We start from the raw sequence: 92012 nt of genomic DNA on the forward strand, positions 1-92012 counted from the left end.
GGCTTGAGTGATCGCGTGTCGCTCAGGCTGCAAGACTATCGCGATGTACCAGAAAAATTTGATCATATTGTTTCGATCGAAATGTTCGAGGCTGTCGGATTGTTGCATTGGCCAAGCTACTTTCAGATGCTTGCCCGTTGTCTCAAACCAGGCGGTCGCATCGTTGTCCAAACCATTGACATGACTGAAGATAAGTTCGATTCATATCGCAGGGGTACGGATTTTATTCAGCAATACATATTTCCCGGCGGCATGTTACCGAGCCCCTCGCGCTTCAGAAAAGAATGCGAAGCCGCCGGACTGCGGGCGCTGGAGGTTCTTTCTTTTGGTCAGGACTACGCGGAGACGCTCAAGCGCTGGGCACAACGCTTTGAAGCTTCATTGTCTCAAATTCGCGAACTTGGTTATGACGATGCATTCATCCGCATTTGGAAAATGTATCTTGCTTATTGTGAAGTTGGTTTCCGACAAACCCGAACGGATGTCAAACAATGGACACTATGCGCAAACTCTTGATGGTGCTCTTGCTTGCCTTGGGACTGACCAGTCTTCAGGCGGCTCCAGTTTTTACACAGTTGTTACCGGGTGCTCAGCAAGTCGGTCAAGGTGTTTTTAAACGCTTTGGATGGTCGATCTACGAGGCTCGACTCTACGCATCAGGCGGACGCTTTGACGCTTCAAAGCCTTATGCCTTGTCACTGACGTATGAGCGAACGATTGCCGGCGATCGTTTGGTACAAGCTTCGCTTGACGAGATGCGTAAGCTTGGTGCGCCCGTTGATGAGCGCCCTGAGTGGGCGGCTGCTTTATCTCAAGTTCTGCCGAGTGTTTCCAAAGGTGTCACGCTCACGGGCGTCTATCGCCCCGGAGAGGGCGCTGTTTTTTATGAGCAAGACAAAGAAACAGGACGCATCGATGACGCGCTTGCCCGTATGTTTTTTGCCATTTGGCTCGATCCTCGCACGAGCGAGCCGAGCCTGCGACAGTCACTGCTTGGAATGAACCAGTGAACGTCCCGAGCCTCGTTGCTTATGCAGCGCTAGGTTTGCCTCTGGCGATGGCAATGCTGCCCATTTATATGATTTCGCCTAAATTTTATGGTGATGGACTTGGGATAGATTTGGCTGCTTTGGGGGCGGTTTTATTTTTGACACGAATTTTTGATACCGTCCAAGATCCTTTTTTAGGACGAGTCGTTGACGCCTTTCAGCGCAAACGCCACGGCTGGCTATCGCTCATGCTTGTCTCCGGTGTCATCCTTGCCCTGGGTTTTGTATTGTTGTTCACGCCACCAGAGTGGTCCAAATCGGGGTTGTTGGTATGGCTGACTCTGAGTTTGTTACTGGTCTATTTTGCTCATAGCTTATTGAATATTTGTTATTTAACCTGGGGAGCCAGACTGAGTGATGACGTGGGGCAGCGTTCACGTGTGACAGCTTGGCGAGAGGCATTTGGTTTGATTGGGGTCGTGCTGGCCTCGGTTCTGCCTACTTTTTGGGTCGCGGACTGGGGGCCCAGGCAAGGCTATCAACTTTTTGCATGGGTGTTCGTAGGCGTTTTGTTTCTGGGTTTGGTGACGACTCTGCGTTGGGCGCCCAAACCCCAGATTTCAGTCGCCGGAACCCTCCAAGGTTGGCGCATGGCCCTCAAGCCATGGGCTGTCCAACGTGTGATGTGGTTTTATTTGTTCAATGCTATTTCTGTCGCAATTCCCGCTACGCTCGTACTCTTTTTTATTGACGACGTTGTTCGTGCACCTCAACAAGCGGGAATGTTTCTTGGCATATATTTTTTAGCAGGGATGTTGACCCTACCCGTTTGGGTCGCTTTGTCGGATCGAATTGGCAAGGCGCGTACCTGGACTCTGGGCAGTATTTTGGCCGCGCTATCCCTGCTTGGTTCTGGTTGGATCCAGGGTGGAGATGTGTTTGCCTACAGTGTGATTTGTTTGCTTGCAGGTACTGCTCTTGGCGCGGATGTTGCTCTGCCGCCCGCCATGCTCGCCGACGCGATTCCGGAAGAAAACCGTAAAAGCACGGGTTTGTATTTTGGGATATGGGTCTTGATCAGTAAGTTTGCCCTGGCATTGGCCGCAGGTTTGGCACTTCCGAGCCTCAAAATATTTGGCTACACACCGGGTGATTTTCAGACAACAGGTGCGTTGACTGCCCTGTATGTGTTTTTACCAATCGTTTTCAAGGGCATCGCCATCCTGGTGCTGCTCCCACTGATAAGTGGAAGTTCGACATTGCGGGCATTACCCCGCGGGGAGTCTCACACATGAAATTCAAAGCACTGATAGCCTCTGCAACAGCTGCATTGATGACGGCTTGCGGCAGCGTGGATGTCGATCAATACGCCAAAGAAACCCCGAAACTTGAACTGTCCAGTTTTTTCACTGGAACGATTGATGCCTGGGGAATTTTTCAAAAACGCAACGGCGAAGTTGCGCGTCGTTTTCACGTCGAGATCTTGACCAATTGGACCAGTCCTTCAGAAGGCACCCTCGATGAGCGTTTCACCTACGCCGATGGCGAGAAGCAGCGGCGTGTCTGGACACTCAAGCGTCAAGCAGACGGGACTTGGCAGGGAACGGCAGATGATGTCGTCGGGGTCGCGACTGGACGTGTCTCTGGCAATGCACTCCATTGGACGTATGTCCTTCGATTGCCTGTTGATGGCAAAGAGTATCTGGTTAATTTTGATGACTGGATGTGGCAGATGGACGAGAGCTCAATGATGAATCGTTCAACCATGTCTAAATTCGGCATCGATTTAGGCGAAGTCACATTGTTTTTCCGCAAACGCATGCCTGGCAGTCCTTCATGATCGGTCCGTTGAATCCACCCGTGACGAACTGGCATGGTAAGCGCGTTTGGTTGATTGGTGCTTCAAGCGGTATCGGTGCAGCTTTGGCTCAAACGCTTCTTGAAGCGGGTGCATGGGTGACTGTGTCAGCGCGGCGCCAAGAGACCTTGCAACATGTTGCTCAGCCGTATGCCCATGCACATGTCGTCGCTTTTGATGCCGCGGATCTTAATGCCTGGCCTGAGGCGTTTGAGCGCACCTTGGCTGCGATGGGGCATGTCGATCTGGTTGTGTTTGGCGCGGCTCGATATGATCCCACGCATAGTTGGGAGTTGAATCTGGATCAGGTGCAAAAAAGTTTTGATTTGAATGTCGTCGCTATTTACAAAGGTGTTTCCCTATTGGTTCCGTATTTTCTCAAACGAGGCGAGGGTGGTCTCGCGGTGATTGCCAGTATTTCAGCCTACACCGGACTGCCTAAAGCTGTGATTTACGGGGCGACTAAAGCGGCCTTGAACAATATGGCGCAAACTCTGTATTTTGAACTTGAACCAAAAGGACTGTCGGTATATTTGATCAACCCTGGGTTTGTCGAAACACCGATGACGGCTGTGAACGACTTTGCAATGCCTGGATTGATGAAACCTTTTGATGCCGCCAAAGCAATCGTGGCGGGTTTTGAGCGCGGTGATTTCGAGGTTCGCTTTCCCCGCGGGTTTGCTGGCTCTTTGCGTTGGATTAGTTTTTTGGCGGATCGATTCCGTTTTCCGCTGTTACATAAAATCACTAAGCTCTAAGGGAGATGATCTTGCACGCTCGCTTCATTGAAATTGCGCAATGGTTTGAGTCCCTGACTACCGATTCCCTGGCAAGTGTGTCTGACATTTATGCTGCAGATGCAGTATTTATTGATCCTTTTAACAATCTTAGCGGCCTTCAAGCCGTCCGTGCTGTTTACCAGCACATGTTTGACACCTTGGTGCATCCTCGCTTTGTCGTCACAAATATTGTGTCCGATGAGCGGCAGGGTTTTATGAATTGGGATTTCCTGTTTGAGTGCAGAAATCAAGCCCAAAAAATTTCAGGTTGCACGCAATTTGAATTAAACGAACAGGGGCGGATTGTTTTGCATCGTGATTATTGGGATGCCGCTCAACAAGTCTATGAAAAGATTCCATTGCTTGGTGCGATCTTGAGAGCCCTGAGACGCAAGCTTTCGCTGCCTTTGCAAAATAAGTAATCCCCGTTCGACTCAAAAAAAAAGCCCCCGAAGGGGCTATAAAGCCGTTTGAGCGCAGCAGTCTCAGACGGCGGGGAACTTTTTAATTAACGTGCGGCATCTCCACGCAGTGTGGGGTAGCGCACGTGATCAACCAACTCCTGGATATCTTTGCGAGGCTGTGGTGTCAGCAAGCTCACAATGATGATCAGCGCAAAACCTATTGGCACGCCAAATACGCCTGCGGAGATTGGCGAGATACCATACCAGAGCTCGACGGGTGAGGTCACACCAAACACTCCACGCAGCCAGGGCTGAGTCATCACCATGTAGTAGAAGGTGATACCCAGACCGCCGATCATGCCAGCGACTGCACCGTACTTGTTTGCGCGCTTCCAGAAGATCCCCAGCGTCAGGGCAGGGAAGAACGCCGCCGCGGCAAAGGAGAACGCAGCAGAAACCAGGAACAAGATGTCAGCCGGTTTTTGTGCGGCCACATAAGCTGCGGCAAGAGCAACGATCAGCAACAAGATTTTCGAAATCAACACGCGACGGGCAGTCGGCGCATTGGGGTTGATCATCTTGAAGTAGAGGTCGTGTGACAAAGCGTTGGCGATTGTCAGCAACAAGCCGTCAGCGGTTGAAAGCGCCGCAGCCAAGCCGCCCGCTGCCACCATGCCCGAGATCACATAAGGCAAACCACCGATCTCTGGCGTGGCCAACACGACGATGTCGCCACCAATACGCATTTCGCCAAGTTGCAGAATGCCATCTTTGTTCACGTCGACAACAGACAACAAGGAGGGGTCAACAGTTGCCCATTGCGCGATCCATCCCGGTAGTTTGTCGAACGGCGTACCCACCAGGACATGGAAGACTTCATATTTCACCAGCACGGCTAATGCGGGGGCCGTGAAGTAAAGCAAGAAGATAAAGAACAAGGACCATGTCACCGACTCGCGGGCCTGTTTGACCGAAGGCGTGGTGTAGTAGCGCATCAGGATGTGAGGAAGCGCAGCCGTACCGACCATCAAGCAGAAAATCAACGCAAGGAAGTTACGACGGGAGGTGTCGTAGGCGACCTTTTGTGCATCGGTTCCGTTCGGATCCCCCGCAAACTGCTGTGCGTGACGAGGCATACCGGCCAGTGGCACCGCCCGAGCGTTGTTTGCATTACGCTCTTGCGTCCACAGTTTTTGCGCTGCGGCTTCGGTCGTGGGGACTGCCGCCAGAGCCTTTTGAGCCGCTTCGAGTTCTGCCTTTGGAGCATTGGATGCTTTCAGGTCAGCAACGCGCTTCTCGGCAGCTGCTTTGTCCGCAGCCATCGCAGCAGGGATGTCTTTGAGCTTCGCAGCGGCTTCTTCTGCACGCTTTTTATAGATCGCAATGACCTCAAGCTCTTTGGGATCCTTGAGTAACTCGGCTTCTTTGGCGGTCACTTTTTCAAGCTGATAACCGTAGATCGCCTGTGGAATCGGCACACCCGTTTGCTTAACAGAAAGCCAAACCACGGGAATCATGTAGGCAATGATCAGGATGATGTACTGAGCCACTTGAGTCCAAGTCACAGCACGCATACCACCGAGGAAAGAACACACCAAAATGCCGCCGAGACCTAAAAAGATACCGATCTCAAAAGGCACACCCGACAGACGTGTCGTGATCAGTCCCACACCGTAAATCTGTGCCACCACATACGTGAATGAGCAAAGAATTGCGGCGATGATCCCGAGCAGACGCGGCAAATTACCGTCATAACGCTCACCCAGAAAGTCTGGAATAGTGAATTGACCAAATTTGCGCAGATAAGGTGCGAGGAACAGTGCCACCAGGCAGTAGCCACCCGTCCAGCCCATGATGAAGGCCAAACCGCTGTAGCCTGTCAGGTACAAAGTACCTGCCATACCGATAAAGGAAGCGGCTGACATCCAGTCCGCACCCGTTGCCATACCGTTATACAAAGCAGGCACTCGTCTTCCTGCAACGTAATACTCGGCTGCATCGTTTGTACGGCTCATAATGCCGATGCCGGCATAGAGTGCAACTGTCGCTGCCAGGAAGATGTAACCAATCCAGGCTCGGGTCAGACCCATTTGCTCGGCGATTGCCAGGGCAATCACGAAAGCGACAAAACCACCGGTGTACCAAGTGTAGACTTTGTTAAGAGACTTTTTGAATTGTGCGTTCGTGGTGTTTGAGGCGAACATTCCGCCTTCGTCGGGAGTCATTCCGGCCATGTTATTCCTCCTCCTCTTCGTTGACGCCGCATTCTTCGTCAAGCTTGTTCATGTACGAGGCATAAAACCAGATGATCAGGCAATACACCACCAGAGAGCCTTGTGCCCCCATCCAAAAACTAAAGGGCCATCCAAAAAAGGTGAAGTCGAGCTCTCGGGCAAAGTAGCTCACTACAAAAGTGACAAAAAACCAGATCAGCAACAGTATTGAAGTGATGCGTAGGTTTTTTTGCCAGTACACCCGATGTTTTTCGGTCAGTTGCACGGTTAAGTCTCCTCATCGTTATAAAACAAACTGCAAATAAAACTGCTTAAACATTCAGTCCTGTCTCGCGCTCGAGTTGACGCGCGAACTTCGGTTCAAAACTTTTCAGGTGCTGAATAATTTTTGTCGCTTCATCGGGCTTTTGGCGTTCCATATGGACGCGCGCAAGCTGATACCAAGCATAGGGACTCATGGGCTGCAGCTTGGTGTTGCGCTCGAGCGCATCGACTGCCTCATCTAGTCTGCCTTGTTGTATCAAGGTCAGTCCGAGTCCGTACCAAGCTTGATCCAGATTCGAGTTAAGTTCGAGGGCGCGTCTGAAAGAACGTTCAGCCTCTACCGGGCGCTCGAGCTCCTGCTGAAGAAAACCCAGATTGAACCAGGCGTATACGGGCGCATCGGGCTTTCGGACCAGTCGTTCATAGTCGGAAATCGCTCCGTTTTTATCGCCCAGCTCAGCCTTTAAGTGCGCCAGGCTACCAAGCGCGTAGCTGTCATCGGGATATTCTTTGAGCATGTCCTCAAACATGCCGACTGCCCGTGCACGTTGACCAAAGACAATCAAGGTCACCGCACACCATTTGAATTTTTGCCAGTTCAGGTCCAGTTTCATTTACAGCCCACCATTCCAACTGAAACACAGTGTTCGATTTTTGCGACCGTTACCGCAAAGTAGAGCGCTGACACTAAACAAAAAGCAACAAAGGCATGATGGCGTGTCGCGATTTGTTTTGGGGAGATTAATGCCGCTAGGGAAAGCCAGGGTTTGTTGACGACTTGGAAAAGTTGATAAAACAAATTCGTGTCACGTTTAGCACCAGCGATCAGGAATAAGAGTCCCTGGCCAAGAAGCGCGAGTATTCCGATGTAAAGCAACAACTGGAAAATATTTAGAAAAAGCAGCAACCTGTGTCTCCCAACTTTATTTTCGCCAACCAGCGAATTTATAGTCGCGTTTTAATGCACGCACTGTAAGGCGGATTTCTGACAGCTTTCTGACAAATATGCATGGATCGTCGTATCTGTTGCGGATCGATCAAAATCGGCCATTTCACCAACTAAAACAGAGGGTTAACCCGCTCTGATCTAATCTCTGAGTGTGCGCTGCAGCATGGCGTGAAAATGTAATTCGATGCGTGCACCGGTTGCATCGGGTATCGTTTGCCGAAGGTGTGTATCAGTCACCACGACTTTGGCGTGATGTCGCTGTGCAATTTCACGAACGATTGCCAGACCGAGACCGCTTCCATCTACACCAGAGCCCAGAACGCGATAAAACCTGTCAAAAACGCGTTCGCGCTCCTCAGGTGCAATGCCAGGGCCAGAGTCTTCGACAGCGAGAACAACCCGGCCTGACTCTTGGTGCAGGCTGACGGTGATATGACCTGGACCGGGCGTGTAGCGAATGGCGTTATCGATCAAGTTGTTGAGCGCCTCACCGAGCAAAAGACTCTGACCTTGAATGTAAATCGGCTGATCGGTTCCCTCGAAACCGAGATCGATCCCTTTGTTCAGCGCGACATGAACCCATTTTTGAAGATGTTCTTTTGCGAGGTGGGTTAAATCCATTGGCGGCATTTCCATCGTGTTTGGATTTTCCGCATTTGCCATGAGTAAAAGTTGATTGACTAATCGGGTTGCCCGAGTTGTCCCGGCAATGATTTGCTCCAGGCTTGCTTGCGTATTGGAGGCAGGTTCACTTCGCATCGCCAGCTCTGCTTGTGTTCGCAATCCCGCCAGAGGTGTTTTGAGCTGGTGCGCAGCATCCGCGACAAATCGTCTTTGGGCAAGCAGTGTCGCCTCAAGGCGACTGAGGAGGTCGTTCATCGCGGTAATCAAGGGGCCAATCTCAGAGGGCGCCAACCGCTCATCAATAGGAGACAGGTCGTCCGGGCGGCGGGCCCTTAGCCTGCGCTGGAGCGCGTTGATCGGTGCGACACCGCGCGACAATCCAAACCATACAAGCACCACGGCAATCGGCAATACGATAAATTGAGGGATGATCACGCCCTTGATGATGTCGTTGGCCAACTGGGTGCGTCGATCCACAGACTCGGCCGCAACCAGAAGGACAGGGCCGGAGCCGCGCGCGCTCAAATCCATCCAGGTGTAGGCGATACGGATTTCAAAGTCTCGCAGTGTGTGGTTTTCATAGTATGTTGTATTCGGCAGGTCAGCAGGCGTTCTCTCGGGCGTGGGGAGCTCTCCGTCACCACCGAGAAGATCGCCATTTGGGCCGATCGCTTTCCAAAACACGCCATCATTTTCTCTGATTCGCAACGCCAAGCGTGCGGGTGCCGACATTCGCAATGACACCACATCTTCATTGACTTCTACTTGCTGCCCCAAGACCTGCAAGGCGTTAGCCAGACCGAGGTCGTATGGGACATTGGCTAAGTTTTGGGCGACGACATAAGTGATCGCAATGCTCATTGGCCAAAGCAAGAAGAGCGGCGCAAGCATCCAGTCCAGAATCTCACCCAGAAGGGATCGACGGGAGGACTCTGCGCTTGGCGCGCTTTCTCCCGCTTGAATCACAGCCAGTGCCTCGCGGTTGATTAAACCGCTCATGTGGTGCTCGAGTCACGCTCTAAGCAATAACCTAGTCCTCGGACTGTCGCGATTTTGACACCGCTCGGTTCCAGTTTTTTGCGCAGACGGTGAACATAGACTTCGATCGCGTTCGAGCTGACCTCTTCACCCCATTCGCACAGATGGTCGACGATTTGAGTTTTGCTAACCATCCGACCGCTGCGAGTCAATAAAATTTCTAACAGACTGACCTCGCGCGCAGACAGCTCGAGAGGATGTTGATCCACAAGCGCCACACGACCGGTCTGATCAAACTCCAGACGGCCATGACGCAATATTGTCGAGCCACCGCCAACGCCTCTGCGGGTCAGTGCCCTGACCCGAGCTTCAAGTTCGGAAAGAGAGAAGGGTTTGGCCATGTAATCGTCCGCGCCGAGGTCTAGTCCTTTGACACGCTGCTCGACGCTGTCCGCGGCCGTCAGAATCAGCACAGGCAAGTGCGAGTTTTTGCTGCGCAGGTTACTCAAGACCTCCAGACCAGACATGCGCGGCAACCCCAGATCCAGTATCAACAGATCAAACTCTTGCGAACGTAGAGCCGAGTCGGCCGCGAGTCCGTCGCTCACGGCATCGACCGCATAGCCGTTTAAACGTAGTGAACGAGTGAGGCCATCGGCCAGAATGCTGTCATCTTCGGCGATCAGGATACGCATGGATATTTATCGAGAGCTTTGCAGAACGTGGATACAAAGGAGTGAATGCATGAAGTCTGTGTAAGGAGAATTCCAATCCATTCTTGCACAGCCCTTGATTCCTGCCTATGCTCCAGACTTGAAACCCGTATAAACCCTAATTAGAGGGAAAAATAAAAAGGTTTCACATGAAGATATTGTCATACTGTTTATTTGTACAGTATAATTGAGTGTAATAATTTCTCATTTAGGATTTCTCACTTAGTGCTAGGTATCGAGTTTCAAATACTGAGAGCCAAATACTAAGTCTCGAAATACTGCGTCTAGAAATTAGCCCCCATTCAACTCAAGGAACTTCCATGGATGACAAAACCCTCAAGGCCGGCTCTTCTGAAAAAGGCAAGGCTCTGGCTGCCGCGCTCTCCCAGATCGAGAAGCAATTCGGCAAGGGCTCGATCATGCGATATGGCGACAATGAGGTCGAACACGACATTCAGGTTGTCTCTACGGGCTCGTTAGGGTTGGATATTGCCTTGGGCGTAGGTGGTTTGCCACGCGGCCGCGTAGTTGAAATCTATGGTCCAGAGTCATCCGGCAAGACGACATTGACGCTACAAGTGATCGCTGAAATGCAAAAAGTCGGCGGCACCTGCGCTTTTATCGACGCCGAACATGCGCTGGATGTGCAATATGCCTCCAAACTTGGCGTCAATCTGACGGATTTGTTGATTTCACAGCCTGATACCGGTGAGCAGGCCCTCGAAATTACGGATGCTCTGGTGCGTTCAGGCTCCGTCGACTTGATTGTGATCGACTCGGTTGCGGCACTTGTCCCTAAGGCTGAAATTGAAGGCGAGATGGGGGATTCCTTACCCGGCCTCCAGGCTCGACTGATGAGCCAGGCACTTCGTAAGCTCACCGCCAGTATCAAGCGAACGAATTGCATGGTGATCTTTATTAACCAGATCCGCATGAAAATTGGCGTCATGTTCGGTAATCCCGAGACAACGACAGGTGGTAATGCCCTTAAGTTTTACTCATCCGTTCGTTTGGATATTCGACGTATTGGTGCCATTAAAAAAGGTGACGAGGTAGTCGGCAACGAAACGCGCGTGAAAGTCGTTAAAAATAAAATCGCACCGCCATTCAAGCAGGCTGAGTTTGACATTATGTATGGTGCAGGTATCTCCCGTGAAGGTGAGATTCTGGATCTGGGTGTGACGGCGGGCATTGTTGACAAGGCCGGAGCCTGGTTTAGCTATAACGGCGAGCGTATTGGTCAAGGTCGTGACAACGTCCGCGATTATTTGCGCGAACATCCAGCGATGGCGATCGAAATCGAAAATCGGGTACGTGAGCAATTAGGTGTTGTCCCACGTGTCGGTGGAGCCTCTGCTACAAGCGCATCTTCCGCAAGTGCCTCGGCTGCGGGTGCTACTGTGTCAGCGTCATCCTCTAAAAGCGGATCGTCCAAGGCAAGCAAGCTTGTCGCATCCGAACCAAGTCTTGATGACGACCTTTAACCACAAAATAGTTCAATCGTAAGTAGAGCTTCCGTGCCCAACGATGCACAAGACGATGAGTTTGAAGTAGGTCCCAAGCCTGCAGCACCACGGCCTGGTCTTTCGCTTAAGGCCAGAGCCGTGGGTTTGCTGTCCCGTCGAGAGCACAGTCGTGCGGAGCTTGAGCGCAAGCTCGCACCGCATGCAGAAAGCGCTGAGGCATTAGCAAAGGTCTTGGATGAGCTCGCTCAGGCGGGCTGGCAGTCTGATGTACGGTTTGTTCAGGGCTGGGTGCATCGTAAAGCGCCTGCTCACGGGCTCGCCCGAATCTCTCAGGATCTTCGGCTTCAAGGGGTTGGTTCTGAAGAGATCGCCAAGGTGCAAGCTGAGCTAAAAAACTCTGAGTTCGAGAGGGCAAAAGCAGTCTGGAGTAAAAAATTTTCCCAGCGAGAGACTCCTTTGAGCACCTCAGAGTACGCCAAACAAGGCAGGTTCCTCGCATCTCGTGGTTTTTCAATGGACATCATCCATCGAGTTTTAAAAGGGACCAGTGATCACGAGAGCTAGGTCATAACGCCTGTGCTGAGCTATACTTTTGGTCTCTGTTGCAATGTGTCATTTGACCATTTACCCCGTATGCCGCTTCCAGCGCCTGTCTGTCCTCGCAAACCGATGCACAATCGTTCGATTCAGGTTCACTCCTTCGAGCGTGAAGACGGCCTCTGGGATATCGAGGCTGAGCTGATCGACAACAAATCCTACTCATATACCAAGCGTAACGGAACGGTTCAGCCCGCAGGTCAGCCTTTTCATCACATGCATTTGAGGATCACGATCGATACCTCTTTTGAGATCAAAGAGGCGATAGCGTTGTATGATGCTTCGCCTTTTGGTGTTTCTTGCACTGCGATTTCTGATGCATACCAGGATCTGGTTGGCATGAATTTGTTGAAGAGTTTTCGCCAGCAGATCAAGGAGCGTTTTGGCCGAACAGCCGGATGTACGCACATGACTGAGCTTGCCACGGTGTTGCCGACTGCAGCCGTGCAGAGCATGGCAGGTCGAAAACGCGCAGAGGCTGAGTCGGCAGGTCGCCGTCCTTTTCAGATGGGTGGATGTTACGCCTGGCGACCTGATGGCGAAGTCACAAAAGAACATTATCCGCAGTGGTACGTAGATTCAAACGCAGCACCCCCGGTCCCTGGTACTTAGTACTCCAGGCAATCGTTTTTTTAGTTTTTTTGGACGGACAGGATTCCCATGAAAATCCATGAGTATCAAGGCAAAGAATTGCTTCGAAAGTTTGGCGTAGTCGTACCGAAAGGCTTTCCCGCGTTTACCGTGGATGAGGCCGTCGAGGCAGCTAAAAAACTCGGTGGCCCGGTTTGGGTTGTCAAGGCACAGATTCATGCAGGCGGTCGCGGTAAAGGCGGCGGTGTGAAGCTGGCTCGTTCGATCGACGAGGTGCGTAAACTTTCATCTGAGATCCTTGGCATGCAGCTGATCACGCATCAGACTGGTCCCGAGGGTCAAAAAGTGCGTCGACTATTGGTCGAAGAGGGCGCCGACATCAAAAAAGAATACTACGTCGGTATCGTGACTGATCGCGGCACACAGCGCGTGTGTGTTATGGCCTCGAGCGAAGGTGGCATGGATGTCGAAGAAGTTGCAGAAAAACATCCTGAGAAAATCCTCAAGGTTTTTGTGGATCCTGGCAAAGGTTTAACTGATGAGCAGGCTGCCGGTCTCGCACGTGGCATCGGTGTGCCCGAGGCGTCCGTGCAAAAAGCGTGCGCCGAATTCCAAAAGCTCTACAAAGCTTACTGGGACACGGATGCCTCTCTGGCTGAAATCAATCCTTTGATTTTGACCGGTTCAGGCGACATCATTGCTCTGGACGCCAAGTTCAACTTCGATCCCAATGCAATGTTCCGTCATCCTGAAATCGTGGCTTATCGCGATCTGGATGAAGAGGATCCAGCCGAGATCGAAGCCAGCAAGCACGAGCTTGCCTACATCCAGCTCGATGGCAACATCGGGTGTCTGGTGAACGGTGCAGGTCTTGCGATGGCTACAATGGACACGATCAAGCTGTTTGGCGGCGAGCCCGCGAACTTCCTGGATGTGGGTGGTAGCGCCACAGCCGAGCGTGTGACCGAAGCGTTCAAGATCATGCTTGCGAACAAGGGCACCAAAGCCATTCTGGTGAATATTTTTGGCGGCATTATGCGTTGTGACGTGATTGCCCAGGGCATCATCACTGCGTGTAAAGCAGTCAACCTTAATGTGCCACTCGTGGTCCGCATGAAGGGTACCAACGAAGAGTTGGGCAAGAAAATGTTGGCCGAATCTGGCCTGCCCATCATCAGCGCTGACACGATGGCCGATGCGGCCACCCGAGTTGTCGCAGCAGCCAAATAATTCTGCCAGGGATTCTGATATGTCGATTCTTATCAACAAAGATACAAAAGTCATTACACAGGGTATTACCGGTAAAACCGGTCAGTTCCATACCCGGACCTCACGTGCCTATGCCAACGGTCAGGCAGCATTTGTTGCAGGCGTCCATCCCAAAAAGGCGGGTGAAGATTTCGAAGGCATTCCAATTTTTGCATCAGTCAAAGATGCAAAGGCTGAAACAGGCGCGAACGTTTCCGTGATCTATGTACCGCCCGCAGGCGCGGCTGCAGCGATTTGGGAAGGCATCGAGGCAGAATTGGACCTTGTGATTTGTATCACCGAGGGTATTCCCGTTCGCGATATGCTCGAAATCAAGGACCGCATGGCAAAGATGAACAGCAAAACTTTGCTGCTTGGACCTAATTGCCCTGGCCTGATTACGCCAGATGAAATCAAAATTGGCATCATGCCGGGTCATATTCATCGCAAAGGTCGTATCGGTATTGTGAGCCGTTCAGGCACGTTGACATACGAAGCCGTTGCGCAAGTGACTGAGCTTGGCCTCGGACAATCAAGCGCAGTGGGTATCGGTGGCGATCCAATCAACGGGATGAAGCACATCGATGTGCTCAAAATGTTTAATGAAGATCCAGACACTGATGCAGTGATTATGATCGGTGAAATCGGAGGCCCTGACGAGGTTAATGCGGCTCTCTGGGCAAAAGAGAACATGAAAAAGCCGATGGTTGGCTTTATCGCTGGTGTGACTGCACCTGCAGGCAAGCGCATGGGACATGCGGGTGCGCTGATTTCGGGCGGCGCAGATACTGCTGACGCAAAACTTGAAATTATGGAAGCTTGCGGTATTCGCACAACTAAAAACCCCTCCGAAATGGGTAAGTTGCTTAAATCAGTGCTCTAAGCTTCATGACTTGATTGTCAATTGCTAGATCTTAAGGCGCCGGCTTGTCTCTGACGTGCCGGCGTTTTTTTTCGGAAAAGATTTATTCCAGATCAAGTTCAATGAGCTGTGTGGGTGAAGAAATTCTTCTCCCGTGTTCAAATCAGGGCTTGATGGAAGCTCTTAATCAGTTTCTGCATTTAATAGAGATAGGACACAAGATGGAAAACAAGAAGCCGAAACGTAGCTTGACGATATTGCAATGGCTCTCATTGCTCGGTGTGATTGGAATCGTCTTGACGATTGCTTTGAATTATCTGCGCTGAGGCAAACCGAGTGACCGCCAGAAGATTAGTGATCGCGACCCGCGCCAGCCGACTGGCGCTTTGGCAAGCAGAGCATGTCCAGGCACGCCTGCTGGCGTTATATCCGGATGCCCAGGTTGAGCTGCTCAAACTCAGTACCCGTGGCGATGAAATACTTGACCGAAGCTTATCTAAAGTAGGTGGAAAAGGTCTGTTTATCAAGGAGCTCGAGTATGCCTTGCTGGATGGTCGAGCCGATTTGGCCGTTCATTCGCTCAAGGATGTACCTGTCGATATGGAGGCGCCTTTTGAGCTCTCGACGGTGCTGGCACGTGCGGATTGCCGGGATGCGTTTGTATCAAATGATTTCTCAAGTTTGTCAGACTTGCCATCCGGTGCGGTTATCGGGACATCCAGTTTGCGTCGCGAGGCTCAACTGAAATCGCGGTTTCCACATCTGCAGATACAACCCTTGAGAGGCAATCTTGATACGCGCTTGGGCAAACTCGATAGCGGACAATATGCGGCGATCATCCTGGCTGCGGCAGGATTGGAGAGGCTCGGTCTGGCAAGTCGTATTCGCGCAAGGATGACTACTGAAGATTCGCTGCCAGCCGCAGGTCAGGGGGCTCTAGGAATCGAGATTTTGCAGACACGCTCTGATTTGCGAGAACTTCTCGCGCCTCTCTCCTGTCCCGAGACAACGGTTTGTACTTTAGCCGAGCGAGCGGTATCGCGTGCCTTAGGGGGGTCATGTCAGGTGCCCCTCGCGGCCTACGCAAAGCTTGAAGGCACTCAGCTCAACGTCCATGCTTTAGTGGCAACCCCCGATGGAAAGACGATCTATCGTGCTGCGCTCAAAGGACCTGCCGCAGAAGCCGAGCAGATCGGTCTTCAGATTGCGCAGGATTTGATGGGACAGGGTGCGAGTCAAATTCTTGCCAGCCTTTCTGATAAAAGCTGACGCTCGATGAGCAAGCCGTCACCAATCGCGATGTTGACGCGTCCGGAGGGGCGTAACACCAATGTGCGGCATGCACTTGAGCGTCGCGGTTGGCGGGTAGAGGAGTGTCCTGCGCTTGATATTCGCGAGGCTGTCGTGGTGACAGAGGTTCCCCGCCCAGAGTCATTCGATCTGATTGTATTTGTGAGTCGCGCCGCCGTCGCGGGCTATCGACGCCAGCTTGGTGTGGATCACTCGTTCATTTGGCCTTCAGAGACTCAGGCGGCCTGCATGGGGCCCGTGACTGCGGCAGCTATACGCAGGGAATTCGGCGCGTCAGTATCCGTTTTGCATCCGGAGCCTGATCACGCGCAGGACTCAGAAGCTCTATGGCCTGTACTGATGAGTTTGGATCAACCCATCCAAAACGTGTTGATTGTGCGCGGTCAAGATGGACGGGAGTGGCTCAGCCAACGACTCAGAGAGAAGGGCTTGAATGTGACATTGCATCAGGCCTATCAAAGGTCTGCTGCGCAATGGCCACAGGAGTTGCGTGGGCGACTGTTGTTGCTTGAGCAACATGGGATCTCACCGACTTGGCTCTTTACCAGTCCTCATGGTGTCGAGGCCATTTTCAATAATATACAAGCGCTTGGGCTCAAGGATTGGTTTGCCGGAAGTCGCTTTGTGCTGACCCACGAGCGGCTCAAGCCTCTTCTGGCGAAGTTGCTCGATCGGCCCCCGGAGAACTTGAGTATCTTTATGGCCAGTCCCGAAGACGAAGTCATTTTGGCAGCCTTTGAGCAGGTATTTCCCATCCAAAGCTGATGCCCCAGAGCGCTAAATCTGCGGCTACAATTGGCAAATGACTGAAACCCATACACCTAGCCATCCTCCTTCCAGTGCTGCTTTACTGAAGGGTAAAAAGCGCTCAAGCGGTCCCTCATGGCCGATCTTGCTTGCGATCATGTTTTTCTTGGTCGCACTGGTCGCTGCAGGCATCGCGTGGTTTCAACAAAAACGTTTTGACAGCATCGGCCGCGAGGTCGCCACTCAGGTTCAGGCGCTCACGACGCAAGTCGGTGAGGCACGGCGCGATACTGCACAAGCGCTCGGTCTTGCCCAATCTCATTCCAGTCGCATTGCACAGCTCGAACAGGCTCAGCTTGAGGCTAAAAATCAATATGCCGCGCTTGAACAGCTTTGGAATGGTGCCAACAAGGGCATGGAAGATGCCATGCTGGCCAATGATATTGATCGGTTGCTCACAACGGCTAACCAACAATTGCGTTTGGCTGGTAATGTCAATAACGCGATTGTGACCCTCGAGGCTGCCCAGTCATTATTGATTCGAGCTGACCGAGCACGCTTTTCAGCTCTCCAGAAAGCGATCAACCTCGACCTCGAGCGCTTGCGGACGGTTCCACTGGTGGATGTTCCTCAGCTCTCGGGCCGGCTGGATTCCCTGAGCGTATTGGTTTCTCGCGCGCCTTTGTTGTTGCCTGATGCTGCCTCACCACGATTAGTGGATACACAGTCTTCATCGGGCCTGAAACCTTCGGGCGCGAATGGTGTGAAGGACTCTGCCGCCATCGCGCCGGCAACAAACGCCTCCTGGTGGGAAGTCGCGCTTGATCGAGCGCTTGCCTGGTCAAAGACTGTCGCGACAGTCATTACCCGAGAGTTTGCCGAAGTTGTGAGCATCCAGCGTGTCAGTGACTCGAATGCGCTCCTGATGTCACCGGAACAGGGTGCGCTGTTGCGTGCAAACCTGCGTACACGCGTGTTGACTGCGCAAATGGCGCTCTTGATGCATCAGGCTCCTGTCTGGAAGGCTGAACTTGCCCAGATTGAACAAAGCCTGGCTTCGCGATACGACCCCAAATCAGCGGATACGCTTGCAGCCATCCGGTTAACCAAAGAATTGGCAGCGCTTCAGATTGCCGTACCCCTTCCAGATATCAATGACAGTTTCGCTGCGCTAGAGTCTGTGAGAACCTCCGAGCCCACACCGATAGGCGGACAGTGATCATGCGGACTTGGCTATGGACACTCGTTTTACTGACTGCAGCGGTTGTCCTTGCGGTTGTCCTCAGAGAGAATAGCGGTCATGTCCTGATTTTGGTGAATGATTGGCGCTTGCAAGTGTCACTTGCGTTCGCTGTGGTGTCTTTGCTGGGTTTGTTTATTTGCATGCATTGGGCGTTGCGTTTTTCTTCGTGGTTAACGGGAATTCCAACGCGCGTACGCGGCTGGAACAGCCGTCGTCGGGTCAAGCGCGACCAAGAGCTTTTAGAGCAGGGATGGACCGAGTTGCTAGAGGGGCGTTACTCCCACGCAGAAAAAGATCTCACCAAGCTTTTTGACCGGAGCAAGGACTCCAGTCGACAAGTGCTCGCTGCACTTTCAGCTGCAAGAGCTGCTCATGCCTTGGGCGAGTTTGACCGACGCAATCACCTCATCCATCTTGCCAAAGAAAAATCCTCAGACGATAGTGCTTTGAAAGAAGCGATCGCCACTGCAGCGGCAGATTTATATTTGGATCAAGGTTTGGCTCAACAAGCTCTTGATGAGCTCTTGCCTTTACAAGAGAGCGGCGCAAGACATATCCACACACTGAGATTATTGCTCAGAGCCTATCGTCAGTTAAATCGTCATGAGCAGGTCTTTGGCCTTGCCCGCACGCTGAATCGTCGAGGTGCGTTGCACGATACAGAGGCGCGTCAGATTATTGAAATCGCTGCGGCTGCGTATTTACGAGAAACAACGCATACGGGAGGATGGCAATCTTTCTGGAAAGGTTTAAAGACCGAAGAGCGTACCTTGACCGATGTGGCGTTGGCTGGCGCGGCTGCATTCGAAGCAAATGGACTGCTTGATGAGGCTTCGCGTGCGCTTGAGCAAGCGATTCCGCCCGCGTTTGATCCTCGTTTACTGGCCGCTTATTCTCGCGCAGAGCCCTCCCAAGTAAAACGCCGTCTGGAAAAAGCCGAGGCATGGGTACAGTCCCGACCCCACGACGCTGAGTTGTTGGCTTCGGTGGGGAATCTTTGCCTGATCGGTCAGATTTGGGGACAGGCTGAAAATTATTTGTCGCGAAGCTTGGCCAAGCGCGCGGACGCTCGTGTGCACGTCCTACTGGGCAGTCTGTACGACAAGCTTAACCGTCCTCAGGATGCTGCGGCTCAATGGCGAATGGCTACCGCGGTAGGGGCCGCATTGCCTGTTCTCGCAGCGGATTCTCTCTTGCCGGTGGCCGATACCGAGGCCGACCCAGGCGTGCTGCACGCAGAAGGTCTTTCTTACCTCTCGGACACTGGATTCCCTGCCAACTGGGATCAGGATACAGGAGGACCGATCTCTGGTGATAGAGCGGGGACGATGGCCCAGGACATTCATCGTACTGTTTCAACTGTTTCGGATGTCAATGATCCGACCGGCAGAAACTTCGAGGAGTATTTTGATAGCGCTCCTGTGGTCGGGCTTGGCGAACCTGCACCAGTCACAACTCTACCGCCATTACCAGTTAAAAAAGTATAAATTCTAATAATCACTTTTTCAGGGTCTTAATCAAATGTCTGATTTTGTATTCGAACCGCAGGCAACCGTTGGTTTGCCAATTGTTGGCAGCAATAAGCTTTTTCCAGTACGACGCGTGTACTGCGTGGGACGTAACTATGCGGAGCACGCCAAGGAGATGGGCTTTACGGGCCGCGAAGACCCTTTCTTTTTTTGTAAACCCGCCGATGCCTTGATTCCGATTCCAGCTGGTCAGGCTGGAAAAATGCCTTATCCAGTCAAGACTTCAAATCTGCATTATGAGATGGAACTGGTGGTGGCACTTGACCGAGGTGGTCGAGACATCCCGGTTGAAAAGGCCAACGACTGTATTTTCGGTTACGCACTTGGGCTTGACATGACGCGTCGTGACTTGCAAGGTGAGGCTAAAAAGCAAGGTCGTCCATGGGAAGTCGGTAAAGGTTTTGATCAGTCCGGTCCGATTGGCCCCATTCATCCCAAGTCTGCAACTGGAATTTTGGCCCAAGGCAATATTTCATTGCATGTGAATGGTCAGCAAAAGCAGACCAGCGATTTATCCCAAATGATCTGGAATATCCCCGAGAGCATTTCGTATCTCTCAGGGTTGTTTGAGCTCAAAGCGGGCGATCTGATTTTCACCGGCACCCCTGAGGGCGTTGGGGCCGTGGTCAAGGGTGACAAATTGGTGGGTCAGATTGCAGGCTTGGGTGAATTTGAGGTTCACATCGTTTAAGCCCGTTGATGATCTTCTTAGGGCTTTAGACCAATTTCAGCGACATAGGCCGGGGCGGGATGCAGAGTATTGCGCCCGCCTGCCTTCAGTAACTGACTGGGCACGTCATGACCGATCAGGCCGGGGAGCATCGCTGATACCTTCAACAGCCGCTCCAGATCGATGTTGGTGTCAAAGCCTTCCAGTTCTAGCATATGTACCATGTCTTCCGTGCAGGCGTTACCACTTGCGCCCGGTGCATAGGGGCATCCTCCGATTCCACCCAAAGAAGCATCAAAGCGATCGATCCCCGCACTAATCGCGGCAAGTGCGTTCGCCTGAGCCATTGATCGCGTGTTGTGAAAGTGCAGGGTAAATACCATTTCCGGAAAGAGTGCTTTGGCGCGCGCAGATAGTGATCGAACCTGAGAGGGGTAAGCCATACCGGTTGTATCGCAAAGCGTCGCACGGGTGACGCCAAGGTTTGCGAAACGTTCAATCCAGCGCAGGACTTCGTCTTCGCTCACATCGCCTTCCATCGGACAGCCAAAGCTTGTCGAGAGCGAGATATTGATTGCGACCGAGCTCCCCGAGATCGCCGAGACGACTTGCTCCAGTTGAGCAAATGATTGCTCACGCGTCATACGTAAGTTTGAGCGATTGTGTGTTTCGCTCATGGACATCACCAGGTTGGCTTCATCGATGCCACAGGAGAGCGCACGCTCCGCGCCACGAACGTTTGGTACCAGAACGGTGTACTCGACGCCGGGCTGGCGGGTGATCTCGTGCATCACGCGTTCTGCGTCCCGAAGAGCTGGAATGGCTTTCGGTGAAGTGAACGAGGTGACTTCGATTTTGGCAAAGCCGCAGAGGCTCAGCGCGTCAATCACGCGGACTTTGTCTTCAGTCTCAATAAACTGTGACTCGTTTTGAAAACCATCGCGAGTCGCGACTTCCTGCATATAAATTCTTGGGCGTGTGTTTGGCATGGTTGTATGTCGCTAAAAGAGTGTTTAGGCGGGCTTAAATGATGCCGCGCTCTTTCCATTGAGCCTGTTGTGCTGCATCGATCCCTAGACCAGTCAAGACCTCCGCAGTGTGCTGACCGAGCTCGGGAGCCGGACGTGTAATCTGTCCAGGGGTTTGACTCAATTTTGGCACAATCCCGGGGACTTGTACGGTCGAGCCATCAGGCAAGGTCGCATCAAGAATCATGTCGCGAGCTTGATAATGAGGATCGTGGGCGATATCGGCCGCATCGTAGCTTTTGCCTGCGGGAACACCTGCTTGATTCATTTTCTCAAGTACGTCATCCAGACTGTGTTGTTCGGTATAAGCCGATATCGCGGCGTCGATCATCTCGGCGTTGGCGGCTCGTCCAACGTTATTGGCCAGATTCGGATCGGAGGCAAGATCTGTTCGTCCGATGGCCTCCATTAGGCGTTTGTAAATACTGTCGCCATTGCCAGCGATCAGGGCGTAGCGTCCATCTTTACACAGGTAAGCATTCGTGGGAACAATCCCTGGCATGCTTGCGCCAGACGGCTGTCGAATCACGCCAAATTTTGAATACTCAGGCAACAGACTTTCCATCATGTTGAAAACAGATTCATACAGGGCGACATCGACTTCCTGACCCACGCCACCTTGTTGCTCGCGATGACGCAGTGCCATCATGACGCCAATCACCCCATGCAGACCTGAAAGCGTGTCACCAATTGATACGCCCACGCGCACGGGGGGACGACCGGGCTCTCCGCTCAGATATCGCAGGCCACCCATCGCCTCGCCAATGACGCCAAAACCCGGCCTGTCACGATAAGGTCCGGATTGTCCATAACCTGACACACGCAACATAATCAGTTTAGGATTAATCGCATGCAAGTCCTTGAATCCGAGTCCCCACTTTTCCATTGCGCCCGGACGGAAGTTTTCAATCAGGATGTCAGCGTCTGCAGCAAGCTTGCGGATCACTTCTTGGCCCTCGGGTTGACGCAAGTCAAGCGTCACCGAGCGTTTGTTACGCGCATGCGCCGCCCACCAGACGGACGTGCCCTCATGAAGCAAACGCCAGGTTCGCAGAGGATCGCCAGTTTTAGGAGGCTCGATTTTAATGACATCGGCTCCAAATTCAGCCAGGATTTTGGAGGCAAAGGGGCCGGCAATCAGTTGGCCCAGTTCGATGACCCGCAGGCCGCTTAAGGGGAGTGACATGATGAGGTTTTAAAAATAAAAAATGTCGTCAGGATATTCTGGTCAGGGTGCAAGCCAGGGCTGCTGCTTCTTGTGTTGATCTTCAAAGGCCCGAATCTGATCGCTGTAACCAAGGGTGAGTGCAATTTCATCGACTCCTTTTATCAGGCACTCTTGCCAGAAGGCATCAATTTCAAACTGAAGTACTTCTTTGAAATGTGTACTGGATATTTGCCGATTTTTCAGGTCGATCGCGATATGAAGATCCGCGGAACTGTCGAGTTTTTGCGCATGAGTTTGAGAAGAATGTAAAAGTCCATGACGTAAAGACTGAAGCGTATCGGCAGGTAATACGATAGGCAACACACCATTTTTTAGACAATTATTGTAAAAAATATCGCCAAAACTGGGTGCCAGGATGGCTTGTATGCCAAAGTCAACCATCGCATACACCGCAGCCTCGCGCGAGGATCCGCAGCCAAAATTTTCATCACACACCAAAATGCTCGCGTGCTCAAAAACGGGTTGATTCAGAATGAAGTCTCGTCGAGGCTGATGCGCGTTGTCAAAGCGCAAGTCGTAAAAAAGGTAATCGGCATATTCACCCCGTTTCTTTTTGAGAAAGCGCGCGGGAATAATTTGATCTGTATCGATATTACGGCCCTCAAGCGGGATGGCAATGCCGTTGAGTTCAAGCAATGGTTTCATGAGGATATCCTTGAGAGCATTGGACGCACATCAGTCAGATGTCCGGTGATGGCGGCAGCCGCGACCATGGCAGGGCTCATGAGATGTGTTTTGACATTTGGACCTTGACGACCGACAAAGTTTCTATTCGATGTCGAAGCAATCCGCTCGCCTGCTGGTGCGGTGTCACCATTGACGCCCACGCACATTGAACAGCCAGGTTCTCTCCACTCAAGTCCTGCTTGTTTGAATATTTTGTCCAGTCCTTCTTGTTCCGCTGCGCGTTTGACCTCCATCGATCCCGCGACAACGATTCCAGGAACCTGCGCGCGCGCGCCTTTGAGCACTTGAGCGGCGCTGCGCAAGTCTGCAAGTCTTGCGTTTGTGCATGATCCGATAAAGATCCTGTCGATTTTGATCGTGCTCAGTGGGGTACCTGGTGTGAGTGCCATATAGTCCAGTGCGTCTATCATTGACTGACGCATCGCAGGATTTTTTGCTTTTTCTGGATCGGGCACAAAAGATGTGATGGGAAGGGCTGCTTCCGGACTCGTCCCCCATGTCACCATTGGACTCAGGGATCCAAGGTCAACTTCGATCTCTCTGTCCCAGGTGCAAGCCGGATCAGATTGCAGCGCACGCCATTGCGCAAGCGCCTGATCCCATTCGTGCTGCTTTGGAGCGAAAGGGCGTCCGTGCAGATATTCAAATACCAGATCATCAGGAGCCATGAGACCAAAACGCGCGCCAGCCTCAATAGACATGTTGCACATTGTTAGACGATCTTCAAGCGTTAGGGTGCTCAGGCCGGGACCCGCATATTCAATAGCATGCCCAGTTGCGCCGGAGGATCCAATCTGGGCGATGATCGCCAGGATAATGTCTTTACCTGTCACACCTGCTTGAGGGGCGCCTGTCAGCCATACCCGTAAGCCTAGTGGCTTGGTTTGCCAGAGAGACTGGGTCGCCAGCACATGCGTGCTCTCGGACTGCCCAATGCCAAAGGCCAGCGCGCCGAATGCGCCATGCGTGGAGGTATGGCTATCGCTGCAGGTCAGCGTCGCGCCCGGGAGCGTGATGCCTTGTTCAGGCCCCATCACATGAACAATGCCCTGCCGGGCATCGTGGATGGGAAAATAGTTGGCACCACTCCATTGCATGTTGCTTTCGAAACGCGTGATCATTTCCGTGATTTCAGGCGTGGAGGCATCTTGAGGGTCGCGACTGATTGTTGGAACGTAGTGGTCTGCCACACCGAAAATTTGATGTGGATGACGCACGGTCAACCCTCGATCTTTTAGAGCGCTGAAAGCGTGAAATGATCCCTCGTGGATCATGTGCCGGTCTATGTAAATCAAAGAAGGACCGGATTCACGTTCCACAATTAAATGTTTACGCCAAATTTTCTCAAATAAAGAGAGTGGTGAACCTGCTGGTGAGACCATGTCAGAAATCCTGGGCATTCATGTAAATCGTTGTTGGGTCGTCAAGCTTTTTCATGGCCGGTAGGCGATACCGCTGTGATATTTTTGTCCGTGCGAGATGGCACTGGATCGATGTGAGTCAAAAGATTCAATACACGATGACGCTGCATCACGGCTTGACGGGCGGCTAAACCAATGTCGTGACCGGCCTCTACAGAAATATATGCATCGACTTCGATGTGGGCATCCACCAGAATCATATCCCCCATTTTCCGAGTCCGAACATCATGCACGCCGAGGACGCCCGGAGTTTGTAGAAGCGTGGCTGAAATGGCCGAGACCTCTTGCTCGTCTGCAGAGCGATCCATTAAATCGTGGAAGGCCGTTGAGCCGAAACTCCACCCCATTTTTCCAACCATCAGGGCGACAATGAGCGCTGCGATCGGATCGAGCAGGGGATACCCCGCAAGGTTGCCGATAATACCGACCGCGACCACCAACGAGGATGCTGCATCCGAGCGTGCGTGCCATGCATTGGCCACCAGCATGCTGGATTTCACTTGCTTGGCGATTTTGAGCATGTAACGGAACAAAAGCTCTTTCGATATCAGTGCTAAACCTACAAGCCAGAGTGCGGCACCATGCACAGTCGGAATATCTTCAGGATGGTTGAGTTTTTCAAACGCGGCCCACAGCATTCCAACGGCCACCATGATTAACAGAACACCAATCACCATTGACGCTGCAGTTTCGAAGCGTTGATGCCCGTAAGGATGATCTTGATCGGCGTCTTTTTTGCTGTGATGGCTGGCGAATAGAACGACAAAGTCACTCACAAGGTCTGAGAGCGAGTGGATGCCGTCCGCAATCAGCGCTTGCGACTTCGCGAAGATACCTACTACGATTTGAGCCGAGGAAAGGGCAATGTTTACAAATACACTGACCCAGGTGCTTCGTTTGGCCGCTGCAGCCCGTTCTTCAACGGTAAACGCGGTGTCCTCACTGTCATCGTGGAGGTCGGATGGGTTCATGTCGTGGTCTCAATGTGTCTGTTTGGGTGAACGCGTGCATTAAAAACGTTGCGCACTAAAAGGTGCGAGCGAAATTTCAGGGGTTGCATGGGTTGCCAGTTGTGCGACTAATCGACCTGTCCGGGCGGAGCTCACGAGTCCAATGTGACCATGTCCGTAGGCATGAATGATGTCTGCGCAACCAGAGGCCAGTCCAATGCATGGCAGACCGTCAGGTGTGCTGGGGCGACGACCCATCCAGATCGTGACGCGCGCATCGTCCAGATTGGTTGGTAGTTTTGGATAGAGTGCGGCGAGGTGTTTGCGCAAAATCTCCGCACGTCGCCAATCGGGAACGTCATCGGTCTCGGCGATCTCGACCTGACCCGCGACTCGCAGTCCTTGCTCCATACTGGTGACAATCACTTTTCGGTCCGCAAACATGGTGGGCGTCCTGGGACCGGCTTCGGGTGACTGGATCACGGCATGGTAGCCACGCTCGGACTCAAGCGGGACACGGTCGCCGGCAAGACGCGCCAGTTCTTTGGAGCGTATGCCGCCCGCGATGACAGACTTGTCACAAGTGACTTCACCCACGTCGGTGAGAACACTTTTGAGCTGACCGCGCTCGATCCGGAATCCAGTCGCACGGGCTCGGATGAACTGCGCGCCCCGCGAGAGAGCATGCTCGATGAGCCCGGCTGTATAAGCCCCTGGGTTGCGACAGCTGCCCGTTTCCGGAACTAACACGCCAAAGGTATAGCGTCGGTCAAGATCAGGCTCAAGCGCAGCGAGTGCAGAGGCATCAAGTTCTTGCCATTCAATGCCTTCCTTTTTACGGATTTTCCAGGCTTTCTCATCCTGTTTAAAGTGATCCTTAGATAGATAGGCGTGTAGTAGACCCGTCCGGACAATCAGATGGCCTAGGCCTGCTTGGTTGGCCATTTCTTGATGCAAACCCGGAGCTCCGGCTAATAGACTGCGCAAGGCAACAGCGGTACGTTCGATTTTTGTGTAGTTGGAGGCCGCACTCAAATACCGCGTCAGCCAGGGAAGTGCGCGAGGGAAATACTTCCATCGGATCGCGAGTGGTCCAAGCGGATCTGCCAGCCATTTGGGGACACTTTTCCATGCACCGGGCGTGGCAGGAGGCAGGACAGAATGAGAAGACAGCCAACCTGCATTGCCAAAGCTTGCGGCTTGCTGATCACCGGGACGCTCTGGCTCAATCAGCGTGACCCGCAGACCGGCATTGAGGCATTGATAAGCGCTCGCCGCCCCGATAATGCCAGCACCGATGATGACAACGTGGTCTTTGCGATTCATGGTGAACTTTGAATAAAGATTGAAGTAAATAGCGCAAAGTTATTTGTGTTTTAAAGAGAAAACATCGTAGCATCAAGGGCTGTTCGCGTCAGTGCGCACTCCGGTATGATCTGATTTTCTATTTTCGCCCCGAGCTTTGTCTTTGAGGGCTTTTGTGGGCACCAGCCCGGGATCTGATAATCATGAAAGCTGTTTTTATTGATGCAAGTGCCACTCTGGGTGATGTAGCTGAACGTTTGCACCAAGCCGACGACATCCCACTGCTCGTGAACCGCCAGGTGGATATCACTCCTGAGCAAATTCCCGCAGTGATGGGGGATGCCGAGATCTTGATCGTCGACCACACTGCCGTCCCCACCGCGATCGCCAAGCAGTGCAAGGGTCTCAAGCATGTCGTATTCCTGGGTACTGGTGCCAGGTCCTATATGAATCCGGAGGAACTGGCTGAAATAGGCATTGAAGTGCACATTATCAAAGGTTACGGCGATACAGCGGTAGCCGAATGCGCGTTTGCGCTGATGTGGGCCAGCGCCAAGGGCTTTGCCCGCATGGACCGTGAAATGCGCGCGGGTAACTGGTTGCGTACTGAGGCGGTTCAGCTCACAGGTAAAACGCTAGGATTGATAGGCTTTGGCGGAATTGCAGCCGAAATGGCACGATTGGCGCTGGGCGCCGGCATGAAGGTGCTTGCTTGGAATCGAACACCCAAGACCTGCCCTGGTGTCTCTTTCGTGTCGCTTGAAGAGTTGCTGGCGCAGAGTCAGGTGATTTCCTTGCATTTGTTGCTCAATGACGAGACGAGAGGATTCATCTCCCGCGCGCGTATTGCTCAAATGAAAGATGGTGTGATTTTGGTCAATACAGCCCGTGGTGCCGTCATCGACGAACAAGCCATGATCGATGCCTTAAGTTCGGGCAAGATTGCGCATGCCGGGCTCGATGTGTTTGAAATCGAGCCCTTGCCAAAGGACCATCCCTTCACCAAGATTGAAAATGTCACACTTTCAGCGCATTCTGCCTTTAGAACGCCCGAGGCGAGTGACAACTTGATCGAAGCATCTTTAAACCACTGTCGCCGAATTTCGGGGCAGGGCACACAGCGTTAAGGAGATCTTTATGCGCCAGGTACTCAAAAAAGTCACTCTCGCACTGGTAGCTTCTGCGGCCTGTTCGGTTGCGATCGCACAGGCTGATAAATGGCCTTCGCGTTCAATTACGATCGTCGGAGGATTTCCCAATGGTTCTGGCGTGGATATTTACGCGCGCAAAATTGGTGAGGCTCTGACTGCCGCCTGGAATGTTCCGGTCGTCGTGGATGCGAAAACAGGTGCGGGTGGGAATATCGCGTCGGATATGGTGGCACGCGCCCAGCCTGATGGTTATACGTATTTGTTTGGCACAGCAGGTACGCATGCCATCAACCCTGCGTTGTACAAGAAACTCAGTTTTGACGTTGAAAATGACTTTACCCGGATTGCCATTTTGGGCGATGTGCCGAATGTCCTGTTGATTAATCCAAAAAAGCATCCTGACATCAAAACATGTGCTGATTTGCTCAAACTGATGCGAGATAAACCCGGCACTTTGAATTACGGCTCCACGGGCAACGGCGCTTCAACGCATTTGGCTGGCGCGCAGTTTGCCAGTGCAGCTAAAGTTGATATGGTCCATGTGCCTTACCGTGGACAAGGTCCCGCCATGACGGCTTTACTGGGTGGGGATGTGGATATGTTTTTTAATCAAAGCGCGCCTGCCATCGCCTCAGTCAAGGGAGGGCGGACAATCGCTTTGGCGGTCACGAGCCCAACCAGGCTCAGCGCCTTGCCAGATGTGCCGACAGTTGCCGAGGCATGTAATTTGCCAGGTTTTGTGAGCACAACATGGTATGGTTTGTTCGGTCCGGCCAAGTTGCCAGCAGATATTTCGGCAAAGATGAGTGCTGAAATTGTAAAAATCGTCTCGACGCCTGAGTTTAAAGCATGGTTGACAGACACCCAGGGCATCACGCCTGCCGCTGATCCAAGTCCGGCTGCTTTTGCCCGTATCCACAAAGAAGATCTCAAGAAATGGGCGGAAATCGTGAAAATTTCAGGCGCGCAGGTCGACTGAGTTTGTGAGTATTTGGCATCGACGGGCGAGGTAAAAGTGCTTTAGAATCCGACGATGCTTTCATCTCACACCGTTTTCTTAAAATTGTGGCTCCTCAGACGTATTTTCCTAGTCTTTGGAGCCATTTCTGTTTCCGGCTGCATGGTGGGACCTGACTTTCAGGCTCCTGAGACTAAACTGCAAGCCCAGTTCAGTGATCCCCAAAAGACTGAATTCACGGAACCGATTCCGACCTCTCTGGAAGGGGCGCCCAACCCTGTGCGATGGTGGGCAGGATTTAATGATCCAACTTTGACAGATTTGCTGGCTCGCGCCGCGAGAGACAACTTGTCCCTTCAGCGTGCGGCCATACGGATTTATCAGGCGCGTTCCCAGCTCGGCGTAGCAGATGCCAGCCTGTTACCAACCGTGGGACTGAGTGGCGGCGCTGCGCGTAGCGATCAGCCCAATGCCTTGACGCAGTTTCTCAATATTTCCTCTGTTTCCACTACGCAAAATTTAGTCGTTCAGGCGAATTGGGAAATTGATTTTTGGGGTAAATATCGTCGCGGCATTGAAAGTACAGCTTCCTCACTGTTTTCGACCACCGCGGCCTACTATGCCGCGGACGTTTCGCTCGCCGCGGATGTGGCAAATACCTACATCACGATTCGCAATTACCAGTCTCTGATCCGCGTGGCGCGCGCCAACCTTGCCTTGCAGGCAGAAAGTTTGCGTATCGCCTCATCCCGGTTTAAAAATGGTGCGACTTCCTTACTGGATCTCAGTCAGGCCGAGTCGCAGTACGAGCAGACTAAATCTGAGATTCCGACTTTGATTTCAGCGCTGAAAAATGCTGAATATGCCATGAGTATTTTGCTTGGCGAGACTCCGGATTTTTATGAAAAAACCTATGGCAAAACAACGGGTACTTTGCAGCCTCCCAAGTCGTTGCAAGTCGGGATCCCGAAGGATCTGTTGCGTCGTCGTCCGGATGTGTTGCAAGCCGAGTACGCAGCGGCCGCCCAGTCCGCATTGATTGGGGTCAATACCGCAGCGTTATACCCAAGCTTCTCGTTGAGCGGATATTTCGGTTTCCAAAATGTCTCGGTGAATAACGTCAGTCAATCCAGCTTATTCTCCTGGGACAACCGGACGGCTTCGATTGGAGGGAGCTTTATGTTCCCGCTTTTTTATCGCGGCGCCATCATTGACCAGATCCGCGTACAGGATGCGGTGTTCCAAAGTAGCGTATTAGCTTATCAAAATCAGGTTTTACAAGCTCAAAAAGAAGTTGAACAAGCACTCACTGCGATTTCTACGACACGTAGTTCGACTGAAGACCTTAAAAAATCGGTCGCCGCAGCGCAGCGCGCCGCCACGCTGGCCTTGGACCGTTACAAAGCGGGACAAAATGACTACAACACTGTGATCGTGGCCCAGCAGCAACTTTTGCAAGTGCAAAACAGTTTGGTCCAGACACAAACAAACAATCTTCTTGGCTACGTTGCCGCTTTCAAGGCGCTTGGAGGAGGCTGGTCAGGTGAGTTCGCTGTGCCTGCCTTGCCCCCCGCCATGGTCAAGCAGATGCAGGAGAGAACAAATTGGGGCGATGCCTTGGCGAATCCTGCCGAGCCACGCCTAGTGAAGTCTAGTGAGACGATTCAATGAGCACGATGATAAACAACCATATTTCGAGAAGACTGCTTGGCGTGGGGGCGGCGTTATTGTCTGTTTTCTTCTTAACAGCCTGCGACAAAAAGGCGCCTTCAAAAGTCAGTCCACCTCCTGCAGTCACCGTTGCGAAGCCCGTTTCTCAGGATGTACGAAGTTTTGAGATTTTTGATGGCAACGTTGCGGCCTATTTGTCCGTCGATCTCGAGGCACGTGTTCCCGGCTTTCTGACCAAAATTGCTTTTGATGACGGCGCATATGTCAAAAAAGATCAATTGCTTTTCGTCATTGAACAAGATCAATATGCGCAGCAGGTGAACCTCACGCGTGCGGTATTCGAAGAAGCGAAAATCGAAATCACACGTCAAAAAGCGCTTTTGAAAGACAACGCCACGTCGCAAGCTGCTGTCGACAAGGCGATGTCGCAGTACCTCCAGGCCGAAGCCAACCTCAAGCTGGCCGAAATCAATTTCGGCTATACCGAAGTTCGCGCGCCTTTTGATGGGTTGATGGGCCGACATTTGATCGATGTTGGCAACTACTTGGGTTCGAGTCCGCAAGGTGTCAAGCTTGCAACGATTCAAAAAATTGATCCGATCTATGTCTATTTTTCTATCAACGAACGCGATTTGTTGAAATATCAAAAACGTTTTGTCAATGAGAACGAGCGTAAGTCGCAAGTCAACAAACTCCCTGTGCATGTTCAGCTTCAGGGGGAAGAGGGCTTTCCGCACACGGGGACTCTGGACTTTGCCGCTAACCTGTTGAGCACCAGCACGGGTTCTCTTCAGCTGCGTGCAGAACTCCCCAATAACAAGTTCAATCTATTGCCAGGTCTGTATGCCAAAGTCCGGGTCGAATACGGTGAGCCCAGACTGGCGGTCCTGATTCCCAATAGCAGTGTGTTGACGGATCAACAGGGTGATTATGTTTTTGTCGTTGACGACACGCAAAAGGCTTCGCGTCGCAATATCAAGCGTGGTCAAAAGTTTGGACCGCTCGTCGAGGTCACGAGTGGTCTTAGTGCTGCCGATACGGTGATCATCAACGGTTTTATCAACGTCAGGGATGGTCTGGTTGTGAAACCCGAGCTCTCGAGCGTTGCACCCTTGCCTGCACGTTAAATCAGCCAGGCAACAGGATCATCCATGCTTTCTAAATTTTTCATCGAACGTCCGGTTCTTGGCAATGTGATCGCATTGATCACAATGTTGATTGGAGCTGTCTCCATTCTCGGTTTGCCGATTGCCCAATACCCGCCCATGACGCCGCCAACGGTGCAGGTCACGACCATGTGGCCTGGTGCGAGCGCCAGTCTGGTTCAGCAGTTGGTTGCCAGTAACATCGAGAATCAGGTCAACGGTGTAGAGAATATGCTCTACATGCAGTCGGATTCCACAAACGACGGCCGCTACACCTTGACAGTGACCTTCGAGGTGGGAACGGACCCAAACATGGCGCAGGTCACGGTTCAGAACCGGGTGGCGATCGCATTGGCCTCATTGCCTCAGGCCGTGCAAAAGCAAGGTGTGACCACCAAAGTTCAGTCGACATCCATTTTGCAGTTCGTGACGCTGACCTCCAGTAACCCTGAGCATGATGCCCTGTTTCTGAGTAACTTTGCCAACTTGCAATTGCAAAACCGGCTGGCACGGATACCAGGTGTCGCGGCCGCGAACGTATTTGGTGTGGGCAATTACAGTATGCGGATCTGGTTGGATCCAGCACAGCTCAAAATGCGTAATTTGACACCCACTGATGTCGCGACAGCCATTAGTCGTCAGAACGTCATGTTGGCTGCGGGGCAGGTTGGAGCGCCACCTGTTCCAATGGGGCAGGATTTTCAGCTGACGTTGAATGTCACGAGTGCGCTTGAAACGCCTGAGCAGTTCGAGCAAATTTTGCTTAAAACAAATGATCAAGGCGAGTTGACCCGTCTCAAGGACGTTGCACGTGTGGAGATGGGTAGCCAGAACTACAGCCAGTTTTTTCGTCTAGGGGATAAACCGGCTGGTGGTATCGCGATCTACCAGCTGCCTGCAGCCAACGCGATTGATGTCGCCAAGGCGGTCAGAGCCGAGATGGACAAGATCTCCAAGACTTTCCCCAAAGAAATCAAATGGGAAATTCCTTTTGACACCACGATGTTCGTGACGGCTTCCATCACCGAGGTCTATCACACGCTATTCGAAGCAGGCATTTTGGTGCTGTTGGTCATTATGTTGTTTTTGCAGGATTGGCGCGCGACGCTGGTGCCCGCAACGACTGTGCCCGTCACGATTATTGGTGCATTCGCTTGTATGGCGGCGATGGGCTTTTCGATCAATTTATTAACGCTGTTCGCGATCGTCTTGTGTATTGGTATTGTGGTGGACGATGCGATTGTGGTAGTGGAGGGGGTCGCCAAGAAAGTCGAGCTTGGTCAGACTCCCCGCCAAGGTGCCATCAGTGCGATGAATGAACTTCTTGGTCCGATCATCGGTATTACGTTGGTGCTCATGGCTGTATTTTTACCCGCCTCCTTCATTGCGGGAATTACAGGCCAGATGTATCGGCAGTTTGCGCTTGTGATTGCCGCCACTGCGTTGATCAGCGGTATTAACGCCGTGACGCTTAAACCCACGCAAGCCGCCCAGTTCATCACGCCTAAATTGCCTGGCGCGAAAAAGAATTGGTTTTTCGTCAAATTCGATCAGGTTTTTGAAAGGATCTCTGACTGGTACGCCAATCTGATGCACCATCTGATGGACAACAGAAAGATCACGTCCCTGGTGGGAATTGTGTTGATTATTGGCGCGATTATCGGATTGATCCGTTTGCCGACAGGTTTCATACCGAACGAAGATCAGGGGTATCTCGTGGTTTCTGTTCAGTTACCCGATGCTGCGTCACTCACCCGTACACAGGCGGGGATGGCTAAAGTTGTCACCGCGATTGAAAAAGTCCCGGGTGTACAGCAAGTTGTGTCGATTGGTGGTGTCAATGCGCTCAGCAACAACAGCTCCCAATCCAACACCGGTGTGATGTATGTCATTTTGAAACCCTGGGAGGCGCGTGGCAAGGTCAAGGGTGAGGATCTCAAGTCGATCTATGCCGGAATGAGCGAAGCTATAAAATCCATCCAGGAGGTCAGTGCAAACGTATTACTGCCTCCCGCGATTCCCGGGCTGGGTTTGTCGGGTGGTTTTCAAATGCAGTTGCAACTGATAGATGGCAGCAACGATTTTAAAAAGCTAGAACAAATTACCGAGGAATTCCTTCAGCAGGCGCGCGCTCGGCCAGAAATCATGGCGATTTTTACGCCGTTCAGAAATAACGTCCCACAGCTCAAATTGACGTTTAATCCCTCCAGGGCTGAAACGCTAGGCGTGTCACTCGGTGATGCCTATGATGTTCTGCAGTCTTCGATTGGTTCAACCTACGTCAACCAGTTCTTCAAATACGGTCAGACTTATCAGGTTTTCCTTCAGGCTGATGGCAAAAGTCGAGTGAGCCCCGATCAGATTAATCGCCTCTATGTGAAAAACAAGTCGGGCAACATGGTGCCGCTGGGATCATTTATTGAGATCACGGAAACGACCGGTCCTGCGATTGCTTCGCAATACAATATTTATCCAACTGCCGCCATACTCGGTGCCGCAGCCGACGGTTATAGCTCAGGTCAGGTCATCACCGCGCTTGAGGAGTTGGCACGGACAACGTTACCCGAGTCGGCAAGCTTTGAGTGGACAGCGATGTCCTATCAGGAGAAGTTGGTTGGAAATACGGTTGTATTAGTTTTTGCGCTCTCTATCTTGCTGGTCTACTTAGTCCTTGCGGCACAGTATGAGTCTTGGTCAGCTCCGATTTCGGTGATTCTGGCTGTTCCTCTTGCGCTTGTCGGCACGGTCATCGCATTATCTGCGACAGGACTTGCCAACAATATTTATGTTCAGATCGGTTTGGTTCTAATGATTGCGCTCGCCTCCAAAAATGCAATTTTGATTGTCGAAGTCGCACTCGAAGAGCGCAAAAAGGGTTTATCTCCAGTCGAAGCTGCTCTGAAGGCCTCTCATGAGCGGTTCCGACCGATTGTGATGACATCGATCGCGTTTATCTTGGGGGTCGTCCCGTTGCTGACGGCCTCAGGCGCGGGTGCTGCCGCCCGGGTCTCGATTGGCATCACAGTATTCAGCGGGATGATTGCCTCTACGTGTTTGGCGGTCGCGCTGGTGCCTGTGTTTTATGTCGAGATTCAGACCTGGGTAGAAAAGCGTCAGGCCAAGCACGAAGCTAAAGCTGCCGCGCGTTTGGCGGCGCATGAGCGAGCGATGGCTGACAAGAACACGTCGCAGTCATGAGCTTTTCGCCCACGCTCTGCGATTAAACTCTCTTTTTAAATTGATCGAGATCATCTAAATGGCACGCATTTCCTACGCAGACTTGAACAACCCCGAAGCCAAACCATTGGTGGAGCGCATTACCGCTGAACGCGGCAGTGTCTTGCATCTTTATCAAATGCTCTTGCACAGTCCACCAGTGGCGAGCGGCTGGTTAAATTACCTGACCGCGATTCGTCAACAAAGCTCCTTGCCAGGTGCTTTACGAGAGCTGGTCATTATGCGGATTGCGATTGTGAATGGTGCCCCTTACGAGGCAGAACAACACGCGCCGATCGCCTTGCGTGAAGGCGTGACCCAAGCTCAATTAGATGATTTGGCTGATTGGAAGCAGTCCAAGCAATTCGATCCGACACAACGTGCTGTCCTGGCGTATGCCGATGCCATGACTAAAGAAATTCACGTTTCTGCCGAGGTCTTTGCCGGCGTCAAAGCCTTGCTCAGTGAGCGACTCATTGTGGAGTTGACGGCAACGATCGGCGCCTACAACATGGTTTCGCGTTTCCTCGAGGCCTTACAAATCCACTCGCACGACGCTCGATAAAAGTAACGTCGCGCGGGCGCTCCTTTTTAGGTTTTGATCAAGATGTGTACAGTGGGTAGCCACCAGGCTCGGCATCCAGAAGTCTGAGCATGGCGTGCCATTCCAGTTCACCATAAGGGCGACGTACACCTGGCTGATATAGGTGTGCGGACTTTTCCAGAATTTCCTTTGGTGGAATGCAGAGTGCGGCGCCTGCTGCCATCGCATCGACTTGCGCACGACAAGACATTTCGAGCTGATACATCAAATTAAAGGCCTGAGGGACTGAAGCACCACTGGTCAATAATCCGTGATTTCGTAAGATCATCGCATTGTGTTGACCCAGATCCCTGACCAGACTTTCGCGTTCAGCCAGATCAATTGCCGGACCATTAAAGTCGTGATAACCAATATGGTTGTTAAAGCGGCTGGCCGTCTGAGTCATAGGCAGTAGACCGCAGTCCATTGAGGAAACCGCCATGCCTGCGCGCGTGTGAGTATGAATCACGCAGCTGATGTCTGGGCGAGCGGTGTGGATGCAACCATGGATGACATAGCCGCTTTTGTTGATGCCGTAATCGGTGTCAGGCTTGCGAACAATTTCGCCCTCGACGGTGATGCGAACAAGACTGGAAGCTGTGATTTCTTTGTAGAGCAAGCCATACAAATTGATCAGCAAATCCTCGGTGCCCGGGATGCGAGCTGTGATGTGGTTGTAAATCATATCGGTCATCCCGTACTTGTCCATCAAGCGATAGCAAGCCGCTAATGTGACGCGTGTTTCCCATTCTTCGGGACTGACTTTGCCTTTCAGGGATTCGAAATTCGTTGAAAATTTACCGCTCATGATGATCTCCTGGGTTTTTATTGGAATGTTCTTAGCCGGGCTGCGCGACAATGATATCGGCGGCATCCAGCGGTTGTTTATTGAAAAATAACTCAATGTTACGAAACATATGTCCGACGATATGCGGAACGTTGTCATAGACACCACCGGCAGAATGCGGAGTGGCCACGACTTGATCCATATGGAGTAATGGATGGTCGGCGCGTGGTGGCTCACCCTCAAAGGTGTCTAAGCCTGCACTCGAGAGCTGTCCGGAGCGCAAGGCATCGATCAGATCGCCCTCATGGATGAGTTCGCCTCGAGCGGTGTTGATCAACATTGCGCCACGTTTCATTTTGTTGAATGTTTGCGCGTTAAAGAGATGTTTGGTTTGTTCAGTAAGAGGGGCGTGCAGACTCAAAATATCGCTTTGCGCCAGTAGCGTATCAAAGTCCACATGCCGCACATTGAATTCTTTTTCTGTTGCGGGATCAAGTCTTGTGCGGCTGTGGGTGATGAGGTTCACATTAAACCCGCTCAGCCGCTTGGCGACAAAGCGCGCGATATTGCCAAAACCAAATAAACCCACTGTTTTACCGTCAAGTTTTGCGCATACGGTGCGCAACTCTGCGGCGATCCATTTGCCTTCCTGAAGACTGCGATGCGCAAGGGGTAATCGACGCGAGGTCGCAAGGATCAGCATCAAGGTGTGCTCGGAGACAGGGATAGAAGTGGCACCAGCCGTGATGGCTACCGTCACACCCGCACGGCGGGCAGCTTCCAGATCAATCTTGTCTACGCCGATTCCCCATTTTTGGATCATCTTTAGGCGCGGTGCCTGACGAATCATCTGGTCTGTCACAAAAGTGCCTGCAGCCATGATGACCTCAGCCTGGTGCACCAGCTCAAGATGCTCTGCCTGATCATTTGTTTTCGCAAAACTGATGGTGTAATGCGGTGGTGTCAACCCGCGGATGACCTCGATGGTCGGTTGGGCCATGGGGGTCAGAAAGACGATATGAGGATGCATACGTGAGATGAAAAACTAGGTTTGGGTGATCGCGATTTCGCCGCGTTCGATCAATAACGCCTTGATGTCTTTTTTGACAATCTTTCCATACCCCGACTTGGGCATCGTATCCCAAAAGATAAACTGTCTCGGCCAGCGATATTTCGCACAGCGACCTTCAAGATGGCCGAGTAATTCAGCAGTTTCCAGAGCAGAATATCCATCGCGACGCACAACAACCGCCACACCGATTTCTCCCCATTTTTCATCGGGTACACCCAGGATTGCGATTTCAGCGACACCGGGATGTGTCAGCAAAACTTCTTCGACTTCTCGCGGGTAGACATTCGACCCCCCTGAAATGTACATATCGGATTCGCGTCCAGTGATGTAAAGCAATCCGCGTTCGTCCATCCGACCCAGGTCGCCGGTATGGAACCACCCACCACGTAATGCCTTGGCTGTCGCCTCGGGATTGCCGTGATAACCAGCGAATACCGCGGGACCTCGACAACAAATTTCACCGATTTCGCCTACGGGAACTGGCTCGAGCTTGTCATTGAGGACGGCGACCTCCATTCCGACGCGAGGTCTGCCGCAAGAGCCGATGTTGGCATTCGGATCCGTGTCGTCCGCGCTGTGCATTTCGCGTGGCAGGACGGTGATATTGCCTGTGACTTCACCCAGTCCGAAATATTGCACCAAGACTTTGCCAAGCTTGTGCAGGGCAAGCTTTTGATCGGCCCGATACATGGGGGCGCCTGCGTAAATCACATAACGCAGAGAGCTGTGATCATACTGATCAACAGCAGGGTGTTCGACCAGCATTTTAATGATGGTAGGCACTGTGAACATATTGGTGACGCGATATCGCTCGACGGCTTGCCAAAACACGGCTGGATCAAGCTTTTCGCTAGGCATTAAAACCGTGGCGGCACCTCGCGCCACATTCAGGAGTGCATGGATGCCTGCGCCATGTGAAAGCGGAGCCACGGCGATTGAGCAATCTTGCTCAGTTGTGCCGGGTATCAGATCAGCCAAATGGTTGTTGACGACAAATGCCATTTGTCCATGCGTCAAAATACCTGCTTTGGGTTTGCCAGTCGTGCCGGAGGTATAAAAAAACCAAAGCGGATCATCGTAAGAAACTGTTTCTTCCGCATCGATCGCCCCTAAATGTTCGGCAATCAATGCTTCGTAGGACCGCTCATTGGCACGTGGCTGACCGATCACCACGATGTGTTGCAAAGAATCGGATGCATCTTTGACTGCGTCGGTGTGCGCGTGAAAACAATCCTCGACAATCATGACTTTCGCGCCACTCGAGGCTCCCAGGTATGCAACCTCGGGAGGTGTCAAGCGAAAGTTGGTCGGTACCCACACACAGCCAAGCTTGAAGGCAGTCCAGCTGTTTTCGAAGGTTTGAAGATTATTTCGCGACTGAAGCAAAATACGGTCGCCCTTATGGACGCCCAACGCGCGCAGGGCGCTGACCATCGCATTGACTCGCGCATTGATCTCGGCCCACGTCCAGGTTTTTTCACCTTGAATCAGTGCGGGGTGTTGCGGGTAGAGGCGGGCGGTATGGGTGAGCAACCGCCCGAGATTCATCGACTGCGCAGCGTTCACGTGGACTCCAGAACACTCAGATAATTGGCAACCGCGGCACCACCCATATTAAAGACAGCACCCATATTTGCACCTGTGATTTGCATCTCTCCAGCCGTGCCAGACAGTTGCATGGCGGCCATCACATGTTGAGACACACCTGTCGCACCAATGGGATGACCGCGGGACTTGAGTCCACCGGAAGGATTGACGGGTAGTTTGCCATCCTTTGTCGTGATGCCATCAAGAATCACACGACCGCCTTGACCATGAGCTGCCAGTCCCATTGCCTCGTATTCGAGCATTTCAGCAATTGTGAAACAGTCATGTGTTTCAACAAACTTCAAATCGGATAGCGTGGCACCTGCATCAGCCAGTCCCTTTTGCCAGGCAAGTGCGGCGCCCTCAAAGCGTGTCGCATCGCGACGCGAAAGAGGTAAATACTCATTGACGTGTGTCCGTGAACGCCAGCGAACTGCGGGAACCTTTGCTCCAGCAAGGGGCTCGTTGGATAAGACAAGGGCCGCGGCCCCATCCGATACAAGTGAACAGTCCGAGCGCTTGAGCGGACCTGCGACGAAGGGATTTTTCTCGGACGGATTTCGGCAAAAATCAAAACCCAAATCCCGGCGCATATGTGCGTAAGGGTTGTGCATGCCATTGGCATGGTTTTTGGCGGAAATAGCAGCTAAGGCATCAGACTGATCACCAAAGCGCTCGAAATACTGGCCGGCGATTTGGCCGAAAACGCCTGCAAAACCTCCCTCGGTGTGTCCTTCTTCTTTAACATAAGAGGCTTTGAGCAAGATGTCGCCAATCTCTTTGTTAGGCAGGGTATTCATTTTCTCCATGCCCACAACCAGAGCGCGTTTGATCCGTCCGCTGGCCAACGCATCGAGTGCCGCCCAGATGGCGGCAGAACCTGTGGCACAGGCATTTTCCATCCGCACGGAAGGTGTGTGACGAAACTCTGGAATGGCTACGCCGATGAGTGCGCCACTGAAGTCTTGCTGTACAAATCCCGCGTTGAAGTGGCCGACAAAGATGCCGTCGATATCACCTGGTTCCAGACCCGCGCTCGCAATCGCAGGCAGCGCAGCTTCACGGATCAGTTGATCGAAATCCATATTGTCGAGCCTGCCGAACTGGGTATGACCCCAGCCAACGATATAAGGTTGTTTCATCGCGAACTCCTTAGATAGATCCGGTTTGGCTCTTGCGAAGAGTCGGAATGCCCACGCCAGAAGCATCAAAGCCGCCATCGACCGCGATGCACTGACCATTGATAAATGAGGCCGCGGGGCTACACAGGAAACCCACCGCTTCGGCGATTTCTTCGGGTGTGCCATAACGATTCATCGGAATCGTGTCGTAGTAGTCTGAACGAATCGCGACGCTGTGTACGAGTTTAGCCATTTCCGTATCAACAGGACCTGGTGCGACAACGTTGGCGCGAATACCAATCGTGCCAAGTTCGACAGCTTGTTGTTTAGTGAGGTGGATAATGGCGGCTTTGCTCGTTCCATAGGCCACGCGCAGGGTGCTGGCGCGCAAGCCAGAGATTGATGCGATGTTGACGATCGATCCGCTGCCATTTTTTTTCATGTAAGGAATGCATGCTTGGGAGCATAAAAAAGCTCCATCAAGATTGGTCCCCATCACGTAACGAAACTCTTCGAATGTCGTTTCACCTAAAGGTTTGAACACCGCGACGCCCGCATTGTTCACAAGCGCATCGATGCGGCCAAACTTTGCTGCAATAAGATCGATTGCAGTCTGCACTTGATCAGGTTTTGAGATGTCGCAAGACAAGGCGAGTACACGATCGGGGGCATTGAGCTCTGTCTCCGTTGTCTTGAGTGTTGCCGCTTCGATGTCTAGCAACGCTACGCGATAGTCATGCGCGAGAAACCATTTGGCGATTGCCAGGCCAATTCCGCGGGCGCCACCCGTGACAACGGCTACAGGACGAATGGAAGGGGTTGAGGTCAAGAGCGGCTCCAAATTAGTAAGGAATAATACTTAGACAGTGTCAGACTTTACCAAATCGCGCTAAAGTAGGGGGACGCGGAACGTGGAGACCTCTATGAGCCTGAAACTATATGATTTGGCTGGAGCTCAGCCGGAACGTCGGTTTAGCCCGTACTGCTGGCGAATCCGAATGGCGTTAGCCCACAAAGGGCTCGAGGCTGAGGTGATTCCCTGGCGCTTTAGTGACAAGGCTGTACTTGCGCCGAGTGGACAGGGCAAAGTGCCAGTCCTCGTGCATAACAATAAATGGCTGTCTGACTCTTGGGTCATCGCAAACTACCTCGAAGAGCAGTTTCCGGGTCATCCCTCTCTTTTTGCGGGAGCCGAGGGCAGAGCGCTTAGCTACATCTACTCTACGCTTGGGGATTTTCACAGCGGACAGATCGTGCGCTTGGTCTTGATGGATATTTACAAACATTTAGCCGATCAAGATAAAGAGTATTTTAGGCAGTCTCGGGAGCAACGTTTCGGGATGACACTTGAACAGGTTGTTCAAAATCGTGACACACAGTTGCCTGTGTTCAGGGATAGTTTGTTTCCCTTGCGAGCCGTACTCAAAACCCAGCCTTTCTTTGGTGGGGACGAGCCGCTCTATGCGGATTACGCGCTTTTCGGGCAATTTCAGTGGGCCCGATGCATCAGCGACTTTGAGTTGCTCGCAGCGGACGATCCCATCGCGCATTGGCGAACAAGAATGCTCAATGCCTTTGATGGCTTGGCCTTGTCCGCTCCCGCTTACTGATCCTGCATCAACTACTCTTTTTTGTTCATAAACTCGATCAGATCAGAGAATGTTTTTTTGTATTCGATCATCTCTTGGTCCATCTCTTTGGGATCACGGATATCGAGAATCAAACCTGCCTTTTCCGCAAAGTCGGCGAACTCTTTGCTTCTTGCCACACGCAGAGAGGCCGCGACGAGTTTGTCCAATACGTCTTTAGGTATTCCCTTCGGTGCCACGACGCCATAATCAGCAGGCAAGGTGACGTTATATCCCGCCTGTACCACTGATTCAGCATTGGGGAAAAGCGCGTATTTTTCTTTTGAAAATGATGCCAGTACCCTGACCGTTCCTGCATCAACGTGTGCACGCACAGTCGGAGCGTAGCCAGAGGTCGCCTCGACACGCCCACCTAGCAGGGCAACAAGCGCCTCACCCCCGCCGCCAGTAAAAGGTACAGTCGCCAGCCTGACTTTGGCAACTTTGTTCAGTTCCTGGATGACGAGATCTGGAGCGGTTCTATAGCCTGAGACCGCAACGCGTATTTTGCCCGGATTTTTTCGAGCGGCATCCAAAAGGTCTTCGAGCGTTTTGTAGGGGGAATCCGCTTTAACAGTAATGATCGCGGGCAGATCGACGAGAGAGACAATGGATTGGTAGTCGGCCGGACTTTTCCAAGTCAGCGACTTATTCACGAGTGGCTGGTAGGCCAAAACGCTGTTTGAACTCAAACCAATCGTATAACCATCGGGTTTTGCCCGGATCACTTGTCCAGTGCCAATGGTCGCGGAACCACCAGGTTTGTTTTCGACGTTGACGGTCGCATTTAATTCTTTTGCCAATTGGCTGGCAAATTGTCTTGAGATCGGGTCCGTCGAGCCACCGGGTGCATAAGGCACGATAAAGGTGATGTCCCGGCTAGGGTAGGTTTGCGCAATGACAGTTGTTGTGGTCAATGCGAAAAGTGCAAGGGCCAAGAAACTGGCTGATTTTTTTATCAATGACATTGTCTGCTCCGATTTTTGATCTATTTCCCCATGAGACAGAAGACGCTGTTTCGCCTCGTGTTTGTTGGTCTTTTTTTTGACCTGACAAAGTATGCCTAAGAACAACTGGGAGCGCTAGTGTGATGAACGTGGGTTCCGTGTTGTGGAAATGATGATGAATACGCATCCTTCACGCTGGAATCCATGAGATAAATGTGGATATTCATTACAAAATGGAGACGTCAATGATGAGAGCGCCTAACAAAAGCGCAAGTGAAAAGATCGCTTCATTTGTGATGAGTTTTGATCCGAGTGTGATTTCGCCTTCGTTACGTCATGTCGCCGCTCGTGCGATATACGATACGCTGATTTGCGCGGTGGCGGGTGCGCGCGAACCGGCATCGGTCATTGCGCTGAAATATGCCCAGGGTCATACTTCGCCACGCATGGCAACGGCTTGGGCAACTGGCGACCGTTTGTCCGTTGAAATGGCAGCGTTGGTGAATGGGACAACAGGACACGCTCTAGATTTTGATGACGTGTCATCCCCCTTGCGCGGCCATCCTACTGTTGCGATGATTCCTGCTTTATTGGCCTTAGGCGAGAGTATTGGCGCTCAAGGTCGTGAAATCATCAATGCGTATGTGGTTGGATTTGAGGTGACCTTGCGTCTGGCTCGAGCAATGGTGGATGACCACTACGCCAAAGGCTGGCATTCCACTGCTTCAATTGCCAGTTTCGGGGCGACAGCCGCTTGCGCCTATTTGTTGAAGCTTTCGCATGATCAGATTGTCAATGCGCTGGGCGTCACCGTATCGCAAATTGCCGGAACAAGGCAAAATTTTGGCACAATGTCCAAACCCCTTCAGGCTGGACAAGCCAACGCCATCGCATTGCGAGCCGTATCTTTGGCGGAGCTTGGTTTTGATGCCTCTGCAGACGCCATGGATGGCAAGCAAGGTTATACGGCGCTGTATGCAGACGGTATCGATATACATCTTCAATTGGATAGTTTGGGTCAATTGCCGCTCGAGCTTGAGCGAAGTGGTCTTGAAATCAAGAAGTATCCACTTTGTTACGCCACTCACAGGACGATCGATGGCCTGCTCGACATTCTGAAAGAATATCCTTTGATGCTTGAGGATATTGAGAGCGTGGAGATCACGACAAATTTTCGGGCGACAGTTCCACTGATTTATCAGCATCCCCAAACAGGCCTCGAGGGAAAATTCAGTATGCAATACGCTGTGACCGCAGCACTGCTTGATGGAGAGGTGTTGCTGAGCAGCTTTGAGGATCAGGCTGTTCAGCGCCCAAGTGTTCAGGCATTTTTATCAAAAGTGAAGGTGACAGAAGGTCCACCCCCCATGTTTCCGAGATGGGCAAAAATCAGGGTTCTCCTAGGGAATGGTCAAATCATCGAACGCAGAGTCGAAAGTTTGCGAGGTAGTACTGAGCATCCTCTGAGCGACGATGCTCTGATTGAAAAAGGAGTGGATTGCTTGTCGTACGGTGGGCAAACGAATTGCGCCAGAGATTTGGCAAATAGCTGTTTCGCGATGGATCATTTGCCCGTCAGCGCCTTGATTGCAGCTCTGACGGGACGAGAGAATGCGAACTACGCAAGTGGTAGCGTCAATACATTCCTGGAAGCGGGGCGGGCGAGCATCTTGGCATACCAAGCTTCGACATAAGGACGAGACTTGGAGGGCAGATTCAGTCCAAACCAGCGATGAAGTTCGCAGGCCATGGGAATATCCGCCATCGATAGTTTGTTGCCGGCTATATATTCATTCTTGCTCAGGTGCGCTTCGAACCGGTCCAGCAAAATTTCTGTACTTGCGATTGAGGCTTCAACTTTTTTCATATCGCGCTCTGGCTCCGGAATGCGGATCAGTTGCCAAAATGCATCGCGCCCTGAGGGATTGAATATTGTTTGCTGCCAGTCCATCCAACGCTCTGCATTGAAGCGCTCTTTTAAATCAATCGGATATAAATTTCCTAAAGAGTGTTTGGCGCACAGGTATCGAACAATGACGTTGGACTCCCAAAGAATAAAGTCCCCGTCAACGAGTGTAGGAACGACTGAGTTGGGGTTCATGCCGATGTATTCGGGCGTTTTAGTCACGCCAAAGGCGCCACCCGCATCAATGCGTTCAAATTCAAGTCCCAGTTCTTGGGCAGTCCAGACGGCTTTTCGAACGTTGATGGAGGTAATGCGTCCCCAGATGCGTAGCATGTTTGTGTCCTGTTGAATGGTCGGTAAGATCGGTTCGTGAATGACGTGAATGACGTGAATGACGTGAATGTTATCGCTCTTGAATAAAGTCAATCAATGCGTTGTAAAAAGGAATCGATACGGAGATGCGGTCTTGTTGCTCGCGAAACTTGATTTCAGGAAAGCGTTTTTGAGCCATTGTCACGTACGTACTGACATGTTTGAGATTTTTTGTTTGAAATGCAAGGGCTCCAAAAAAACTTTCTCGCGTTGTCTGCTGGCAGGCAAGCTCTCCATAGCAGGTATCGTATTGAGCAGGTGTCAGGAAAACAAGCTCATAGTGTTCAGCACCGATTCGATACTCTCCATGCGCGCCTTGCGTGCAGGTTCCGCCAGATGCAGCCAGATATTTTTTTGCTTCACTTGCAGGATGCTGGGTCACGACTAAACAACCCATGGTGCGGATGACTTCGTTTGGGTGTTTTTGCCATGCTTTGCGCCATACAAGTTCAGGTGTTAAATGTTGGCAAAAATACACGCGGCCAGCCCCATAGGTGCCGGGAGAAAAACGAGTGGTTCGAAAACTGGCGAGATATGAATTTCCCTCGAGTTCGACCGGGCGCGAAAAGGCTTGTACAGGTTGAATAGGGAGTTTTTTAGCCGTCAGGTCTGCGTAGGTTTGATCTGCACTTTTCGTTTGAAACACTAAGCCATCGATTCCGATAGGACTATCCAGAACTTCCTGACGCAAGACATCTGTCTGCGTCGGTAAACCGACGATTTCCAGGTAGTCGTTGTTGAGAACGATCAAATGATTAATCGAGCCAAGTGAGTGACGGCCACGGGGAGTGAGTTGGAACCCAAGAGATTCAAAAATTGCTTGCGCGCGATCCATATCAAAGTGAACATTGATGACGGAGTGATCAAGAGGCAAGGCAAGGGCGGTTTTCATGTTTTTGAGACTTCTCATTCAAGAGGTCAGACTTTTAAGGAGGCGATGACCGGGGCGTGATCGGATGGCTGCTCGAGACCGCGTGGCCCCTTGTCAATGATGCAAGCAGTGCAATGCGGCACAAGCGACCCGGAAAGCAGAACATGATCAATACGTAACCCAGCGTTGCGTTTGAAACCGTTCATCCTGTAATCCCACCAACTGAAGGATTTAGGCGGTTGTTCGAAGAGGCGGAATGCATCGTGGAAACCGAGGTCCATCACTGCTTTCAAGGCAGCACGCTCGAGTGGAGAAACTAGAATTTGTCCTTCCCATTTAACGGGATCATGCACATCTTCGTCCGCCGGCGCGATGTTGTAGTCACCGAGTATCGAGACATACTGATGCGATGCTTTTTCCTGAGCGAGCCATTGAGTAAGCGCTCTGAACCATGAGAGCTTGTAAGCGTACTTTTCGCTGTCGACCGCTTGACCGTTTGGACAGTAGGCGCAAATCACCCGGATTGTTTGATCTCCGAATGGTAGTGTCACGGCGACAACACGTTGCTGGGGATCCTCAAAACCAGGTATGTTTCGAATAATTTGATCGCCAGGCTGACGAGAAATGACGGCAACGCCGTTGTAGGTTTTTTGACCCGTCCAGGCGGCGTGATAGCCGATCTCGGTGAAAGCTCCAAGAGGAAACTTGTCGTGATCGAGTTTGAGCTCTTGCAAACACAGTGCATCCACGGGATTGGCTTCAAGCCAGTCCAGCACTTGTTGCAGGCGAACCTTGAGAGAGTTGACGTTCCAGGTGGCGAGTTGCATGGCACAGTTTTAAATGGCGAAAAGCCGTTGTGCCAGATTCTAAACTGCTATTGGTCTGTGTAGATGCGTGGAACGCGCTTGACGTTGCACAAGAGCTCGTAAGCAATCGTGTTCGCATGGTGCGCGACTTGATTGATGTCTACCTGACGTCCCCAAAGCTCGACCTGACTCCCGATGCCAGCTTGGGGAAGGTGGGTCAAATCGACATTCAGCATGTCCATGGACACACGGCCGACAATTCTGGATGCATTGCCGTCTATCGCGACCGGCGTGCCAGTGGGTACACCGCGTGGGTAGCCATCCGCGTAGCCAATTGCGACCAGTCCAACCCGCATGGTTCGATCGGCTACAAATGTGCCGCCATAACCTAAGGCATCGCCCGGATTTAAGGTTTTGACCGCAAAAATTTCGCTCAGCAGACTCATGACTGGGGCGAGCTTTTGCTCAGGATGCTGGGCTAAGAACGAAGCGGGAAGTGGGTTCGCTCCGTACAGGAGTATTCCTGGTCTCGCCCAGTCCCGTCTGGCGTCTGGCCAGGCAAGAACACCGGCGGAGTTGCACAGGCTTCTGTCGCCGGGTAGATCTCGTGTGACCTCTTCAAAAGCTTTGACTTGTTCCTCGGTCGCGGACTCGCCTGGCTCGTCTGCCCGGGCAAAGTGCGACATCAATGTAATCGACGATACGGCAGGGACCCGGCTGAGAAGCTTATATGCTTCTTTGACATCATCCAGCCCAAAGCCAGCCCGGTGCATACCCGAATCAACCTTGAGCCAGGCGTGAGTACTTGAGGGGGGGAGTCCAGCCTTTTCGAGCATTTCGATTTGAGCGCGCTGGTGAACCGCGAACCAGATTTGATTTGCATGGGCTGCTATCAACTCATCGAGATCAAAACATCCCTCGAGCACCAAGATGGGTCGTGTGATTCCAGCTTGACGTAATTCAAGCGCCTCTGCCATAAAGGCAACGGCAAAGCCATCTGCGATATCGGAGAGTGCTCGGGCACAAAAAACCGCCCCATGACCATAGGCGTTTGCCTTGACAACAGCCAATGCGCGCCCGCCATGAAGATTGCGCGCTGTCAGGTAATTTTGGCGCAGCGCCGCCAAGTCGATCAAGGCTTTAGAAGGTCGTGTCATTCGCAGTGTCACATGTTAAGACGGATTTGTGCGGCTCCTAGGCAGGTAATGCGATGGCGCGCGCAGCAATTCCGGAGTGTGCAGCACGATAGCGACTCACCGCAAGACCTTCGGTGCTGATTTCAGGGCTCTTGCCCGTCAAGATGTCTGCAATCAGCTTTCCCGATCCACAGGCCATTGTCCAGCCAAGTGTGCCGTGCCCTGTATTGATGAACAGGTTGCGTAAGGGGGTCTCACCAATGATTGGGGTACTGTCTGGTGTCATTGGGCGAAGACCCGTCCAGAAGGATGCTTTTTTAATATCGCCGCCTGGAAATAGATCGGTGACCACTTTTTCGAGCGTGGCACGGCGTTTAGGATTGAGCCTCAGGTCAAAGCCACTGAGCTCTGCCATCCCGCCCACACGGATACGCTTGTCAAACCGCGTGACGGCAACTTTATAACTTTCATCGAGCACGGTCGACTGCGGGGCAAGGCTTTCATCAATGAGTGGAACAGTCAGTGAATAGCCTTTGACTGGATATACAGGCAAATCGATATTCAAAGGTCCAAGCAAATCACGCGAATAACTTCCGAGCGCCACCACGTATCGATCTGCGGTCAGCGTTTCGTTGTTCAGTCGAACACCCTTGATCTCGTCGCCTTCGCTGATGAGTTGCTGGATGTCTTTGCCGTATCGGAATTTGACACCAAGCGATTCGGCAAGCGTTGCAAGTCGCGTGGTAAAAAGATTGCAGTCGCCTGTTTCATCATTCGGCAGTCTCAAGCCTCCCACTAAGAGATTTGTTGAGTTCTTTAAGCCAGGTTCAACGGCAGTCAGCTCATGTTGCCTGAGCAGCTCATAAGGCACGCCGCACTCCTTTAAAACCTCGATATCGCGACTCGCCGCATCAAATTGCTCTTGAGTGCGAAATAGTTGCAAGGTCCCCGCGGTACGTTGTTCGTATTGAATCCCCGTGTCTTGTCGCAATGTGTCGAGGCAATGCCGGCTGTATTCAGCGACACGCATCATCCGCTCTTTATTGATGACATAGCGCTCAGCGGTGCATTGGCGCAACATGCTCGCCATCCACTTGAGTTGCCAGAGGCTTCCATCCAGGCGAATCGCTAGAGGTGCGTGCTCTTCGAACATCCACTTGAGGGCTTTGAGAGGAATGCCTGGCGCGGCCCACGGGGATGAGTATCCCGGGGAGACTTGGCCGGCATTCGCAAAGCTAGTTTCATTCGCCGCGCAGGGCTGACGATCCACAACCGTCACGTCTGCTCCAGCCTTTGCCAGGTAATACGCAGTAGTTGTGCCGACTACGCCGGCGCCCAAAACGACTACTTTCATGGTGAAGACCTCGTTATTCAGTGAATAAACAAAGTTTAGAGATACCTTGGTAGTGTTTTTTTTTGAATTTTTTATTAAGAATTCTATAAATCACTTTTTTTGTGGCTTTTTTGCTTGGCTGACAGAGAAAAACGACAAATTACGTATTTTGTTGCTTTGATGCCATTAATTGTTTGACTATGCGGACTTTCACACGTACACTCAACTGGCAAGATTCTCAAGCGACGCGGTTTTTGTACCTAGGCTGTCGCCCTTAATGGTAAGCAGTGGTGTCTATCCCTTCCTTGATCATCTAGCACGCTGGGCGTTTTTGCCCGTTTTTATATTTATCAAGGAAGTTCGAAATGGCAACTGGTGTCGTGAAGTGGTTCAACGCCGAAAAAGGTTATGGTTTCATTATGCCTGACGGCGGCGGCAAAGATTTGTTTGCTCACTACTCTGAAATTCGCTCGAGCGGTTACAAAACCCTCGAAGAAAACCAGAAAGTCAGCTTTGAAATTGGTCAGGGCGCAAAAGGCCCAAGCGCGACCAACATTCAAGTGCTGTAATTCTGCACTGACAGTGTCTGACTAGTCAGGCACGTGTCATAAGCCCTGTATCGCGCAAGTGGTGCAGGGTTTTTTTTTTGAGACTCAAAATATGTCCTCTGCATCCGTACAATTTCTCAAGACTCGCCGCTCTCAAAAGCTTGTCCAGGCTCCGGGACCCAGCGCAGAGCAGTTGGAGCAAATGCTCGCTGCGGCAGTGTGCGCACCTGACCATTCAGCGCTTCGTGCATGGCGTTTTGTATTGATCGAGCAAAAGCATATCGGGACGTTTGCCGACTTGGCGATTGGCGCGACCCGTCGCTCTGGTAGAGAGGTGACGGAACAGAAAGAGCAAAACACGCGCAAATGGTTATCGAGCGTTCCATTGCTGATTGGGTTGGCGTACAAGATCTCTCATGACAACGAAAAGGTTCCAGAGATTGAACAAACACTCTCTATGGGCGCAGCCGTGATGAATATTCAAAATGCTGCGCACATGATGGGATTTTCCACTTACTGGAGTACAGGTTTGGGAACCTATACGGATGAAGTGCCAGAGGCCCTCGGACTCGACACACTGGACTACCGTTTCGTCGGCTTTCTCGCAGTCGGCACTCCAACCGTTCAGTTGCCACCCGCTCAACGTCCCGATCCTGCGACGCTTACGACAACGTGGCAGCCTTGATCTGTCTAAGTCTCAGGGCATTCATCACCACAAATACGCTTGAGCAGGCCATTGCGCCTGCTGCGAATACAGGTGATAAAAGCACGCCAAAACTTGGATATAGCACGCCTGCTGCGACCGGTACGAGCGCCACGTTATAGGCGAAAGCCCAAAAAAGATTTTGATGAATATTCTTGAGGGTGCTTCGAGAAACGTTGACCGCTGTGGCGACACCCATGAGATTGTCGGACATCAGAACAACTGATGCAGCTTCGATCGCCACATCAGTGCCGGTGCCGATCGCAATACCGACATCTGCTGTTGCCAAGGCCGGCGCATCGTTGATTCCATCCCCGACAAAAGCGATGACGTGATTTTTTTCGCGTAGCGCCAGCAATTGATCGACTTTACCTTCCGGCAATACCTGCGCATGCACTTCATCGATACCGAGTTGTGACGCAACGGCTTGTGCGGTTCTGGGGTGATCGCCAGTGATCATGACGGTGTGGATCCCAAGTTTTTTGAGCGCACTGATTGCCTGAGCTGCGCTGGGCTTGATTGGATCGGATACGGCCATCATGGCGGTCAGTTTGCCATCGACTGCCAGATAAATCGGCGTTTTACCCTGAGCGGCCCAGTGCTCGGTCAGTTCATTTTGGCTTTGTGTGTCGATACCATGGGTACGCATAAAATGCTGAGCGCCTGACAACAGCGCTTTGTTCGAGACTGTTGCCGCGACCCCAGCTCCGCTTGTCGCCATAAAATCCGAAGCAGCAGGTAAGGCGAGTTTCTCTGCCGTGGCTGCCGCTACGATGGCTTGCGCAATGGGATGTTCTGAATGCAATTGCATCGCAGCGGTCCAGCCCAGCACGGTGGCACGATCGTGAAGAGGATCTAAAACCACCAGATCGGTCAAGGTCGGTTTGCCTTGTGTCAGCGTGCCAGTCTTATCAAAAGCGATGACTGTCACATCTCGCAGGCGTTGCAGTGCGTCTCCTTGTCTAAATAGCACGCCCAGTTCGGCTGCACGTCCGGTACCCACCATGATAGATGTTGGAGTGGCCAGACCCATGGCGCAAGGGCAGGCGATGATGAGCACGGCCACAGCATTGACAAGCGCATAGCTCAGGCTGGGTGCTGGACCCCAGACCAGCCAAGTGACAAATGTGAGCAGCGCGCACAACATGATTGCAGGTACAAATCGTGCGGTGACACGATCGACGACAGCCTGAATCGGTAGTTTGGCGCCTTGGGCGTTTTCTACCATTCTGATGATGCGCGCAAGCACGGTCTGCGCACCTGTATGTGTGGTGCGATATGTAAAGCTTGTCGTCGTGTTGAGTGTTCCAGCGGTGACTTTGTCGCCCAGGTGTTTGGTGACGGGAATCGGTTCACCCGTGATCATAGACTCGTTCAAATAAGGCTGACCTTCAGAAATGACGCCATCAGTCGCCACTTTTTCTCCCGGACGCACCAAAATCAAATCACCGGGTTTGACCAGATCGATCTCGACATCTGTCGGGATACCATTGACCATCACACGTGCTTGCCTGGGCTGGAGTCCAATTAAATGTTTGATGGCAGAACCCGTTCTGCCACGTGCCCGCATTTCTAACAAACGACCCAGCAAAATGAGCGTGACAATGACTGCTGCGGCTTCGAAATAAACGTGCCGGGCTCCTTCAGGAAGCCACTGTGGCATGAAAGTGGTCACCATGGAATAGAGCCAGGCACTGGACGCGCCGAGTGCGACCAGCGAATTCATATCCGGTCCGAGTCTCCACAGAGCCGGAAAACCTTTTGAAAAAAAACTTCGCCCGGGTCCTGCAAGGATCAAAGTCGTGAGAAGCGCCTGAAGCCACCAGCTACGCTGCATCCCGATCGAATCATGAATCAGCTGATGAATGAACGGGAAAAGATGCGATCCCATTTCAAGGACGAATACAGGCAAGGTCAGGGCTAAGGCCACCAGGAATGAGCGTTTGAGCGTGACCGCCTCATTTGCTTGCTCCGCGGCGAGAGCAAGCTCGGTTGCTTTGTCTCCATTGAGCACGGAGGCTTCGTAGCCTGCATCTTCGGTTGCTTTGACAAGCTGGGGAATGAGGGACTGCGTATCGGTAACAGATGGTGTAAAACTGAGAGAGGCACGGTGTGTGGCAAGATTGACGTTCGCCTGCGCCACGCCTGGTACTTTTGCCAGTGCTTTTTCAACACGCAAGACGCATGAAGCACAGGTCATTCCCTTGATCGCAAGCTCAACCTGAGGGGTTGTGTCACTGTTCAGGGTTTGTACTAACATGGCAAGTGGGGCCAGTGAGTTTGAAGGTTTACATTTTTAAGGAAAAAAATCATGACATCCTTCCAAGTAATTGATATGACATGCAATCACTGTGTTAAAGCTATTACAACCAGTGTACACAGTGTGGCACCTCAGGCGAATGTTTTATGTGATTTGGCATCGAAAACAGTGACGGTGACAGGCGAACATGATGCCAAGCGAGTGGAAACTGCAATCAAAGAGGCGGGGTACACAGCAAATCTTCAGTCTCACCCTGAATGATTCAGTGAGGATCATCCTATATTCATTGCCTAAATTTATTAGGAGATGAGTAACGTTTTTTAAAAACTATTAATAGATTTAATAAATACAATTATACATATTGATAGTTAATTATTATGATTTGCACATGTCTGATCACAACCGTGATTGAGATGAACTTTAAAAAGGAATTAGACATGTTGCAAAATCGTGAAGGTCAGCGCGTTCCCAATGTCACACTCCCGGTGCGCGTCGGAAATGAATGGAAACAGGTCACTTCGGATGATTTGTTCAAGGGAAAGACCGTTGTTGTCTTTTCACTCCCAGGCGCATTTACTCCCACGTGCTCATCCACGCACTTACCTCGTTACAACGAGTTGGCACCCACGATGGCCAAGCTAGGGGTGGATACTGTCATCTGTTTGTCAGTGAATGACAGCTTCGTCATGAATGAATGGGCACGGGATCAAGACGCCGAAAATATTGTTTTGCTTCCTGATGGAAACGCCGAGTTCACCAAAGGGATGGGAATGTTGGTCGACAAATCCAATCTTGGATTTGGTCAACGCAGCTGGCGGTATTCGATGCTTGTCAAGGACGGTGTCATCGAAAAAATGTTTATCGAGCCAGAAAAAGAAGGCGATCCATTCGAGGTCTCCGATGCAGACACGATGCTGAATTACCTGGACCCTCATGCCAAAGCGCCTGATCAGGTGGTTGTATTGACCAAAGTAGGCTGCCCCTTTTGTGTGGAAGCTAAAGCCTTACTGATTGAAAATGGCTTTGAACCGATCGAGATTCCTCTGGAAAACAAAATCCGTGGCCGTGTGATTGGCGCCATTTCAAATCAGAGAACAGTCCCGCAAATATTTATCAACGGCCAACACGTTGGTGGATTAGACGCCTTGAAAGCGCGGTTCAAAATCGCGGCTTAATCAAACATAACGTAAAACTTTCAGTCGTAAAGGAATAGACATGCAGACGCTCAAGACAGATGTCGCGATCATTGGTGCCGGTACGGCAGGTTTGGCCGCGTATCGCGCCGCCATCGCAGCTGGTAAACAAGCACTATTGGTTGAAGGGGGCGTATATGGAACCACGTGCGCCAGGGTAGGGTGTATGCCCTCCAAGTTGCTGATTGCAGCTGCGCAAGCTGCCCATGCTGCCCAGCACACGTCTGCCTTTGGCGTTCATGTCGATGGTCAAGTGCGAATCAACGGCCAAGAGGTGATGAGTCGGGTTAAGCGCGAACGGGATCGTTTCGTTGGATTTGTTTTGGAAGGTGTGGAAAACATTCCCGCAGAACATAAAATCAGAGGCTACGCGAAGTTTGTGGCTCCCGGAGTTCTAGCCGTGGATCAACATACCGAAATTCATGCGGCCACGGTCGTGATCGCAACAGGTTCGAGTCCCTCGATACCGCCATCTTTCAAAGCATTGGGCGATAGGCTGGTCGTCAATGATGACGTATTTTCCTGGGATGACTTACCCAAGCGGATCGCGGTCTTTGGTCCTGGTGTGATTGGTCTGGAACTGGGGCAGGCACTCGCAAGACTGGGGGTGACTGTACGTGTTTTCGGCATGAGTGGTTCGCTCGGCGGGATCACGGATCCTGCTGTACGTCAGATCGCGAAAAAAATCTTTCAGCAGGAGTTCTACCTTGATCCAGATGCCCGCGTGTTAGAAACCAAGCGCATCGGCGACGAGGTTGTCATTCGCTATGTCGCACTCGACAATATCGAAAAAACGGAAAGCTTTGATTATGCATTGATGGCCACGGGACGTCAGCCAAATCTCGATTCGTTGGGATTGGAGCGGGCTGGCGTGCAACGCGATCCTGGGAAAATTCCTGGTTTCAATCGAGAAACAATGCAAATCGCCAACTTGCCGATTTTCATTGCTGGAGACGTAAATGGTGATGTGCCGTTGTTACATGAAGCGGCTGATGAGGGCAAAATCGCAGGTGCGAATGCGGCGAGCTTTCCAGTTGTTGAGGCTGGTTTGCGTCGAGCTGGCTTGGCAGTCGTATTTTCTGATCCACAGATCGCGCTGATCGGAAAGCCTTACAGCAAACTCACTCCTGGTTCTTTTGTGACAGGCGAAGTTGACTTCACTGGACAAGGGCGTTCTAGAGTGATGCTCAAGAACAAAGGGCTATTGCATGTGTATGCCGATCAAGCCACGCGAAGATTCTTGGGTGCGGAAATGATAGGTCCAAGCGCCGAACATCTGGGTCATTTGCTAGCGTGGTCACTGCAGCAGTCTCTCACCATCGATCGTATGCTTGAGATGCCTTTCTATCATCCTGTCATAGAGGAAGGCTTGAGAACTGCGTTACGCGATGCTAGCCACAAACTTGATCAGGTAAAAAGCGCTGCCGCTTGATCGAGACATTATGTTTAGGATTGATTGGCACGCGTGAGTTCAAGAAGCTGACGTAGGTCCTGAGTCACGACGTCAACTTTCTCTGTATCAGGCGCCAATAGTCGTGCGCGTCCATTTTTGTCGAAAATAAAGACGCCACGACTGTGCGTGACATCATAGATATTTTTATCATCACCCGGCTTTGGCTTTTCAATTTGATAGGCCACACGGTATCGACGGGCAAGATCGGCCACCTGCTTTTCATTACCGGTCAAACCGATCGCTTGCTTGTTGAAGGCATTGACGTAGGCTTGCAAAACATCTGGCGTATCTCGATGAGGATCGACACTCACGAAAAGGATTCGTACGTTTTTTGCATCATCTCCCAACCTTTCAAGAACTTCGGTCAGCTGAGCCATTGTGGTGGGGCATATGTCAGGACAACTGGCATAACCAAAAAACATCAAGACAGTTTTGTCTTTGAGGTCGTTTTGGGTGATGACTTTGTTTCCTTCACCTTGTAACGAAAACTTTAAGTCTGGTAAATGACCAGATACATCATACAGAGACCATTTTTGAGTCGGATCTGAACAGGCTGTCAACAGCACAAGACCCAACGCCACGGCACCCATGCCCATGCGTTTGAATAATGTGCAAAGATGCCGACTAAAGAGGTGAAACATTATCGTGTTGCCTCTTCAAGCATTCCGCTGTGTCTCAGCAGTGCATCCATCTTGGGTGGTCGTCCTCTGAATGCGCTGAAAGACTCCGCCGCGGGGCGGGTTCCGCCTACCGCCAACACTTCACGACGAAATCTCATTCCTGTCTCAGGATCAAGAGTACCCAGGTTCGAGGCTGCCTGATGAGCGGAGGCCGCGCTGCGTGCCGCGGCTTCTTCAAATGCTTCGAAGGCGTCCGCAGAGAGTACTTCCGCCCATTTGTAGCTGTAATAACCCGCCCCATAGCCACCCGCGAACAAGTGGGAAAAACTATGCGGAAACCGATGCCAGCTGGGTGGACGAACGACTGCAACCTCTTCACGGACCTGATCGAGTTGGGTCAAGACTTCGGCAATCGAAAGTCCTTGAACCCGGTTGTGCAATTGAATGTCAAAAAGAGAAAACTCGATTTGACGAACTGTTTGCATACCGCTTTGAAAGTTACGGGCGGCCTTCATGCGATCGTAGAGCTCTCTGGGTAGAGGTTCTTGTGTATCGATATGTGCCGTGAGGCGTTGTAATACTTGCCATTCCCAGCAAAAGTTTTCCATGAACTGAGAGGGAAGCTCAATGGCATCCCACTCGACCGCAGCAAATGCTGAAACGCCAGGTTCATCAACCTCGGACAGCAAAGCATGCAAAGCATGACCACTTTCGTGAAACAACGTAATCACATCGTCATGCGTAAGCAAAGCAGGGCGCTCACCCTGAGGACGCGCAAAGTTGCACGTCAGGTAGATCACCGGTGTCTGTACGGTGGAAAGACGTTTACGACGACTACGTTCGCTGTCGACCCATGCGCCACCTTGCTTGCCTGAGCGCGCATACAAGTCCAGAATCAGATAGCCTAAAACTTCACCAGAGTGATTTTCAACCGTCGCGGCACGCACATCCTCATGCCATCCGTTAATTTTGTATGGAGTGAGTCGCACACCGAAGAGAGTCTCAACGACTTCGAACAAACCGCTCAACACTCGAGGTTCTGTGAAGTACTGTTTGACCTCGTCTTCAGAGTAGGCATAGCGGACTTCACGCAGACGTTCTGATGCATATGGAATATCCCAGGGATGCAGTTCCGATAGGCCTAGTTCATTTTTTGCAAACTCTTTGAGCTCGGTTAAGTCTCTTTCAGCGAAAGGTTTTGCACGCTTGGCGAGTTGCCGTAAAAAATCTAAAACCTCCTCTGCACTGTCAGCCATTCTTGTTTGAAGGCGCAGGTCTGCAAAGTGTTGAAAGCCAAGCAGTTGAGATTCTTCTGCGCGCAAGGCCAAAGATTCTTCGATCAGGGGAGAGTTATCCAGAGTGTGATCACCCTGATCTGAAGCTCGCGTCGCGTAAGCGTGGTAGATCGTGCGACGAAGCTCACGATCATGTGCATATTGAATCACAGGCAAGTAACACGGCATCTTGAGATTAAGAATCCATCGCTCGGCGCTGGGGTCCTTGATCGATGCAAGGGTGTCTTCGGGAATGCCATCAAGACGATGAATATCTTCGATGACGAGAGACCAACGATCAGTTGCGTCGAGAACGTTCTCGGAGAATTTCTGAGAAACTTGGGATTGTCTGTCCGAGTTGGCTGCGTACCGTTCTCTAGCCTCTCCCTGAAGTTCGACACCACTGAGCTTGAAGTCGCGCAGTGCAAGTTCGATCACGCGACGGCGGGATGGCGACAAAGTCGGGAATTCAGCTGATTGACGCAGACGCTGATACTGTTTGTAAAGGCCTTCGTGCAGTCCAACCCAAGTTGAAAATTCACTGATTGGACCGAGCATCTTGTTATAGACATCTCGTAATTCAGGGGTATTGACTACGGCATTCAGATGTCCCGCGATCGACCAAGCGCGCCACAGAGGCTCTGAAGCGTCATCTAAAGGCATCACCACTGCGTCCCAAGTCGGCGCCAAAGCTGGATTGGCCGCAGCATCGATGGCTGCGCGCGCTTTGGCGAGTAATTGTTCGATGGCCTCACTCACATGACTCGGGGTGATGGATGCGTAATCGACCAATGTATCCATTGGAACGAGAAGAGGATTCATGTCTAGCCTACCTTTGTTGAGTGCGTTCAGCTGCTTCGATCGTGTTGACCAAGAGCATTGCAATCGTCATGGGACCGACCCCGCCAGGTACCGGGGTGATTGCCCCGGCGACCTGTTTGACGCTCTCGAAATCAACATCGCCGCAAAGCTTGCCATCGGCTCCACGATTGATGCCCACATCGATCACGATGGCGCCAGGCTTAACCATGCTTGCATCAATCATTTTAGGCTTGCCGGTTGCTACAACAAGAATATCCGCGTGACGAGTATGCCAACTTAAGTCTTTTGTTTTTGAGTTGCAAATAGTGACGGTGGCACCCGCACTCTGTAACAGCATCGCCATGGGTTTACCAACAATATTGCTCGCGCCGATCACCACGGCAACCGCCCCTCTGAGTTGAACTTGCTCAGATTCGAGCATTTTCATGACACCGTAGGGTGTGCAGGGGATGAAAAGTGGCTTGCCTGTCATCAGTAAACCAGCATTGCTGATGTGAAACCCATCCACGTCTTTTTGGGCTGCAATCGTTTCGATCACAAGGTGGGAGTCGATGTGTGCAGGTAAAGGAAGTTGAACCAAGATGCCATGAATAGAAGGGTCTTCGTTCAGCGCTCGCACGCGCGCAAGCAGCGCCTCCTGAGTCAACTCTGCGCCGTATTGCTCCAGCACAGAATGAAATCCTGCTTTTTCGCAGGCGGCGACTTTGTTTCGAACATAGACTTGCGAAGCAGGATCACTCCCCACCAAAATCACTGCCAGGCCCGGCTGAATACCTGAGGTGGCTAATTTTGCGGCGCGCTGGGCCACATCTTCTCGGATCGTGGCGGAAAGTTTGACACCATCAATGACACGAGCCGTCATACTGAGATCTCGGGCTTTGATAGAGCAACTTTCATCAAATCTGCAACAGTGGTGACTTGAAGTTTTTCCATGATGTTCGCACGATGTGCTTCAACGGTTTTAATGCTGATACCTAAATCGTCAGCAATCTGTTTGTTGAGTCGTCCCGCGACAATGCGTTCGAGTACCTGCTGTTCGCGTGCAGTCAGTCGGGCAAGCATCGCTTCGTGCTCTCTCTGAGCTTGAGCTTGCGACAGACGCTCATTGGCCTGTTCGAACATTCTTCCGACAATTTCACGCAGATCAGTCTCGTCGAATGGTTTTTCCAGAAAATCGATCGCACCCTTTTTAATCGTGGAAACGGCCATGGGTACATCACCGTGCCCTGTAATGAAGACGATGGGCATGGAAGACTTGCGCGCAATCAGTTGTTCTTGAAGTTCAAGTCCGCTCATACCAGGCATACGCACGTCAACAATCAGCACGCCAGGGCGCTGTTCATCGTATTCGGCCAGAAAACTCTCGCCGCTTGGAAATGCGCGTACACGATAATTGTTCGCTTCGAGTAGCCAGCGCAAGGAGTCCCGAACAGCTTCATCATCATCGACGATGTATACGGTGCTGGCGGTTTGGGGTGCATTCATGTGGGTAACTCCTCGGACTGAAGTTGCTGATGCGACTCAAGGTTTGAGACGCAGGGCAGTGTAAAGCGAAAGGTTGTTCCGCCTTCTGGATTACTGACCGCCCAAAGGCGACCGTGATGGGATTCGATAATAGTGCGGCAAATATTCAAGCCCATGCCTAAACCCTCTGACTTGGTGCTGAAAAATGGTTCGAACAAACGTTCAGGATCTGATAGGCCGTGACCGCGATCCGTGACCGCAACTTCGATTTGGTTGTCATGCAGCGCAACCGAGACCACGAGTGTCTCCACGGCACTTTGCTCCATCGATTCCAGGCCGTTTTTGAGCAGGTTCAACAATACCTGCTCGATCAGTATCGGATCCGCAAAAACATCTGGCAAATGTTCAGGCACATTGTGACTGATCGCGACCTGACGTTTTCGCGAGTGTATTTCAGCAAGACTGATGGCATTGTCAACCACAGTCTGGATCTGGATCGCTTGTCGACGAGGTTCGCTGCGTTTAACGAAATCTCTAATACGGCTGATGATTTTACCCGCACGCTGCGCCTGAGCGGCGGCTTTCTCAAGCGCAGGCAAAAGTGCGTCCATATTTGTATTGCCCGATTTCACCATGGCGACTGCACCCATGCTGTAGTTGGCGATGGCCGTCAAAGGTTGATTCAGTTCATGGGCAAGTGACGAGGCCATTTCGCCCATCGTGGTCAGTCGACTGGTGAGTTGAATTTTCTCTTGCTGTATGCGGGATGCCTCTTCGTGTTGCCTGCGTTCTGTAATGTCGCGGGCCACCTGAAGTCTCACGCGTCGGCCGTCCGTCCAGGCCAGCATGCGGTGCTGCACTTCGAACCATCGTTGCACAGAGGCGGAAAAAATTTCGACTGACTCGTCTGTATAACGACCACGACGGCCTGCCAGCAACTCATCATGACCATTCGTTTGTGCACCGAACAGGCGCCGGTAAGTTCGATTGGCGAACAGCAACTCAAGCCCCTCGTTCGTATCCGCCGTGACAGAAATGGCATCATCCAGCCCCTCAAGCACGGTCATAAAGCGTTCGTGCGCCGCAGTCAAAGCCTCGCGGATTCGTTTGGGCTCGGTAATGTCGGTCATCGAGGTCATCCAGCCAATCTGGTTTCCTTGAGGATCGAGGAGGGGTGAAACATACATGCGAGCGTTGAATCGTGAGCCGTCGCGCCGCTGCGCTTCGAGCTCAAGTCCGCTGCTGGGCGCTTTGCCAGTTAAAACACTCTCCAAGGTCTGCATGTGCGTGTCATGCATACCCGGAACCCAATAGGGGAATGGAGGCATGCGACCAATCAGATCCGCTTCGTTCCAGCCAATCATCCGACAAAAAGCCGGGTTGACGTAAGCGATGCGTCCCTCGAGATCGAGTACACGCATACCGGTTGACATGGAGTTTTCCATCGCGCGCCTGAACCCGGTTTCTGCGATGAGTGCTGCCTCTGCCTCTGAGCGGTAACGTGTGTAGCGCCACAGAATCAGGAGGGCGATCACAATCACAATTGAAAGCGCGATGACAACCCAGATCAGACGATGCTGTCTCATTTCCTGGTCGATCGTGATGAACATGACGCTTCCGTCTTGGATGCGCTGGAGCCAAAAGAACGCTCCCATCACACATGCATACAGGATCAAGATCAGCATAGGCGTGAGCCAATACCAGCGTCGCCTGCGAAGGCGAGCCTGGTCCAAGAATGGCGTAGCGATGACTGACTTTGGTGGAGCGGACATATTTCACGCTAGTAGACGAATAGCGCATTTTAGTCAGGTTATGCCAGTAGTTTGGGGCTTAACATTTCATAATACGAAAATACGTACCGCCTTATGAAATTTTTGTTGCCCCAACCAAAAGTTATACCTAGAATGCGGCAAATACCCAAAAAACAGTTAGGCTCTTACTTAAAAGAACCTACGAATCAGGAGATTCACATGGCACCACAAGCTGCCGGTTTCAACGCCGCGAATGATGTTGATTCGCTGGAAACGCAAGAATGGCTAGATGCTTTGGCTGCGGTGCTAGACCGCGAAGGTCCCGAACGTGCCCATTATCTTTTAGAGCGTCTGACGGATTTAGCGCGACGCTCAGGTGCGCACATACCATTTTCTCCTAATACTGCGTATCTCAATACCATTCCCGTGGGGCTTGAACCCAACCAGCCTGGCAACCTCGAACTCGAGGCGCGCATCCGGAGCATCATCCGTTGGAATGCGATGGCGATGGTTGTTAAAGCAAATAAGCACAATCCTCCCGACGGCGGTGATCTAGGTGGTCATATCGCGTCTTTTGCGTCCTTGGCGACCATGATCGGTTGCGGACAAAATCATTTTTGGCATGCTGATACGCCAGAGCGCGGTGGGGATCTGGTTTACTTCCAGGGTCATTCGTCGCCCGGTGTGTATGGCCGCGCTTATCTTGAGGGACGGTTGACCGAGGAGCAGCTCGATCATTTTCGTCAAGAGGTCGACGGTAAAGGATTGTCCTCCTATCCTCACCCGAAGCTGATGCCCGAATTCTGGCAGTTCCCCACAGTCTCGATGGGCTTAGGTCCGTTGATGGCGATTTATCAAGCTCGCTTTTTGAAGTATTTGCACGCACGTGGTTTAGCTGACACCAGCCAGCGTAAAGTTTGGGTTTTTTGTGGCGACGGCGAGATGGATGAGCCCGAGTCGCTGGGCGCAATTAGTTTGGCGGCCCGAGAAAAACTGGATAACCTGATTTTTGTTATTAACTGCAACCTTCAGCGTCTTGATGGACCTGTTCGCGGAAATGGCAAAATCATTCAAGAGCTTGAGGGTGATTTCCGTGGCAGCGGCTGGAATGTGATCAAGATGATCTGGGGTGGATATTGGGATCCACTGTTGGCCAGCGACAAGGAAGGAATCTTGCGCAAAATCATGGAAGAAACCGTCGATGGCGAATACCAGGCTTATAAGGCCAATGATGGTAAGTTTGTCCGGGAGCATTTCTTTGGCAAGCATCCCAAGTTGCTAGAAATGGTTTCTCGCATGAGCGATGAGGATATCTGGCGCTTGAATCGTGGCGGTCACGATCCTCATAAGGTTTATGCCGCTTTTTCAGCGGCGACTAAACATGTCGGTCAACCGACAGTCATCCTAGCCAAAACCATCAAGGGCTACGGTGTAGGCCATGTTGTGCAAGCCAAGAATCCTTCGCACCAGCAGAAGAAGCTTGATATGGAAACGATCCGTGAATTCCGCGATCGTTACAACATTCCGATTCCCGACAGTAAGCTCGAGGAAGTTCCTTACTTCAAACCAGCCGAAGACTCGCCTGAAATGATTTATCTGCATGAGCGACGCAAGGCATTGGGTGGTTACTTGCCCAAACGCCGGACCCGTGCAGATGAAAAACTGAAGGCTCCGGCCCTTGAAGTGATGCGTCCTGTGCTTGAGCCCACCGCAGAGGGGCGTGAAATCTCTACAACACAGGCTTTCGTTCGAGTGCTAAATCAGATTCTGCGCGACAAAGACCTTGGGCCCAGAGTGGTGCCAATCCTTGCGGATGAGTCCCGCACCTTTGGTATGGAGGGCCTATTCCGCCAAATCGGCATTTATGCTCCCGAAGGTCAAAAGTACACTCCCGTCGATAAAGACCAGGTGATGTACTACCGCGAAGCATCTGACGGACAACTTTTGCAAGAAGGGATCAACGAAGCGGGTGCATTCAGTTCGTGGATCGCTGCGGCGACGTCGTATTCGACGAATAACCGCATCATGATTCCGTTCTATATCTATTACTCGATGTTTGGTTTCCAGAGAATTGGCGACCTGGCTTGGGCGGCCGGTGACATGCAAGCGCGTGGTTTCCTGTTAGGCGGTACCGCAGGCCGCACAACGCTCAACGGAGAGGGTTTGCAGCACGAGGATGGACACAGCCATATTTTCTCTTCGACTATTCCTAATTGTGTTTCTTACGATCCAACCTTCGCGCACGAATTAGCTGTGATTATTCAGCATGGTTTGAAGCGTATGGTCGAAGATCAGGAAAACGTGTTCTTCTACCTGACGGTGATGAATGAAAATTACGCCCAACCTGGTCTGAATAAAGGCGACGAGGAGGGGATTATCCGCGGAATGTATCGCCTCAAAAAGGGCGGTAAAAACAAACTGCGTGCACAGTTGCTCGGATCCGGGACAATTTTGCGCGAAGTGATGGCAGCAGCCGAACTGTTGGAAAAAGACTGGGGTGTTTCTGCTGACATCTGGAGTGTCACGAGCTTTACGGAGTTGCGTCGAGACGGTTTGGATTGCGAGCGTCACAATATGCTTCATCCCACCGGTAAGTCAAAGACAGCCTTCGTCACAAGCTTGCTTGAAAAGACAGAGGGGCCAATCATCGCATCGACCGATTACATGAAGTTGTTTGCTGATCAGGTTCGCCCTTTCATGCCGCGTGGCCGGGATTACAAAGTGTTGGGAACAGACGGTTTTGGTCGTTCAGATTTCCGATCCAAACTGCGTGAGCATTTTGAAGTTGACCGTCATTTCGTGGTGCTTGCAACGCTGCGCGCGCTGGCTGACGAAGGGACTGTCCTCGTAAGCCAAGTCGCAGCCGCGATCAAGAAATATGGCATCAATCCTGACAAAGCCAATCCTCAATACGCTTGATAGAGAGACCCGATATGAGTAACGTCACAGCTATACAGGTTCCAGACATCGGGGATTTCGACACCGTAGAGGTGATCGAGGTTCTGGTCAAAGTCGGCGACACCGTCAAGGCTGAGCAAAGCCTGATTACTGTCGAGTCAGACAAAGCCTCGATGGAAATTCCCACCTCCATTGGTGGAGTCGTGAAATCGATCGAGGTCAAGGTCGGCGATAAGGTCAAGCAGGGTAGTGTCATGCTGCATGTTGAGCCTGCTGCAACGGCTGCCTCTGCAGCACCCGTTGCACCCGTTGCACCCGCCGCACCCGCAGCGGCTCCACCTGCAGTTCCAGCTGCGGTTGAGGTTTCAGCACCAGTGTCTGTGGCCGCACCAGTGACTGCTTCAGTCGCTGCGGCATCGCCAGCGCCTGCTGAAGCATCCCCGGCGGCTGGAAAGCTCGAACTCCCCGTCTCAACTGCGGGCATGGCTCATGCCTCACCCTCAGTGCGCAAGTTTGCGCGCGAGCTGGGTGTCGATTTGAATCTTGTAAAAGGAAGTGGTCCGAAAGGACGCATCCTCCAAGAAGACGTTCAGAGCTTTGTGAAGCAAGCTTTGTCCGGAGGTGCAGCTCCAGTTGCTTCGTCAGGCGCTTCCATGGGAGGCATGGAGCTGTTGCCTTGGCCCAAGATTGATTTCACTAAATTCGGTGAGGTCACGCCCAAGCCACTTTCGCGCATCAAGAAAATTTCTGGTGCCAATTTGCACCGCAATTGGGTCATGATCCCGCACGTCACCAACAACGACGAAGCCAACATCACCGAACTCGAAGCTTTGCGCGTGACTCTCAACAAGGAAAACGAGAAGTCAGGTGTAAAGGTCACGATGCTTGCCTTTTTAATCAAGGCTAGTGTGGCAGCGCTCAAGAAATTCCCTGAGTTCAATGCCTCGATCGATGGTGACCAGCTGATCATGAAACAATATTTTCATATTGGTTTCGCAGCGGATACGCCAAACGGCCTGGTTGTCCCTGTTATCCGCGATGCGGATAAAAAGGGCATTATCGAGCTTGCAAACGAGAGCAGTGAGCTTGCCAAAAAAGCCCGCGATGGAAAACTTTCTCCTGCTGAAATGCAGGGCGGATGTTTCTCGATTTCCTCTCTGGGTGGTATTGGCGGCACGCACTTCACTCCCATCATCAATGCTCCTGAGTTAGCGATTCTGGGTGTTTCTCGCTCTTATATGAAGCCTGTATGGGATGGCAAGACGTTTGTCCCTCAGCTCACATTGCCCCTTTCACTTTCATATGATCATCGCGTGATTGATGGTGCGGCAGCGGCGCGTTTCAATGCCTATCTTGGCAGTCTCCTGGCGGATTTCCGCCGTATTGCCCTCTAAGGAGTTGCCATGAGCAATCTAATCGATGTGGTGGTACCTGATATCGGTGACTTTGACACTGTTGAGGTGATCGAAGTGCTGGTCAAAGCGGGCGATACCGTCAAGGCAGATCAGAGTTTAATTACCGTGGAATCTGACAAGGCTTCCATGGAGATACCGAGCGCGCAAGCCGGTGTGATCAAAAGTATTTCCGTTAAAGTTGGCGACAAGGTCAAGCAGGGCTCTGTCATCATGAAAATGGAAGCGGGTTCAGCGGCGCCAGCAGCCGCCTCGACCCCTGCGTCGGCTCCTGCTTTAGCAACAACTTCTGCCACTGCTGCCTCAGTTGCACCGGCTGCTGCCTCATCAGCGGCGGCTCCGGCGACTGCGTCAACCCCAGTTAGTTCACCAGCAGCTCAGCCAGTGATGGCAAGTTTTTCTGGAAAAGTAGACACCCAGTGTGATCTTCTTGTTCTGGGTGCAGGTCCAGGTGGATACTCCGCTGCGTTTCGTGCTGCGGATCTGGGTTTGAATGTTGTTCTTGTTGAGCGTTACGCCACGCTTGGCGGAGTGTGCCTCAATGTCGGTTGCATTCCTTCAAAAGCATTGCTGCATACCGCTGCGGTTCTCGAAGAAGCGCAGGCGCTCGAAGCTCATGGTATTTCTTTTGCTAAACCAAAGATTGATCTGGATAAGCTGCGGGCTTTCAAAGATGGCGTGATTGGTAAGCTGACGGGTGGTCTAGCTGGTATGGCTAAGGCTCGTAAAGTCACTGTCATACAGGGCTTGGGCGAGTTTGTGACGGCTAATCATCTGAGTGTAAAAACAGATCAGGGCTTGCAGACAATTGCTTTCGGACAGGCCATCATTGCTGCCGGTAGCCAGTCTGTCAAATTACCGTTCATGCCAGCTGATGATCGTGTGGTCGACTCCACAGGCGCGCTTTTGTTGCGCAGCATTCCCAAGAAAATGCTGATCGTAGGTGGCGGCATTATTGGTCTTGAGATGGGCACTGTTTATTCAGCGCTGGGTTCCCGACTCGATGTGGTTGAGATGCAAGATGGTTTGATGCAGGGGGCTGACCGCGATTTGGTTAAGGTCTGGCAAAAAATGAATGGTCATCGTTTTGATCACCTCATGCTTAAAACCAAAACAGTCGCGGCCGAGGCGAAAAAGGATGGCATCTACGTCACTTTCGAAGGTGAGGGCGCCCCCAAAGAAGCCCAACGCTACGATTTAGTGCTTCAGGCAGTTGGACGCGTGCCGAATGGGAAAAAAATTGGCGCTGAGCGCGCGGGTGTCGCGGTGACCGAGCGTGGTTTTATTGAAGTCGACCGTCAGATGAGAACCAATGTTCCAAATATCTTTGCGATTGGAGATATTGTCGGTCAACCTATGCTTGCGCACAAAGCCGTGCACGAAGGTCATGTGGCGGCTGAAGCCGCTGCTGGTCAGAAGAGCTTTTTTGACGCCCGCGTGATCCCATCAGTGGCTTATACGGACCCTGAGATCGCCTGGGTTGGATTGACCGAGGATCAAGCCAAGCAAGAAGGTATCGCGGTCACCAAGGGGATTTTTCCATGGGCAGCTTCTGGTCGTGCGATTGCCAATGGCCGTGACGAAGGATTTACCAAGCTTTTGTTTGATGCAACCAGCCATAAAATCCTTGGTGGTGGGATCGTCGGTACCCACGCGGGTGATTTGATTGGCGAAGTTGCTCTCGCAATTGAGATGGGCGCTGATGCTGTGGATATCGGCAAGACCATCCATCCTCATCCTACGCTTGGAGAGTCGATCGGTCTGGCTGCGGAAGCCGCGGAGGGGCATTGCACTGACTTGCCTCCTGTGCGCAAAAAGTAAAACACGTCACCGCCGATTGCGTGAAAAAAAAGCCTGCCAAAAATATAGTTTGGCAGGCTTTTTAACTGATCTTAATGATTTCAAAGTGCGACAGTCGACAGCCATGGCACCGCAGCGATAATGGCCAAGCCTGCGATCAATGCCAAAATATATGGCCAGATCGCTCCCATCACTTCGTCGGGGGAACTGTTTCCGATACGACAGGCTACGAAAAATCCCACTCCAATCGGGGGCATCATCAGGCCGATATTCATCGCGGTGACAACGACCATTGAATAGTGGATGTCGTGAATCCCAAGTTTTCTGGCGATGGGGAACATGATCGGAGCCAAAATTAAAATCGCTGGAAGGCCTTCCAGTAAACAACCCAGAATCAAAAAGATCAGGATGGTGACGATCATGAAGCTCACGACACCGCCTGGCAGTGTGGTCAGGAATTGCGACAAACTCTGTACGACTCCGCTTTGGGTGATCGCCCAAGCCATCGCCGAGGCTGTGCCAAGAATCAGCAAGATGGCCCCGCTGAGAGCTGCAGTTTCCACCAGCATGTTGTAGATCTTGCGCCATCCCAGGCCGCCATAGAGGACTTGGCCAATGATCATTGCATAGAGTACGGCGATTGTGGATACCTCTGTCGCAGTCGCGACTCCGCCACCCACGGCGCTTCGAATCAGAAAAGGCAGCACTAACGCTGGAGCCGCGATCAAAAGCGTTTTACCAATCACAGACGTACTTGAGCGTTTGACTTGATCCATGATTTCATGGCGGGCCTTCCATCTAGCCAGCACTGCGAGTGCGACTAACAGCACCATCGCTATCACCACGCCGCTTTGAAAAAGCCCGGCAATAGAAACGCCCGCAACCGATCCCAGCACAATCAGTACGATGCTGGGGGGGACCGTATCTGCCATGGCGGCTCCCGTGGCCAGCAAGGCAATCATTTCTTTGGGTTTGTGTCCGCGTCGCTTCATCTCCGGAAAGAGTGCGGGGGCAATGGTGGCCATATCAGAGACCTTGGAACCTGAAATGCCTGAGACGATGAAAAGTGAGCCCAGCAACACGTAGGACATCCCCGCCTTGATATGGCCAAGTAACGAGGCTAGAAAATCTACGATGGCTTTGCCCATCCCTGTTGCATCCAATATGCAACCTAAAAGTACGAAGATTGGAACGGACACCAGGATCAGGCTTGACATGCCTTCGTCCATACGACCAATCACGACCATGAGCGGCACACTGGTCGCGAATGCAAGATAGCTGAGTGCCCCCAGTCCGAAACAAAACGCGATTGGTACACCTGCGACCAGACAAAGTGCGACCAGTATCACCAGGAAAAAGATGATGTTGTAGAGACCCAGCTCAGTTAATGATCCCGACCCAAGCCAGCATCCGCCAGCAACCAGCGCGACAACTGCGATGGCACCAAGCAGATTGCTTTTACTGACGGTTTGAGTGGCGTATGTCACCAAAATGGCCAACATCGCGATGATTCCAAAGGCCAGGGCAGAGACTCTGTAGGTGTTTGGAATGTTAAGCGCAGGTGATTTCACAAACCATTCTTCTTGCGCGTAAATGACGGCGGGATGAATGAGGGCGATTAAAAACGCCGCAATGGACACTAAAGCGAGCGCATGGACAAATCCCTGGATCTGCTTGGGCATCATGTCCAAAAAGAGACTGAGCCGAAGGTGCTCGTTCCTGTGCATGGCGATTGCTGTGCCGAGCATGGCGAGCCAAAGAAAGGAAAGCGATACAACCTCATCGATCCAGACGATCGGAATCGAAAAAACATAACGGGCCACGACGCCGATAAAGAGAAAGGTGATGATGACGACGAGTAATACGGCGCTGAGAAACTCCAGCGGCTTGAGGAGCCTGGAAACCATTGGGGCGGGAGGGGAGACTGCGTGGGTCGTCATGAATGCTCCGAGTATTGCAGTGCGTCGTCAGGTGGTGGCTTGATTAAAAATAATGGGCGCCACATGTCGGGCGCCCGAAACTTGCATATTTGATCCAGAGCTCCGGATCAACGCTTGAGGGTTAGGCCAGCTTGCCGCTGTAGCGTTCGAGCATTTCCCAGGCCTCGTTACCAAGCTTGGTCTTCCATTCAGCGTAGAAACCACCGGCACGCAAGCGATCGCGGAAAGATTCGGGTGTCGTTTGATTAAAGATCATGCCCTTTTCGGTCAGACCTTTTTGCAAGGAAGCGTTCATCCCGGCGACATCTTCACGTTCTTTCATGCCGGCGGCATTGATATTTTTGGCAACAATCGCGCGCAGATTCTCAGGCAGACGTTCCCAAGCGCGCTTGTTCGCCAAGAACCAGAAACCGTCCCACATATGGTTGGTCAGTGAGCAATATTTCTGCACTTCATTGAGTTTGGCGGTATCAATAATGGCAAGCGGATTTTCCTGGCCATCAACAATTTTTGTTTGCAGCGCGCTATAGACTTCGTTGAAGTTGATCGATGCGGGGGCTGAGTCAAATGCTTTGAACATGGATGTCCAAAGAGGGGAAACAGGCACGCGGATCTTGAAACCTTTGAGGTCTGCGGCGGTTTGGATGGGTTTGGTTGAAGAAGTAATCTGGCGAAAACCGTTATCCCAGATTTTGTCCATCACAACCAGGTTCGCTTTATTGATCTCTTTACGAACATGTGCTCCGAGATCGCCATCAAGCGCTTTCCATACATCAGCGTAGTTTCCGAAGGCAAAGCCGATACCTGTAATGGAGGAAGCAGGGACGAGTGTTGCAAGAATCAAACCCGACAACGTGAAAAATTCAACACCACCGCTTCGCACCTGGCTGAGCATGTCGGTGTCTGATCCAAGCTGGCTGCTTGGGAAAATACGGATTTCAACACGACCCTGGGTTTCTTTCTGAATCGCTTCAGCCATTTCCTTGGCCCGAATGTTCATGGGGTGGGTCAGAGGTAAGTTGTTCGCGTACTTGTAGGAGAACTCAGCCTTGGACTGGGCCCAGGCACTGTTCAGAGGGGAAGCCACCGTGATGACCCCGGCACCCATGCCGGTCAAGAGCTTGCGTCGGGTAATAGACATTTTCGTCTCCTAGGTTGTCAGATTTATGAGTAATCATAGCAACGAACTTAGGGCCTTCGTCCCTAAATGGGTCTCAGGACGCTAAAATGCGTGTTTTCCCCTACGTTGCCTCTTGGTCGCCAAAGTGTCACATATTCTGCATATTCCCGGCTCCTCAGTTCTGTCCAGTTTTCGTCAAGAGCGCTTGCTTTCAAAGCTGCGTGCGCTTGGGCTGCCCATCGCTGGTTTGAGTGCCAGATATGAGCATTTTGTCTGGTTCGAGGGCACGCCGGATGCAGAGACTGAAAAGCGAGTCACCCAACTGTTGGACTATGGTGTCCCACATTCAGCTCCCTCGGCGTCGGATTCTTCCATCATCTTGCGGGTTTTTCCCAGACTGGGCACCATTTCTTCCTGGGCCAGCAAGGCAACAGACATTGCGCACAATTGCGGTTTGAGTACGGTACGGCGAATCGAGCGCGGAATCGAATACACCTTGACGCCTGAGAGGGGTTGGCTGAAATCTAAAAGTCTTGATTCTGAAATGTTGTCCCAGGCGGCCAGTTGCTTGCATGACCGAATGACCGAGACGGTTGTCGACGCCAGTTTTGACCCGGAGCTTTTGTTCAGATCGCTACCCGGTAAGCCCATGCAAACCGTAGCGGTGATGGCGCAGGGCAAGTCAGCCTTGCTTGATGCCAACATGAAGTTAGGCCTGGCGCTTTCTGAGGACGAAATCGATTATTTGACTCAGGCTTTTACGGAGCTTGGTCGCGATCCGACGGATGTCGAGCTGATGATGTTTGCGCAGGCAAATAGTGAACATTGCCGTCACAAGATTTTTAACGCCCAATGGGTGATTGACGGCCAACCCGAATCCAAAACGCTCTTTGGCATGATTCGAGAAACACATGCCGCTCAACCTCTTGGAACGGTTGTGGCCTACTCGGATAATGCTGCAATCATGGAGGGCGGACAGGCTCAGCGCTTTCAAGCCAATGCAAAGATCCAGGGACGTGCTGCCGTTTACGGTACTGAGACCAAGAGTGTTCACACGGTGATGAAGGTTGAGACACACAATCACCCTACAGCGATCGCACCTTTTGAAGGTGCCTCAACCGGTGCGGGTGGAGAAATCCGCGACGAAGGCGCGACCGGACGTGGTTCAAAACCTAAAGCAGGTTTGGCAGGCTTTACCGTTTCTCATCTCAGATTCGAAGATGCTCCACGCGTCTGGGAGTCCGATCACCACGGAGCGCCTGATCGTATTTCGACACCACTTTCGATCATGGTCGAAGGTCCATTGGGTGCTGCAGCTTTTAACAATGAATTCGGCCGTCCCAATTTACTTGGCTACTTTCGCTCCTACGAGCAGAGCGCTGGCCAAACACGATGGGGCTATCACAAGCCGATCATGATTGCCGGTGGTTTGGGTAGCATTGATGCTGACGCAACCAAAAAGGACAGAATTGAACCTGGCTCTTTGTTAATCCAGCTTGGTGGTCCTGGATTGCGGATTGGAATGGGTGGGAGCGCCGCCTCAAGCATGGCTGTAGGGACTAACACTGCGGCGCTGGATTTTGACTCTGTTCAGCGCGGCAATCCCGAAATAGAACGGCGTTGCCAAGAGGTGATCGACCGTTGCTGGCAGCAGGGTCCTCAAAATCCGATTGTCGCGATCCATGACGTCGGAGCGGGTGGTCTGTCCAATGCTTTTCCAGAGCTTGTGAACGATGCCGGACGAGGCGCAACGTTTGATTTGACTCGGGTTCATCTTGAAGAATCCGGCATGTCGCCCGCGGAAATCTGGAGTAATGAGTCCCAAGAACGTTATGTACTGTCGGTCTTGCCCAAGGATCTGCCGCGTTTTCAAATGATTGCCGATCGAGAGCGCTGCCCCTTCGCAGTGATCGGGGTGGCAACAGAAGAACGTCAGTTGAAGGTCGTTCAGGGAGAGGGTTTGCCAGGTCTCGACACGATCTTGCCCCAGAACGGCATGCGTCCAGTTGATGTTCCCATCGATGTGATTTTGGGTAAACCTCCTCGTATGACGAGAGAGGTTAGACGGTTGCAACCAGAAACAGTCCCACTCGATTTGACGGTGATCTCGCTTGAGGATGCCACGACGCGCGTGCTTCAACACCCAACTGTCGCGAATAAGAGTTTTCTGATCACGATTGGCGACCGGACAGTGGGTGGCTTATCCAGCCGGGACCAGCTTGTTGGCCCCTGGCAGGTTGCCGTGTCCGATTGCGCAGTGACATTGTCCGATCATGATGGGACCCGCGGTGAGGCGATGGCCATGGGTGAACGCACACCGATTGCCGCGATTGATGCGCCCGCCTCTGGCAGGATGGCTGTTGCTGAGGCGCTGACCAATCTCGCTGCGGCAGATGTCGCCCGTATCGAAGATATCAAGCTTTCTGCCAACTGGATGGCTGCCTGTGGCGCGCCGGGACAGGATGCTGCCTTGTTTGACACCGTGACAGCGGTGAGTCAACTCTGTCAGAGCGTTGGACTTTCGATCCCTGTTGGCAAAGACTCGCTTTCCATGCAGACGAGCTGGACACAGGACGACCAAAAGCGTCAGGTCATTTCTCCCGTATCCCTTATTGTGACCGCTTTTGCTCCGGTCAAAGATGTACGACAGACGCTGACGCCTCAACTGCGCACGGATGTGGGTCCCACCGCGCTGATCCTGATCGACCTCGGGCGCGGCAAACAACGCATGGGCGGATCTATTTTGGCGCAGGTCATCAATCAGGTTGGCGAACAAACGCCAGATATGGATGATGCAGAGATGTTGCGGACGTTCTTTGTGACGATCCGCGCTTTGGCTGAGTCGGGTGTGTTACTTGCCTATCATGATCGTTCTGATGGCGGTCTGTTTGCTTCCATATGTGAAATGGCGTTCGCTGGACATACGGGTGTCTCTCTCAACCTGGATATGCTGACAATCGATGCGTACGCAGCCGATTGGGGGGATTACAAAATTCGTCCAGAGCAAGTGGCTGTGCAGCGAAACGAGCTCACACTTAAAGCACTCTTCAATGAAGAGTTGGGCGCGGTCCTTCAGGTGCCAAGCGCTGAACGTGACGCTGTCATGCAGGTTTTGCGTGCGGCTGGCCTTTCCGCACATTCTCATGTCATTGGCTCTCTCAACACTGCTGACGAAATCGAAGTGTTCCGGGACGGTAAAAAAATCTGGGGCCAACCGCGTGCCGAACTCGGAAAGATCTGGAGCGATGTCAGTTACCGGATTTCTTCTTTACGTGACAATCCTGCTTGTGCGCAGGCTGAATTTGATGCGTGGTCTGACACCACTGATCCCGGAATGACACCGATTGTCAGCTTTGATCCGCAGGAAAATATCGCGGCGCCATTCATTAACAAGGGCGTACGTCCGCGCGTGGCAATCTTGCGCGAGCAGGGTTGCAACAGTCAAGTCGAAATGGCTTGGGCGTTCGATCGCTCCGGTTTTGAAGCTTGGGATGTGCACATGACTGACTTGCAGACCGGTTCAGCAGACTTGTCTGGTTTTCAGGGTTTAGTTGCCGTGGGTGGTTTCAGTTATGGCGATGTTTTAGGTGCGGGTGAAGGCTGGGCGCGGAGTATTTTGTTCAACAATCAGTTGTCGGATCAGTTCGCTCGTTACTTTTCACGCGTTGATACCTTTGCCCTTGGCGTTTGTAATGGCTGCCAGATGATGGCCGCTCTTGCATCGATGATCCCAGGTGCGCAGGATTGGCCGCGCTTTACCCGCAACGTTTCAGAAAAATACGAAGCTCGTTTTTCCATGGTTGAGGTCACCGATTCGCCATCCTTGTTTTTCAAGGGTATGGCAGGCACACAGATTCCAGTCGCGGTTGCCCATGGAGAGGGCTTTGCCAATTTCTCCCGCCAGGGCGATGCCTCCAAAGTTTTACGCGCATTGAGATACGTTGATCACCGAGGCCAGGCAACTGAAACATATCCGCTCAATCCCAATGGCAGTCCAGGTGGCTTGACCGCTGTCACGACTGCAGACGGAAGATTCACTGTCATGATGCCTCATCCAGAGCGCGTCACAAGAAATGTGATGATGTCCTGGGCGCCCGAAAAATGGGGTCCACAGGATTCAAAAGGTGCTTATTCTCCTTGGATGCGTTTTTTCCAGAATGCGCGTGTTTCTCTAGGCTAAATTTGACTTTATTTTGGCTTGACATCCAAAATCATGCACGTTGTCGTAGCAAAAGCATGCAGTTTGCCGTCGGGGCCGAGGATTTTTCCCTCGGCCGTCGCCACTTGACGACCAACTTGTATCACTGTCCCCACCGCTCTGACTCGACCCACACTCGGGCTGAGAGGCCGTGTCATTTTGACGCTTAAATCGAGCGTGGCATAGCCTTTACCGGCCGGCAGCATTGAATGAATCGCATTGCCGACCGCACCGTCCAGAATGCTTGAAAACCAGCCGCCGTGCACGGATCCTTGAACGTTGAGCACAGCCTCGTTCGGATGTCCCTGCAAGACTGCACGCCCAGGCTCAATTTCCATCAACATATAGTTCATCGTGATCGCCATCGGTCCGCTTGGTAAATCACCTCGTCGGACTGCCTGCATGATTTCAAGTCCCGTCATACTCGATATTTGAGCAGGGGTTAAAAAGCCCGAAGAACGGCCATTTTTCATTCCTGAAAGCAGTGCCTTTTCCTCTGCAAGCCAGCGTGCAAGGGTATCTGTAGTACTCATAAGCGGAATATTTCCAAATCAGTTTTTTTGAGGATTCCGTCTTTTAGCATCAGTTCGTCCATGAAAGTAGTGGTTCTACCATCGTATAATCACGCTTTGCGCCCGGAGCTTTTCATGCGTCTTATCCAAACTGCGCTCACCTTCGACGATGTTTTGCTGGTTCCTGCCTTTTCGCAGGTACTTCCACGCGACACGTCGCTGGTCACACGCCTCACACGAAATATTTCCCTCAATATCCCACTTGTCTCGGCTGCCATGGACACGGTCACCGAGTCCCGTCTTGCCATCGCGATGGCGCAAGAGGGTGGAATTGGAATCATCCACAAAAACCTCACTGCCGATCAGCAGGCGCAAGAGGTCGCGCGTGTCAAACGACACGAGTTCGGTATTGTGATTGACCCGATCACCGTGACTCCGGACATGAAGGTCCGGGATGCGATCGCACTCCAGCGTAGACACGGTATTTCCGGCTTGCCAGTCGTTCAGGGAGGCAAGCTTGTCGGTATCGTGACCAACCGTGATTTACGCTTCGAAGATCGCCTCGATGCGTTGATCGCGACAGTCATGACGCCGCAGGAACGTCTGATCACCATGAAGGAGGGCACGACACTCTCCGAGGCGCAGACTCTGATGCACAAGCATCGTCTAGAGCGTGTACTGATTGTCAACGATGCCTTCCAGTTACGCGGTCTGGCGACAGTCAAAGACATCGTCAAAAACACCGAACATCCGGCGGCAAGCAAGGACAGCCATGGTCAGCTTCGCGTTGGCGCTGCTGTGGGCGTGGGCGACGGCACCGAAGAGCGTGTTGAAAAACTCGTTGCAGCGGGAGTGGATGTCATCGTGGTTGATACGGCGCATGGCCACTCTGCTGGGGTCATTGAGCGTGTCCGGTGGGTCAAGACTCATTTTCCTAAAGTTGAAGTGATTGGCGGTAATATCGCCACGGGTGATGCGGCTCGCGCTCTTCTGAACGCAGGTGCTGACGCGGTCAAAGTTGGTATCGGCCCTGGTTCGATTTGCACGACTCGTGTTGTGGCTGGCGTTGGCGTACCGCAGATCACTGCAATTTCAGATGTATCCAAAGCACTTGAGGGCACAGGCGTGCCGTTGATTGCCGATGGAGGTATTCGTTTTTCTGGCGACGTGGCCAAAGCCATCGCTGCTGGGGCATCCACAGTCATGATGGGTGGGATGTTTGCTGGCACAGAAGAAGCGCCTGGAGAGGTCGTGTTGTTTCAGGGTCGCTCATACAAGTCCTATCGTGGAATGGGCAGCTTAGGTGCGATGACGGATGGTTCAGCCGACCGTTATTTTCAGGATCCCGCGAATAACGCTGACAAACTTGTCCCCGAAGGTATCGAAGGTCGCGTGCCTTACAAGGGTAGTGTGCTGGCGATTATTTTCCAACTGGTGGGTGGAGTTCGTGCGTCGATGGGCTATTGCGGTTGTGCGTCGATCGAAGAAATGCGCACCAAACCCCAGTTCGTTCAGATCACCGCGGCAGGTATGCGGGAGTCGCACGTGCACGACGTCCAGATCACAAAAGAAGCGCCCAATTACCGCGCCGACTAGTTTCATTTATTGATAGGTTTCCCACTCATGCATCAGCGCATTCTCATCCTAGATTATGGTTCACAAGTTACCCAATTGATTGCGCGGCGTGTGCGAGAGGCGGGGGTGTATTGTGAATTGCATCCCGGTGATGTGGATGCTGCTTTTTTGCATAATCAGCGTTCCCTGGGACTCAAGGGCATTATCCTGTCGGGTAGTCATGCTTCAGTCTACGACAAGGACTCCCTGAAGGTTCCGCATGCGGTGTTCGAAGCGGGTGTGCCTGTGCTCGGTATTTGTTACGGCATGCAGGCGATGGCGCAGCAGTTGGGGGGGGAGGTGAACTACTCCGATCATCGCGAGTTCGGTTACGCCGAAGTCCGCGCGCGCGGCCACACGCGCTTGCTCAAGGGGATCGAGGATTTCACCACACCCGAAGGCCATGGCATGCTCAAGGTATGGATGAGTCATGGGGACCAGGTGACGCGTGTGCCCGACGGCTTTAAAGTCATGGCATCGACACCTTCCTGCCCGATTGCAGGGATGGCTGACGAATCCCGCGGTTTTTATGCGGTTCAATTTCATCCCGAGGTGACGCACACGATCAAGGGCCAGGATCTTCTCAATCGTTTCGTACACGAGATTTGTGGCTGCGTGGGTGACTGGACGATGCCGACATACGTCGATGAGGCCGTTGCGCGCATCAGAGAGCAGGTGGGTCACGATGAGGTGATTCTTGGTCTCTCCGGTGGCGTGGACTCATCCGTTGCGGCGGCGCTGATTCACAAGGCGATTGGTGATCGTTTGACCTGCGTGTTTGTCGATCATGGTCTGTTGCGCCTGGACGAGGGCAAACAGGTCATGGAGACCTTCGCGCAAAACATGGGCGTTCGCATTATCCATGTCGATGCAACTGAGCAATTTATGGGTAAGCTTGCGGGCGTCTCTGATCCCGAAGCAAAACGCAAAATCATCGGGCGCGAATTTGTCGAAGTCTTTCAGGCCGAAGCTGGAAAGCTCAAGCAAGCTAAATGGCTCGCTCAGGGCACGATTTACCCCGATGTGATCGAGTCTGCTGGCGCTAAAACAGGCAAGGCCGTCGCCATCAAGTCTCACCACAATGTGGGTGGTTTGCCTGATACCTTGAATCTGAAACTCCTCGAGCCTTTACGCGAGTTATTCAAAGACGAAGTCCGCAAGCTTGGTGTTGCCCTTGGTTTGCCACACGGTATGGTGTATCGCCATCCTTTTCCAGGTCCTGGTTTAGGTGTGCGGATTCTTGGTGCAGTCAATACGGAGTTTGCGAATCTCCTGCGCCGTGCCGATGCGATTTTTATCGAAGAGCTACGTAATACGATTGATCCAGAAACCAAACAGTCATGGTACGACCTCACGTCACAAGCCTTTGCTGTGTTCTTGCCTGTGAAATCGGTAGGTGTGATGGGCGACGGTCGCACGTACGACTATGTTGTTGCGCTGCGTGCTGTGCAGACATCTGACTTTATGACTGCGGATTGGGCGCCGTTGCCATATCCACTGCTCGCAAAAGTCTCCTCGCGGATTATTAATGAGGTGCGCGGTATCAATCGTGTTGTTTATGACGTATCAAGTAAACCGCCTGCGACGATTGAGTGGGAATAAAACCTTTATCCCACTTGACGTTATCTTAGATGCATAAACTTTCTTTAAAATCATTAATTAATAGCAGCTCAGTTTTTTAATCATGTCAACTTGAAAAGCTTCATCCAGTAAAGGAGAGCCTTCATTGAACGCGATTCGATATCTCAAAAGCGTTGTAGCTGATGAATTTAGTGCCATCGTACTTTTTTATCGCGAATCAAAACAGTTGGTATTTTTAGCGCTTATCTGCTTGCTTTTAATTGTTTTTTTTCTTGCTCCCTTTCCTGATCGATCGGTAAATTTTCTCACTGCCCATACAGGTTCCGATTGGTATAGGTATGCTGAAAAGGGAAGTCGTTACTTGGAGAGCCAAGGTCTTAAAGTCGACGTGTGGACCACGCAAGGTTCTGTTGAGAATTTAGAGAAATTAAGTGACCCTACCAGCAGCGCAAATGCTGGATTTGTGTATGGGATGAATGTCATCAAAAAACAGCGTGCAGAGATTCAATCACTAGGAAGCGTGGATTATCAGCCCGTATGGATTTTTTATAGAAAAGATAAAATTGGAAATATTGAAGATCTGCATGATCTTGCAAAATTTCGAGTAGCGCTTCCGCCTTTGCCAAGTGGCTCATATGCAATAAGTAAATACTTATTTAAACAGTACCATATTGACATTACCAGTCATTCGAATTTTATTCCTGATGAGTCCGTCAAGTCAGTCAACAAACTGTTGGCAAATGAGGTCGATGCTCTTATTGTCATTACTGCTGTTGAAGAACCAGTTATCCAGAAATTATTACGTGATCCGAATATCACGCTTCTAAATTTTAAATACGCAGCTGGATTTGCAACAAAACATGATTCTTTCGAAATGGTAACTTTGCCAGCAGGTTCCATTGAAATTTCCCCGCCGATACCCGCTCACGATACAAACCTTGTAGCAACAACAACGAGTCTTGTAGTCAAAAAAACGATGCACCCCGATACGCAATTGGCCTTGCTGATTGCCACCCGCGAGATGAGTCGGAATTCAAGATCCTTGTTTTTTGAAAAACGTCTAGAGTTCCCTGCTTATATTGATCCTCAGATCCCAATCAGTCCCGTTGCAGCTAAGTTTTATGATTCCGGACCGCCCACTCTTTCTCATTATGTACCTATATGGTTAGCCGGTTTTCTGTCTCGTGCTTGGGTATTTGTTCTCACTCTCTTTGCAATTATTTACCCGCTCACAAAAATCAATCTTAGAATTAGAAAATTCCAGTTCATCCTTAGAGAAAGGCCGCATTATGAAGAGCTGCTCAAAATTGAACATCGACTGACCCGGACTAATCTAACGGCCGCTGAGTACGCCGAGTTTCTTGTGACTCTGGATAAGATCAATGCTGATGCGATAAAACACGGGGTACCTATTGGTAAAGAGGAGAGTTATTTTTCTCTGCTGGGTTCAATTAACTTATTAAGACTAAAAATCGAACGATTAAGAAATAACGAAAATAATAACGAAAACACCTCATCCTCATCTATTAATGGCCGCTTAACTTAGAATAGACAAATGTCATGGCCATCTGTGGCGAATATCTACTGATGGTTAACATATTTCGATCGATGATTGTAGAGTTTGTTTAGCCTAAGAGTATTACTCATTTTTTTCAAAACGTTGTTGTGCATTATTTTGCCCTTTACCAACGAACTGAAGTTTTCCAGCTTTGCCTAAACCAAATGAAGGCATATTGACATAGATGTTCTCGTAAGTTCCTCTCGTTGCTTGGTATGTTTCGTGCCAAATACCAACAGAACCCTCTGAGCCTATTGATTGATTAAATGCCTTCCAGGCAGGTAGATGTTGAGCATCTTTGTTTTTAGCGTATGCCAAAAGCTTCTCTTTCGAACGCCAATATTGAACCAGTATCAGCGTACGTCCAAACCAGATTTCGTGATGTAAGTAGCCTAGATCTTTATTTGAATTCAACTCTTTAAGCATTTTTGGCATAGCTAAAAAAACTGGAAGCCACTTATGGATAGCCCAAATTTTATTTAGACGAAATCCAATCATAAAAACGACAAAATCCCCATCTAAAGTCGCTGTCACTCTACCTTTTGTGATCATCAATGCTCCTCGAAAAGAAAGCAGAGACTTATTTTATTGATGAGTAGATTAATTTTCTAGTGTCAATCTATCGCGGATGTAATGAATTGCATCAGTCATTCCGCCCAACACAGCCTCTGCAAATTCAAAATTATGACTACCCGATTGCTCAGTCGGCAAGACCACACAGGGTATGCCTGCTTGAGCTGCCGCCTTCAATCCATGTTCCGTATCCTCAATCGCCAGACACTCCTCTGGATGAAGGCCAAGCTTTTCAAGTGCCAGTAGGTAGCAATCTGGCGCGGGTTTACTTTTTTCTACATCATCTGCTGAAATCACACACGCAAAATGACGGTCAAAAGAATAAGTGCGTACCGTTGCACCGACTGAGTGTTGATTGGCTCCTGTCACAATAGCCAGAGTCAGACCTTGCTCAAGCAATGCTTGAATAGCTTCTTGCACACCGGGCATGAGTGGATAAGCGTTCTCGGCTAGAAACTCTTTTGTAATGGTGTGTTTTTCCTCGGCCAAATTCTCGGATTGAACAGGAAGGTCATAGCGTTTCACCAAGTCAATGGCATTGGCCAGCGTAGGCATACCGGCACACACTGAATTGAAAACTTCTTCACTCATCGTCACGCCATAACGATCGAGGACTTGAGTCCAGAGTTGATAGTGAATAGGTTCAGAGTCAACCAGCGTTCCATCGTGATCAAATAGTACTGCGCGTAATTTCATAAAAAAGATTTCTTCTTTACAGTGGAATTTTCAGTCATCATTTCTGGTCCATCTCCTTTAACAAGCTATCAAAGGTCTTCGTATCACGAATGATTTCGGCGCTCAGTGCATCAGGCCCTTTAGGATCGAGCGCATAACCTGTCTCTGAAAACTTTTTAAACTCCGGGCTGTTCACGATTTCCATCGAAACTTTGCTAAGTTTACTGAGAACATCAGATGGCATTCCCTTTGGACCGATAATATAAAAAGAGGCCGCCAAGGTTGTATTGAAACCGGCATCAATCGTGGATTGCGCTTCGGGTACCGGGCTGTAGGTTCCTCTGTCAAAAACAGCGAGCACACGCACTTTGCCAGCTTGAACATGGCTGGGGATTCCCACGGCTCCCGTAAAGAGTGTCGCTTCTACGCGGTTGCCTAAAAGAGCCACGAGCGCTTCGCCGCTGCCCCCTGTAAAGGGGACGGTGCGTAATTTAGTACCGGCCGTTTTGTTGAATTCTTGAGCGACCAGATCAGGGACTGTGCGCAGACCCGATACGGAGGCGCGTACTTTGCCCGGATGTTGTTTTACATATTGGACAAAATCTGAAAAATTTTGCCATGGGGCGTCTGCGCGCACCACAAGAATCACTGGCATCGAGCCAAGTTTGACGATCGGTTGATACTGATCCGGAGTTTTGAAAGCGAGACTTTGATTCACCAGCGGTTGATATGCGAGGATGCTATTTGTGGCCAAACCAAGTGTGTAACCATCGGGCTTTGCACGCACAACCATCCCTGTGCCAATCGTGCCAGAACCGCCAGGTTTATTTTCAATTGTGACGTCTACACCGAGCGCTTTCTGAAGTTGTGTCGCGTATTGCCTGGCGACTGGATCAGTAGAGCCACCGGGGCTGTAAGGCACAACGAGTGTGATGGAGCGAGTGGGGTAGGTTTGGGCGTTCACACTTGTTTGTGTCATCCCGGCAAACACACCTAGCGCGACAAACAGGCCTCGTGCATTCAATCGTCGAAAGTTCATGATCCTTCCTTTGATATGGAGAAAAATTCTCGTGCAACAGCGCTGCTGGATCCATCATCCCCCATGCAAAAGGTAGATGACTCACATGCTGTGTTTCAGATTAGTCCACAAACTGCTGAATGAAAAGCGGTGAGGTTTGAGCAGCCAAGCCAAGCCTAGACCGGCAAAGTACACATCAGAGCTTGGCGAGTATGTGTATTTTCCAATTGCTCCAGCCACCATTGCAAGGCACGGCCCCTGGATGCGGTGGATACTTTGCGCCAAGCATAGCTTGCATGTATTTGTCTCTCGTTTCTTTCTACGTGCTTTCTCACAAGTCGACCTGTTTCAATGTATGGTTGGGCGAGTCCTGCTGGTAAAAAGCCACAACCGAGTCCACGGAGTTGCGCATCCAGTTTGCTTTGCATGGTGGAAACGGTAAAGACATCCTGGCCGGAAATCAATCCGACAGAAATACCGGTGCCACGTTGCACGGAGTCAGCGGCGGCCACGACTCTGTATTGACGGATTGTTTCATCACTCAAAGGTTCTTCCGCCAGTGCCAAGGGGTGATGGGGTGCGACCGCAAATACAAAACGTTGAATACCCAGTGGTTTGATCTGCAAACCTGTTGTGGCACCGGCCTCGGCCACGACCCCAAGTGACAAGTCCGCCAGTCCAGAGGTGAGTGCCTCCAGTGTGCCAGATAGGGTCTCGGTTCGGATTCGCAGACGTGTGGGAGGATTCAGCGCCAGAAAGGATGCACATAAATCCATCACCGTGGAGTGGTGAATGATGCTGTCAATCGCGACAGTGAATTGAGGTTCCCAGCCGGTCGCGACACGTTTGACGCGATTGGCAACGGTATCAATCTCGTTGAGTAAGCGTTGTCCCTCCCGGATCAATTCTGAGCCTGCTGCGGTTAAACGCGCCTGGCGAGAGCTTCTGTCAAAAAGCAGCACATCCAGCGCTTCTTCGATCTGCCGAACGCGATAAGTCAGGGCGCTTGGCACCATGCCTGCTGCGCGGGCGGCAGAAGCAAAGCTTCCTGTTTCAGCAATACGAAGCAGCATTTCCAGAGACTCAGGCGTCAGGACTTGTCTGGCTTGTGGTTTATTTTGTATCTTCATCTTATTAAAGTTCAATTTTTTTGAATGATGACATCAAATACCATGGATCGCAATAGGTCGTTTGAGCTCTAAAGTTCTGATATCGCAACGCTTTAATGGAGTTGACCATGTTAAGTCTTCGCAAATCTCAAGACCGTGGCTATGCCGACCATGGCTGGCTCAAGAGTTTTCACTCTTTTTCTTTCGCCGGATACCATGACCCCGAACACATGGGCTGGGGAAATCTGCGTGTCATCAATGAGGACCGTATCGCGCCCGGAACGGGCTTTGGGAGCCATGGTCACCGTGACATGGAAATCATTAGCTATGTGCTGTCTGGTTCGCTTGCGCACAAAGACAATATCGGTAACGGTACAGCGATTCCCCCCGGAGATGTCCAGCGCATGAGCGCAGGGCGTGGTGTGGTCCACAGTGAATACAACCACTCGGCTGATCAGGCCACACACTTTTTCCAGATTTGGATCGAGCCCAAGCAGCATGGCATCAACCCCGGCTACGAGCAAAAAACATTTCCAGAGCACGAAAAAAGAGGCGCACTAAGACTGGTTGCCTCACCCGATGGTGCGCAGGGATCCGTGACGATTCATGCCGATGCCAGTTTGTATGCCGGACTATTCACAGGATCTGAGACCGTGACTTTGCCTTTGGATCCAGCACGCAAAGCTTATGTGCATGTCGTGCGTGGTTCGATCAATGTCAATGGACAGTTGTTGCATACGGGTGATGCCGCCAAGCTCTCAGACGAGCATGCAGTCACCCTTAGCGAAGGTCAAGATGCAGAGGTATTGGTCTTTGACCTAGCTGCATGACAGAAACATGTCCTCATTCTGCGCCTGACCAACAATCTTTATACATTTTATTGAAACAATCTTTGGAGTTTATTGCGATGAAAATTTTACAAGTGAATAGTGCAGCACGTACTACAGGTGCCAACTCAACTCTGATCGCCAATCAAGTGACTGCAGCGCTGGTGGCCAAACATCCCGGTGCCAGAGTTGAAGTCCTTGATTTGGCTGCGAATCCCCATCCCGCACTCGATCAAGATGGCTTGGGCGCTCTTTTTACTCCGGCGGAGCAAAGAACAGCAGAGCAACGTGAACGGATCGAACTGGACAATGCCTTGATTGCGCAAGTCCAATCTGCAGATGTGCTCGTACTGGGCGTTCCTATGTATAACTTTGCGATTTCGAGTCAATTAAAGAACTGGATTGATGCGATTGCAAAGGCGGGCGTGACGTTCCGCTATACAGAGAATGGTCCTGAGGGACTGATCAAAGGGAAAAAAGTGTATGTCGCTTTGGCGCGCGGGGGGATTTATCGTGACACACCGAATGATACGCAAGTCCCCTATCTGAAAATGATTTTGGGTTTTCTCGGAATGACCGACGTAGAATTCATTTATGCAGAGGGCTTTGCCATGGGCGAGGAGCATGTTAAACAAGCCTTGGCCTTTGCAGAGACCCAAATCCTTCAATTATTTGGCGAATGAATGAATACTCTCAAAGATTGGCAAGATCGGTTGGGTGATCAATTTGTTGTTTTTGAAGAATCACAAGACGGAATCGTCTTGATAAAAATTGATCACCCCTTGGCCACTGCAACGATCAGCCTTCAGGGTGGTCAGATTTTGCAGTGGCAGCCAAAGTCTCAGGTCGAGCCAGTGCTTTGGAGTGCAGCGCCCATGCACTGGAAAAAGGGACGTGCGATTCGCGCGGGTATCCCTGTTTGCTGGCCTTGGTTCGGTGCGCACCCAGTTGATTCCTCAGCCCCCGCGCATGGTTATGCAAGGATTTGTCCTTGGGAAATAACCAGTATTTCGACGAGCCATTCAGGGCCCGTGGAGATATGTATGGCGATGTCAGTGGCAACCCCATCCACTGTTACGCAAACCCTAGAGGCTACGCTCGCTTCCAGAATTTCCATCGGGGAAACATTGTCGATCAGCCTCACGACCAGTAACCCCGGTCCTCAGCCTCTAGTCATCACCGAGGCGCTTCATGCATACTTTAAGGTCAGTGACATCCGCAATGTTGAAACGCTTGGGCTGAGCGGAAGTGAGTATATTGATTTAATTGATCAAAATACGAAGAAAATACAAAATGGGAATATCCATTTCACAAATGAAACAGGCCGCGTTTTTATTAATACGATCAGCGAATGTTTGATTAAAGATTCTGGTTACGATCGGATAATCAGAATCGAAAAAACGGGGAGTCAAAGTACAGTCGTCTGGAACCCCTGGCAAGATACCGCTTCAAAAATGAATGATCTCGGCGCGGACCAATGGCAACAAATGGTTTGCATCGAAACTGCGAATGCACTGGATAATGCGCTGACGATTGAGTCGGGTGCTCAACATAGTATGTCGGTCAATTATTCGATAGGGCTTTAGATGCAAGTGCTTTTACAAAGAGTTTTAGAGGCCAGTGTCACAGTTGAACAATCGGTCGTGGGTCAGATTGGTCGAGGTTTGCTCGTTTTTATTTGCGCTGAGCAAGGCGATACCGATGAAATCTCTCTAAAAATGCTTGAAAAAATATTAAAGCTTCGTATTTTTAGTGATGACGCCGGCAAGATGAATTTGTCTGTTCAGGATGTCAGCGGCGCTTTGTTAATTGTTTCCCAATTCACACTCGCAGCTGATACAGCAAAAGGCAACCGTCCAAGCTTTGGTCGCGCCGCTGCGCCAGAACATGCCAAACTTTTATACGACGGATTTGTCAATTTAGCTCGGCAGAGTGGGTTGTCTATTGAAACAGGCATATTCGCTGCGGATATGAAAGTAGCGCTCGTCAATGATGGACCCGTCACGATTCCCTTGGCAATCTAGACTGGTAACATTTGATTTCACCGAGGGAGTGAAATGAGATGCAGGCGCTAAAAAAAATACACGCAGGAGTTCTTGAGATCGCTTACGCAGAGTCTGGACCTTCTAATGGACAACCAGTATTTTTGATGCATGGTTTTCCTTACGATATTCACGCTTATGACGAGGTCTCACCCATGCTTGCTGCTGCGGGCTGTCGTGTCATCGTGCCTTTTTTGCGTGGCTATGGTCCCACGAGATTTTTAAGTCCATCTACGCCACGCTCTGGAGAGCAAGCAGCGCTCGGTGCGGATTTGCTCGCATTGATGGATGCGCTGCAGATTCCGAAGGCTTTATTGGCAGGGTATGACTGGGGCGGTCGTGCCGCGTGCGTGGTTGCTGCCGTTTGGCCTGAGCGTTGCCAGGGTCTCGTATCATTTAATAGCTACAACATTCAAAACATTGCGCAGGCATTGGTTCCGGATCTGCCGGAAAATGAGCACAGACTCTGGTATCAATATTATTTTCATAGCGAAAGAGGGCGTGCGGGGCTGGAAAAGGATCGCCGAGCCGTGACGCGTCTGCTCTGGAAGCTTTGGTCTCCCACCTGGATTTTTAATGAGGACACTTTCTCAAAATCAGCCGCTGCATTCGACAATCCTGACTTTGTAGAGGTTGTGATTCACTCGTATCGTCATCGTTTCGGATTGGTCGAAGGAGACCCAGCTTATGCTGAGATTGAAGCTCGTTTAGCCAAGCAGCCAGCGATCACTGTACCTGCAATTACGTTTGATGGCGAAGACGATGGGGTGAGAAAGCCGTCCTATGAAGCCCCACACGCACAGCGATTTTCCGGTTCACGCGTGCATCGGGTTATACCGGGAGTCGGCCACAACATGCCCCAGGAAGTTCCCGAGATTTTTGGAAAAGCAGTCCTGGAATTAGTAAGAGCTTAACGAGAAACTCAAACAGATGAAACCAGATATCCAACTTCGAGACAGTCTCGATGCTGACTGTGAGGCGATTCAGGCGATTTATGCTTACCATGTGTTGCACGGAACAGCCTCCTTTGAAATTATCCCGCCAACCTTGGAGGAAATCCGTCAGAGGCGTTCTGATGTGGTGAACAAAAGCCTCCCATACATTGTGGCCGAAAGAGATGGCGAAGTCGTGGGATATTCATACGCGACAATGTATCGGGCAAGACCCGCATATCGATTCACCGTTGAAAATTCGGTCTATGTCAAAGAGGGGTTGGCAGGCGAGGGAATAGGCAGCAAACTTTTACTGGCATTGATTGATCGCTGTACGAAGAGTGGTTTTCGCCAGATGATTGCCGTCATTGGTGACAGCAGTCCGGCTTCGGTCGCGTTACACAAACGGCATGGTTTTGAGCAGGTGGGTCTTTTTCGGTCAGTGGGCTTCAAGGCTGGCGCTTGGCGAGACACTGCGATGCTTCAGCTTGAGCTGGGTGCTGGAAATCGAGTGCCCCCCGAAACACCTTGATATTCATTTTTCGCAAGAACATCCAATGGCAGGCCATTTCATCTTAAAATGACTAACCGGATATTTTTATTCATGGGTGTTTTAAGATGGCTGTTTATAAACCTATAGATCTTTTTGGTGTTCCGGATGATTTAAATGTATCCGAAAAGCCAGCGATCAAAAAACCCTCTCGTAAAAGAGTGGTAGAGAGATCTACAGCCGAATCACTTCCTAAGAAAAAGGCCCGCACGAAACAGACCGCTTCAGCGGCTCAACTCGTGAACCTTCCTGGTCAGGGGTTTTTACCAGGCTTATCAAGACGCGGGCGCCCCAGACTCGCAAAACCCATTTCGGCGGTCGAACGCACTGCCGAACACCGACGCAAGAGAATCGCCAATGGCGCAAAGCGAGTCGAGATCATCCTGGATAGTGATGTGTCGCGCGCCCTGGATCGACTCGCAGAACATCACCAAGAGCCCCGAAGTGATGTAATCGCGACTCTGATCCGTAAAGCAGCCTCGCGACTGAAAACTTAGCGCGCACCGGGTCGATTCACGGGGCCGCCACGGTTAACCCCTTCGCCAGGTCCTGCTCCGGGAGCAATGCCGACTCCAGGGGCGCCTGCACCGGCACCGGGTATGACGCCCACACCAGGAGCACCCACTCCAGGAGCACCCACGCCAGGAGCACCTACCCCTGGTGCAACACCCACACCAGGTGCGCCGACTCCAACACCTGGCAGTACACCTACGCCAGGAGCGCCTCTGTCCACGGGAGCGGCAACGCAACCAACCGGTACGCCCGGGGCGGTACAGATCACGCGGGCACTAGCAGTGCTCGTCAATACAGACATTGCTGCAAGTGGAGTAAGTAAAGCGATCAGAAAAGAGCGTTTCATGAGTCAAACCTTTCAGAGAGTGTGAGTGTTTCGTCTGCACTATAGCAACATGTGGTGGCAAGTTCAGCTGATCTGATAGTCATTGCGAGGGTTCAGCGTCTGGAGCGCTCATACCTCTGAGCGTACTCCCAGCCGATATCCGCAAGTGGTCTTGCTTTATTGCCTGTTTCCTTGGCGTCGGATGCCGAGGCTGTTCCGTTTGCCGCACGCTTGGCGATACCTTGCAAAATAGCCGCCATCCTGAAGAGGTTGTAGGCAATATAAAAATCCCAGTGCTCTTGACCAGCAAAACCCGTCGCGGCCGTATAGCGCTCAACGTAATCAGACTCGGCGGGTATGCCGAGTGCCGCCAGATCCAGTCCTCCGATACCCCGCCACAGTGTTGCAGGGATATGCCAGCTCATGCAATGGTAAGCAAAGTCAGCCAGGGGGTGTCCGAGCGTTGCAAGTTCCCAATCCAGTAAACCAATGGCACGCGGCTCAGTAGGATGGAATACAAGATTGTCCAGGCGATAATCACCGTGAACGATCGAAGTCTGATCGCCCTCGGGTATGTTTGCTGGCAGCCATTCAATCAGTGCATGCAACGATTCGATATTTTCAGTGTTCGACTCCAGGTACTGTCGACTCCAGCGCGCAATCTGACGTTGAAAATAATTACCAGGCTTACCAAAAGTTTCAAGACCGACTGCGTTCGGGTCGACTTGATGAAGGGACGAAATCACTCGATTCATTTCAGCGTAGATTGCTCCACGCTCCTCACGATTCATGCCTGGTAATGACTGGTCAACGAGCACTCGTCCTTTGAGGAACTCCATGATGTAAAAGGGCGTGCCGACTACATTGAGGTCATCACTGAATGCGTAAAGTTTAGGAACCGGCACATCGCTTTTTTGCAGCGCTTGCATCACGCGATACTCTCGATCTACAGCATGTGCGGAGGCTAAAAGAACGCCTGGCGGCTTTTTACGCAATACGAGTTGTTGAGAGCCGCTCGTGAGTAAAAAAGTTGGGTTGGATTGACCGCCAGTCAACGGTTGGCAAGAAAGCTTTTCTGCTTGGGTGATTCCTTGCTCGCGCAACCATTGAGCCAAATTTTCTGTTTTAAATTGCCCGAGCGTGCCTTCGCTGCCAATTGCTTGAGTCTTGTCTGTACTCATAGGGAGCTCACCAGATGCCCCCAGTCAACGGGCAGTGTCGTGCCCGTCATCGCTTGGCCAGCGTCTGAGGCCAGCAATAGCAATGGACCATCCAAGTCCTCCATTTGGCAAAACCTTCTGAAAGGCACGCGTGCTTCCAGTTTTTTTCCTGCCTCACTTGCAAGAAAATCGCTGTTCAGATCGGTCACGACATAACCAGGCAAAATCGCGTTGACACGAATGCCATAGCGCGCAAACTCAAGCGCCAGCGCTTTGGTGAACTGGATCACACCCGCCTTGGAAGTGGCATAGGCTACGACCGCGCCAGCGACACGTTCACCGAGAATCGACGAGATATTGATGATGCTGCCTTTCTTTTTGTGTTTGACCAGCCGGCGTGCCGCCTCAGTATCAACCATCCAGCAGCCTTTCAGATTCGTATCGATGACCTCATCCCAATCTTGCTCGGTCTGATCAAGGGCGGGTTTTGCAACGGTGGTGCCCGCATTACTGACAATAATATCGGCCACTCGTCCAAGCGCTTCGATCTGATCAAAACAAATTTTTACGCTCTCAGCATTTGTGACATCCAGAGAGACGGCGTACGCCTGCGCGCCAGAGGCTTTGATTTCATCAACGAGAGTTTGTAGTTTGTCAGCGCGTCTTGCGGCCGCAATGACCGTTGCACCCGCTTGGGCAAGCGTTTTCGCCATGTGACGACCGATGCCGCTCGATGCGCCTGTGACGAGCGCCGTGCGTCCAGCCAAGCCAAACAGAGTGGTATTTGTCTGTGCAGTGCTCATGCATGACCTCCCGCACGTTTTTCAGCGGCGTCCAGGATTTTGCGAGCCATGCTCCAGCGATGAACCTCACTTGGGCCGTCATAAATTCTGAATGCACGCATGTCCATGAATATGCGCATGACCAAGGTTTCACCTGTGACCCCTTGACCTCCCAGTATTTGAACGCACCGGTCGACCACACGCCATTCAGCTTCAGAGCATGTGACTTTGGCGCGACTGGATTCAAAATTACAAGTTTGACCTTGGTCCAGCAGCCAGGCGGTATGCGCGATATGCAGGCGCGAGGTTTGAATGTCCATGTCATTGTCGGCGAGCATGAAGCCTACGCCCTCGTGCTTGCCAAGGGCGCGTCCAAAGGCTTGGCGCGTGCGCGCATATTCCGTGGCAATGTCGTGTGCTCTCCGCGCCTGGCCCAGCCAGCGCATGCAATGCGTCAGACGGGCAGGCGCCAATCGGACCTGAGCATATTTAAAACCACGACCGATCTCGCCCAGAACATCAGAAGCGGGGATGCGGACATTCTTGAACTCCATGACGCAATGACCACCCGTAAAGCAGCTGTCCATCGCATCCATCTGGCGTGTCACGCTGATCCCTTCGCGACTCATGTCAGACAAGAACATCGTGGCGGATCCGTCTTCCATTTTTGCCATGATGATGACGTAACTGGCTCCTTGGGCGCCAGTAATGAACCATTTGGTGCCGTTGATGACGTAGTGGTCGCCGTCCTTGACCGCTGTCGTCAGCATCATTGAGGGGTCGGCGCCAGCACCTGGGTGAGGTTCAGTCATCGCAAAACATGAGCGCGTCAGTCCTTGGACTTGAGGACGCAACCACCGTTCCTTTTGCTCTTCGGTCGCAACCATCTCCATCAGGTGAATATTGCCCTCATCAGGCGCATGAATATTCATCGCCGTAGGACCCAGTGTTGAATACCCCGCCTCTTCAAACACAATGGCTTTGTCCGTGTGGCTGAGGCCCAGGCCACCCATTTCAATGGAGGCGTGAGGAGTCAATAGGCCCGCCTCGCGGGCCAGCCCGACCAGTTGCGCGCGCAAATCTTCAGAAGGACCGTGTGAAGTGGCGCGGGGATCGTTTTCAAGCGGGATAATCTTGTCTGCGATAAAGCGGCGAGTGCGCTCCTGAAGCTCGCGCTGAGCGGGGGTTAGGGAAAAATCCATGTTGCGAATCCTGTTTGCTGAATCGGGCGCTGCGGGTTGGGCAGGCACTGGCTGACATATTCTTTAATATTACCTCAGTAGCGTCCGGTTAATTTCCGAATAAATTCAATTGGTTAGCGGAGTCGAGTAAATCAGATGTGAGTGTATCGCCCTGAAAGGCGCTTGAAAGCTCAGTTTTCTCAAATACCGACACCGATAATATCTGTAGCAATGTGTATAACGAGGCATTAATTTGAAGTTCCCTCTTGACGATGGCAATCAACACGTAAGTCGACACGGCGCACCAGATTTGCGTCTTGACGGCATTCTCGCTGTTGCCCAGGAACTTCTTGATTCTCAGGTGCTGCTTGATCCATTTGAAGAACAATTCGACTTGCCAGCGATTCTTGTAAAGCGCTGCGATCGTCAGCGGCGGCAAGACAAAGTTGTTGGTCAGAAATATGAGAGTCTTGCCGCTCTCGGCATCTTTGAATCGAACGCGCCTCAAGTTTTCTGGGTAATGTTGGGTCGCGTAAAACCCGTTGAGCAATATCGTCTGATCGCAAATAATGCCGCTCGCTCGCTCGACTTGTGCCGAATAGATTCTTCGAGCATTCATATTGGCTTTGGCGCGGGTCA

At 51.6% G+C, this 92012-nt stretch carries 83 protein-coding genes (1 of these 83 only partly in view); 43 read left to right on the forward strand and 40 right to left on the reverse strand.

The features are described 5' to 3' along the window. The 6 genes in view from QWY30_RS10640 to QWY30_RS10665 are tightly spaced (at most 11 nt apart) and all read left to right on the forward strand, a layout consistent with a single transcriptional unit that may run on beyond the window. Positions 1-516: the final stretch of an SAM-dependent methyltransferase gene (locus QWY30_RS10640; RefSeq protein WP_290240844.1), read on the forward strand. 717 nt of this gene lie to the left of the window's left edge; the window shows 516 of its 1233 coding nt (coding positions 718-1233); the start codon falls outside the window, past its left edge; its stop codon occupies positions 514-516. Next, positions 492-1010 carry a chalcone isomerase family protein gene (locus QWY30_RS10645; RefSeq protein WP_290240846.1) on the forward strand — a complete coding sequence of 173 codons (519 nt, stop codon included), beginning with the start codon at positions 492-494 and terminating at the stop codon, positions 1008-1010. Before QWY30_RS10640 ends, QWY30_RS10645 begins: the two co-directional genes overlap by 25 nt. Further along, positions 1007-2284 carry an MFS transporter gene (locus QWY30_RS10650; RefSeq protein ID WP_290240848.1) on the forward strand — a complete coding sequence of 426 codons (1278 nt, stop codon included), beginning with the start codon at positions 1007-1009 and terminating at the stop codon, positions 2282-2284. Before QWY30_RS10645 ends, QWY30_RS10650 begins: the two co-directional genes overlap by 4 nt. Continuing rightward, positions 2281-2829: a DUF3833 domain-containing protein gene (locus QWY30_RS10655; RefSeq protein WP_290240851.1), complete on the forward strand. Its 549-nt coding sequence runs from the start codon at positions 2281-2283 to the stop codon at positions 2827-2829. The genes QWY30_RS10650 and QWY30_RS10655 overlap by 4 nt, the downstream gene beginning before the upstream one ends. After that, on the forward strand, positions 2826-3605 hold the full coding sequence (locus QWY30_RS10660) for an SDR family NAD(P)-dependent oxidoreductase (RefSeq protein WP_290240853.1): 780 nt from the start codon (positions 2826-2828) through the stop codon (positions 3603-3605). Before QWY30_RS10655 ends, QWY30_RS10660 begins: the two co-directional genes overlap by 4 nt. Positions 3606-3616: 11 nt before the next feature. Next, positions 3617-4048 carry a nuclear transport factor 2 family protein gene (locus tag QWY30_RS10665; RefSeq protein WP_290240855.1) on the forward strand — a complete coding sequence of 144 codons (432 nt, stop codon included), beginning with the start codon at positions 3617-3619 and terminating at the stop codon, positions 4046-4048. An 86-nt stretch (positions 4049-4134) separates the two neighbouring features. On the opposite strand, the gene QWY30_RS10670 is transcribed toward QWY30_RS10665, so the two are convergent. The 5 genes from QWY30_RS10670 to QWY30_RS10690 all read right to left on the reverse strand — a co-directional run bounded on the left by QWY30_RS10670 (position 4135) and on the right by QWY30_RS10690 (position 9774). Beyond that, positions 4135-6264: a cation acetate symporter gene (locus tag QWY30_RS10670; RefSeq protein WP_290240857.1), complete on the reverse strand. Its 2130-nt coding sequence runs from the start codon at positions 6262-6264 to the stop codon at positions 4135-4137. Between the two features lies 1 nt (position 6265). After that, positions 6266-6529, reverse strand: coding sequence for a DUF4212 domain-containing protein (locus QWY30_RS10675; RefSeq protein WP_290240860.1), 264 nt, complete (start codon positions 6527-6529; stop codon positions 6266-6268). 46 nt (positions 6530-6575) lie between these two features. Then, complete coding sequence (locus tag QWY30_RS10680) at positions 6576-7142, reverse strand: tetratricopeptide repeat protein (protein ID WP_290240862.1); 567 nt, start codon at positions 7140-7142, stop codon at positions 6576-6578. A gap of 473 nt (positions 7143-7615) precedes the next feature. Continuing rightward, on the reverse strand, positions 7616-8992 hold the full coding sequence (locus QWY30_RS10685) for a sensor histidine kinase (protein WP_290240986.1): 1377 nt from the start codon (positions 8990-8992) through the stop codon (positions 7616-7618). A gap of 104 nt (positions 8993-9096) precedes the next feature. Then, positions 9097-9774, reverse strand: coding sequence for a response regulator transcription factor (locus QWY30_RS10690; RefSeq protein WP_290240864.1), 678 nt, complete (start codon positions 9772-9774; stop codon positions 9097-9099). Positions 9775-10112: 338 nt separating this feature from the next. Between QWY30_RS10690 and recA the strand changes: the two genes are divergently transcribed. From recA to QWY30_RS10740, 10 genes are all read left to right on the forward strand, one after another. Next, positions 10113-11276, forward strand: a complete 1164-nt coding sequence (recA, locus tag QWY30_RS10695) for a recombinase RecA (protein ID WP_290240865.1) — start codon at positions 10113-10115, stop codon at positions 11274-11276. 33 nt (positions 11277-11309) lie between these two features. Further along, positions 11310-11822, forward strand: coding sequence for a recombination regulator RecX (gene recX / locus QWY30_RS10700; RefSeq protein WP_290240866.1), 513 nt, complete (start codon positions 11310-11312; stop codon positions 11820-11822). A gap of 69 nt (positions 11823-11891) precedes the next feature. Beyond that, entirely contained in the window at positions 11892-12467 is a 576-nt protein-coding gene (locus QWY30_RS10705) for a DUF2889 domain-containing protein (RefSeq protein ID WP_290240988.1), read from the forward strand. A gap of 48 nt (positions 12468-12515) precedes the next feature. Further along, entirely contained in the window at positions 12516-13676 is a 1161-nt protein-coding gene (gene sucC, locus QWY30_RS10710) for an ADP-forming succinate--CoA ligase subunit beta (protein WP_290240867.1), read from the forward strand. A 19-nt stretch (positions 13677-13695) separates the two neighbouring features. Beyond that, positions 13696-14577 carry a succinate--CoA ligase subunit alpha gene (gene sucD, locus QWY30_RS10715; RefSeq protein WP_290240868.1) on the forward strand — a complete coding sequence of 294 codons (882 nt, stop codon included), beginning with the start codon at positions 13696-13698 and terminating at the stop codon, positions 14575-14577. A 315-nt stretch (positions 14578-14892) separates the two neighbouring features. After that, entirely contained in the window at positions 14893-15825 is a 933-nt protein-coding gene (gene hemC / locus QWY30_RS10720) for a hydroxymethylbilane synthase (protein WP_290240869.1), read from the forward strand. Positions 15826-15831: 6 nt separating this feature from the next. Beyond that, positions 15832-16632, forward strand: coding sequence for a uroporphyrinogen-III synthase (locus QWY30_RS10725; protein ID WP_290240871.1), 801 nt, complete (start codon positions 15832-15834; stop codon positions 16630-16632). Positions 16633-16669: 37 nt separating this feature from the next. Continuing rightward, entirely contained in the window at positions 16670-17833 is a 1164-nt protein-coding gene (locus tag QWY30_RS10730; protein WP_290240872.1) for a uroporphyrinogen-III C-methyltransferase, read from the forward strand. A 2-nt stretch (positions 17834-17835) separates the two neighbouring features. After that, positions 17836-19344, forward strand: coding sequence for a heme biosynthesis HemY N-terminal domain-containing protein (locus tag QWY30_RS10735; RefSeq protein ID WP_290240873.1), 1509 nt, complete (start codon positions 17836-17838; stop codon positions 19342-19344). 34 nt (positions 19345-19378) lie between these two features. Further along, positions 19379-20077: a fumarylacetoacetate hydrolase family protein gene (locus QWY30_RS10740; protein ID WP_290240874.1), complete on the forward strand. Its 699-nt coding sequence runs from the start codon at positions 19379-19381 to the stop codon at positions 20075-20077. 17 nt (positions 20078-20094) lie between these two features. Here the strand turns inward: QWY30_RS10740 and QWY30_RS10745 are convergent, their stop codons facing one another. The 6 genes from QWY30_RS10745 to QWY30_RS10770 are packed head-to-tail and all read right to left on the reverse strand — an operon-like array spanning position 20095 to position 26696. Next, positions 20095-21045 carry a hydroxymethylglutaryl-CoA lyase gene (locus tag QWY30_RS10745; RefSeq protein ID WP_290240876.1) on the reverse strand — a complete coding sequence of 317 codons (951 nt, stop codon included), beginning with the start codon at positions 21043-21045 and terminating at the stop codon, positions 20095-20097. 34 nt (positions 21046-21079) lie between these two features. Then, positions 21080-22270: a CaiB/BaiF CoA transferase family protein gene (locus QWY30_RS10750; protein ID WP_290240878.1), complete on the reverse strand. Its 1191-nt coding sequence runs from the start codon at positions 22268-22270 to the stop codon at positions 21080-21082. A 42-nt stretch (positions 22271-22312) separates the two neighbouring features. Beyond that, positions 22313-22957, reverse strand: coding sequence for a 3-isopropylmalate dehydratase small subunit (gene leuD, locus QWY30_RS10755; protein ID WP_290240880.1), 645 nt, complete (start codon positions 22955-22957; stop codon positions 22313-22315). Then, complete coding sequence (leuC, locus tag QWY30_RS10760; RefSeq protein ID WP_290240882.1) at positions 22954-24399, reverse strand: 3-isopropylmalate dehydratase large subunit; 1446 nt, start codon at positions 24397-24399, stop codon at positions 22954-22956. The genes leuD and leuC overlap by 4 nt, the downstream gene beginning before the upstream one ends. Positions 24400-24422: 23 nt before the next feature. Beyond that, positions 24423-25391 carry a cation diffusion facilitator family transporter gene (locus QWY30_RS10765; protein WP_290240884.1) on the reverse strand — a complete coding sequence of 323 codons (969 nt, stop codon included), beginning with the start codon at positions 25389-25391 and terminating at the stop codon, positions 24423-24425. A gap of 39 nt (positions 25392-25430) precedes the next feature. Next, positions 25431-26696, reverse strand: a complete 1266-nt coding sequence (locus tag QWY30_RS10770; RefSeq protein ID WP_290240886.1) for an NAD(P)/FAD-dependent oxidoreductase — start codon at positions 26694-26696, stop codon at positions 25431-25433. Positions 26697-26878: 182 nt separating this feature from the next. Between QWY30_RS10770 and QWY30_RS10775 the strand changes: the two genes are divergently transcribed. From QWY30_RS10775 to QWY30_RS10800, 6 genes are read left to right on the forward strand one after another with little or no spacing between them, the layout of a single operon-like run. After that, complete coding sequence (locus QWY30_RS10775) at positions 26879-27802, forward strand: NAD(P)-dependent oxidoreductase (protein ID WP_290240888.1); 924 nt, start codon at positions 26879-26881, stop codon at positions 27800-27802. Positions 27803-27812: 10 nt separating this feature from the next. Next, entirely contained in the window at positions 27813-28805 is a 993-nt protein-coding gene (locus QWY30_RS10780; RefSeq protein ID WP_290240890.1) for a Bug family tripartite tricarboxylate transporter substrate binding protein, read from the forward strand. Between the two features lie 54 nt (positions 28806-28859). After that, the gene (locus tag QWY30_RS10785) at positions 28860-30455 is read left to right on the forward strand and encodes an efflux transporter outer membrane subunit (protein ID WP_290240892.1); all 1596 of its coding nucleotides are present in this window, start codon (positions 28860-28862) and stop codon (positions 30453-30455) included. Beyond that, the gene (locus tag QWY30_RS10790) at positions 30452-31582 is read left to right on the forward strand and encodes an efflux RND transporter periplasmic adaptor subunit (protein WP_290240895.1); all 1131 of its coding nucleotides are present in this window, start codon (positions 30452-30454) and stop codon (positions 31580-31582) included. The genes QWY30_RS10785 and QWY30_RS10790 overlap by 4 nt, the downstream gene beginning before the upstream one ends. Positions 31583-31606: 24 nt before the next feature. Next, positions 31607-34798 (forward strand): efflux RND transporter permease subunit, encoded by a 3192-nt coding sequence (locus tag QWY30_RS10795; RefSeq protein ID WP_290240897.1) that lies wholly within the window; start codon positions 31607-31609, stop codon positions 34796-34798. Positions 34799-34856: 58 nt separating this feature from the next. Continuing rightward, positions 34857-35381, forward strand: a complete 525-nt coding sequence (locus QWY30_RS10800) for a carboxymuconolactone decarboxylase family protein (RefSeq protein WP_290240899.1) — start codon at positions 34857-34859, stop codon at positions 35379-35381. Positions 35382-35418: 37 nt separating this feature from the next. On the opposite strand, the gene QWY30_RS10805 is transcribed toward QWY30_RS10800, so the two are convergent. Genes QWY30_RS10805 through QWY30_RS10825 form a run of 5 tightly spaced genes read right to left on the reverse strand, consistent with a single transcriptional unit; the run spans position 35419 to position 40795 of the window. After that, complete coding sequence (locus QWY30_RS10805) at positions 35419-36207, reverse strand: class II aldolase/adducin family protein (RefSeq protein ID WP_290240900.1); 789 nt, start codon at positions 36205-36207, stop codon at positions 35419-35421. Positions 36208-36238: 31 nt separating this feature from the next. After that, the gene (locus QWY30_RS10810; RefSeq protein WP_290240902.1) at positions 36239-37216 is read right to left on the reverse strand and encodes a 2-hydroxyacid dehydrogenase; all 978 of its coding nucleotides are present in this window, start codon (positions 37214-37216) and stop codon (positions 36239-36241) included. Between the two features lie 15 nt (positions 37217-37231). Beyond that, a complete protein-coding gene (locus tag QWY30_RS10815) occupies positions 37232-38806 on the reverse strand; it encodes an acyl-CoA synthetase (RefSeq protein WP_290240990.1) in 1575 nt (524 codons plus the stop codon). Positions 38807-38820: 14 nt separating this feature from the next. Beyond that, on the reverse strand, positions 38821-39987 hold the full coding sequence (locus tag QWY30_RS10820) for an acetyl-CoA acetyltransferase (RefSeq protein ID WP_290240904.1): 1167 nt from the start codon (positions 39985-39987) through the stop codon (positions 38821-38823). A gap of 10 nt (positions 39988-39997) precedes the next feature. Beyond that, complete coding sequence (locus QWY30_RS10825) at positions 39998-40795, reverse strand: SDR family NAD(P)-dependent oxidoreductase (RefSeq protein ID WP_290240906.1); 798 nt, start codon at positions 40793-40795, stop codon at positions 39998-40000. A 94-nt stretch (positions 40796-40889) separates the two neighbouring features. Between QWY30_RS10825 and QWY30_RS10830 the strand changes: the two genes are divergently transcribed. Beyond that, on the forward strand, positions 40890-41576 hold the full coding sequence (locus tag QWY30_RS10830; RefSeq protein ID WP_290240909.1) for a glutathione S-transferase family protein: 687 nt from the start codon (positions 40890-40892) through the stop codon (positions 41574-41576). Between the two features lie 11 nt (positions 41577-41587). Here QWY30_RS10830 and QWY30_RS10835 read toward each other — a convergent pair whose 3' ends face one another. After that, a complete protein-coding gene (locus QWY30_RS10835; RefSeq protein WP_290240911.1) occupies positions 41588-42562 on the reverse strand; it encodes a Bug family tripartite tricarboxylate transporter substrate binding protein in 975 nt (324 codons plus the stop codon). A 224-nt stretch (positions 42563-42786) separates the two neighbouring features. Here QWY30_RS10835 and QWY30_RS10840 point away from each other — a divergent pair, with 224 nt between their 5' ends. Further along, positions 42787-44235: an MmgE/PrpD family protein gene (locus tag QWY30_RS10840; protein ID WP_290240912.1), complete on the forward strand. Its 1449-nt coding sequence runs from the start codon at positions 42787-42789 to the stop codon at positions 44233-44235. Here the strand turns inward: QWY30_RS10840 and QWY30_RS10845 are convergent. The 5 genes from QWY30_RS10845 to QWY30_RS10865 all read right to left on the reverse strand — a co-directional run bounded on the left by QWY30_RS10845 (position 44160) and on the right by QWY30_RS10865 (position 48986). Then, positions 44160-44780 (reverse strand): glutathione S-transferase family protein, encoded by a 621-nt coding sequence (locus QWY30_RS10845; protein WP_290240915.1) that lies wholly within the window; start codon positions 44778-44780, stop codon positions 44160-44162. The genes QWY30_RS10840 and QWY30_RS10845 overlap by 76 nt on opposite strands. Before the next feature lie 70 nt (positions 44781-44850). After that, positions 44851-45711 carry a VOC family protein gene (locus QWY30_RS10850; protein ID WP_290240917.1) on the reverse strand — a complete coding sequence of 287 codons (861 nt, stop codon included), beginning with the start codon at positions 45709-45711 and terminating at the stop codon, positions 44851-44853. A 26-nt stretch (positions 45712-45737) separates the two neighbouring features. After that, positions 45738-46517 (reverse strand): exodeoxyribonuclease III, encoded by a 780-nt coding sequence (gene xth / locus QWY30_RS10855; protein WP_290240919.1) that lies wholly within the window; start codon positions 46515-46517, stop codon positions 45738-45740. 47 nt (positions 46518-46564) lie between these two features. Then, positions 46565-47653 (reverse strand): alanine racemase, encoded by a 1089-nt coding sequence (gene alr / locus QWY30_RS10860; protein ID WP_290240920.1) that lies wholly within the window; start codon positions 47651-47653, stop codon positions 46565-46567. Positions 47654-47690: 37 nt separating this feature from the next. After that, the gene (locus QWY30_RS10865) at positions 47691-48986 is read right to left on the reverse strand and encodes a D-amino acid dehydrogenase (protein ID WP_290240922.1); all 1296 of its coding nucleotides are present in this window, start codon (positions 48984-48986) and stop codon (positions 47691-47693) included. Positions 48987-49330: 344 nt separating this feature from the next. Here QWY30_RS10865 and QWY30_RS10870 point away from each other — a divergent pair, with 344 nt between their 5' ends. Continuing rightward, positions 49331-49534, forward strand: a complete 204-nt coding sequence (locus QWY30_RS10870) for a cold-shock protein (protein WP_028816786.1) — start codon at positions 49331-49333, stop codon at positions 49532-49534. Between the two features lie 91 nt (positions 49535-49625). Next, positions 49626-50198: a nitroreductase family protein gene (locus QWY30_RS10875; protein WP_290240924.1), complete on the forward strand. Its 573-nt coding sequence runs from the start codon at positions 49626-49628 to the stop codon at positions 50196-50198. On the opposite strand, the gene QWY30_RS10880 is transcribed toward QWY30_RS10875, so the two are convergent. Further along, entirely contained in the window at positions 50176-52476 is a 2301-nt protein-coding gene (locus tag QWY30_RS10880; protein ID WP_290240927.1) for a heavy metal translocating P-type ATPase, read from the reverse strand. The two genes, QWY30_RS10875 and QWY30_RS10880, sit on opposite strands and share 23 nt — an antisense overlap. Positions 52477-52527: 51 nt before the next feature. On the opposite strand from QWY30_RS10880, the gene QWY30_RS10885 reads away from it, so the two are divergent. The 3 genes from QWY30_RS10885 to QWY30_RS10895 all read left to right on the forward strand — a co-directional run bounded on the left by QWY30_RS10885 (position 52528) and on the right by QWY30_RS10895 (position 55101). After that, a complete protein-coding gene (locus QWY30_RS10885; RefSeq protein ID WP_353958802.1) occupies positions 52528-52737 on the forward strand; it encodes a heavy-metal-associated domain-containing protein in 210 nt (69 codons plus the stop codon). A gap of 176 nt (positions 52738-52913) precedes the next feature. Further along, positions 52914-53651, forward strand: a complete 738-nt coding sequence (locus tag QWY30_RS10890) for a glutathione peroxidase (RefSeq protein WP_290240928.1) — start codon at positions 52914-52916, stop codon at positions 53649-53651. A gap of 40 nt (positions 53652-53691) precedes the next feature. Further along, entirely contained in the window at positions 53692-55101 is a 1410-nt protein-coding gene (locus QWY30_RS10895) for a dihydrolipoyl dehydrogenase (protein WP_290240930.1), read from the forward strand. Between the two features lie 14 nt (positions 55102-55115). On the opposite strand, the gene QWY30_RS10900 is transcribed toward QWY30_RS10895, so the two are convergent. The 5 genes from QWY30_RS10900 to QWY30_RS10920 are packed head-to-tail and all read right to left on the reverse strand — an operon-like array spanning position 55116 to position 61074. Next, positions 55116-55718: an SCO family protein gene (locus QWY30_RS10900; protein WP_435433398.1), complete on the reverse strand. Its 603-nt coding sequence runs from the start codon at positions 55716-55718 to the stop codon at positions 55116-55118. 44 nt (positions 55719-55762) lie between these two features. Next, entirely contained in the window at positions 55763-57838 is a 2076-nt protein-coding gene (locus QWY30_RS10905) for a M3 family metallopeptidase (RefSeq protein ID WP_290240932.1), read from the reverse strand. Between the two features lie 7 nt (positions 57839-57845). Further along, the gene (gene folD / locus QWY30_RS10910; RefSeq protein WP_290240934.1) at positions 57846-58700 is read right to left on the reverse strand and encodes a bifunctional methylenetetrahydrofolate dehydrogenase/methenyltetrahydrofolate cyclohydrolase FolD; all 855 of its coding nucleotides are present in this window, start codon (positions 58698-58700) and stop codon (positions 57846-57848) included. Next, positions 58697-59323, reverse strand: a complete 627-nt coding sequence (locus QWY30_RS10915; RefSeq protein ID WP_290240936.1) for a response regulator transcription factor — start codon at positions 59321-59323, stop codon at positions 58697-58699. The genes folD and QWY30_RS10915 overlap by 4 nt, the downstream gene beginning before the upstream one ends. Further along, complete coding sequence (locus tag QWY30_RS10920) at positions 59320-61074, reverse strand: PAS domain-containing sensor histidine kinase (RefSeq protein WP_290240938.1); 1755 nt, start codon at positions 61072-61074, stop codon at positions 59320-59322. The genes QWY30_RS10915 and QWY30_RS10920 overlap by 4 nt, the downstream gene beginning before the upstream one ends. 198 nt (positions 61075-61272) lie before the next feature. Between QWY30_RS10920 and aceE the strand changes: the two genes are divergently transcribed. The 3 genes from aceE to lpdA are packed head-to-tail and all read left to right on the forward strand — an operon-like array spanning position 61273 to position 67184. After that, positions 61273-63972, forward strand: coding sequence for a pyruvate dehydrogenase (acetyl-transferring), homodimeric type (gene aceE / locus QWY30_RS10925; protein WP_290240940.1), 2700 nt, complete (start codon positions 61273-61275; stop codon positions 63970-63972). Between the two features lie 14 nt (positions 63973-63986). Further along, positions 63987-65345, forward strand: a complete 1359-nt coding sequence (gene aceF / locus QWY30_RS10930) for a dihydrolipoyllysine-residue acetyltransferase (protein ID WP_290240942.1) — start codon at positions 63987-63989, stop codon at positions 65343-65345. A 9-nt stretch (positions 65346-65354) separates the two neighbouring features. After that, the gene (gene lpdA / locus QWY30_RS10935) at positions 65355-67184 is read left to right on the forward strand and encodes a dihydrolipoyl dehydrogenase (RefSeq protein WP_290240944.1); all 1830 of its coding nucleotides are present in this window, start codon (positions 65355-65357) and stop codon (positions 67182-67184) included. A gap of 80 nt (positions 67185-67264) precedes the next feature. Here lpdA and QWY30_RS10940 read toward each other — a convergent pair whose 3' ends face one another. Next, the gene (locus QWY30_RS10940; protein ID WP_290240946.1) at positions 67265-69103 is read right to left on the reverse strand and encodes a TRAP transporter large permease; all 1839 of its coding nucleotides are present in this window, start codon (positions 69101-69103) and stop codon (positions 67265-67267) included. Between the two features lie 121 nt (positions 69104-69224). After that, positions 69225-70244, reverse strand: a complete 1020-nt coding sequence (locus QWY30_RS10945; RefSeq protein WP_290240948.1) for a TRAP transporter substrate-binding protein — start codon at positions 70242-70244, stop codon at positions 69225-69227. Positions 70245-70368: 124 nt separating this feature from the next. On the opposite strand from QWY30_RS10945, the gene purL reads away from it, so the two are divergent. Then, entirely contained in the window at positions 70369-74403 is a 4035-nt protein-coding gene (gene purL, locus QWY30_RS10950; protein ID WP_290240950.1) for a phosphoribosylformylglycinamidine synthase, read from the forward strand. 8 nt (positions 74404-74411) lie between these two features. On the opposite strand, the gene QWY30_RS10955 is transcribed toward purL, so the two are convergent. Next, entirely contained in the window at positions 74412-74954 is a 543-nt protein-coding gene (locus tag QWY30_RS10955; protein WP_290240953.1) for a PaaI family thioesterase, read from the reverse strand. 114 nt (positions 74955-75068) lie between these two features. On the opposite strand from QWY30_RS10955, the gene guaB reads away from it, so the two are divergent. The 3 genes from guaB (at position 75069) to QWY30_RS10970 (ending at position 79674) form a co-directional block, all read left to right on the forward strand. Then, the gene (gene guaB, locus QWY30_RS10960; RefSeq protein ID WP_290240954.1) at positions 75069-76529 is read left to right on the forward strand and encodes an IMP dehydrogenase; all 1461 of its coding nucleotides are present in this window, start codon (positions 75069-75071) and stop codon (positions 76527-76529) included. A gap of 27 nt (positions 76530-76556) precedes the next feature. Next, a complete protein-coding gene (gene guaA / locus QWY30_RS10965; RefSeq protein ID WP_290240956.1) occupies positions 76557-78149 on the forward strand; it encodes a glutamine-hydrolyzing GMP synthase in 1593 nt (530 codons plus the stop codon). Positions 78150-78273: 124 nt separating this feature from the next. Further along, positions 78274-79674: a TAXI family TRAP transporter solute-binding subunit gene (locus QWY30_RS10970; RefSeq protein ID WP_290240958.1), complete on the forward strand. Its 1401-nt coding sequence runs from the start codon at positions 78274-78276 to the stop codon at positions 79672-79674. 93 nt (positions 79675-79767) lie between these two features. On the opposite strand, the gene QWY30_RS10975 is transcribed toward QWY30_RS10970, so the two are convergent. The 4 genes from QWY30_RS10975 to QWY30_RS10990 form a co-directional block, all read right to left on the reverse strand. Beyond that, positions 79768-80238: a DUF4188 domain-containing protein gene (locus QWY30_RS10975; RefSeq protein ID WP_290240960.1), complete on the reverse strand. Its 471-nt coding sequence runs from the start codon at positions 80236-80238 to the stop codon at positions 79768-79770. Positions 80239-80286: 48 nt separating this feature from the next. After that, positions 80287-80955, reverse strand: coding sequence for an HAD family hydrolase (locus QWY30_RS10980; protein ID WP_290240962.1), 669 nt, complete (start codon positions 80953-80955; stop codon positions 80287-80289). 37 nt (positions 80956-80992) lie between these two features. Continuing rightward, positions 80993-81973, reverse strand: a complete 981-nt coding sequence (locus QWY30_RS10985) for a Bug family tripartite tricarboxylate transporter substrate binding protein (protein WP_290240963.1) — start codon at positions 81971-81973, stop codon at positions 80993-80995. Positions 81974-82128: 155 nt separating this feature from the next. Beyond that, positions 82129-83082 (reverse strand): LysR family transcriptional regulator, encoded by a 954-nt coding sequence (locus tag QWY30_RS10990; RefSeq protein WP_290240965.1) that lies wholly within the window; start codon positions 83080-83082, stop codon positions 82129-82131. Between the two features lie 107 nt (positions 83083-83189). Here QWY30_RS10990 and QWY30_RS10995 point away from each other — a divergent pair, with 107 nt between their 5' ends. From QWY30_RS10995 to QWY30_RS11025, 7 genes are all read left to right on the forward strand, one after another. After that, the gene (locus QWY30_RS10995) at positions 83190-83891 is read left to right on the forward strand and encodes a pirin family protein (RefSeq protein WP_290240967.1); all 702 of its coding nucleotides are present in this window, start codon (positions 83190-83192) and stop codon (positions 83889-83891) included. A gap of 77 nt (positions 83892-83968) precedes the next feature. Beyond that, the gene (locus QWY30_RS11000; protein ID WP_290240968.1) at positions 83969-84571 is read left to right on the forward strand and encodes an FMN-dependent NADH-azoreductase; all 603 of its coding nucleotides are present in this window, start codon (positions 83969-83971) and stop codon (positions 84569-84571) included. After that, entirely contained in the window at positions 84572-85474 is a 903-nt protein-coding gene (locus QWY30_RS11005) for a D-hexose-6-phosphate mutarotase (protein WP_290240971.1), read from the forward strand. Further along, positions 85475-85912, forward strand: a complete 438-nt coding sequence (gene dtd / locus QWY30_RS11010) for a D-aminoacyl-tRNA deacylase (RefSeq protein WP_290240974.1) — start codon at positions 85475-85477, stop codon at positions 85910-85912. 38 nt (positions 85913-85950) lie between these two features. Beyond that, entirely contained in the window at positions 85951-86844 is an 894-nt protein-coding gene (locus QWY30_RS11015) for an alpha/beta fold hydrolase (RefSeq protein WP_290240976.1), read from the forward strand. 16 nt (positions 86845-86860) lie between these two features. After that, positions 86861-87394: a GNAT family N-acetyltransferase gene (locus QWY30_RS11020; RefSeq protein WP_290240978.1), complete on the forward strand. Its 534-nt coding sequence runs from the start codon at positions 86861-86863 to the stop codon at positions 87392-87394. Positions 87395-87480: 86 nt separating this feature from the next. Continuing rightward, positions 87481-87909, forward strand: coding sequence for a hypothetical protein (locus tag QWY30_RS11025; RefSeq protein WP_290240980.1), 429 nt, complete (start codon positions 87481-87483; stop codon positions 87907-87909). Here the strand turns inward: QWY30_RS11025 and QWY30_RS11030 are convergent. The 5 genes from QWY30_RS11030 to QWY30_RS11050 form a co-directional block, all read right to left on the reverse strand. Next, a complete protein-coding gene (locus QWY30_RS11030) occupies positions 87906-88271 on the reverse strand; it encodes a hypothetical protein (protein ID WP_290240981.1) in 366 nt (121 codons plus the stop codon). The genes QWY30_RS11025 and QWY30_RS11030 overlap by 4 nt on opposite strands. A gap of 92 nt (positions 88272-88363) precedes the next feature. Next, positions 88364-89431 (reverse strand): phosphotransferase family protein, encoded by a 1068-nt coding sequence (locus QWY30_RS11035; protein ID WP_290240982.1) that lies wholly within the window; start codon positions 89429-89431, stop codon positions 88364-88366. Then, positions 89428-90213, reverse strand: a complete 786-nt coding sequence (locus tag QWY30_RS11040) for an SDR family NAD(P)-dependent oxidoreductase (RefSeq protein ID WP_290240983.1) — start codon at positions 90211-90213, stop codon at positions 89428-89430. Before QWY30_RS11040 ends, QWY30_RS11035 begins: the two co-directional genes overlap by 4 nt. Continuing rightward, positions 90210-91394: an acyl-CoA dehydrogenase family protein gene (locus tag QWY30_RS11045; protein ID WP_290240984.1), complete on the reverse strand. Its 1185-nt coding sequence runs from the start codon at positions 91392-91394 to the stop codon at positions 90210-90212. The genes QWY30_RS11040 and QWY30_RS11045 overlap by 4 nt, the downstream gene beginning before the upstream one ends. 88 nt (positions 91395-91482) lie before the next feature. Further along, the coding region (locus QWY30_RS11050; RefSeq protein ID WP_435433396.1) for an IS4 family transposase at positions 91483-92012 on the reverse strand (530 nt) is incomplete at its 5' end.

Origin of the sequence: Zwartia panacis (assembly GCF_030410395.1) — a bacterium.
In the GTDB taxonomy this organism is placed as follows: Bacteria; Pseudomonadota; Gammaproteobacteria; order Burkholderiales; family Burkholderiaceae_B; genus Zwartia; species Zwartia panacis.

Coding starts and splice junctions, on each gene's coding strand:
- QWY30_RS10905 (WP_290240932.1), bottom strand. CDS start 57,838: ATGAATCCTCTTCTCGTTCCAATGGATACATTGGTCGATTACGCATCC.
- QWY30_RS10780 (WP_290240890.1), top strand. CDS start 27,813: ATGCGCCAGGTACTCAAAAAAGTCACTCTCGCACTGGTAGCTTCTGCG.
- QWY30_RS10875 (WP_290240924.1), top strand. CDS start 49,626: ATGTCCTCTGCATCCGTACAATTTCTCAAGACTCGCCGCTCTCAAAAG.
- QWY30_RS10865 (WP_290240922.1), bottom strand. CDS start 48,986: ATGAAAGTAGTCGTTTTGGGCGCCGGCGTAGTCGGCACAACTACTGCG.
- QWY30_RS10890 (WP_290240928.1), top strand. CDS start 52,914: ATGTTGCAAAATCGTGAAGGTCAGCGCGTTCCCAATGTCACACTCCCG.
- QWY30_RS10790 (WP_290240895.1), top strand. CDS start 30,452: ATGAGCACGATGATAAACAACCATATTTCGAGAAGACTGCTTGGCGTG.
- xth (WP_290240919.1), bottom strand. CDS start 46,517: ATGCAACTCGCCACCTGGAACGTCAACTCTCTCAAGGTTCGCCTGCAA.
- QWY30_RS11030 (WP_290240981.1), bottom strand. CDS start 88,271: ATGAAACGCTCTTTTCTGATCGCTTTACTTACTCCACTTGCAGCAATG.
- QWY30_RS11035 (WP_290240982.1), bottom strand. CDS start 89,431: ATGAGTACAGACAAGACTCAAGCAATTGGCAGCGAAGGCACGCTCGGG.
- QWY30_RS10845 (WP_290240915.1), bottom strand. CDS start 44,780: ATGCTACGCATCTGGGGACGCATTACCTCCATCAACGTTCGAAAAGCC.
- QWY30_RS10705 (WP_290240988.1), top strand. CDS start 11,892: ATGCCGCTTCCAGCGCCTGTCTGTCCTCGCAAACCGATGCACAATCGT.
- QWY30_RS10815 (WP_290240990.1), bottom strand. CDS start 38,806: ATGAATCTCGGGCGGTTGCTCACCCATACCGCCCGCCTCTACCCGCAA.
- QWY30_RS10870 (WP_028816786.1), top strand. CDS start 49,331: ATGGCAACTGGTGTCGTGAAGTGGTTCAACGCCGAAAAAGGTTATGGT.
- QWY30_RS10980 (WP_290240962.1), bottom strand. CDS start 80,955: ATGAAATTACGCGCAGTACTATTTGATCACGATGGAACGCTGGTTGAC.
- QWY30_RS10920 (WP_290240938.1), bottom strand. CDS start 61,074: ATGTCCGCTCCACCAAAGTCAGTCATCGCTACGCCATTCTTGGACCAG.
- QWY30_RS10765 (WP_290240884.1), bottom strand. CDS start 25,391: ATGAACCCATCCGACCTCCACGATGACAGTGAGGACACCGCGTTTACC.
- QWY30_RS10810 (WP_290240902.1), bottom strand. CDS start 37,216: ATGCATCCTCATATCGTCTTTCTGACCCCCATGGCCCAACCGACCATC.
- QWY30_RS10985 (WP_290240963.1), bottom strand. CDS start 81,973: ATGAACTTTCGACGATTGAATGCACGAGGCCTGTTTGTCGCGCTAGGT.
- QWY30_RS10680 (WP_290240862.1), bottom strand. CDS start 7,142: ATGAAACTGGACCTGAACTGGCAAAAATTCAAATGGTGTGCGGTGACC.
- QWY30_RS10690 (WP_290240864.1), bottom strand. CDS start 9,774: ATGCGTATCCTGATCGCCGAAGATGACAGCATTCTGGCCGATGGCCTC.
- QWY30_RS10795 (WP_290240897.1), top strand. CDS start 31,607: ATGCTTTCTAAATTTTTCATCGAACGTCCGGTTCTTGGCAATGTGATC.
- QWY30_RS10995 (WP_290240967.1), top strand. CDS start 83,190: ATGTTAAGTCTTCGCAAATCTCAAGACCGTGGCTATGCCGACCATGGC.
- QWY30_RS10745 (WP_290240876.1), bottom strand. CDS start 21,045: ATGCCAAACACACGCCCAAGAATTTATATGCAGGAAGTCGCGACTCGC.
- QWY30_RS11000 (WP_290240968.1), top strand. CDS start 83,969: ATGAAAATTTTACAAGTGAATAGTGCAGCACGTACTACAGGTGCCAAC.
- folD (WP_290240934.1), bottom strand. CDS start 58,700: ATGACGGCTCGTGTCATTGATGGTGTCAAACTTTCCGCCACGATCCGA.
- QWY30_RS10725 (WP_290240871.1), top strand. CDS start 15,832: ATGAGCAAGCCGTCACCAATCGCGATGTTGACGCGTCCGGAGGGGCGT.
- QWY30_RS10850 (WP_290240917.1), bottom strand. CDS start 45,711: ATGAAAACCGCCCTTGCCTTGCCTCTTGATCACTCCGTCATCAATGTT.
- QWY30_RS10770 (WP_290240886.1), bottom strand. CDS start 26,696: ATGAATCGCAAAGACCACGTTGTCATCATCGGTGCTGGCATTATCGGG.
- QWY30_RS10800 (WP_290240899.1), top strand. CDS start 34,857: ATGGCACGCATTTCCTACGCAGACTTGAACAACCCCGAAGCCAAACCA.
- QWY30_RS10895 (WP_290240930.1), top strand. CDS start 53,692: ATGCAGACGCTCAAGACAGATGTCGCGATCATTGGTGCCGGTACGGCA.
- guaA (WP_290240956.1), top strand. CDS start 76,557: ATGCATCAGCGCATTCTCATCCTAGATTATGGTTCACAAGTTACCCAA.
- QWY30_RS11005 (WP_290240971.1), top strand. CDS start 84,572: ATGAATACTCTCAAAGATTGGCAAGATCGGTTGGGTGATCAATTTGTT.
- guaB (WP_290240954.1), top strand. CDS start 75,069: ATGCGTCTTATCCAAACTGCGCTCACCTTCGACGATGTTTTGCTGGTT.
- leuD (WP_290240880.1), bottom strand. CDS start 22,957: ATGAAACCATTGCTTGAACTCAACGGCATTGCCATCCCGCTTGAGGGC.
- QWY30_RS10670 (WP_290240857.1), bottom strand. CDS start 6,264: ATGGCCGGAATGACTCCCGACGAAGGCGGAATGTTCGCCTCAAACACC.
- lpdA (WP_290240944.1), top strand. CDS start 65,355: ATGAGCAATCTAATCGATGTGGTGGTACCTGATATCGGTGACTTTGAC.
- QWY30_RS11020 (WP_290240978.1), top strand. CDS start 86,861: ATGAAACCAGATATCCAACTTCGAGACAGTCTCGATGCTGACTGTGAG.
- aceF (WP_290240942.1), top strand. CDS start 63,987: ATGAGTAACGTCACAGCTATACAGGTTCCAGACATCGGGGATTTCGAC.
- sucC (WP_290240867.1), top strand. CDS start 12,516: ATGAAAATCCATGAGTATCAAGGCAAAGAATTGCTTCGAAAGTTTGGC.
- QWY30_RS10835 (WP_290240911.1), bottom strand. CDS start 42,562: ATGTCATTGATAAAAAAATCAGCCAGTTTCTTGGCCCTTGCACTTTTC.
- QWY30_RS10685 (WP_290240986.1), bottom strand. CDS start 8,992: ATGCTTGCGCCGCTCTTCTTGCTTTGGCCAATGAGCATTGCGATCACT.
- QWY30_RS10940 (WP_290240946.1), bottom strand. CDS start 69,103: ATGACGACCCACGCAGTCTCCCCTCCCGCCCCAATGGTTTCCAGGCTC.
- QWY30_RS10955 (WP_290240953.1), bottom strand. CDS start 74,954: ATGAGTACTACAGATACCCTTGCACGCTGGCTTGCAGAGGAAAAGGCA.
- QWY30_RS10805 (WP_290240900.1), bottom strand. CDS start 36,207: ATGAGCGGTAAATTTTCAACGAATTTCGAATCCCTGAAAGGCAAAGTC.
- QWY30_RS10840 (WP_290240912.1), top strand. CDS start 42,787: ATGATGAGAGCGCCTAACAAAAGCGCAAGTGAAAAGATCGCTTCATTT.
- QWY30_RS11040 (WP_290240983.1), bottom strand. CDS start 90,213: ATGAGCACTGCACAGACAAATACCACTCTGTTTGGCTTGGCTGGACGC.
- recA (WP_290240865.1), top strand. CDS start 10,113: ATGGATGACAAAACCCTCAAGGCCGGCTCTTCTGAAAAAGGCAAGGCT.
- aceE (WP_290240940.1), top strand. CDS start 61,273: ATGGCACCACAAGCTGCCGGTTTCAACGCCGCGAATGATGTTGATTCG.
- QWY30_RS10880 (WP_290240927.1), bottom strand. CDS start 52,476: ATGTTAGTACAAACCCTGAACAGTGACACAACCCCTCAGGTTGAGCTT.
- QWY30_RS10660 (WP_290240853.1), top strand. CDS start 2,826: ATGATCGGTCCGTTGAATCCACCCGTGACGAACTGGCATGGTAAGCGC.
- QWY30_RS10730 (WP_290240872.1), top strand. CDS start 16,670: ATGACTGAAACCCATACACCTAGCCATCCTCCTTCCAGTGCTGCTTTA.
- QWY30_RS10735 (WP_290240873.1), top strand. CDS start 17,836: ATGCGGACTTGGCTATGGACACTCGTTTTACTGACTGCAGCGGTTGTC.
- QWY30_RS10775 (WP_290240888.1), top strand. CDS start 26,879: ATGAAAGCTGTTTTTATTGATGCAAGTGCCACTCTGGGTGATGTAGCT.
- QWY30_RS10975 (WP_290240960.1), bottom strand. CDS start 80,238: ATGATCACAAAAGGTAGAGTGACAGCGACTTTAGATGGGGATTTTGTC.
- sucD (WP_290240868.1), top strand. CDS start 13,696: ATGTCGATTCTTATCAACAAAGATACAAAAGTCATTACACAGGGTATT.
- QWY30_RS10655 (WP_290240851.1), top strand. CDS start 2,281: ATGAAATTCAAAGCACTGATAGCCTCTGCAACAGCTGCATTGATGACG.
- QWY30_RS10785 (WP_290240892.1), top strand. CDS start 28,860: ATGCTTTCATCTCACACCGTTTTCTTAAAATTGTGGCTCCTCAGACGT.
- QWY30_RS10645 (WP_290240846.1), top strand. CDS start 492: ATGGACACTATGCGCAAACTCTTGATGGTGCTCTTGCTTGCCTTGGGA.
- QWY30_RS10915 (WP_290240936.1), bottom strand. CDS start 59,323: ATGAATGCACCCCAAACCGCCAGCACCGTATACATCGTCGATGATGAT.
- QWY30_RS10740 (WP_290240874.1), top strand. CDS start 19,379: ATGTCTGATTTTGTATTCGAACCGCAGGCAACCGTTGGTTTGCCAATT.
- leuC (WP_290240882.1), bottom strand. CDS start 24,399: ATGCCCAGGATTTCTGACATGGTCTCACCAGCAGGTTCACCACTCTCT.
- QWY30_RS11015 (WP_290240976.1), top strand. CDS start 85,951: ATGCAGGCGCTAAAAAAAATACACGCAGGAGTTCTTGAGATCGCTTAC.
- QWY30_RS10945 (WP_290240948.1), bottom strand. CDS start 70,244: ATGTCTATTACCCGACGCAAGCTCTTGACCGGCATGGGTGCCGGGGTC.
- QWY30_RS11025 (WP_290240980.1), top strand. CDS start 87,481: ATGGCTGTTTATAAACCTATAGATCTTTTTGGTGTTCCGGATGATTTA.
- QWY30_RS10900 (WP_435433398.1), bottom strand. CDS start 55,718: ATGGGCATGGGTGCCGTGGCGTTGGGTCTTGTGCTGTTGACAGCCTGT.
- QWY30_RS10820 (WP_290240904.1), bottom strand. CDS start 39,987: ATGAAACAACCTTATATCGTTGGCTGGGGTCATACCCAGTTCGGCAGG.
- QWY30_RS10750 (WP_290240878.1), bottom strand. CDS start 22,270: ATGTCACTCCCCTTAAGCGGCCTGCGGGTCATCGAACTGGGCCAACTG.
- QWY30_RS10990 (WP_290240965.1), bottom strand. CDS start 83,082: ATGAAGATACAAAATAAACCACAAGCCAGACAAGTCCTGACGCCTGAG.
- QWY30_RS10830 (WP_290240909.1), top strand. CDS start 40,890: ATGAGCCTGAAACTATATGATTTGGCTGGAGCTCAGCCGGAACGTCGG.
- QWY30_RS10885 (WP_353958802.1), top strand. CDS start 52,528: ATGACATCCTTCCAAGTAATTGATATGACATGCAATCACTGTGTTAAA.
- alr (WP_290240920.1), bottom strand. CDS start 47,653: ATGACACGACCTTCTAAAGCCTTGATCGACTTGGCGGCGCTGCGCCAA.
- dtd (WP_290240974.1), top strand. CDS start 85,475: ATGCAAGTGCTTTTACAAAGAGTTTTAGAGGCCAGTGTCACAGTTGAA.
- QWY30_RS11045 (WP_290240984.1), bottom strand. CDS start 91,394: ATGGATTTTTCCCTAACCCCCGCTCAGCGCGAGCTTCAGGAGCGCACT.